85 protein-coding genes and 1 riboswitch (1 of these 86 only partly in view) are annotated in these 87,221 nt (G+C 64.1%); of the genes, 51 read left to right on the top strand and 34 right to left on the bottom strand.

All coding sequences use genetic code 11. From position 1 onward, the window contains the following. Nucleotides 1–66: 66 nt before the first annotated feature. Nucleotides 67–672, bottom strand: coding sequence for a protein-methionine-sulfoxide reductase heme-binding subunit MsrQ (msrQ, locus tag JI744_RS13870; RefSeq protein ID WP_202661730.1), 606 nt, complete (start codon nucleotides 670–672; stop codon nucleotides 67–69). Further along, nucleotides 672–1,568, bottom strand: coding sequence for a protein-methionine-sulfoxide reductase catalytic subunit MsrP (gene msrP / locus JI744_RS13865; protein WP_202661729.1), 897 nt, complete (start codon nucleotides 1,566–1,568; stop codon nucleotides 672–674). The genes msrQ and msrP overlap by 1 nt, the downstream gene beginning before the upstream one ends. A 119-nt stretch (nucleotides 1,569–1,687) precedes the next feature. Here msrP and JI744_RS13860 point away from each other — a divergent pair, with 119 nt between their 5' ends. Then, complete coding sequence (locus JI744_RS13860) at nucleotides 1,688–2,449, top strand: HpcH/HpaI aldolase family protein (protein WP_202661728.1); 762 nt, start codon at nucleotides 1,688–1,690, stop codon at nucleotides 2,447–2,449. Here the strand turns inward: JI744_RS13860 and JI744_RS13855 are convergent. The 13 genes from JI744_RS13855 to JI744_RS13795 form a co-directional block, all read right to left on the bottom strand. Beyond that, the gene (locus tag JI744_RS13855; RefSeq protein ID WP_202661727.1) at nucleotides 2,446–4,128 is read right to left on the bottom strand and encodes a hydantoinase B/oxoprolinase family protein; all 1,683 of its coding nucleotides are present in this window, start codon (nucleotides 4,126–4,128) and stop codon (nucleotides 2,446–2,448) included. The genes JI744_RS13860 and JI744_RS13855 overlap by 4 nt on opposite strands. Continuing rightward, the gene (locus tag JI744_RS13850; RefSeq protein WP_202661726.1) at nucleotides 4,121–6,142 is read right to left on the bottom strand and encodes a hydantoinase/oxoprolinase family protein; all 2,022 of its coding nucleotides are present in this window, start codon (nucleotides 6,140–6,142) and stop codon (nucleotides 4,121–4,123) included. The genes JI744_RS13855 and JI744_RS13850 overlap by 8 nt, the downstream gene beginning before the upstream one ends. Further along, the gene (locus tag JI744_RS13845) at nucleotides 6,143–6,835 is read right to left on the bottom strand and encodes an ABC transporter ATP-binding protein (protein WP_202661725.1); all 693 of its coding nucleotides are present in this window, start codon (nucleotides 6,833–6,835) and stop codon (nucleotides 6,143–6,145) included. Then, nucleotides 6,822–7,544 carry an ABC transporter ATP-binding protein gene (locus JI744_RS13840; RefSeq protein WP_202661724.1) on the bottom strand — a complete coding sequence of 241 codons (723 nt, stop codon included), beginning with the start codon at nucleotides 7,542–7,544 and terminating at the stop codon, nucleotides 6,822–6,824. The genes JI744_RS13845 and JI744_RS13840 overlap by 14 nt, the downstream gene beginning before the upstream one ends. Further along, nucleotides 7,532–8,464 (bottom strand): branched-chain amino acid ABC transporter permease, encoded by a 933-nt coding sequence (locus tag JI744_RS13835; protein ID WP_202661723.1) that lies wholly within the window; start codon nucleotides 8,462–8,464, stop codon nucleotides 7,532–7,534. The genes JI744_RS13840 and JI744_RS13835 overlap by 13 nt, the downstream gene beginning before the upstream one ends. After that, nucleotides 8,461–9,339 carry a branched-chain amino acid ABC transporter permease gene (locus JI744_RS13830; protein WP_202661722.1) on the bottom strand — a complete coding sequence of 293 codons (879 nt, stop codon included), beginning with the start codon at nucleotides 9,337–9,339 and terminating at the stop codon, nucleotides 8,461–8,463. Before JI744_RS13830 ends, JI744_RS13835 begins: the two co-directional genes overlap by 4 nt. 74 nt (nucleotides 9,340–9,413) lie before the next feature. Continuing rightward, nucleotides 9,414–10,700 (bottom strand): ABC transporter substrate-binding protein, encoded by a 1,287-nt coding sequence (locus JI744_RS13825; RefSeq protein WP_202661721.1) that lies wholly within the window; start codon nucleotides 10,698–10,700, stop codon nucleotides 9,414–9,416. Between the two features lie 76 nt (nucleotides 10,701–10,776). Beyond that, nucleotides 10,777–12,126: a hypothetical protein gene (locus JI744_RS13820; protein ID WP_202661720.1), complete on the bottom strand. Its 1,350-nt coding sequence runs from the start codon at nucleotides 12,124–12,126 to the stop codon at nucleotides 10,777–10,779. Beyond that, complete coding sequence (locus JI744_RS13815) at nucleotides 12,123–12,704, bottom strand: amino acid synthesis family protein (protein ID WP_202661719.1); 582 nt, start codon at nucleotides 12,702–12,704, stop codon at nucleotides 12,123–12,125. The genes JI744_RS13820 and JI744_RS13815 overlap by 4 nt, the downstream gene beginning before the upstream one ends. Continuing rightward, a complete protein-coding gene (locus JI744_RS13810; RefSeq protein WP_202661718.1) occupies nucleotides 12,697–13,512 on the bottom strand; it encodes a UPF0280 family protein in 816 nt (271 codons plus the stop codon). The genes JI744_RS13815 and JI744_RS13810 overlap by 8 nt, the downstream gene beginning before the upstream one ends. Further along, complete coding sequence (locus tag JI744_RS13805; RefSeq protein WP_202661717.1) at nucleotides 13,509–15,026, bottom strand: 6-hydroxynicotinate reductase; 1,518 nt, start codon at nucleotides 15,024–15,026, stop codon at nucleotides 13,509–13,511. Before JI744_RS13805 ends, JI744_RS13810 begins: the two co-directional genes overlap by 4 nt. Further along, complete coding sequence (locus JI744_RS13800) at nucleotides 15,023–17,713, bottom strand: molybdopterin-dependent oxidoreductase (protein ID WP_202661716.1); 2,691 nt, start codon at nucleotides 17,711–17,713, stop codon at nucleotides 15,023–15,025. Before JI744_RS13800 ends, JI744_RS13805 begins: the two co-directional genes overlap by 4 nt. Then, a complete protein-coding gene (locus JI744_RS13795; RefSeq protein WP_236019447.1) occupies nucleotides 17,710–18,537 on the bottom strand; it encodes an FAD binding domain-containing protein in 828 nt (275 codons plus the stop codon). Before JI744_RS13795 ends, JI744_RS13800 begins: the two co-directional genes overlap by 4 nt. Nucleotides 18,538–18,634: 97 nt before the next feature. On the opposite strand from JI744_RS13795, the gene JI744_RS13790 reads away from it, so the two are divergent. Next, the gene (locus JI744_RS13790) at nucleotides 18,635–19,054 is read left to right on the top strand and encodes a MarR family winged helix-turn-helix transcriptional regulator (protein ID WP_202661715.1); all 420 of its coding nucleotides are present in this window, start codon (nucleotides 18,635–18,637) and stop codon (nucleotides 19,052–19,054) included. On the opposite strand, the gene JI744_RS13785 is transcribed toward JI744_RS13790, so the two are convergent. After that, a complete protein-coding gene (locus JI744_RS13785; protein ID WP_202661714.1) occupies nucleotides 19,055–19,675 on the bottom strand; it encodes a TetR/AcrR family transcriptional regulator in 621 nt (206 codons plus the stop codon). 123 nt (nucleotides 19,676–19,798) lie between these two features. On the opposite strand from JI744_RS13785, the gene JI744_RS13780 reads away from it, so the two are divergent. Further along, entirely contained in the window at nucleotides 19,799–21,838 is a 2,040-nt protein-coding gene (locus JI744_RS13780; RefSeq protein ID WP_202661713.1) for an NADH:flavin oxidoreductase, read from the top strand. Between the two features lie 114 nt (nucleotides 21,839–21,952). On the opposite strand, the gene pyrF is transcribed toward JI744_RS13780, so the two are convergent. Next, complete coding sequence (gene pyrF / locus JI744_RS13775) at nucleotides 21,953–22,654, bottom strand: orotidine-5'-phosphate decarboxylase (protein WP_202661712.1); 702 nt, start codon at nucleotides 22,652–22,654, stop codon at nucleotides 21,953–21,955. Between the two features lie 72 nt (nucleotides 22,655–22,726). On the opposite strand from pyrF, the gene JI744_RS13770 reads away from it, so the two are divergent. The 3 genes from JI744_RS13770 to JI744_RS13760 are packed head-to-tail and all read left to right on the top strand — an operon-like array spanning nucleotide 22,727 to nucleotide 25,326. Continuing rightward, nucleotides 22,727–23,587, top strand: a complete 861-nt coding sequence (locus JI744_RS13770; protein ID WP_202661711.1) for an ROK family protein — start codon at nucleotides 22,727–22,729, stop codon at nucleotides 23,585–23,587. 48 nt (nucleotides 23,588–23,635) lie between these two features. Further along, nucleotides 23,636–24,409 carry a hypothetical protein gene (locus JI744_RS13765; RefSeq protein WP_202661710.1) on the top strand — a complete coding sequence of 258 codons (774 nt, stop codon included), beginning with the start codon at nucleotides 23,636–23,638 and terminating at the stop codon, nucleotides 24,407–24,409. After that, nucleotides 24,406–25,326 carry a TolB family protein gene (locus JI744_RS13760; RefSeq protein WP_202661709.1) on the top strand — a complete coding sequence of 307 codons (921 nt, stop codon included), beginning with the start codon at nucleotides 24,406–24,408 and terminating at the stop codon, nucleotides 25,324–25,326. The genes JI744_RS13765 and JI744_RS13760 overlap by 4 nt, the downstream gene beginning before the upstream one ends. On the opposite strand, the gene JI744_RS13755 is transcribed toward JI744_RS13760, so the two are convergent. Further along, nucleotides 25,314–25,676, bottom strand: a complete 363-nt coding sequence (locus JI744_RS13755) for a hypothetical protein (protein ID WP_202661708.1) — start codon at nucleotides 25,674–25,676, stop codon at nucleotides 25,314–25,316. The genes JI744_RS13760 and JI744_RS13755 overlap by 13 nt on opposite strands. A 275-nt stretch (nucleotides 25,677–25,951) precedes the next feature. Here JI744_RS13755 and clpB point away from each other — a divergent pair, with 275 nt between their 5' ends. The 15 genes from clpB to ureG all read left to right on the top strand — a co-directional run bounded on the left by clpB (nucleotide 25,952) and on the right by ureG (nucleotide 38,900). Further along, nucleotides 25,952–28,570, top strand: a complete 2,619-nt coding sequence (clpB, locus tag JI744_RS13750) for an ATP-dependent chaperone ClpB (protein WP_202661707.1) — start codon at nucleotides 25,952–25,954, stop codon at nucleotides 28,568–28,570. Nucleotides 28,571–28,633: 63 nt separating this feature from the next. Beyond that, nucleotides 28,634–29,356 (top strand): hypothetical protein, encoded by a 723-nt coding sequence (locus JI744_RS13745; RefSeq protein ID WP_202661706.1) that lies wholly within the window; start codon nucleotides 28,634–28,636, stop codon nucleotides 29,354–29,356. Between the two features lie 38 nt (nucleotides 29,357–29,394). After that, nucleotides 29,395–30,267 (top strand): LysR family transcriptional regulator, encoded by an 873-nt coding sequence (locus JI744_RS13740; protein ID WP_202661705.1) that lies wholly within the window; start codon nucleotides 29,395–29,397, stop codon nucleotides 30,265–30,267. Nucleotides 30,268–30,370: 103 nt separating this feature from the next. Next, nucleotides 30,371–30,784 (top strand): DoxX family protein, encoded by a 414-nt coding sequence (locus JI744_RS13735; RefSeq protein WP_202661704.1) that lies wholly within the window; start codon nucleotides 30,371–30,373, stop codon nucleotides 30,782–30,784. A 69-nt stretch (nucleotides 30,785–30,853) separates the two neighbouring features. Then, complete coding sequence (locus tag JI744_RS13730) at nucleotides 30,854–31,666, top strand: VOC family protein (protein WP_202661703.1); 813 nt, start codon at nucleotides 30,854–30,856, stop codon at nucleotides 31,664–31,666. Nucleotide 31,667: 1 nt separating this feature from the next. Further along, nucleotides 31,668–32,600, top strand: a complete 933-nt coding sequence (locus JI744_RS13725) for a glutathione S-transferase family protein (protein ID WP_202661702.1) — start codon at nucleotides 31,668–31,670, stop codon at nucleotides 32,598–32,600. A 145-nt stretch (nucleotides 32,601–32,745) separates the two neighbouring features. Continuing rightward, entirely contained in the window at nucleotides 32,746–33,585 is an 840-nt protein-coding gene (locus JI744_RS13720) for an urease accessory protein UreD (protein ID WP_202661701.1), read from the top strand. Then, on the top strand, nucleotides 33,582–33,884 hold the full coding sequence (locus JI744_RS13715) for an urease subunit gamma (RefSeq protein WP_202661700.1): 303 nt from the start codon (nucleotides 33,582–33,584) through the stop codon (nucleotides 33,882–33,884). The genes JI744_RS13720 and JI744_RS13715 overlap by 4 nt, the downstream gene beginning before the upstream one ends. Nucleotides 33,885–33,893: 9 nt before the next feature. Further along, nucleotides 33,894–34,463: a HupE/UreJ family protein gene (locus JI744_RS13710; RefSeq protein WP_202661699.1), complete on the top strand. Its 570-nt coding sequence runs from the start codon at nucleotides 33,894–33,896 to the stop codon at nucleotides 34,461–34,463. A 4-nt stretch (nucleotides 34,464–34,467) separates the two neighbouring features. Continuing rightward, nucleotides 34,468–34,773 (top strand): urease subunit beta, encoded by a 306-nt coding sequence (locus JI744_RS13705; RefSeq protein ID WP_202661698.1) that lies wholly within the window; start codon nucleotides 34,468–34,470, stop codon nucleotides 34,771–34,773. 30 nt (nucleotides 34,774–34,803) lie between these two features. Further along, a complete protein-coding gene (locus JI744_RS13700; RefSeq protein WP_202661697.1) occupies nucleotides 34,804–35,310 on the top strand; it encodes a superantigen-like protein SSL4 in 507 nt (168 codons plus the stop codon). A 12-nt stretch (nucleotides 35,311–35,322) separates the two neighbouring features. Next, complete coding sequence (ureC, locus tag JI744_RS13695) at nucleotides 35,323–37,071, top strand: urease subunit alpha (RefSeq protein ID WP_202661696.1); 1,749 nt, start codon at nucleotides 35,323–35,325, stop codon at nucleotides 37,069–37,071. Nucleotide 37,072: 1 nt separating this feature from the next. After that, complete coding sequence (locus tag JI744_RS13690; RefSeq protein ID WP_202661695.1) at nucleotides 37,073–37,639, top strand: urease accessory protein UreE; 567 nt, start codon at nucleotides 37,073–37,075, stop codon at nucleotides 37,637–37,639. Beyond that, a complete protein-coding gene (locus JI744_RS13685; protein WP_202661694.1) occupies nucleotides 37,636–38,265 on the top strand; it encodes an urease accessory protein UreF in 630 nt (209 codons plus the stop codon). The genes JI744_RS13690 and JI744_RS13685 overlap by 4 nt, the downstream gene beginning before the upstream one ends. Then, complete coding sequence (gene ureG / locus JI744_RS13680) at nucleotides 38,262–38,900, top strand: urease accessory protein UreG (RefSeq protein ID WP_202661693.1); 639 nt, start codon at nucleotides 38,262–38,264, stop codon at nucleotides 38,898–38,900. Before JI744_RS13685 ends, ureG begins: the two co-directional genes overlap by 4 nt. 2 nt (nucleotides 38,901–38,902) lie before the next feature. Here the strand turns inward: ureG and JI744_RS13675 are convergent, their stop codons facing one another. Together JI744_RS13675 and JI744_RS13670 are read right to left on the bottom strand one after the other, a co-directional pair. Continuing rightward, nucleotides 38,903–39,622 (bottom strand): VPLPA-CTERM sorting domain-containing protein, encoded by a 720-nt coding sequence (locus JI744_RS13675; protein ID WP_236019446.1) that lies wholly within the window; start codon nucleotides 39,620–39,622, stop codon nucleotides 38,903–38,905. A 205-nt stretch (nucleotides 39,623–39,827) separates the two neighbouring features. Continuing rightward, a complete protein-coding gene (locus JI744_RS13670; RefSeq protein ID WP_202661691.1) occupies nucleotides 39,828–40,643 on the bottom strand; it encodes an LOG family protein in 816 nt (271 codons plus the stop codon). Nucleotides 40,644–40,729: 86 nt separating this feature from the next. Here JI744_RS13670 and dapD point away from each other — a divergent pair, with 86 nt between their 5' ends. The 3 genes from dapD (at nucleotide 40,730) to JI744_RS13655 (ending at nucleotide 43,292) form a co-directional block, all read left to right on the top strand. Beyond that, nucleotides 40,730–41,554 (top strand): 2,3,4,5-tetrahydropyridine-2,6-dicarboxylate N-succinyltransferase, encoded by an 825-nt coding sequence (gene dapD / locus JI744_RS13665; RefSeq protein WP_202661690.1) that lies wholly within the window; start codon nucleotides 40,730–40,732, stop codon nucleotides 41,552–41,554. 365 nt (nucleotides 41,555–41,919) lie between these two features. After that, the gene (locus JI744_RS13660; RefSeq protein WP_202661689.1) at nucleotides 41,920–42,900 is read left to right on the top strand and encodes a DUF535 family protein; all 981 of its coding nucleotides are present in this window, start codon (nucleotides 41,920–41,922) and stop codon (nucleotides 42,898–42,900) included. Nucleotides 42,901–42,950: 50 nt separating this feature from the next. Beyond that, nucleotides 42,951–43,292 (top strand): hypothetical protein, encoded by a 342-nt coding sequence (locus tag JI744_RS13655; RefSeq protein ID WP_202661688.1) that lies wholly within the window; start codon nucleotides 42,951–42,953, stop codon nucleotides 43,290–43,292. Nucleotides 43,293–43,301: 9 nt separating this feature from the next. On the opposite strand, the gene JI744_RS13650 is transcribed toward JI744_RS13655, so the two are convergent. Further along, on the bottom strand, nucleotides 43,302–44,309 hold the full coding sequence (locus tag JI744_RS13650; RefSeq protein WP_202661687.1) for a Hint domain-containing protein: 1,008 nt from the start codon (nucleotides 44,307–44,309) through the stop codon (nucleotides 43,302–43,304). Between the two features lie 235 nt (nucleotides 44,310–44,544). On the opposite strand from JI744_RS13650, the gene dapE reads away from it, so the two are divergent. The 5 genes from dapE to JI744_RS13625 all read left to right on the top strand — a co-directional run bounded on the left by dapE (nucleotide 44,545) and on the right by JI744_RS13625 (nucleotide 50,268). Next, nucleotides 44,545–45,693: a succinyl-diaminopimelate desuccinylase gene (gene dapE, locus JI744_RS13645; protein WP_202661686.1), complete on the top strand. Its 1,149-nt coding sequence runs from the start codon at nucleotides 44,545–44,547 to the stop codon at nucleotides 45,691–45,693. Next, complete coding sequence (locus tag JI744_RS13640) at nucleotides 45,690–46,106, top strand: GNAT family N-acetyltransferase (RefSeq protein ID WP_202661685.1); 417 nt, start codon at nucleotides 45,690–45,692, stop codon at nucleotides 46,104–46,106. The genes dapE and JI744_RS13640 overlap by 4 nt, the downstream gene beginning before the upstream one ends. Before the next feature lie 105 nt (nucleotides 46,107–46,211). Then, the gene (gene rnr, locus JI744_RS13635; protein ID WP_202661684.1) at nucleotides 46,212–48,467 is read left to right on the top strand and encodes a ribonuclease R; all 2,256 of its coding nucleotides are present in this window, start codon (nucleotides 46,212–46,214) and stop codon (nucleotides 48,465–48,467) included. Nucleotides 48,468–48,469: 2 nt separating this feature from the next. Continuing rightward, nucleotides 48,470–49,699, top strand: coding sequence for a lytic murein transglycosylase (locus JI744_RS13630; protein WP_202661683.1), 1,230 nt, complete (start codon nucleotides 48,470–48,472; stop codon nucleotides 49,697–49,699). A 134-nt stretch (nucleotides 49,700–49,833) separates the two neighbouring features. Beyond that, the gene (locus tag JI744_RS13625) at nucleotides 49,834–50,268 is read left to right on the top strand and encodes a c-type cytochrome (RefSeq protein WP_202661682.1); all 435 of its coding nucleotides are present in this window, start codon (nucleotides 49,834–49,836) and stop codon (nucleotides 50,266–50,268) included. A 43-nt stretch (nucleotides 50,269–50,311) separates the two neighbouring features. Here the strand turns inward: JI744_RS13625 and JI744_RS13620 are convergent, their stop codons facing one another. Beyond that, complete coding sequence (locus JI744_RS13620; RefSeq protein ID WP_202661681.1) at nucleotides 50,312–50,578, bottom strand: I78 family peptidase inhibitor; 267 nt, start codon at nucleotides 50,576–50,578, stop codon at nucleotides 50,312–50,314. 76 nt (nucleotides 50,579–50,654) lie between these two features. Between JI744_RS13620 and JI744_RS13615 the strand changes: the two genes are divergently transcribed. Then, nucleotides 50,655–51,785 carry an S-(hydroxymethyl)glutathione dehydrogenase/class III alcohol dehydrogenase gene (locus tag JI744_RS13615; protein ID WP_202661680.1) on the top strand — a complete coding sequence of 377 codons (1,131 nt, stop codon included), beginning with the start codon at nucleotides 50,655–50,657 and terminating at the stop codon, nucleotides 51,783–51,785. Nucleotides 51,786–51,863: 78 nt separating this feature from the next. Then, nucleotides 51,864–52,334, top strand: a complete 471-nt coding sequence (locus tag JI744_RS13610; protein WP_202661679.1) for a YbaK/EbsC family protein — start codon at nucleotides 51,864–51,866, stop codon at nucleotides 52,332–52,334. A 4-nt stretch (nucleotides 52,335–52,338) separates the two neighbouring features. On the opposite strand, the gene JI744_RS13605 is transcribed toward JI744_RS13610, so the two are convergent. The 3 genes from JI744_RS13605 to JI744_RS13595 form a co-directional block, all read right to left on the bottom strand. Further along, complete coding sequence (locus JI744_RS13605; RefSeq protein ID WP_202661678.1) at nucleotides 52,339–53,538, bottom strand: MFS transporter; 1,200 nt, start codon at nucleotides 53,536–53,538, stop codon at nucleotides 52,339–52,341. Between the two features lie 118 nt (nucleotides 53,539–53,656). Continuing rightward, nucleotides 53,657–54,271: an MlaC/ttg2D family ABC transporter substrate-binding protein gene (locus JI744_RS13600; RefSeq protein WP_202661677.1), complete on the bottom strand. Its 615-nt coding sequence runs from the start codon at nucleotides 54,269–54,271 to the stop codon at nucleotides 53,657–53,659. Next, nucleotides 54,261–54,980 carry an MlaA family lipoprotein gene (locus JI744_RS13595; protein WP_236019445.1) on the bottom strand — a complete coding sequence of 240 codons (720 nt, stop codon included), beginning with the start codon at nucleotides 54,978–54,980 and terminating at the stop codon, nucleotides 54,261–54,263. The genes JI744_RS13600 and JI744_RS13595 overlap by 11 nt, the downstream gene beginning before the upstream one ends. Nucleotides 54,981–55,197: 217 nt before the next feature. Between JI744_RS13595 and JI744_RS13590 the strand changes: the two genes are divergently transcribed. The 3 genes from JI744_RS13590 (at nucleotide 55,198) to JI744_RS13580 (ending at nucleotide 60,729) form a co-directional block, all read left to right on the top strand. Beyond that, a complete protein-coding gene (locus tag JI744_RS13590) occupies nucleotides 55,198–56,910 on the top strand; it encodes a type I secretion system permease/ATPase (RefSeq protein WP_328757329.1) in 1,713 nt (570 codons plus the stop codon). Next, nucleotides 56,907–58,160 carry an HlyD family type I secretion periplasmic adaptor subunit gene (locus JI744_RS13585; RefSeq protein WP_202661674.1) on the top strand — a complete coding sequence of 418 codons (1,254 nt, stop codon included), beginning with the start codon at nucleotides 56,907–56,909 and terminating at the stop codon, nucleotides 58,158–58,160. The genes JI744_RS13590 and JI744_RS13585 overlap by 4 nt, the downstream gene beginning before the upstream one ends. Before the next feature lie 154 nt (nucleotides 58,161–58,314). Beyond that, on the top strand, nucleotides 58,315–60,729 hold the full coding sequence (locus JI744_RS13580) for a DEAD/DEAH box helicase (RefSeq protein WP_202661673.1): 2,415 nt from the start codon (nucleotides 58,315–58,317) through the stop codon (nucleotides 60,727–60,729). Between the two features lie 92 nt (nucleotides 60,730–60,821). Here the strand turns inward: JI744_RS13580 and JI744_RS13575 are convergent, their stop codons facing one another. The 3 genes from JI744_RS13575 to JI744_RS13565 all read right to left on the bottom strand — a co-directional run bounded on the left by JI744_RS13575 (nucleotide 60,822) and on the right by JI744_RS13565 (nucleotide 64,616). After that, nucleotides 60,822–61,592: a 3'(2'),5'-bisphosphate nucleotidase CysQ gene (locus JI744_RS13575; protein WP_202661672.1), complete on the bottom strand. Its 771-nt coding sequence runs from the start codon at nucleotides 61,590–61,592 to the stop codon at nucleotides 60,822–60,824. After that, entirely contained in the window at nucleotides 61,579–62,919 is a 1,341-nt protein-coding gene (locus JI744_RS13570; RefSeq protein ID WP_202661671.1) for a TldD/PmbA family protein, read from the bottom strand. Before JI744_RS13570 ends, JI744_RS13575 begins: the two co-directional genes overlap by 14 nt. A 188-nt stretch (nucleotides 62,920–63,107) precedes the next feature. Next, complete coding sequence (locus tag JI744_RS13565; protein WP_202661670.1) at nucleotides 63,108–64,616, bottom strand: DUF2125 domain-containing protein; 1,509 nt, start codon at nucleotides 64,614–64,616, stop codon at nucleotides 63,108–63,110. Nucleotides 64,617–64,741: 125 nt separating this feature from the next. Between JI744_RS13565 and JI744_RS13560 the strand changes: the two genes are divergently transcribed. The 8 genes from JI744_RS13560 to JI744_RS13525 all read left to right on the top strand — a co-directional run bounded on the left by JI744_RS13560 (nucleotide 64,742) and on the right by JI744_RS13525 (nucleotide 72,218). Further along, nucleotides 64,742–65,488: an SDR family oxidoreductase gene (locus JI744_RS13560; RefSeq protein ID WP_202661669.1), complete on the top strand. Its 747-nt coding sequence runs from the start codon at nucleotides 64,742–64,744 to the stop codon at nucleotides 65,486–65,488. A 25-nt stretch (nucleotides 65,489–65,513) separates the two neighbouring features. Continuing rightward, entirely contained in the window at nucleotides 65,514–66,128 is a 615-nt protein-coding gene (locus tag JI744_RS13555; RefSeq protein ID WP_202661668.1) for an enoyl-CoA hydratase/isomerase family protein, read from the top strand. Between the two features lie 86 nt (nucleotides 66,129–66,214). Beyond that, a complete protein-coding gene (locus JI744_RS13550) occupies nucleotides 66,215–67,525 on the top strand; it encodes a mechanosensitive ion channel family protein (RefSeq protein ID WP_202661667.1) in 1,311 nt (436 codons plus the stop codon). Beyond that, a complete protein-coding gene (locus JI744_RS13545; protein ID WP_202661666.1) occupies nucleotides 67,522–68,697 on the top strand; it encodes a TIGR03862 family flavoprotein in 1,176 nt (391 codons plus the stop codon). Before JI744_RS13550 ends, JI744_RS13545 begins: the two co-directional genes overlap by 4 nt. 25 nt (nucleotides 68,698–68,722) lie before the next feature. Further along, entirely contained in the window at nucleotides 68,723–69,331 is a 609-nt protein-coding gene (locus tag JI744_RS13540; RefSeq protein WP_202661665.1) for a glutathione S-transferase family protein, read from the top strand. 196 nt (nucleotides 69,332–69,527) lie between these two features. Further along, complete coding sequence (gene petA, locus JI744_RS13535; protein WP_202661664.1) at nucleotides 69,528–70,088, top strand: ubiquinol-cytochrome c reductase iron-sulfur subunit; 561 nt, start codon at nucleotides 69,528–69,530, stop codon at nucleotides 70,086–70,088. Nucleotides 70,089–70,100: 12 nt separating this feature from the next. Continuing rightward, complete coding sequence (gene petB, locus JI744_RS13530) at nucleotides 70,101–71,414, top strand: cytochrome b (protein ID WP_202661663.1); 1,314 nt, start codon at nucleotides 70,101–70,103, stop codon at nucleotides 71,412–71,414. Nucleotides 71,415–71,432: 18 nt separating this feature from the next. Continuing rightward, entirely contained in the window at nucleotides 71,433–72,218 is a 786-nt protein-coding gene (locus JI744_RS13525; protein ID WP_202661662.1) for a cytochrome c1, read from the top strand. Between the two features lie 57 nt (nucleotides 72,219–72,275). Here JI744_RS13525 and JI744_RS13520 read toward each other — a convergent pair whose 3' ends face one another. From JI744_RS13520 to JI744_RS13505, 4 genes are all read right to left on the bottom strand, one after another. Beyond that, entirely contained in the window at nucleotides 72,276–72,977 is a 702-nt protein-coding gene (locus JI744_RS13520; RefSeq protein ID WP_202661661.1) for a thiamine ABC transporter ATP-binding protein, read from the bottom strand. Beyond that, nucleotides 72,964–74,502 carry an ABC transporter permease subunit gene (locus tag JI744_RS13515; protein WP_202661660.1) on the bottom strand — a complete coding sequence of 513 codons (1,539 nt, stop codon included), beginning with the start codon at nucleotides 74,500–74,502 and terminating at the stop codon, nucleotides 72,964–72,966. Before JI744_RS13515 ends, JI744_RS13520 begins: the two co-directional genes overlap by 14 nt. Continuing rightward, the gene (gene thiB, locus JI744_RS13510) at nucleotides 74,478–75,464 is read right to left on the bottom strand and encodes a thiamine ABC transporter substrate binding subunit (protein WP_202661742.1); all 987 of its coding nucleotides are present in this window, start codon (nucleotides 75,462–75,464) and stop codon (nucleotides 74,478–74,480) included. The genes JI744_RS13515 and thiB overlap by 25 nt, the downstream gene beginning before the upstream one ends. Nucleotides 75,465–75,498: 34 nt before the next feature. Beyond that, nucleotides 75,499–75,599, bottom strand: a riboswitch (TPP riboswitch). A 35-nt stretch (nucleotides 75,600–75,634) separates the two neighbouring features. Then, nucleotides 75,635–75,961 carry an Hpt domain-containing protein gene (locus JI744_RS13505; protein ID WP_202661659.1) on the bottom strand — a complete coding sequence of 109 codons (327 nt, stop codon included), beginning with the start codon at nucleotides 75,959–75,961 and terminating at the stop codon, nucleotides 75,635–75,637. A 153-nt stretch (nucleotides 75,962–76,114) separates the two neighbouring features. Between JI744_RS13505 and JI744_RS13500 the strand changes: the two genes are divergently transcribed. Further along, nucleotides 76,115–77,380: a PP2C family protein-serine/threonine phosphatase gene (locus JI744_RS13500; RefSeq protein WP_236019443.1), complete on the top strand. Its 1,266-nt coding sequence runs from the start codon at nucleotides 76,115–76,117 to the stop codon at nucleotides 77,378–77,380. On the opposite strand, the gene JI744_RS13495 is transcribed toward JI744_RS13500, so the two are convergent. Further along, entirely contained in the window at nucleotides 77,365–77,820 is a 456-nt protein-coding gene (locus tag JI744_RS13495; protein ID WP_202661658.1) for an NUDIX hydrolase, read from the bottom strand. The genes JI744_RS13500 and JI744_RS13495 overlap by 16 nt on opposite strands. Nucleotides 77,821–77,894: 74 nt before the next feature. Between JI744_RS13495 and hslO the strand changes: the two genes are divergently transcribed. The 7 genes from hslO (at nucleotide 77,895) to JI744_RS13460 (ending at nucleotide 86,262) form a co-directional block, all read left to right on the top strand. Further along, nucleotides 77,895–78,875 carry an Hsp33 family molecular chaperone HslO gene (gene hslO / locus JI744_RS13490; RefSeq protein ID WP_202661657.1) on the top strand — a complete coding sequence of 327 codons (981 nt, stop codon included), beginning with the start codon at nucleotides 77,895–77,897 and terminating at the stop codon, nucleotides 78,873–78,875. Between the two features lie 2 nt (nucleotides 78,876–78,877). Then, nucleotides 78,878–79,453: a CoA pyrophosphatase gene (locus JI744_RS13485; RefSeq protein ID WP_407927596.1), complete on the top strand. Its 576-nt coding sequence runs from the start codon at nucleotides 78,878–78,880 to the stop codon at nucleotides 79,451–79,453. Next, complete coding sequence (locus JI744_RS13480; protein ID WP_202661655.1) at nucleotides 79,450–80,601, top strand: CCA tRNA nucleotidyltransferase; 1,152 nt, start codon at nucleotides 79,450–79,452, stop codon at nucleotides 80,599–80,601. Before JI744_RS13485 ends, JI744_RS13480 begins: the two co-directional genes overlap by 4 nt. Before the next feature lie 154 nt (nucleotides 80,602–80,755). Beyond that, complete coding sequence (locus JI744_RS13475; RefSeq protein ID WP_202661654.1) at nucleotides 80,756–82,594, top strand: ABC transporter ATP-binding protein; 1,839 nt, start codon at nucleotides 80,756–80,758, stop codon at nucleotides 82,592–82,594. Beyond that, on the top strand, nucleotides 82,591–84,447 hold the full coding sequence (locus tag JI744_RS13470; RefSeq protein WP_202661653.1) for an ABC transporter ATP-binding protein: 1,857 nt from the start codon (nucleotides 82,591–82,593) through the stop codon (nucleotides 84,445–84,447). Before JI744_RS13475 ends, JI744_RS13470 begins: the two co-directional genes overlap by 4 nt. Next, nucleotides 84,444–85,673: a class I SAM-dependent RNA methyltransferase gene (locus JI744_RS13465; protein ID WP_202661652.1), complete on the top strand. Its 1,230-nt coding sequence runs from the start codon at nucleotides 84,444–84,446 to the stop codon at nucleotides 85,671–85,673. Before JI744_RS13470 ends, JI744_RS13465 begins: the two co-directional genes overlap by 4 nt. Before the next feature lie 82 nt (nucleotides 85,674–85,755). Beyond that, nucleotides 85,756–86,262, top strand: coding sequence for a L,D-transpeptidase family protein (locus JI744_RS13460; RefSeq protein ID WP_202661651.1), 507 nt, complete (start codon nucleotides 85,756–85,758; stop codon nucleotides 86,260–86,262). 33 nt (nucleotides 86,263–86,295) lie between these two features. Here the strand turns inward: JI744_RS13460 and dalA are convergent, their stop codons facing one another. Further along, on the bottom strand, nucleotides 86,296–86,808 hold the full coding sequence (gene dalA, locus JI744_RS13455) for a divisome-associated lipoprotein DalA (protein ID WP_202661650.1): 513 nt from the start codon (nucleotides 86,806–86,808) through the stop codon (nucleotides 86,296–86,298). A gap of 174 nt (nucleotides 86,809–86,982) precedes the next feature. Here dalA and JI744_RS13450 point away from each other — a divergent pair, with 174 nt between their 5' ends. Further along, nucleotides 86,983–87,221, top strand: partial view of a L,D-transpeptidase gene (locus JI744_RS13450; protein ID WP_202661649.1) — the 5' end (the start) only. Its footprint extends 385 nt past the window's final position; only the first 239 of its 624 coding nucleotides appear in the window; the start codon lies at nucleotides 86,983–86,985; the stop codon falls past the right edge of the window.

Here is an 87,221-nt window from a genome sequence, read left to right as displayed (position 1 = left end):
TTGATGCACGCCGAACCACTAGCTGCGCTGCGACTGCGCAATATCCTTGCGGCAATGCAGCGTGAATCAGGCGGTTTGTAACTGGCGCTTACGTTGCGGGATCAGGCGCACCACCAGCAACACCCCGACAAGGCCCAAATAGATCAATGCCTCGGTGGTATAGACCTTGCCGATCATCAGAAAATGCACGGCGCCCGCCAGAATGGCCGGATAGGCCAGCTTGTGCAGACGCCGCCACGCCCGCCCGCCCATGCGCCGGATCACCCCGTCATTCGAGGTGATCGCCAGCGGCAACAGCATCAGGAACCCGGCGAAGCCCACGATGATATAAGGGCGCTTGACCAGATCCTGCGCGATCTGCGTCCACAACAGCCCCATGTCCAACCCAATCCACACCATGAAATGCGCAAGTATATAGAAGAAGCCCAGCAGCCCCAGCGCGCGGCGAAACTTCAGCAGCCGCAGGCCCACCCGCAGCAGCGGCGTCACCGCAAGCGACGCGATCAGGAATCGCAGGCCCCATTCGCCCAAGGGCCGCTCCAGCCCCTTGACCGGATCGGGCCCAAGACCGCCGAAGAATGCCCCGTATAGCAGAAGGGCGGCCGGAATCGCGCCGCCAAGGTAAACCACCCAGGTTGGCAGGCGGCGCAGATAGCTGTTGATCTGTTCCATCAATAGTCCACCGCCAGATCCTGACCGGCATAAAGGCTGGCCACGTCATCGCCATAGCCGTTGAACAGCAGCGTGTCTTTCCGTCCGGCGAACAGGCCACCGCCGATGGGCCGTTCAGTGGCCTGGCTCCAACGTGGATGATCGACCTGCGGGTTCACATTGGCATAAAAGCCGTATTCATTGGATTGCAGGATGTTCCAGGTTGTGGGGGGTTGCTTATTGGTCAGGGTGATCTTGACGATGCTCTTGATCGACTTGAACCCGTATTTCCACGGCACCACCAGCCGCAGTGGCGCGCCGTTCTGCTTTGGCATCGGCTGATCATAAAGCCCGGTCGCCAGAATCGTCAGCGGATGCATCGCCTCATCCAGCCGCAACCCCTCGACATAGGGCCACGGGAAAGAGCCGTCTTTTTGGCCCGGCATTTCCTCGGGGCGCAGCAGGGTTTCAAAGGCAACGTACTTCGCCGAGGGCTGCACGCCCACGCGCGCCAGCAGCCCCGCCAGTTCAAACCCGTGCCACGGCACCACCATCGACCACGCCTCGACACAGCGGAACCGATAGATCCGCTCTTCGATGGACTGGCCTTTCAGCACATCGGCAAGATCATATTTGCCCGGCTTGTCCACCAGACCCCCGATCTCGACAGACCAAGGGTCGGTCGTCAGGGCACCGGCATAGGCCGCAGGATCTTCCTTGCCCCAGCCAAATTCGTAAAAGTTGTTATAGCCAGAGATGTCTTCCAGCGAGTTAGGCGGCTCGTCCACGGACCACTTGTTGCGCGCCATGGCAGGTGCGGCCATCAACGCGCCCGCCCCCGCAATAAGTTGCCGCCGGTTCAGGAACATGGCCTTCGGGGTCACGTCCGACCATCTGAATTCAGTTTTGAATGACATGCGCGCTCTCCGGTTTTCCCAGAATGAAGGATGGGCCGGTTGCGCCAAAAGGCAAAACAAACCCCCTCACATTCGCGGCACAGCATTGTAACACAAAGAGGCATAGTCAGGAGGTGCCGATGCCCGCCCCGAAAAACCCGTTGAAACAGGCGCTGGCCGAGTGCCGGGTGCAGACCGGCATCTGGGTAAACCTTGCCAGCCCCATCGCCGTTGATCTGCTGGCCGGGGCCGGGTTCGACTGGCTGCTGCTGGATGGAGAGCATGGGCCGAACACCATTCCGACCCTGCTGACACAAGCGCAGGTCATCGGGCAGCGCTGCAATGTGGTGGTGCGGCCCCCGGCGGGTGAGGTCCGGATGATCAAGCAGATCCTCGACCTTGGGGTGCAGAACGTGCTGGTGCCGATGGTGGACAGTGTGGAGCAGGCACAGGCCATGGCGCGCGCCATGCGCTATCCGCCGGCGGGGGTGCGGGGCTTGGGCGCCTCGGTCGCGCGGGCGGCGGATTACGGGCGGACCCCCGAATACATGGCCAATGCCGATGACGAGGTGTGCCTGATCCTTCAGGTCGAAAGCCGGGCGGGATTGGCCGCGCTGCCGGGCATTCTTGCGGTAGATGGGGTGGACGGGGTGTTCATCGGCCCGTCGGACCTTGCCGCCGATATGGGGTTTCGCGGCGACACCACGCATCCCGATGTCTTGAAGGCCATCGAAGGGGCCATCGCCCAGATCACCGCCAGCGGCAAGGCGGCGGGCATTCTGACCTTTGACGAGGCTTTGGCCCGCCGCTATCGCGACATGGGCGTGACCTTCCTTGGCGTCGGCAGCGACGTCAATCTGCTGATGCGGGCGGCGGGTGGCCTGGCCGAACGGGCGCGCTAGCCCGTCCAGCCAAACAGGCGTTGCGCTTCGGCGCGGGTATACCGGCCAAGGCGCACATCTTCGGCCACCAAGGCCGGGTCACGGGCGGCAGGGTCGCCATAGCCGCCGCCGCCGGGCGTACGCACCCGCACCCTGTCGCCCGGTTGCAGCGCAATATCCTGCGCCTTCGACAGATGCGGCGGCACCCAAACCTCGGCCCCGCGCATCACCTCGACCCGGTTCACCGCGCCATCCTTGCCGCCCAGAACGCCCTGCGGCCCGGTGCGGCCATGGTCCATGACAAAGCTGGCCCGCGCATCGCCGCGCAACAGCTCAATCTCATAATCCAGCCCAAAGCCACCCCGGTGCTGCCCCGCGCCACCCGACCCTTCGTGCAGCGCATAGCGGCGGTAAAGCACGGGGAAAGCCTGTTCCATGATTTCAACGGGCGGAGCCTTTGAAATGCCGATGGTCGAACAGCCGTTCGACAGCCCGTCATGGGCCGCATTGCCGCCATAGCCGCCGCCCGAAATCTGATACATCACGAAATCACGGCCCCGGTCCGGGTCATGCCCCCCAAGGCCGAAATTGCCGCTGGTGCCCGCCGGGGCGGCTGTCACCCGATCGGGGAATACCTGCACCAGCGCGGCAAACACCGCCTCGGCAATGCGCTGACTGACCTCGGCCGCACAGCCTGAGACGGGGCGGGGGTAATGGGCATCCAGAAAGGTGCCTTCAATCCCGGTGACTCGCAGGGGTTCGAACGCGCCCGCAGAAATCGGCACATCCGGGAACACATGGCGCACCGCAAGATAGACCGCCGACAAGGTGGTGGCGCGCACCGAATTCATCGGCCCCATGCAGGGGCGCGACGACCCGGCGAAATCAAAGACCACATCCGCCCCGTCCCGTCGCAACGACAGCGCAATGATCAGCGGTTCATCCACCACGCCGTCACTGTCCACCACGGCCCGCGCCGTCACCGCCACTTCGGGCACATCGGCCAGCATGGCCCGCATCTGCCGCGTAGCCAGCCCGCGCATTTCGGCAATCGCCTCGGTCACCTGCGCATCGCCGTACCGGTCCATCAACCCCGACAGCCGCTCTGCCCCCACCAACAGCGCACTTGCCTGCGCCTGCACATCGCCGATCCGCTGTTCGGATACCCGGATGTTGGAACAGATGATCTGCCAGATCTCGCGGTCCATCTGACCGCGCTTGAACAGCTTGACCGGCGGCAGGCGCAGCCCTTCCTGTTCGGCGCTGATTGCACTGGCCGAAAAGCCGCCGGGCACCGCGCCGCCGGTATCGGGCCAGTGCCCGGTGTTCGACAGCCAGCAATAAAGCTGACCGGCGCGGTAAAACGGCATGGCAAAGCGCACATCCATCAGATGCGTGCCGCCAAGGTAGGGATCGTTGACGATATAGATGTCGCCCGGCTCTGGCGCTGCCGTTTCGCCCGACCGGATGCGCTCAATCAGGGTGCGGGTGGAAAACTGCATGACACCCACGAACACTGGTAAGCCTTTCGACCCTTGGGCGATCAGGCTGCCATCCTCGGCACTGTAAATGCCGTCGGACCGGTCATCCGCCTCGGCGATCACCGGGGAAAAGGCGGCGCGCGAAAAGGTCAGGTCCATCTCGTCGCAGACTTGCTGCAACCCGGCCTGAATAACCGCCAGCGTGACCGGATCAAGCATTGTCCACCTCTACAACAAGGTTTCCATCGGGATCAGAGGTCACCCGGCACCCCGGTTCGACCACCAGCGTCGTATCCATCTGTTCAATGATCGCCGGCCCTTGCAGGTTCAGCGCCAAGGGCAGGTGGTCGCGCCAGTAAACCGGCACCTGCACCCAGCCGCCAAACCAGACCTGTCGCATCTCTTGTGGCTCTGGCTCGGGCAGCCGCCCGCCGGGTTCGATCAGGCGCGACAGGTCCAGCTCTGGCCGCTCTCCGATCACCGAGCAGTTCAGGTTCACCAGATTGGCGCGGATGCTGGGCAGGTCCACCTTGAAGCGCGCCCAATAGGCGGCCTCAAAACCGGACTGCATCTCTTCGCGGCTGACATCCGGGCCAGGCAAGGGAATGCGCAGCAGATGGGTTTGGCCGACAAATTGCATATCTGCGGAAAACTCGGCCCGAACCGCCGCAAGGGCAAGTTTTTCGGCACCAATCGCGCGGCGCCCCTCGGCCTCTTGTCCCGACAGAACCGCCTGCACGGCGGCCATGTCCACCCCGTCCAACGGGCGGTTCAAGGTGCGCACAAAATCGTGCCGCAGATCGGCGACCACACAGCCCAAGGCATTGGTCAGACCGGGCCGCGCCGGAACCAGTACGCGCGGCACCCCAAGTTCCCGCGCCAGCGCAACCGCATGCAGCGGCCCCGCCCCGCCAAAGGCGAACAGCGCGAAATCGCGCGGATCGGCCCCCATGCTGATCGAAACCATGCGGATCGCGCCCGCCATATGGGTATTCGCAATCCGCACCACCGCCTCGGCGGCCTGTTCCACCGACAGACCAAGGGGCACGGCAACCTGCGCCTCCATCGCCGCGCGCGCGGCTTGGGCCGCTTGCCCAAACCGATGCGCGGGCAGGCGGCCCAACAGCAGATTGGCGTCCGAGATCGTCACCCGGTCACCACCGCGGCCATAACAGACCGGGCCGGGGTAAGACCCGGCAGACTCTGGCCCCACCCGCAGCATGCCGCCCTGATCCACCCGCGCAATGCTGCCACCGCCCGCGCCCACCGTGCGCACATCGACCATCGGCACATGGATCGGCATGGCATATTCCACCTCGATCTCGTTCGAGACCGGCGCCACGCCGCCCTTGATCATGGCAACATCGGTACTGGTGCCTCCCATGTCATAGGTCAAAAGGTTGGCCATCCCGGCCCGCCGCCCGGTTGCCACCGCCGCCATCACACCGCTGGCCGGACCCGACATCACGGTTTTCACCGCCTCTCGCGCCACCTTGTCGGCTGCAACCATTCCGCCATTGCCGTTCATCACCAAAAGGTCGCGGGCATAGCCCTGCGCGCGCAGCCCATCGGCCAGCCGCACGACATAGCGTTCCAGCAACGGCTGCACGCTGGCATTCACCGCTGCCGTCACGCCGCGCTCAAACTCTCGGCTTTCCGACAGCAGGGAATGCCCGGTGGTGATATAGCCATTGGGCCAAAGCCCCGCGGCGATTTCCGCCGCGCGCAGCTCATGCGCCGGGTTGGCATAGGCATGCAGAAAATGGATCACCAGACTTTCGCAACCCTGATCCAGCAACTGCCGCACCGCGCCCGCCACCGACCTTTCATCCAGCGCAGTGATCACCCGGCCCCGCGCATCCATCCGCTCGGCCACCTCCAGCCGCAGGTCGCGCGGGATCACCGGCACGAAATGCCCGGTCATGCCGTAAGCCTGCGGCCGGGTGCGGCGGCCCAGCTCCAGCACATCGCGAAACCCCTGCGTCGTAATCAGCCCGGTCTTGCACAGCTTGCGTTCCAGCACCGCATTGGTGGTTGTTGTGGTGCCGTGGACGATCAGATCCATCGCGGCCAGATCGGCTCCCGCCTCGGCAAAAGCCGCCAACACGCCGCCCGACTGATCCGGCAGCGTGGTCGGCACCTTGGCCAGCCGCACCGTCCCCGTCGCAGGATCAAGGATCACAAGGTCGGTGAAGGTTCCGCCCACATCCACCCCGGCAACCAGACCCGTCATTCACACCCCCACATAGGCCGCAAACCGCGGCGCATCGGCCCGAAGGCCCGCACCCGGCACAACCTCGGCCACCGTGCCATGACCCATGAAGGCCACGCGGTCCGCAACCTGCAACACCGCATCAACCCGCTGTTCAACCAGAACCGTCGCCACGCCCGTGGATTTCAGGCCCAGCAAAACCTCTCGGATCGCCGCGATCATCGAGGGTTGCAGCCCCTCGGTCGGTTCGTCCAGCAACAGGACCTTCGGCTCCAGACACAGGGCGCGGGCAATGGCCAACATCTGCTGTTCGCCACCGGACAGGGTTTGCGACACCTGCCCCAATCGCTCTCGCAACCGGGGAAACAGGTCCAGCACCTGCTCGTGCACAGCGCGGCCCCGGTGCCGGGTCATCAACCCGATCTCCAGATTCTCGGCCACGGTAAGCGGCCCGAACAACCGCCGCCCCTGCGGCACCAATGCGATGCCATGGCGCGCCACCTCATGCGCAGGCAGGGCCGACAGGTCATCGCCATCCAGCACGAACCGCCCCTGCCGCGCCACCAGCCCCATGATCGCGCGCATCAGCGTGGTCTTGCCCACGCCGTTGCGGCCCATGATGCAGGTCACCTCGCCGCCCCGCGCCTCCAGCACCACATCGCGCAGAACGGTAACCGCGCCATAGCTGGCCGAAACCCCCTCAAGCCGCAGCATCGTCGGTTCCCAGATAGGCCGCCTGCACCGCCGGGTTGGCGCGAATTTCGGCAGGCGTTCCCTGCGCCAGCACCCGACCAAAGTTCAGCACGGTGATGCGGTGCGCCAGATCCATCACCACCTCCATATTATGCTCGATCATCAGCACCGTGGTGTGCGGCACCAAACTGCGGACCAGCGCCCCAAAGTCATCAATCTCGCCCGCCGCCAGCCCTTGGGTCGGCTCATCCAGAATCAGCACCTTGGGTTTCAGCGCCAGGCCCATCGCCAGCTCCAGCAGGCGCTGATGGCCGTAAGACAGGGTGCCCGCCTCTTGCCCGGCCAGACCCTGCATCCCCACCCGGCCCAGCGCGACACCCACCGCGCCCGCCAGGTCGCGTGCGCCCTGCGACTGCGCCGCTAATGCCACATTGTCGAACACCGAAAGGCGCGGATAGATCGAGGTGATCTGGAACGTATAGGCAATGCCCTTTCGCACCCGCAGATGGGCAGGCAGCGCCGTGACATCCTGCCCCGCCAGCGTGATCTGCCCGGCATCCGGCGCAATCCGCCCCGACAAAAGGCTGACAAAGGTTGTCTTGCCCGCGCCGTTCGGCCCGATCAGCGCATGAATCTCGCCCGCGTTCAGCGCGAAATCCACGCCATCCACGGCCTTCAGCCCGCCATAGGCCTTGGCCAATCCCTTTGCCTGCAAGATCACGGCAGCCATGGCAGCCACCTTTCGCGCACATACCCCAGGATGCCGCGCGGCGCGAACAGCACCACCACGATCAGCACCACCCCCACCAGCATCAGATAGGCATTGGTCAGACCCGAAGCGAAGTCGATCAACCAGAACATCACCGCCGCCCCGATCAACGGCCCCAAGGCTGTTCCCGCCCCGCCCAACAGCGAATACAGCATCGGCAGGATCGAATATTGCACCGTGGCAAACCCCGCCCCGGCATAGCCAAAAAACACCCCATAAGCCGCCCCCGCCAGCCCGGCATAAAGGCCAGAGATCACCAGAACCTTCAGCTTCACCGTATAGGGATCATAGCCCAGCATCCGGCTGCGCTCCTCATTCTCGCGCATGGCCAGCATCACCCGCCCGAACCGAGAGCCGACCAACCCCAGCGCCCCTGCAAGCGCCGCCGCATAAATCCCCAAAGCCAGCCACAACCGCGACCCATCCTGCGTCAGATCCAGCCCCAGCACCTGTCGCGCGGCCCCCGGCAGCACCAGCCCCTGATCGCCCCCGGTCACTGCGTTGCAGTAAATCAGCGTCAAATACCCGGCCTGCGCAAACATCAGCGTCACGATCATGAAGCTGACACCCTTGGTGCGCAGCGCCAAAACCCCTACCGCCGCCGCAACCACGCCGCCGGCCAGCATTCCGGTTCCCAGAACGGGCAACCCGCCCCACCCCCACAGGGTCACCGGCAAAGCCGCGCCGAACATGCCCGCACCAAAGAACAGCGCATGCCCCAAACTCAGCATCCCGGTATAGCCGAAGGCCAGATTATAGCCGGTGGCAAAGACCGCCAGCACCAGCACCCGCGCCAGATTGTTGGCGTGATAGGCGGGCAAGATGACCGCCAGCACAGCCAGCACACCCAACACCGCCAGATGAAACAGCCACCCCTTCATGCCTTGGCCCCGAACAGGCCCTGCGGCCGGAACACCAGCACCAGCGCCACCAGCAGTGTCGCGATGATCTTCGACAGCGTTGGCGCCCAGAACATCGAAATCACCCCATCCGACAGCCCGATGATCAGCGCCGCCACCAGAGTTCCGCGCAAACTGCCCAACCCCCCGATGATCACGGTGATGAACGACAGCAGCAGCGGGTCACCCCCCATCAGGTAATGCACCTGCGTTGTCGGCACGACCAGCACCGCTGCAACCGCCGCCAGCGCCGCACCCAATCCAAAGGTGCCCGCATAAACCCGGTCTACGTTGATACCAAAGGCCCGCGCCGTTACCCGGTCCACCTGCGTCGCCCGCATCACAAGGCCAAACCGGGTGCGTGTCATCACCAGCCACACCGCAAGCAACACCGCCCCGGCCGCCGCCACCACAAACAGCTTGTACCCCGAATAGCCAAACCACGGCAGTTGCAGCCGCAGGCTGAACGGCGCCGCAACCGGCCGGGCATCGGGGCCAAAACTCAACAGCGCCACCTGCTCCAGAATATAAAGCAGCCCGATCGTCGCCACGATCACCGCCTCCGGCTCATATTCCAGCCGCTTCAGCACCAGCACATCCACCGCCGCCGCCAACAGCCCCACCAGCGGCGGCACAATGATCAGCGCGACCAGCCACCCCACAACCGGCGGCCCCGGCACATGGCCCGCCACAAACCATGCCAGCACCGCCCCCGTCATGAAAAACGCCCCGTGCGCCACGTTCACCACGCGCATCACGCCAAACACCAGCGACAGACCCGAGGCCATCAGCGCCAGCACCGCCGCCGATACCAGCCCCTCCATAAGTGCAAGCAGCAGAAACGGCCCGAAACTCACCAAAACCTCATCATCTGTTCATAAATATCCCGCGGGGGGCCGGGGGGCGCGAAGCCCCCCGGACCGGCTGCAAATCAGAACGACATCGTGGTGTAATCCACCCCGTCGTCATACTTCCCCTCGTCAATGGTGGTGGTATGCACCTTCACCAGCTTGCCGCCCTCGACTTTCGAGATGTTCTGGCTGCCAAAGGCCTGATGCGTCTTGCCGTTGAAGACCTTGGCCCCCTGCGGACGCTCGATGCCATAAGGCAGGTCGGTCACGGCCTCCATCGCCTCGACCAGCTTTTGCCGGTCAGCCACCCCGGCATAGCCACTGGCCTCGACGGTCTGTTTGATAAAGTGCAGTGTCTCCCAGGCAGAAAACATATGGGAATAGGTGGCGACATCCTTGGCATCGGCCACCGATGCCCCGTTGTCATCGACACCCACGGCGGCGCGATAGTCACCCTCGGCGGCACCGGCATCGGCTGGTTTCACGCGGGGATGCGCCTCCCAGAAATGGCTGCCTTCCAGGAATTCCAGCCCCGGCGTCGCGGTATCCACCGCCTCCAGGCTGTCGATAAAGCCGAAAAGCTGCGGCTTTGCACCCGAACCATAGAACTCGCCCAGCTCTTTCACAAAGGTCAGCACGCCAGGGCCAACCATGACGTGATACAGCACCTCGGTCTCTGCCGGTATCTGCGCGAAGTAACGGGTATAGCTGGTTTCGGTCGGCGGAATGGCGATTTGCGCCACAACCTGCCCGCCCTGCGCCTCGATCGCCTTGGTAAAGAAATCGCGGTGGTCGTAGCCAAAGGCATAATCCGGGAAAAACATCGTGACCTTCTTACCCAGATTGCCCGCCACCCAGGGCGCCATCGACGAAATCTGGCTGCGCACGTCCGTAATGCCGGGCTGCAAGGTCCAGCGGTTCAGCGCGCCGCTCGCAACGTGATAGCCTTCGGAGCAGACCAAATAGGGCACCTTCAATTCGCCCGCGCGCGGCGCAGACCCCATCACCACATGGCTGAACAAGGTGCCAAAGATCAGGTCACAGCCATGCTGGCTGTTCAGCTTGTCCACCACTTCGGCGCCCCGCGCCGGGTCAGTGCCGTCATCCTCATAAACGATCTCAACGGGGCGCCCGCCAATGCCACCCGCCTCGTTGATTTTCTTCAACGCCGCATCGGCGGTGCGCTGATACCAGCGGCCATAGCTGGCGCCGATGCCGGTGGCGTGCAACTGGAAGCCCAGCTTCAGCGGGGCCGCCTGCGCCCAGACCGGTCGCACCAGCCCCGCAGAGCCGGCGATCAACCCCGCGCCCATCCCGGTCAGAACCGCCCGCCGCGATGGCGCAATGCCCGTCAAAGTCGTTTTCATGGTCCGTCTCCTCTGTCATGGCCCGATCTGCGCCGGGACCGATTTCATTTGCAGGCAAACAAAAAGTGTAATGTTTTCAAGCGCCTCGCGCGGTGGACATCAACCAGAGACCAAAGATCGTGTAAAGCACCATCAGCGCCGTCATCGGCAGATGGCCCATATTTCGCAGGCCCCGCCCGGCCAGTTTCAGCGTCAGGATCACCGCGAGCAGATGCGCGCCCAGAATCGCTGCGAACTGCACCGCATAGACCGCCTGCATGAACACCGGGTCTGACAGAAACCCGAAAGAGATATAGAACGGCGGCAGGCCAAGCAGGCTGTCACCCCGAAACAACGGGTCATTCAGCGCCCAAAGCGTGTATTGCCCCGTGGTGATCAGCGTGACGAAGAAATGCGCCACATGATAGCCCGCCGCGATGGCCAGAAATGACAGCATCACCGGCCCCGCCGCAAACCCGCCCCCCGCCAAAGCCCGCGACAACCGCAGCCCGGCCCAGATTGCGGCCCCCGTCAGCCCCCAGCTTGCCAGCAAGCCCAGCGTGTTGACCCCAATCACCGCCGAGCGCCCGGTGAACTCCAGCGGGTTCTCTCCGATCAGGCCCATCCACCAAAAGGTCTCGCTCAACCCTTCGAACGACAGGCTGCCCAGCGTCACGATAATGAACGCCATCTGCGACAGGCTCAGGGGTGCCATCCTCACCACCTGCGCGCCGGGCCAGCCGACCATCCACTGCACCCGACCAGCCTCACGCACCCGCCACACGGGCGCGACCCGGCCGATCAGGGCAAAGAACACCGTCAGAAACTCGCCCTGTTCCAGCCAGCCCTCGCCCTCGGCAACAGCCAGCAGCAGAATGACCAGCCAATAGCCCAGCATCAGCCCGGCCAGCCCGGCCGGATCGTCAGGCGCCAGCGATACGATCTGGAACCACGAAAACCCGGCCATCCCCACCACGGCAGGCCAATGGCCCAGGCCTGACAGCCCCACGCTGCCGCGCCAGCCAAGCGCAATCCGCAGCGCCCGAACCGGCGCAACCCAAGGGTTAAAGGGTCGCCACAGATCACCAAACACCATCGAGGCAAAGGGCAGCGCGATCCATACCCCGGTCCAGAACACCAGAGTCAGCAGGTTGTGCAGCGGATCATCCGCCCCCTGAAACCCGATGGCCAGCAGCACGGCCATCGCGATAAAGCCCGCCGTCCAACCCACCATGCGCGGCCAAAGATCCGCCCCCTCATGCAGCAGATGGCCCTGCAACGGCGGCAACCGGTCGGTCAAAACCCCCAGCAAAGCGGTTAGCGCAACGGTCAGCGCCGCCGCAAGAATGTAATGCCCGGTCGGCAGCGTCAGAATCACCGATGGCGGCAGCGCGCAGGCAAGTGCTGCACCGGGCGTCAGGGTCAGGGCCGCCGCAAGCCGCTTCACCGCAAGCCGTCCTCCCCTTTGACCTGACTGATTTCCAGTCCGCCCATCCGGCTATGCACCCGCCCGCCCCGCGCCATGGCCAGCGCAAACAGCACCTCATTCGCGCGCGGCCCATCCTCGCAAGCCACCGTGATGACATCGAACCGCGAGCGCACATAAGCGGCATTCAGGTGGCCAAGTGGAATATCCAGCGTCGTGCCCATGCCGCCCACTTTCATCGCGCTTGGCACAATGGCGCGGCATTCACCCAGCCGGTCGCGCATGCCGTAACCGCCCGAGACATGCCAAATCGCGCCATGTTCATGCTCGCCGTTCTCGCCAACGATGGCGCCCTTGCCATAGGCATCAATGCCCGCCCGCCCGCCCAGCGCCGCCACCAGCCGGTCGGTCAGCATCAGGGCCAGGGGCTTCAACGCCTCCATCGAGGGCTGCAAGTCCACCTCATGGCGCCCGGCGAAAGGGTTGGCGCAAATCGCATAGATCGCGCCCTTGACCGGCGGCGGATCGGCCAGCGGCCCGCCTTCGTGCAGGATTTCTTCAACCTGGGTAACGATCTTGCGGATCGCGAAGTCAGACATGATCAAGTTCCTTCAGCCGCAAATCGCCTTCGGTGACCACCTCACCCTGTAGGAAAAGCGCTGCCCCTTCAATCAAGCCCCGCGCCCGGTATCCACGCGCTGCGGCAAGGCCACGGTCCAGCGCCCGCGCCACTTCGGCCCGGGTCAGCGCGGCAACTCCCACCGTCACCAGCCGAGGGCCCAGATCACTGTCGGCCTGCATCTCGACCGCAGGCCGCCGTGTCACCGCAGGATGCCCCGGAAGATCGACCGCATTGGCGATCATGGTCGCCGCCGCATCGGCCATCGCCGCCGTCCGCGCCACAACCGTCACCGCATCGGCAATGCCCAAAGACCAACTGCGCCCCCGCCAACCAGAAGTCGCAATGCCCCGCGCCACCTCTTCGGCGCGCAGCTCGACCATACCACCCGACGCCATAGCGCAGTGCAAACGCTGGCCGCTCGCCAGATGCACTGCAATATCGCCGCCATTGTTCACATAGGCTCGCTCCACCCCCGGCCCTGCCACTATCGCCACCAGAACCGCCTCGGCCACAGCCCCAGCGACGGCCGCCATGGGCGTGATGAAGGCAGGACGAAACGGCGCCACCGCCGCCGCCATCACCTGCGCAACAGCCCCGTGAACAAGGCTCTGTTCGGCGCGCAGAGAAGGCAATTCAGAGACCAACTCCTCCAGCAACCCATCAAACCGTGCTACCGCCCGGTCATAGGCCCCTGCCCGCCCCGGCCCCCAGACCTGACAGATCAGGTCCATCGGCCCATGGTTCAGATGCAGCCGCCCATCAGCCAGAACGCCCACCTGCATCATGGCTTTTGTCCTTCCTCAAATACTCCGGGGGGTGCGGGGGGCTGGCCCCCCGCCCGGTCGGGCCAGGGTTCCACCCGGCCCGAAACCGGATACTCGCCGCCCGTCGCAATGACCGAGGCCAGATCGCGGATGCTGCCCTCATGCCCGCCCATCGCCAGATAGTCCGCGCGCGGCAGGGTAAACTCCAGCGGGGCCACCAGCGCGGGCGTCGGCACATAGCCGAAGGCACCTTTGGGCAACCGCGTCACATCCACCATGAAGGTGATGCCGCCGCCCGGCCAGACATAGCACTCTGCCCCGCCACTGGTCAGCCGCGTCGCCCCGGCCTGAACCGACCGCGTCAGCCGCACCGGATTGCGCGTCACCCCCGCCCGCAGGCTGCCCCCCGCCCCGCCCATGAACAGCACGGTGCAAAGCGACGGCTCGCAATTCTCGTCAATCAGCCCGACAGTATCGCGCAATGCCTCTGGCAAGGGCGCGATCTGCGGAACCAGCGCCTCATCCAGCACATAATAGCCAAACTCTTCCCCCGTGGTCGAAACCATCAACAGGCGAAGCCCGGCACGCGCACCCTTTTTCGCCTCCCACGGCCCCAGAATCTCCAGCGGATCGGTCAGCCTCGTGCCCCCCCAGCCCAGGCCCGGCTCACTGACCCGGAAATAGCGGCCCGGCGTCGACCGGTGCCCCTTGATGCGGATGCCCGTCGGCTCCCAGCCCAAAACCTTGCCCGCCTGATGCTCGCTGACCACGCCGGTGATGTGGTCATCGACCACCACCACCTCATCCACCAGACCGCGCCACTGGCTGGCGAACATACCGATGGTGGCTGATCCGCAGCCCACCCGCATCCGCCGCTCTGGCGTGCCATCGACAATCGGCGGCCTGCCCGCCTGCACCACAACCGTGGAGCCGCCCTCGATCACCAGCTCCACCGCCTCGCCATTGCACAGGGCCAGCAGCGCCGCGCAGGTCAGTCGCCCCTCGGCCTTCGACCCGCCGGTCAGGTGATGCACCCCGCCCAAAGACAACATCTGGCTGCCATATTCGGCGGTGGTGACATGGCCGATGGGTTCGCCATCCGCCCGAACCACCGCCCCCTCTGGTCCAAGAAAGCGGTCGGTGTCGATCTTCACCTTGACACCGCAATAGGAAAAGATCGCCTCGGTCACCACCGTCACCACATCCGCCCCCGCAATCTGCGAGGCGATGATGAAGGGCGCAGGCTTGTAGTCGGGATAGGTGGTGCCCGATCCGATTCCGGTCACAAAAGTGTCGGCGGGCAAGGGATCGCCCGTCCAGTCGCGCCGTGCAAACGGCACCACATGCCCACCCTGCGCAACCGTATGCGAAAGCATCACCACAGGGTCGGTGCGAATGATGCGGCCCGCGTCATTCGCATAACGGTCGCAAGCCCCGGTCTGGCCCGGCGCGATATAGCACATCACCGGGCAGGCATCGCAGCGGATCTTTTCCTGACCGGACAGGCCCGGCACAGAGGAATCGGAAGCCGTCATCGGCGAACCTCTTTCATCGCAGCCAGAATGCGGTGGGGCAGGGCCGGAAGCTGTGTGATCACTGCACCCGTGGCGTGGCGAATCGCATTCAGAATCGCGGGGGCTGTGGGAATCAAAACATGTTCGCCCAGACCCTTGGCCCCGAACGGGCCGTCAGGATCGGGAATTTCAAGGATCAGGCTTTCAATGGGGGGCACGTCGCCGGTGGTGGGAATCAGATAGTCGTGCAGATTGTCGGTCCGCCCAGTGATATATTCCTCCATCAGCGCCATACCGATGCCTTGGGCGATGCCGCCCTCAATCTGCCCCTCGGCAAGTTGCGGGTTGATCACCCGGCCCAGATCATGGGCTGCCGCGATCTTCAGCAGCTTCACCCTGCCCAACCGCGCATCAACCGCCAGTTCCACCATCTGCGCACCATAGCCGTAAACCGCATAGGGCCGCCCCTGCCCGTTGGCATCCAGAGGCTGGGTCGGTGGATCATAGGTTTCTTCCGCCGAGATCGCATAGCCGCGCGGATCGAGCGGCAAGGCAGCAAGGTCGATCCGATGCAAAGTGGCCCCGTCCTGAACAGTCACAAACTGGCCAGTCAGAGACAGTTTTGCCCCATCCCCCGCATTCGCCATGCGCAAGATCGTCGCCCGCAGGGCTTGCCCCGCCGCCTGCGCGGCGCGGCCAGACACAAAGGTCTGGCGGCTGGCCGAGGTTTTGCCCGCATCGGGTGTCAGCGCGGTATCCGGCCCGACAAAGGTAAAGGCTGCCAACCGTAGCCCAAGGGCATCTGCCGCAATCTGAGGGATGACCGTATTTGACCCTTGGCCAATGTCGGTCGCCCCCTGATGCAGCACCAACTTGCCTGCCCCGGTCAGCCCGATCCGCATGGTCGAGGGGTTGGGCAAGCCGGTATTGCCACAGCCATACCAGCACGAGGCCACCCCCACCCCGCGCAACCAATGCCCCTCTGGCCGCGCATCGCCCATGGCACGCGCCCAATGCGGGCGCAGCGCGGTCAGGCAGGCATGAATGCCCGTCGCTTCCATCACCTGCCCCGTCGCGCTGGTCTGACCATCGCGCAGGGCATTCAGGATGCGAAACTCCAGCCGGTCCAGCCCCGCCTTTTCTGCCAGCCGATCATACAGCGTTTCCTGCCAGACCGCCGCCTGCGGCACACCAAAGCCGCGAAACGCCCCCGACACCGGGCCGTTCGTGTGAATGGCCCGCGCCTTGGCACTGATGGCAGGCGTGAAATAAGGGCCGCTGGCGTGAACCGGCACCCGGTTGGCGACCGTTGGCCCCCAACTGGAATAGGCGCCTGTGTTGAACCGGCCCTCTACCTCCAGCCCGGTAATCCGCCCCTTTGCGTCACAGCCGATCCGGCCCCATATCTGCGCCGGATGGCGTTTGGTGGTCGAGGCCATGCTTTCCCCGCGCCCATAGATCATCCGCGCCGGACGCCCCGTTTTCAGCGCCACCAGCCCGATCAGAGGTTGCAGGCTGACATCCAGCTTGGACCCGAAGCCACCCCCCACAGCCGAGGGCAGAATGCGCACACGATCAACCGGCAACCCCAGAATCGCCGCCGTATCATCGCGGTCCATCACCGGGGCCTGCGTACAGGCGCGGATGCACAGCGTTTCGCCCTCCATCCAGGCCGCGCCTGCCTCTGGCTCGATATAGGCATGTTCGACATAGGCGGTCGTCACCCCCCCTTCGACCACATGGGCCGAACCGGCCAAGACCGAAGCCGCATCACCCCGTCGAACCACCCCTTCGATCAACAGATTTCCGGCCCGCCCGGGCAGCACAAGGGCAGATCCCGGCGCTTCGGCCTCTGCTGCGGTCAGAACGGCGGGCAGCGGCGTCCAGACAATCGGGAAATCTGCCAGATCGGGCAGCGCGCCCGGCTCAAAAGCGACGACGGCCACGCATTCCCCCCGGAATCGCGCCGTATCCGCAGCAATCGCGGGTTGGTCCGCAAAGGCGGGGATCACCGAAAAGGCATTGCGGCCTGGAATGTCCGCAGCCGTAAAGACGGCGGCAATGCCGGGGCGACGGGCGAAAGCCGCAAGATCGCCAAAGGCAAAGGCCGCATGAGGATGAGGAGAGCGCAGGGCCTTGACCATCAGCGCCCCTTCGGGCGCAAAGTCCGCCCCGAACACATCGCCCTGCACCTTGGCGTCCCCATCCAGCCGCGCGATCCGCGCGCCCACTGCCGGGCCATCCGGCGCAATCTCAGCCGGTTCATCACGCCAGGCATCGCACACCGCCGCCAGAATCTTGCGATAGCCCGTACAGCGGCACAAAACGCCGCCCAGAGCCTGTTCTGCCTGTTCCTCGCTGGGGCGGGGCGTGTGGGACAGCAGCTCTGACGCGGCCATCAGCATCCCCGGCGTGCAGATGCCACATTGCGCAGCGCCATGACGCAAAAAGCTGGCGCGCAGCCGGGTCAGTGTGTCGCCTGCGCCTTCGACTGTTTCGATCCGGGCACCCTCGGCGCGGGCGGCGGGCATCAGGCAGGCGCAGACCGCCTTGCCATTCACCAGCACGGTGCAAGCGCCGCAATCGCCCGCGTCGCAGCCCACCTTGGTGCCCCGCGCGCCCAACCGCTCGCGCAGAACCTCTGATAAGCGTTCGGTTGCCGGGGCATCACAGGCAATGCTTTGGCCGTTCAGGGTAAACCGGATCATCCTGCTGCCCCTTCCAACGCACGCCGCAGCAACTCTGCCACCGCCTCCAGCCTGTACCCTGCCGGGGCGCGGACATCGTCAATCGGCGACAGGCTGGCGGTAATACCCTCGGCCCTGATCCGTCCAGCCAAACCGGCAACCGGCGCACCCAGCAAAGCCGCTTCAATAATTGGCAGGCGGCAGGGCACCGGCGAACAGGCGCCCGCCGCAATCATAATTTCAGTTACTATTCCTTCGTTAGTCACACATCGAACGGCCACAGACGCGATCGAGATCACCAGATGCGCCCGCGCGCCCAGCTTTAGAAACACCCCCTTGCCGCCCAGCGCCCGTTGCGGGATGCGCACGGCCACGACCAGTTCATCCGGCCTGCGATCCGTGCGCCGTGGTGCCAGAATAAATTCGGCCAGTGGCACGTCTCGCCGCCCATTGGCCGAGTCCAGTTCGACCACAGCATCCAACGTCAGCAGCGGCGGCACCCCATCAGCCGCAGGCGAGGCGTTGCACAGATTGCCCGCAATGGTGCCGACGTTCTGCACCTGCCGCCCACCCACCTGCACTGCCGCCCGCTGCAATCCGGCAAGTGCGGCAGGCAAGGGGGTCGCCGCGATCTCGGCCCAGGTCACCGCACCGCCGATGCGCAGGCCGTCTTGTTGGGTGATTCCCTGCATCTCAACGATGCCCGTCACATCCACGACCGACCGGCGCAATTGCGCGCCCGCGCCCGGATAGACATCGGTCCCCCCCGCCAGCACATCCCATCCGCCGCCCGCCATCAAGGCCAGCGCGTCCCGCAGACGCGAAGGGCGGGAATAGTCAGTCAAGCTGGCCCCCAATTCATTTGCATACGAACAGATTGGGCACGGCTGGCCCGCCTGTCAACTTTCTTGCACTGTCGCACGCCACAGCCTATGCCAAACCATGATCAAGCCCACAGACTATGCATTGGACGATCAGGTCGGCTATATCCTGCGCCGCGTCACGCAGCGCCATCTGACCATCTTTGCCGAGGCGATCCCAGAGGTTACCACCACCCAGTTCGCCGTTCTGGCCCGCCTGTCGCAGAGGGGGCCGCTGTCACAGAACCATCTGGGCCGGGAAACCTCGATGGATGCCGCGACGATCAAGGGCGTGGTGGACCGGTTGACCAAACTGGGCCTGACCACCACCAAGCCAGACCCCGAAGACCGCCGCCGCCTGACCGTCAGCCTGACCGATGCCGGGGCGCGCCTGTTTTACGAGCGGGCCGAAACCGGGCTGCGGGTCTCGGCCAGCACGCTTGCACCACTGAATACGGAAGAGCAGGCAAGCTTTTTGGCGCTGTTGGCCCGGCTGGTCTGATCAGGGCTGATGTCGGGCCCGAAAGGCGGCAATTTCCGGCGCGGTCGGTGATCTGCCGCAAAACGCCAACGCATAAGACGGGATGCGTTCGATCCGCCGCGCGACCGTTTCAACCATCCGCATCGCGATATAGCCAACCTGCGTCAGATAAATGGTATGGGCGCGAATGTCGGCCTCGGCCGCATCATAGTCAAACCGGCGGAACAGTGCCGCTATTGCCTCGATCCGGCTTTGATCCGCCTCGGCCAGCGTGGCGGCCAGACCCTGGTCGGTCAGGGCCCAGGTGCGGATGGCAAACTCCAGCCGCGAATCAAACAGGGCAGGGTCAATCCAGCAATCGAACAGATTCAGCACAGCCTCGGTGATGGTGGTTGCGGGTGCCTCGCATCGTGCAATCAGATTGCCGGTGTTATGCCCCTGCCAGCGCGCGATCAAACCTGCCAGCAGCGCCTCTCTGTCAGGAAAATGCCAGTAGAAAGAGGTGCGCGACATGCCCAGCCGCTCTGCCAAGGGCGCAACCTTGACCGCCTCGACCCCACCGGTCACCAGCACCTCATAGGCGGCATCGAGCCACAGCTCCGCCGACCCGCGCCACCCCCTGTTTTCTGTCGGCTGATCCATGGCCGGACCATAGGCGAGGTCACAACCCCTCACAACCGGACAAAATCGACACTACTGTCGAGTTTTTATTTGACGGATGGAAAAGACTGCGTAATCTTGCACAAAAGCCACCGAGAGGCCGCCATGTCGAACGATCCCCTTCTTCAGCCCTATCAGCTGAAACACCTGACCTTGCGCAACCGCATCATGACAACCGCGCATGAACCGGCCTATTCCGATGACGGCCTGCCCAAGGACCGTTATCGCCTGTACCACCTCGAACGCGCCAAGGCGGGCGTTTCCATGGTGATGACCGCCGGTTCCGCCAGCGTCAGCCGCGACAGCCCGCCGGTGTTTTCGAACCTTCTGGTCTGGAAGGACGAAATCGTTCCATGGATGAAAAAGCTGACCGATGACTGCCATGAGGCGGGTGCTGCGGTGATGATCCAGCTTTCCCACCTTGGCCGCCGCACCCGCTGGGACAAGGGCGACTGGTTGCCTGTTCTGGCCGCTGGCCCCGCACGCGAACCGTCGCACCGCGCCTTTCCCAAGGTGATGGAAGACTGGGACATTACCCGCGTCGTGCAGGATTATGCCGATGCCGCCGAGCGTATGGCCGCATCCGGCGTCGATGGGCTGGAGTTTGAATGCTACGGCCACCTGATGGATCAGTTCATCAGCCCGCTGACCAATGGCATGCCCCCCGGCCCCTATGACGCCACCACGCTGGACAACCGCCTGCGCTTTGCCTTCGATGTGCTGTCGGCGGTGCGCGAACGGGTCGGGCCAAAGATGCTCTTGGGCATGCGCTATACGGCCGATGAGGATTCGCCCGGCGGCATCCCCCCCGAGGAAGGCGTCGAAATGGCCCGCCGTTTCCGCGATTCGGGTCTGGTCGATTTCGTCAACATCATCCGCGGCCGCATCTTCACCGACCCGGCTATGACCGATGTGATCCCGATTCAAGGCATGCGATCTGCCCCGCACCTTGACCTAGCGGGCCGCATCAAGGCCGAGGTTGGCCTGCCCACCTTCCATGCCGCCCGCATCCCCGATGTGGCCACCGCGCGCCATGCTGTGGCTGCCGGTATGCTCGACATGGTCGGCATGACCCGCGCCCATATGGCCGACCCGCATGTGGTGCAGAAAATCGTCGAAGGGCGCGAGGAAGACATTCGCCCCTGCGTCGGCGCCACCTATTGCCTTGACCGCATCTATCAGGGCGGCATGGCGCTTTGCATCCACAACCCTTCGACCGGGCGCGAGGAAACCCTGCCCCATGCCGTGCCCCCCGCCGATGTGAAAAAGCGTGTCGTCATCGTCGGCACCGGCCCTGCCGGACTGGAAGCCGCCCGCGTCGCCGCCGAACGCGGACATGAAGTGACCGTGTTCGAGGTGGCCGACCAGCCCGGCGGGCAGATTCGCCTGACTTCGTTGACCAAACGCCGTTCGGAAATGATCGGCATCATCGACTGGCGCATGGCCCAATGCACGGCGCGCGACGTGGATTTCCGCTTCAACACCTGGGCCGAGGCGGGCGATGTGCTGGCGCTGAACCCCGATGTGGTCATCATCGCCACCGGCGGCATGCCGGAAAAGGACATCCTCGATTTCGGCAATGATCTGACCGTGACAGCCTGGGACATCCTGTCAGGCGATGTGAAACCGGGCCAGAACGTGCTGCTGTTTGACGATGCGGGCGACCATACCGCCCTGCAAGCCGCGCAGTTCCTGGCCGAAAGCGGCGCCACGGTAGAGGTGATGACCCCCGACCGCACCTTTGCCCCCGAAGTGATGGCGATGAACCTTGTTCCCTATATGCGCGCCATGCAGGACAAGAAGGTGACCTTCACCGTCACCTATCGCCTGACCGGGGTGGAAAAAGACGGCAACCAGATCAAGGCCGTGATCGGGTCTGACTATATGAAGCTGGCGCAGGAACGTCACTTTGATCAGGTCGTTGTCAACCACGGCACCCAGCCCTTGGCCGACATCTATTTCGACCTGAAACCCCAGTCCGAAAATCTGGGCGAGGTGAACTACGAAGCTCTGATCGCCCGCCAACCGCAACCCGCGGGCAAGGGGCCGAAAGGCTTTCAGCTTTACCGCATCGGCGATGCGGTCGAGGCACGCAACACCCATGCCGCGATTTATGAGGCGATGCGCCTGATGGTGACTGTCTGAGATTGAACCGGAGCAAATCGGGAAAGGCCGGAACTTATAGGCTCCCACCTTTCGCTTGCCCTTCCCGAAATACTCCACGGGGGTCCGGGGGTGTGAAACCCCCGGCCTTTCCGGCTATCGGCGCAGTTCGGCCACAATCACTTGAGCCGCAACACGCGGATCAGCCGCCTGCCAGACCGGGCGCCCCACCACGATATGATCGGCCCCATCGCCAATTGCCTGCGCGGGCGTGGCGATGCGCTTCTGGTCGCCCACAGCAGCCCCTGCGGGCCGCACGCCCGGCGTGACGATCAGCTTGCCCGCCGCCTGCGGCAAGGCGCGGATCATCGCCGCCTCTTGCGGGCTGGCAATCACGCCATCGGCCCCGGCCTCCAGCGCGCGGGCGGCGCGTTCCAGCGTGATCTCGTGAATGTCCCCGGCCTTGATCAGGTTCGCATCCAGATCGGCCCGGTCCAGCGAGGTCAGCACCGTCACCGCCAGAATCTGCGTCGGCCGCCCCTTGCGCCCCTCGGCCGCCGCGCGCACCACTTGCGGGTCGCCATGCACGGTCAGAAAGTCCAAGTCATATTGCGCGATGCCCCGCACCGCCGCCTCAACCGTGGCGCCGATGTCGAACAGCTTCATGTCCAGAAACACCCGCTTGCCCAGTTCCTGCTTCAGCTCATTGGCCAGCGCAAAACCGCCGCCGGTCAGCATGCCCAGCCCGATCTTGTAAAAGCTGACCGCATCGCCGATGCGGTTGACCAATTCCAGCCCCTGCACCACGTTCGGCACATCCAGCGCCACGATCAGGCGGTCATCGGCGGGCATTGGCATCGCGGTCTCCTGCTGTTGGGGGCGGCTGGGTGATGGGCCGCAAGGGCGCGGCTGTCAAGCAGGGAGAAGACAATGATTCTGGCATTCGAGATCGGCGGCAGCCGGATCCGCGCCGCACGGGTGCAGGGCGCGGTGCTGGAACCCTTGGGCGAATGCCCGACGCCCGCCGATGACCTGTCTGCCTTTGTCGCCGCCCTGCGCGGCTTTCTGACCGATGAAACCGTCGTTTCCCTGTCGATTGCCGGGGTGGTGGACCCGATCAGCGGCAGGATCATCGTTGCCAACATCCCCTGCCTGAACGGGCGTGCCGTGGCGGCTGACCTGACCGCAGCCCTTGGCCGCCCCGTCACAGTGCTGAACGATGCCGATTGCTTTGCCCTGGCCGAGGCACGGCATGGCGCGGGGCGAGGGCATGCCAGCGTGTTCGCGTTGATCCTTGGCACCGGCGTCGGCGGCGGGCTGGTGATGAACGGGCGGTTGGTCAGCGGGCCGGGTGGGATTGCCGGCGAATGGGGCCATGGGCCGGTGGTGCGTGGCGCCTATGCCCTGCCCTGCGGCTGCGGACAGGTGGGCTGCCTTGACCAGTTGGGCGGCGCGCGTGGGTTGGAACGGCTGCATCGACTGATCCATGGGCATGACCTATCCGCGCCAGAAATCGTGACTAACTGGCGGAATGGTGACGCATCAGCCCTGGCCAGCATCACCGAATGGCGCGCGATTCTGGGTGGCCCGCTGGCCATGTTGGTGAACACGCTGGGCGTCACCTGTCTGCCGGTGGGGGGTGGCTTGTCGAACGCCCCAGATCTGATCGCGGCGCTGGACGAAACTGTCCGCGCGGGCATCCTGCGCGCGACCGATGCCCCCCTGCTGGTGCCCGCGCAACTGGGCGCGGATGCCGGTCTGATCGGCGCGGCAGAGGCGGGGGCAGGTTGACAGCCGCAGCGCTTGGTAGTCACCTCGCCCCAAGCAGAAAGGCCTGGCATGGATATTACCCTGACCTTCGACCGCCCCGAGGAGGGGCCGAACTCTGGCCCGGTGCAGGTGGGTTGGTTTCTGACCAGTGACAAGGGCGCGGTGCTGTATGATCCGCCCGAGCGCGTCAGCTTTCGCCAGACCAACCGCACCCATGCCAAATCCGCTGCCCGCTGCCCCGGCGTGATTCAGTTGGAAAGCCGGTATTTCATGGTGAAATGCCCGTTCGACCTGCACATCGGCTTTGGCCGCGATGACAAGGGCAAGGCGCATCTGGTCAACCGTGCAGGCGGCGCCAGCACGATTCGTGGCAACAAGCTGGGCGAGGTGCTGTCCCTGATGGCCGAGGCTGAGTGGCGCTATCCCGACCGCCCGACCGTGCAGCTTTCGCTGCCCTACTGCTTCATCGCCGATGAACCGGTGTATGTGACGCAGCTTTCGCCCTTTCTGCATTATCGCTCCGAAACCCTGCCCGGCACCATCTTTGGCGGGCGCTTTCCGCTGAACATCTGGCCGCGTCCGCTGATGTGGGCCTTTGAATGGCACGAACCGCAGAAAGACCTGATCCTGCGCCGGGGTGAGCCGCTGTTCTATGTGCAGTTCGAAGCAAACGGCCCCGACCGCGCCGTGCAATTGGTCGAGGCCGAGCGCACGCTCGAATTGCAGACATACATGGAGCAGATCGGTGGCGTGGTGAACTACGTCAACCAGACCTTCGGGCTGTTCAAGGCTGCCGAATCGCTGCGCCCCAAACGCTTGCTGACCCCCAAGGTTCGCGATTGAAAAGCCTGATCGAGACCTACCATGTTGCCAGCGGCACGGTGCGGCTGGTGCTGGAGGTCGATGGCCGGGTCGAAGCGCCGAACTGGTCGCGCTGTGGCGGCTGGCTGATGGTCAACTCTGCCGGGCTGCTTTATCGCATCCCGCTTGATAACCCCCGGATGGAGCGGATCGACACCGGCCCCGCCACCCGCTGCAACAATGACCATGGGTTCAGCCCGGATGGACAGGTGATCTACTTGTCCTCGCATCACGAAGGCCGGGGCGCGCAAATCTACCGGATGCCTGCCGCTGGCGGGCCTTTGGAAAAGATCAGCCCGCAGCCGCCAAGCTGGTGGCATGGGGTTTCATCTGATGACAAAATGCTGCTCTATCCGGCCGTTCGTGAAACATCCGAGGCGCTGGATATCTACACGATGCTAGCGCCCCCTCACCCTACCCTCTCCCCCGAAGGGAGAGGGCGCACCACCCAATCCGATGCGCCTCCCTCTCCCCTCGGGGGAGAGGGCCGGGGTGAGGGGGCGCCACAAGAAACCCGCCTGACCCAAGGCATCGGCCACTCCGACGGCCCCGATTTCAGCGCCGATGGCCGCCGCATCTACTGGAACTGTGATGCCACGGGCCATGCCCAAATCTGGGTGATGAACGCGGATGGCAGCGACCAGCGCCCCCTCTTCCGCGATGACCATGTGAACTGGTTCCCGCACCCGTCGCCTTGTGGGCGACATCTGGTCTATCTGGCCTATCCGCCCGGCACCCAAAGCCACCCGGCCGACCTGCCGGTGGCCTTGGTGCTGTGCAACCCCGATGGCACCGACCGTCGCCGTATCCGCGCATTCATCGGCGGTCAGGGCACGATGAATGTGCCGAACTGGTCGCCCGACGGATCAGCCTTTGCCTATATCCGTTACGCGATATAGCCCGCAGGCGGCGGCGCACCCCAGGCCGAGATATGCACCTCTGCCCCGTCCGGCCCCGCCAGATGTTCCGGCGTCAGCCCGACGATCCGCAGCCGCAGGGGGCGCCCCTGAGTCAGCTCTGGCATCAATATGCGAGAGGCCGCCGGCCCGAGCCGCCCCAGAACCATGTTCTTCTGGCGCGGAATCACCCCAAGGAATGGCCGGCGTATCCGCGCCATCACGCCAATCGTGCCGTCATCCAGCGACACCGCCTCTGCCGCGTCGCCCAGGCATAGGCCCGCTCGCGCAACGTGAATCTGCAGACCCAGAACCTGAGCCTTGTGGATCAGCGGTCGTAACGTCTCATGCATGGCTGTCCCGCCCTTTTCCCGCATTGGGAGAGTTTTAGTGCGGCAGCACAAGCGCGGGTTTCCGCCTACGCGGCGCGGCGCCCACGTTCGCGCCCTGTTTCGGCGGGTTTCCGCAGGCCAAGATTCATCTGCAATTCAGCGTTTTGCGATATTTTCGCCGCAGGTGTTGCACAGTCTTGCAACGCCCCGATCCGGTGCCCATGTCTCGGGCAAGGCCGGAACGGGCGTGCCTTTTCAGGGCGTCCAAAGACGGTGCTTCAGAAAAGGAGATACCGATGAATTTGGAGAAATTCACGGAGCGGTCGCGCGGCTTCCTGCAAGCGGCCCAGACGATTGCGATGCGCGAAAATCACCAGCGCGTGCTGCCCGACCATCTGCTGAAAGCCTTGATGGATGACGATCAGGGCCTTGCCTCGAACCTGATCCGCAAGGCAGGCGGCGCGCCCGACCGCGTAGCCGAGGCGAATGATGCCGCCCTTGCCAAGCTGCCCAAGGTTTCGGGCGGAGAGGGCAACACCTATATCGACCCCAGCCTTGTCCGCGTGCTGGACGAAGCGGAAACCGTGGCGAAAAAGGCCGGGGACAGCTTTGTTCCGGTGGAACGCCTGCTGACCGCTTTGGCCTTGGTAAACACCCGTGCGCGCGATGCGCTGTCTGCCGGGGCGGTGAACGCCCAAGGCCTGAACGCGGCCATCAATGAGGTGCGCAAGGGCCGGACCGCCGACACTGCCTCGTCCGAAGAGACGATGGAGGCCTTGAAGAAATATGCCCGCGACCTGACCGAAGCCGCCGCCAGCGGCAAGATCGACCCGATCATTGGTCGCGACGAAGAAATTCGCCGCGCCATGCAGGTTCTGTCGCGTCGCACCAAGAACAACCCGGTGCTGATTGGTGAACCGGGTGTTGGCAAGACGGCGATTGCCGAGGGCCTTGCCCTGCGCATCGTTGATGGCGATGTGCCGGAATCCTTGCGCAACAAAAAGCTGATGGCGCTGGACATGGGCGCGCTGATTGCCGGCGCGAAGTATCGTGGTGAGTTTGAGGAACGCCTGAAAGCCGTATTGAACGAGGTGACCTCGGCCAATGGCGAGATCATCCTGTTCATCGACGAAATGCACACTCTGGTCGGGGCCGGGAAATCCGATGGCGCGATGGATGCCGCCAACCTGATCAAACCCGCGCTGGCGCGGGGTGAGCTGCATTGCGTTGGCGCCACCACGTTGGATGAATACCGCAAATATGTGGAGAAAGACGCGGCCTTGGCCCGCCGGTTTCAGCCCGTGATGGTGAATGAACCGACGGTCGAAGACACCATCAGCATCCTGCGCGGCATCAAGGAAAAGTATGAGCTTCACCACGGGGTGCGCATCGCCGACTCGGCGCTGGTGGCGGCGGCAACGCTTTCCCACCGCTACATCACCGACCGTTTCCTGCCCGACAAGGCGATTGACCTGATGGACGAAGCCGCCAGCCGGTTGCGGATGGAGGTGGATTCCAAGCCCGAAGAGCTGGACGCGCTGGACCGGCAGATCCTGCAAATGCAGATCGAATCCGAGGCGCTGAAGAAAGAGGATGACGCGGCCAGCAAGGATCGGCTGGAAAAGCTGGAAAAAGAACTGGCCGATCTGAAAGACCGCTCGGCCGAAATGACCGCCAAATGGCAGGCCGAACGCGACAGCCTGGAAAAGGCCCGCGACCTGAAAGAGCAACTCGACAAGGCCCGCGCCGAACTGGAACAGGCCAAGCGCGAGGGTGACTTTGCCAAGGCGGGTGAACTGCAATACGGTCGCATCCCAGCGCTGGAAAAATCGCTGGCCGAGGCCGAGGCGCGCGAGGGTGAGGCTTTGGTATCCGAAGCCGTGCGGCCCGAGCAGATCGCCGAAGTGGTCGAGCGTTGGACCGGCATTCCCACCACCAAGATGCTGGAGGGTGAGCGCGAAAAGCTGCTGCGCATGGAAGAGGAACTGGGCAAGCGGGTGATCGGCCAGCATGACGCGGTGGTGGCCGTGGCCAATGCCGTGCGCCGGGCGCGGGCGGGCCTGAACGATGAAGGTCGGCCTTTGGGCAGCTTTCTGTTCCTTGGGCCGACCGGCGTGGGCAAGACCGAACTGACCAAAGCCGTCGCCGAATATCTGTTTGACGATGAAAACGCGATGGTCCGCATCGACATGTCGGAGTTTATGGAGAAACACTCGGTCGCGCGGCTGATCGGCGCGCCCCCCGGCTACGTCGGCTATGACGAGGGTGGCGTTCTGACCGAAGCCGTGCGGCGGCGTCCCTATCAGGTCGTGCTGTTCGACGAGGTGGAAAAGGCCCATCCCGATGTGTTCAACGTGCTGTTGCAGGTGCTGGATGATGGCATCCTGACCGATGGCCAAGGCCGGACGGTGGACTTCAAGCAGACGCTGATCGTGCTGACCTCGAACCTTGGCGCGCGGGCGCTGTCGGAACTGCCCGAAGGGGCCGACCCGACCGAGGCCCGGCATGAGGTGGAAGAGGCGGTTCGGATGCACTTCCGGCCCGAATTCCTGAACCGTCTGGATGAGCAGATCATCTTTGACCGCCTGACCCGTGGCGACATGGACGGCATCGTCACCATCCAGCTTCGTCGCCTTGAAAAGCGGCTGGCCCAGCGCAAGATTTCGCTGGAGCTGGATCAGGCGGCGCGGCAATGGCTGGCCGACGAAGGCTATGACCCGGTGTTCGGCGCCCGGCCCCTGAAGCGTGTGATCCAGCGCGCCCTGCAAGACCCGCTGGCCGAGATGCTGCTGGGTGGGCAGGTGCTGGATGGCTCGGTGGTCAAGGTCACCGCCGGTCCCGATGGCCTGATCATTGACGACCGAGTGGCGGCCACCAGCCGCCGCGACAAGCCGGTAAAGGCTGTGATCCACTAAGCCAAAACCCCCGGAGGAAACTCCGGGGGTTTTCCTTTTCGCGCCCATCGGCAGAATGGCCGCATGGCGCAACAGCTTTCCTTTGAACGGCTATGGAACAACCCGCCCTGGACCGTCGATTTCCTCGACGGGCCGAAGGATGATCTGGTCATCGCCTTTTCTTCCATCGGCCACGATCCCTGCCACACGCCCTCGCCCGAGTTTGTCGGCACGGCCACAGCCAATGGCACAAGACGGACGTTGTTCGTGATGGATGATAGCAGAAGCTGGGCCAATGACCCGGGCTTTGAAAAGGCTCTAATCCGCAGTTTAGAGACGATTTCTGCTCGTCATCCCATTACACGGATTACCACCATCGGTCTATCGATGGGCGCATTTTCGGCGTTGGTTGCCGCACAGGTTCTGCCGGTTGATGTCGTGCTGGCATTCGGCCCGCAATGGTCCGTTGCATCGGGCATGGTGCCGGGCGAAACACGCTGGTCGCGCTGGACCGCAGCGCTTTCGCCGCTTCGCTGGCCCACCGCGCCCCTGCCCTCGCTAGGCCATGCCTATCTGTTCCACGGCGCACAGGATGATCTGCCGCAAGCCCTGCCCTTTCCGCAACAGCCCGGCACCGACCACATCCTTTTCCCCGATTTGGGTCATTCCGATCTGGTGCCCCACCTGAAGGCGCGCGGCGCACTGGGCGGTCTGCTGGATGCCGCGCTGGCGGGCGACCGCCGCCGCCTGTTGCGTATCGCGGCTTCGGCGGGTGGGCTGTTGCGGCAGCGCCTGCCCTATGGCTAACCCCTTCCCTTTCCCGCCAATCCCCCCACAATGCCCCGATGGAACGGCTTCAGGCAGAGCGGATGTTCGTCAAGGTGGTGGAGACCGGCAGTTTTGCCGCCGCCGCCCGCAGGCTTGGCACCAGTTCGGGGCAAGCCTCTAAACTCGTTTCGAAACTGGAAGCCGATCTTGGCGTCAAACTGCTGAACCGCACGACGCGCGCGCTGTCACTGACCGAGGAAGGGCAGGCCTATGCCGACCGGATGCGCGCCATTCTGGAAAGCTTCGATGACCTTACCACCGAGGTGCAGAACGCCGCCATCGCCCCACGCGGTCGCATAAGGCTGACCGCCCCCCTGTCGTTCGGCACGGTGCGGCTGGCCCCGGTTCTGGCCCGGTTTGCGGCAGAATACCCAGAAATCTCGCTGGAAGTGCACTTTAACGACCGGATCGTGAACCTTGTCGAAGAAGGCTTTGATGCCGCCGTCCGAGTAGGCCGCGCGATGGACGGGGCGTTGGTGGGCCGCCGTCTGGGCAGCGCGCGCATGATCACGGTCGCGGGGCCGCGCTATCTGACCCTGCGCGGCAGGCCGGTCATTCCGGCCGATCTGGCACAGCATGACTGCATTCTGGACCTGAACAACCGCGATGGCTGGCAGTGGAGCTATCGCGACGACACCCGGGTGACCGTTTCGGGGCGGCTGATCTTTTCCAACGCCTCCGCCTGTCTGGCGGCGGTGGAAGAGGGGCTGGGAATAGCGCAGATGCCCGATTTCGTCGCGACCGAGGCGCTGGCTGCGGGCCGTGCCGTCGAAGTGCTGGCCGATTGCTCGGATATCCAGCTTGGCATCCATGCGCTGTGGCCCGATCGGCGCCATCTGCCGCGCAAACTGCGGGTGCTGGTCGATTTTATGGCTGCCGAAATGCGCTGATCCCTTCCGAAATGGAAGGGATGATCTGCGATTTTGCTGAATTGTTTTCCGCTTCAGAAGGGGGCACTTCTTCCCCATCGCAACCGCTTACTCGGAGCAAGCCATGACAACCTCTCCTCTCTCTTCGGCCTCGCAGGCTGATCTTGGCGCGGCGCTGCTGCGCGTCACCTCGGGCGTCTATTTCCTGATCCACGGCCTGATCAAGGTTTTCATCTTTACCCCCGCAGGCACCGCTGGTTTCTTTGAATCGATCGGCCTGCCGGGCTTCCTCGGCTATGTCACCATCCTGCTGGAAGTGGCGGGCGGCATCGCGCTGATCCTTGGCTACAAGACCCGCATCGTTTCTGCCGTGCTGACCTTCGTTCTCTTGGGCGCGCTGTGGTTCGGCCACCGTTCGGCTGGCTTCACCTTCTCGAACGCAGGCGGCGGCTGGGAATACCCGCTGTTCTGGGCCATCGCGTCGGCTGCACTTGCCCTGATCGGGCCGGGCGCCTTCGCCGTGGACAAAAAGGGCTGATCGCCCGACCCTTTGCACCCATCGGGGCCTGGCCGCTGGCCGGGCCCTTTTCCTGAAAGGACCAAGAAAATGTCCACCGCTTCTGCCCCCGTTGAAATCGGCCATGTCGCACTGACCGTGAACGACTTGCCCGGTATGACGAAATTCTACCAATCGGCCCTTGGTCTGGACACGCTGTCCTCGGACGCCGTAACCGCACGGTTGGGCGCGGGCGACAAGACCCTGGTCGAACTGCGCGCCGATCCTGCCGCCCGCCGCGCCGGGCGTCGTGAGGCCGGGCTGTTTCACACCGCTTTCCTGATGCCGGACCGCAAGTCTCTGGCACGCTGGCTGATCCATGCCGCCGAATCGCGCCTGCCCCTGCAAGGAGCCTCTGACCATCTGGTCAGCGAGGCGATTTACCTGGCCGATCCCGAGGGCAATGGAATCGAGGTCTATGTCGATCGCCCGCGCATGGCCTGGTATGATGCCAACGGTTCCATCAAGATGGACACGCTGGGTCTTGACCTGAACGACCTTGCCTCTGCCGCCGACGGCCCCTGGACCGGCGCGCCCGAAGGCGAAGTGGTGGGCCATGTCCACTTGCAAGTGGGCAACGTGACCCGCGCCGAGGAATTCTATCGCGACGTGCTCGGCTTTGCCGTGGCGACGCATTACCCCGGTGCCAGCTTTTTGGGCTCGGGCGGCTATCACCACCACATCGGCGCGAATATCTGGAACAGCCGTGAGGCCGGGCAACGCAACTTCCCCGTGACAGGTCTGACCGAACTGGTCCTGCGGGCCGATGCGCCCACACTGGCGGCAATTGCCGCTCGGGCTGGCGGCACCACGATCGCCGATCCATGGGGCACCCCGGTCACCCTGCTGGCGAAGGGGGCATAAGATGCTGGTCGATGGCAAATGGACCGAAGACTGGCAGCCGGTTCAGGCCAAGGACGCCAAGGGCGGCTTTGTGCGCCAGGTTTCGTCCTTTCGCAACTGGATCACGCCCGATGGCAGCAGCGGTTTCAAGGCCGAGGCCGGGCGCTATCACCTTTATGTCGCCTATATCTGCCCTTGGGCCAGCCGCACCCTGATGGCGCGCAAGCTGAAGGGACTGGAGGGGGTGATCGGCATGACTGCGGTGGACCCGGTGTTGACCGCGCAAGGCTGGACATTTGGCGAAAACGCCGATCCGCTGCATGGCGCGACCTATCTGCACCAGCTTTACAGCCGCGCCGATGCCCATGTGAACGGGCGCGCGACGGTGCCGGTGCTGTGGGACAAGGCGACCGGCACCCTCGTTTCGAACGAATCGGCCGACATTGTGCGGATGATGAATTCGGGCTTTGGCAATCTGGCCTCTGGCCCCGATCTTTACCCTGCCGAGCTGGCCCCCCAGATCGACGCGTTGAATGACCGCATTTATCCGGGCTTGAACAACGGTGTCTACCGGGCGGGCTTTGCCACCACGCAGGTCGCCTATGACGAGGCTTTCGCGCTTGTGTTCGAAACGCTGGACTGGCTGGAAAGCATGATGGCCGATGGCCGCAAATGGCTGCTGGGCAATGCCTTTACCGAAGCTGATATCCGCACTTTCGTGACGCTTGTCCGCTTTGATGCGGCCTATCACGGCATCTTCAAATGCAACCGTCGTCGGCTGTCGGACTATCCGGCGTTGCAGGCCTATCTGGAACGGGTGCTGGCCCTGCCCGGCGTGGCCGAGACGGTCAAGATCAGCCATATCAAGGCCGGTTACTATTCGATCAAGACGCTGAACCCCAATGGCATCGTGCCGCTTGGGCCAGATTTGCCTTGGGCGCGCGATCTGGGCTGAGGCTTTGCGGACTGCATAATTTATAGGCGTCTCGCTCATACATTGATCTCAATACCCAACCGCGTCCGGCACCCGACCGGCGCGGTTGCTGATTCCATGGGCAAAGCGTTGATCACGGAACATCCTCTGCCTGACAGGGGGAATTATGTTCGACAACGCGCCAACAGCGGTGATGCAGCGCAGCCGGGGTCTCGCCCGCGCGGGCTTTGCCTTGCGCGATGGCGCGGTGCGGCTGACCGAACTGCAACAGGCAGGCTCTGGCAAGGCGATGCTGCCCCGCCTGGCGGGCGATGTGCCCGAGGTGGTGTTCCTGAACACGTCGGGCGGGCTGACCTCTGGCGACCGGCTGGGCTTTGACCTGACGGTCGGTCCCCGCGCGCGGGTTTGCGCCACAACCCAAACCGCAGAACGTGCCTATTCGGCGGATAGTGACGCAGCAAAGGTTGATATGACGGCACGGGTCGGCGCGGGCGGGCGGCTGGATTGGCTGCCGCAAGAGACCCTGCTTTACGAAGGGTCCAACCTGACGCGCCGCACCACCATTGATCTTGCGGGCGACGCCACCTGCCTTCTGTGCGAATCCCTTGTCCTTGGCCGTCTCGCGATGGGAGAAGAGCCGCAGTTCGCCCGGCTGGATGACCGCCGCCTGATCCGGCGCGATCATCGCCCGGTCTGGGCCGATGCCCTGCGGCTGAACCCTGCCGCACTTGGCCGTCAAGCCAGCCCGGCTTTGCTGGGCGGGGCGCGGGCAATGGCAGTCATCGCGTTTGTCACCCAAGGGGCCGAAGATGCGCTACCCCCGGTCCGCCAGCTACTGACCGAACCAGAAGTGACCGCCGCCGCCTCTGGCTGGGACGGGCGGCTGCTGGTGCGCCTGTTGGCGCGCGACGGTTGGCCCCTGCGCCGCCAGTTGGCGCGCGTTCTTCACCTTCTTTCGGGGCGCCCCTTGCCCCGTGTCTGGCAGATGCACGGAGTGCTTGCATGAACCTGACCCCGCGCGAACGCGAAAAACTGCTGATCAGCGTCGCCGCCATGGTGGCGCGGGGCCGCCTTGCCCGTGGCGTCAAGCTGAACCACCCCGAGGCGATTGCCCTGATCACCGATTTCGTGGTCGAGGGCGCGCGCGATGGCCGTTCCGTCTCTGATCTGATGCAGGCGGGCGGGCATGTCATCACCCGCGATCAGTGCATGGAGGGCATCCCAGAGATGATCCATTCCGTTCAGGTCGAAGCCACCTTTCCCGACGGCACCAAGCTGGTCACCGTTCACCACCCGATCCGATAAGAGGTTTTCATGCTGCGCAAACTGACCCTTGCCGCCGCCCTTTTCGCGCCCTCGGCTGCACTGGCCCATCCGGGGCATCAGGCTGGCAGTTTTCTGGCGGGTCTTGGTCACCCGATCAGTGGTGCGGACCACATTCTGGCCATGGTCGCCGTCGGCCTTTGGGCCGCACAAATGGGGGGGCGGGCGATCTGGGCGATGCCTGCAACCTTTGTTGGCGCAATGGTGCTGGGCGGAGCAATTGGCGCAGCAAGACTTCCCTTTCCAGCCGTAGAGTCGATGATTCTCGCCTCCATCCTCCTTTTGGGTGCGGTGGTGGCGCTGGCGGCGCGGTTGCCCCTGAAATTCGCGCTGGCAATGCTGGCGCTGTTCGGGGCCGCACATGGCTGGGCGCATGGGGCCGAAGGGTCGTCTGGCGGGCTGCTGACCTATGCGGCAGGCTTTGCGATGATGACAGCCGTGCTGCATGGTGCGGGGCTTGGCCTTGGTCTGGCGCTGCAAAAACTGGCGAGCATGCGTCTGACCCGCATGTTGGGCGCTGTCACCGCCGCAGCGGGCCTCGCTTTTGTGTTCGGAGGGTAACACCATGATTCCCGGCGAAATTTTTCCCGCCCCCGGCGATATTTTGCTGAACCCGACCGGCAAATCCATCACCCTGATGGTGGCCAATACCGGCGACCGGCCGGTGCAGGTTGGCAGCCACTACCACTTTGCCGAGACAAACCCCGGCCTGTCGTTCGACCGCGAGGCCGCGCGCGGGATGCGGCTGGATATTGCGGCAGGCACGGCAGTGCGGTTCGAACCCGGCCAATCGCGAGAGATTAAGTTGGTGCCCTTTGGCGGTGACAGAAAAGTTTTTGGATTCAATAGCAAGGTGATGGGACAACTTTAACCCTTAGGGAGATCCCCCATGTTCGGCATGATGACCCCAATCGACGCAATCAGCTATGGCCTCAAGGCGGGCATGGTCTTTGGCCAGGCACAGACCATCTGGGCAACCCGCCTGATAGAGATGCAGGGTTTCTGGATGGGCTTTCCGGGAACAGTCTCTGATCTGCCCAAAAGTGTCACCTCAAAGGCGGTCGAACCTTTGCCCCTCGTGACGGAATTGAATATCGAAGCGCTGGCAGAGACGCCACCCGCCGCCGTGGATGCCCCGGCAGACCCTGCGCCCACCTTTGCCCCGGCGACCGAATCGCAGCAGCTTGATGCTGCCGACAACGGGTCCGCGATCATTTTGACGCCGCTGCCAGAGCCGACGGTCGAGGTTGCGCCAGCACCAACTCCTTTCGCGGAAACTCCAGTCGAAGTACCTGCCACCGAGGCGGCACCTGCACCCGTGCTTTCGGTCGAAACCACCACCCCGGCTGCTCTTGCCCTGAAACCCATTCCCCGCCGCGCAACGCCCAAACCGCCGCTTGCGGAGTGACAGGAGTTCCCCTTGCCCGCCACGATTTCCCGCCTCGACTATGCCGCGATGTATGGCCCGACCACGGGCGACAAGGTGCGCCTTGGCGATACCGAACTGATTATCGAGGTTGAGCGTGACCTGATCGCCGAACGCACCGGGGCCGCCATCACCGGCGCCAATGGTCCGAGCTATGGCGAAGAGGTCAAGTTCGGCGGTGGCAAGGTCATTCGTGACGGCATGGGCCAAAGCCAGATCACGCGGGCGGGCGGGGCGGTGGATACCGTGATCACCAACGCGCTGATCCTGGACCATACCGGCATCTACAAGGCCGACGTGGGGTTGCGCGGCGGGCTGATCCACAAGATCGGCAAGGCGGGCAACCCCGATACCCAGCCCGGTGTGAACATCATCATCGGGCCGGGAACCGAGATTATTGCGGGCGAAGGACGGATTCTGACCGCAGGCGGCCTTGATACCCATATTCACTTCATCTGCCCGCAGCAGGTGGAGGATGCCCTTCATTCCGGCATCACCCTGATGCTGGGCGGCGGCACCGGTCCCGCTCATGGCACCTTGGCCACCACCTGCACACCGGGGCCTTGGCATATCAGCCGGATGCTGATGGCTGCCGACAGCCTGCCAATGAACCTTGGCTTTGCGGGCAAGGGCAATGCCAGCCTGGCCGACGGCCTGATCGAACAGATCAATGCCGGGGCCTGCGCGCTGAAACTGCATGAAGATTGGGGCACCACCCCCGCGGCCATCGACAACTGCCTGAACGTGGCTGATGCGATGGATGTGCAGGTGATGATCCACACCGACACGCTGAACGAATCCGGCTTTGTCGAGAATACTTTGGCCGCGATCCGGGGCCGCACCATCCACGCCTATCATACCGAAGGCGCGGGCGGCGGCCATGCGCCCGACATCATCAAGGTGGTGGGGTCGGCCAATGTTCTGCCCTCCTCCACCAACCCGACGCGGCCCTATACGGTGAACACGATCGAAGAGCATCTGGATATGCTGATGGTCTGTCACCACCTTGACCGCTCGATCCCCGAGGACGTGGCCTTTGCCGAATCCCGCATCCGCAAGGAGACCATCGCGGCGGAGGACATCCTGCACGATCTGGGTGCGTTCAGCGTGATCTCGTCGGACAGTCAGGCCATGGGCCGGATTGGCGAGGTGATCACCCGCTGCTGGCAAACCGCCCACAAGATGAAGGTGCAGCGCGGGCGGCTGGAGGGCGAACAGGGCGAAAACGACAACCTGCGCGCGCGCCGCTACATTGCCAAATACACCATCAACCCGGCGGTGGCGCATGGCCTGTCGCGCCACATCGGCAGCATCGAGGAAGGCAAGCGCGCCGATCTGGTGCTGTGGTCGCCTGCGTTTTTCGGGGCCAAGCCGGAAATGGTGCTGATGGGCGGCATGATCGTAGTGGCGCAGATGGGCGACCCCAATGGCTCTATCCCGGTGCAGCCGATGTATTCGCGGCCGATGTTCGGGGCTTTGGGCAAGGCCAAGCACGCCTCTGCCGTCACCTTCGTGTCGCAAGCGGCGATGCAGGCCGATGTTCGGGGCCAGTTGGGGCTGGGCAAAACCCTGCTGCCGGTGGAAGATACCCGCACCATCGGCAAGGCGGACATGCGGCTGAACAACGCCACCCCCCATATCGAGGTGAACCCCGAAACCTATGAGGTGCGGGCCGATGGTGTGCTGCTGACCTGCGAACCCGCCCGCGAGCTGCCCCTTGCCCAGCGTTATTTCCTGTTCTGACATGCCCGACCTGCCCGCCGCCCAGCGCCTGCTGAAAGAGGCCCCCACCACCTGCTATGACCTTGTGGTGCTGGATTATGATCAGCGCCTGATGCGCCGGAAACGTCTGGTGACGGTGCATGACGAAGGCTTTCTGGTCGATCTGCCCGCCGTCACCAGCCTTGATGACTGGTGGGGGTTTGAGCTGGAAGATGGCCGCACCATCCAGGTTGTCGCCGCCGAAGAAGACTTGGTTCAGATCACCGGGCCAAACCTGTTGCGGCTTGCCTGGCACATCGGCAACCGCCACACCCCCTGCCAGATAGAGGCCGACCGCCTGCTGATCCGCCGCGATCATGTGCTGGAGGCGATGCTTGCGGGTCTGGGGGCCGATTTGTGCCACATAAGCGAACCCTTCACCCCCGAAGGCGGGGCCTATGGCCATGGCCGCACCATGGGGCATGACCATGGGCCCGGCGCCCATAGCCACGAAGGCGAGACCTTCGGCTGGCACCACCATGGCGATGGCCAGATGCACCATCACGCCCCCGCCAAACCCCTGCCTTTTGGCCACCGCGACGCGAAATGAACGCGCTGCTGACCCTGACCCAATGGCTCTCGCCCGCCTTCCCCATCGGGGCCTTTGCCCATTCGCAGGGGCTGGAGGCGGCGATTTCTGCTGGGCAGGTCGCCGATGCGGCCACCCTGCAAGACTGGATCGAAGGGGTGCTTCTGTTCGGATCAGCCCGCAACGACGCAATCTTCATCATGGCCGCGCGTCATAGCGGTGACCTGACAAACCTGTCCGATCTGGCCCACGCCTATATGCCCAGCCAAGGCCGCGCGCTGGAGGCGGCAGAGCTGGGCCGCGCCTTTGCCGCGCAGGTTTCGGCCATCACCGGGCAAGACCTGCCTGCGATGCCCTATCCGGTGGCCGTCGGCGCCGCGACCCGCGGGCTGGCGGTTACCGATGCACAGGTTCTGGCGCTGTGGCTCCAAGGTCTGGCCAGCCAGCTTGTTTCCGTCGCGGTGCGGTTCATGCCGCTGGGTCAAAGCGCGGGGCAGCGGGCCATCCACAACCTTGCACCGCTGATAGCCGACGCCGCCGACACATATTCCACCCTGACGCTTGACGACCTCGGCTCTTGCACCTGGGGCGCGGACATGGCGGGGATGGCGCAGGAAACCATGGACATCAGGATATTCCGGTCATGAGCAGCACCAATGGCCCCCTTCGTGTCGGCATCGGCGGCCCTGTGGGGGCGGGCAAAACCACTCTGACTGAACAGCTTTGCCGTGCGCTGGCCCAGCGCTGCGACATGGCGGTGATCACCAATGACATCTACACCCGCGAAGATGCCGACTATCTGATGCGGGCGCAGGTGCTGCCGGCAGAACGTATCCGGGGTGTCGAAACCGGCGGCTGCCCCCATACGGCTATTCGAGAGGATGCGAGCATCAACCTTGCCGCCGTCGCCGACCTGCGCAGCCACTTTCCGGCGCTGGATCTGATCCTGATCGAATCCGGCGGCGACAATCTGGCCGCCACTTATTCTCCTGAATTGGCTGACCTGACGATCTATGTGATCGACACGGCAGCGGGGCAGGACATCCCGCGAAAGCGCGGGCCGGGGCTGACGAAATCGGACCTGCTGGTGGTCAACAAGACCGATCTTGCGCCCTATGTCGGCGTCGATCTGGCGTTGCTGGAATCGGACACAAAGGCCGCGCGCGGGGTGCGGCCCTATGTTCTGTCACGTCTACGCCACGGCATTGGCGTGGCCGAAGTCGTGGCGTTTCTTGAACGTGAAGGCGGTTTGGCGCTGCGTAATCCCGCAGCGCCCACCTGATCTCAGGCCCGGCGACGGCGCATCAGACCCAGACCACCCAGACCAGCCATCAGCATCAGACCGGCAGCAGGCAGAGGAACGGGCGAAACGGTGACAAGGTTCTGGCTGTAATGGCCATCCTTAGCGCGCGGATCAGTCGATTGCAGGAAGGTCAGGCGATACTTCTGGGTTTCCCTGCCCGCCAAACCGGCAAGAAGGCTGTCAGCATAGTTGGTTGCCGCAGCACTGCCCGCAGCACTGAAATTGCCACTGCCCAAGGCATAGCCATTGCCAGCCGCTTCATTCACAATTTCCCACAGTGCCAATTGAAAGCCGGCAGACTGGGTTGCATTGCTCAGATCCAACCCTTTGTAAGCCGTGTTGAACAGCTTGGCGATGCTTGACATTTGCAGCGAGGTCAGCGGATCGGAAGCGAAAGGCGAGCCGGTCACGCTATACAGCGACGGCAAACGAAGCCAAGTCGCGATATCAAGGCAAAATGCATCGAACAGTTCCACTCCGGGCTTGCTGTCAATGTCACCCTTGAGAGCAAAGGCCCCTGCGGCGACCCATGTCGGGCTGACAACGGGGTCAGCGCCCAAGCTTATCAGAACTGCCGTCCAGCCATTGGTTCCGAAAACTGACCCTGATTGTTTATCCAACTCGACAGTCGCGGCAGATGTTGCAGTGGCAGCCAGCGTCGAAATCGTGAAGGCAAGCAAGCGGGCAAAATTGTTAAACATGTAAACACTCCACAAACACATACGCGTTCACACTTTGCCGCTTTTAACTGCGATTCAATATTATTCTTTAAATTTCAAAAAGTTACAATCTATGCGCGAATGCTCAGCGGCCTGTTGGCGTAATCACAACCCAAGGCGCTTCAGCTCATTTCCTAACTAGAAACGAATTGTTTTCAGAAAAATCTCAGCTTCAACCGAAGGCTGTTCATCTAAAATTGTCGATGGCCGCCAGCGCCTCTTCCGCCGTCTCGACAATCTGGAACAGGTTCAGGTCTTCGGGGCTGATCACGCCTGCCTCGGCCAGTTGCTTCCAGTTGATCACACTGTCCCACCAGTCACGGCCGAACAGCAGGAAGGGCACCCGCTTCATCCGCCCGGTCTGGATCAGCGTCAGGCTTTCGAACATCTCATCCAGTGTGCCGAAACCGCCAGGAAAGATGCAAACCGCCCGCGCCCGCATCAGGAAATGCATCTTGCGGATGGCAAAATAGTGGAAGTTGAACGACAGGTCCGGCGTGACATAGGCATTGGGCGCCTGCTCGTGCGGCAGCACGATGTTCAGCCCGATCGACTGGCCGCCCGCCTCGCTGGCCCCGCGATTGCCCGCCTCCATCACCCCCGGCCCGCCCCCGGTGCAGATCACCCAGTCGCGGCCATAGGTTTCCATGCTGCGCTGGGTGATCACATGGGCAAAGCGGCGGGCTTCCTCGTAATAGCGCGAAAGAGCGGCCAGCACGGGCGTCCGCGCCGTATCGGCATATTCAGGTGACGGAATCCGCGCGCCCCCGAAAAGTACCACTGTCGAGGTGATGCCCCGCTCATCCATCACCATCTGCGGTTTCAGCAACTCCAGTTGCAGTCGCACCGGCCGCAACTCTTCCCGCGTCATGAAGTCGGGATCGGCAAAGGCCAGACGATAGGCAGGCGCGCGGGTTTGCGGCGTGTCGGGAATGCGGTTGGTCGCAGCGATGTCCTGCTGGCTGTCGCGGAACGGGTGGTTTCGGCTGTCGTCTTTGGTCATCGTGGCGTCCTTGGCCGCATTGCGCGCATGGGGACCAAGGCTTATAGGCTTCGCCAACAGGAACCAACCGAAAAAGGGAATGCCCGATGTCCTATGCCGCGCTGGAAGCCGCCATCGAAGCCGCCTGGGAGGCCCGTGACGGCATTTCCCCCGCCACGCGTGGCGAACAGCGCGATGCCATCGAGGCCACGCTGGAGGCGCTGGACAAAGGCACCCTGCGCGTCGCTGAAAAGCGCGGGGCCGACTGGCATGTGAACCAATGGGCCAAGAAGGCCGTGCTTCTGGGCTTCCGCATCAAGGATATGGAGGTCCATGACGGCGGCCCGCAGGCAGGTGGCTGGTGGGACAAGGTTGACAGCAAGTTCAAGGGCTGGGGCCCGGATCAGTGGAAAGCTGCGGGCTTTCGCGCCGTGCCGAACTGCGTCGTGCGCCGCAGCGCCTATATCGCCAAGGGTGTTGTGCTGATGCCCAGCTTCGTCAACATCGGCGCCTATGTCGATGAGGGCACCATGGTGGACACCTGGGCCACCGTCGGTTCCTGCGCCCAGATCGGCAAGAATGTGCACCTGTCTGGCGGCGTAGGCATCGGCGGCGTGCTGGAGCCGATGCAGGCTGGCCCCACCATCATCGAGGACAACTGCTTTATCGGTGCCCGGTCAGAGGTGGTTGAAGGCTGCATCGTGCGCGAAGGCAGCGTTCTGGGCATGGGCGTCTTCATCGGCAAATCAACCAAGATCGTTGACCGCGAAACCGGCGAAGTGATGTACGGCGAGGTTCCCTCCGGCTCTGTCGTGGTCGCAGGCTCGCTGCCATCGAAAGGCGGCGTGAACCTATATTGCGCCGTGATCGTGAAAAAGGTCGATGCGCAGACCCGCTCGAAAACCTCTATCAACGAACTGCTGCGCGACTGATCGCGGCCATTTTTCACGGGGCTGGCCCTGGCCAGCCCCGCTTTCCGCTGTGGTTCAGGCACAACGCACAAGCGGTGGCAAAAGGCACGAAGCCGGGGAATTGGCGAACAGATACAACCAATGGCTGCAAATGTGGTCGGATAAGTGACGCTATGGAAACGTACTGTCCCGGTTTGATGCAACTCTTGCGGTTGACGCCCCGGCTCTGGCCGCCCAAAGTCTAGAAAGATTAACGCTGCCGGTTGTGTCCGCCCACTTGGCTGTAACGCTGGTAGTTTCCGTTCGGGCCTTGACCTATGCGGTGAACTCCAAAGTCGTAAAAAGTGTGATCGCGCAGGACGGGTGTGGGACAAAAGCCGATCAGTATGAACGCCGCGAAGGCGCGGACGCCGGAACGCAAGGTGACGACCAGCAAGGACATCGGGGCGATGTCGGTATTTGCATCCGGTCTGCGGGCCGACAGGGGTCGCTATCCGCTGTGGACAATGGCGGTCCGCGCCCTGCGCCGCGCGCGCATTCTTGGTGCAAGCCAGAAGCTTGGCGCAATGACCACCTCGCCCAGTCTGTTGGCCCATACGGCGGCAGAGGGCGAAGACGATCTGCTGTTTTGCCTGTCGCACCGCTACTATCTGGCCAAGGGACTGGATACCCAAGCCCGAGTTGCCGCCGCCCATTGCCACTACCAGCACGAAGACCAAGCCTATCTCCCCGCCTATTTCGAGCAGGTCTACCAGAATGGTGGCCTTGTGCTGTGGGGCGCCGACACCCCCGACCACCGCTATGACATCGTGCTGCAACCTGGCCGCGACGTAGCTTATGAGGGCGGCCTGAGCGTTGCCCTCCGGGTTGACGGCGGTTGCCTGTGCGTCCTTTCCTTTTCACTGGTGCCATCGCGACTGCTTGGCAGCCCCGCAGGGCTTCCAGAGGTGGTTCACTTTGTCAGCCGCCGCCATCTGACCAAGGATCGCGGCTATCAGGCCGATTACAATCGCGCCTTCAACCGCTCTACCCCGGCGCATATGGTCTTTGCCGCGCTGGAGGGGCTGATTCTGGCGCAAGGCCGCATCCATGCGCTGGGCATCGCGCCCGAACGCCACCCATCCGACCGTGCCGATCTGAACCCCTGGTTCCGCGCCGGATACTCCGAATTCTGGACGTCGCTGGGCGGTCGTCCGCTGGGCGACGCGGGGTATGTGATAGAGTTGCCCATGCGCCTCAGCCCGCTGGATGACCTTGACGCGGCCAAGCGGAAGCGCGCCCTGCAACGGCGCGCGCATCTGGAGGCCGTGCGCCAAAGTGCGCGCGCGCAGATCTCGGCGCTGCTTCTGCCCAAGGAAACCGCTTGACGCAGCCGCCCGCCCGCCGCAGGGATTTCCCCGCATGACCAGAGGGCACCATGACCGACGACACCCCAGAGCCAAAGCCGAAACGCCCGCAGTTGGTTTTCACCCTGCTGGTCGAGGTTGGCCGCAAACCCGGCGACGGCCTGCCTGACAAGGCAACGGGTGCGGCCCTGATGTGCTATGCCTCGGGCGTGGACGAGGCCGAAGCGGTGCGCGAAACCGTCGCGATCCTGAAAGAGGCCGATCTCGCCGTACTGGAGGTTCAGGGCCTTGGCACATTGGATGAACGCCGCAAGGCCGGAGAAGATATCGACAGCCAGGAGGCCGCGCTGATGGCCCGTGCGCTGGACGAAAATTCGGTCATCGTGGCGCAGATGAACCCTTTTTACGACTGATCGCGCAAATCACGCGCGACGGCGCGCAGCACCCCGGCCCAATTGCGTCATCAGCATCTGTGCCTCGTAATCCAAGAGGCAGCGGCGCGGCGGCTGATCTTCGGGCAGCGCCGCCAACAGGCCGCAGCTATCGACATTCAGGATCTGGGGTCGTTCGAACAACAGCGCGACCGAAGGCGCAATCATTCGCCGCTGTTCGTCAAGCGCCGTTCTGCCATCAATCAGGGCTGCGGCACAGATCAGCACCTCATCCTCGCCGAACAGATACTCGACCTCTGGCCCGCGCATCAGAACCCTTTGGTCAGAAGAAACCAGCAGATCATGCTGAGAGGGCAGGAACGGCGCGCGCAACAGAACCGGCGCGAATGATCCACAGGCAGGCAGCGCCATGCGCCGCAGCGACAGCAAGGGCTGCGGGCCATCATCTTCGGTCATGACCAGATCGCCGGGCTGCAACCGCCCCGCCGCCACCGGCCCGCGCGGGGTTTGCACCGGGCTGCGCAGGCCGATCCAGGCAACGCGCACGGGCGGCACGGTTCCCTGCGCCAACCCGAACCACAACACCGCCGGATGCCTGCGCTGGCGATGCGGTTCGGCAGACAACAGACCAATATCGCCGGGGCACAACGGCAAAGGGTCGGCCCCGCGCGCGGTGCGGGCCGGCATGGCGGGGCCTTCCACCACCTCCAGCCGCATCTGCCAGGTGTCGGCAAGGGTATCGAACCCAAGCGTCAGCCGCGCGGTGCCGGGGCTGTCGGGCAGGCGGCCTGGCACCAGATGGCGCACCAGTCGGGCGCCCTGCCGATTGCGCAACATCAAGCCAACCTCGGGCTGATAAAACAGCGAAAAGCCGCGTTCGCCACCTTCTTGCGTGGCCATGTCGCATAACAACGTGGCCGTATCGGGCAGCGGCAAGGTGAACTCTGCCACAAATACCCCAACCGCCAGCGTGTCGGGCATTGCCACCGCCACCGGCCGGTCAGAGATGATCAGCCACCCGTCGCCTGAGGGCGCCATCGCAATCTGCCCTCCCGTCGCCATTGGCTGCCGCCCCCCGCTGTTCCTCTCGCTCATCTGGCAAACTAGGCGGACCGCCCGGCAATGTCACCGCGAAAGCGAATCACCCAGCCACACCCCAACGCCCGGTTGCCCCCGTGCCACAACGCCGGTGCCACAAAGCCCGTGCGCCACAAAGATTGCAGCCCACCGCCCCGCGCGCTAGGTCAGGGTCAGCCCTCTTTGGAAACCCGTCATGACCGAACCCTTTGATCCCGTCCGCCTGACCGCCGAGTTGATCCGCTGCCCCTCGGTCACCCCCGCCGAAGGCGGCGCGCTGGAGTTGCTGGAACGTGAGCTCTCCACGGCAGGGTTCGCTTGCACACGGGTAGACCGGGGCGGCATCGCCAACCTTTTCGCCCGCTGGGGCGCGCGGGGGGCGAACCGCAGCTTTGGTTTCAACGGCCATACCGATGTGGTTCCAATAGGCGATGCCGCAGCTTGGACCCAAGATCCCTTTGGCGCGGCTGTGGTTGACGGCTTCATGTATGGCCGGGGCGCCACCGATATGAAATCGGGCGTCGCCGCCTTTGTCGCCGCCGCCATCGACTTTGTGCGCGAAACCCCACCCGATGGCGCGCTGATCCTTGCGATTACCGGCGATGAAGAGGCCGACGCCGTCGATGGCACCGTGGCCCTGCTCGACTGGATGGCCGCCCATGGCGAACGGATGACCCATTGCCTTGTGGGCGAACCGACCAGCCCGAATGTGATGGGCGAGATGATGAAGATCGGTCGCCGGGGCAGCATGACCTGCTGGTTCACCGCCACCGGCGTGCAGGGCCATTCGGCCTATCCCCACCGGGCAAAAAACCCGATGACTGCCTTGGTAAAGCTGCTGGCAAGGCTGGAAGAAAAACCGCTGGACGAAGGCACCGACCATTTCGACGCCTCGACCCTTGCCATCACCACCATCGACTGCGGCAACACGGCCACCAATGTCATCCCGGCCAAGGGCCATGCCACCGTCAACATCCGCTTCAACGATCTGCACACCGGTGCCAGCCTGGCTGACTGGCTGTCGTCGCAGGCCGCTGCGGTCTGGGCCGATACCGGAGTAGAGATCACCTGTCGCTTCCAGATTTCCGGCGAAAGTTTCCTGACCCCGCCCGGCGACTTCTCGGACATGGTGGCAGCGGCAGTACAGGCCGAAACCGGCCGCAAGCCGGAACTGTCCACCTCGGGCGGCACCTCGGATGCGCGGTTTGTGAAAAACCACTGCCCGGTGGTGGAATTCGGTCTGGTGGGCAAGACGATGCATCAGGTTGACGAGCGGGTCGAGGTGGCGCAGATCGGCCAGTTGAAGGCGATCTACACCCGCATCTTGCGGGACTATTTCGCATGATAGAGACGGTTGTTACCACCGACCTTGCGACCTGCCGCGCCCTGCGCCGGGTGGTGTTCATCGAAGAACAGGGCGTCAGCGAGGCGGATGAGGTCGATGACCTTGACCCAATCGCAACCCACATCCTTGCCCGCATCGATGGCACCCCCACCGGCTGCGCCCGCATTGTGCCGGGCACCGGCTATGCCAAGATCGGCCGGGTCTGCGTACTCGCCTCGGCGCGCGGCACGGGGCTTGGCGCAGCCCTGATGCAGGCAGGCATCGCCGAATGCCGCCGCCAAGGCTATCCCATGGTCAAACTCGGCGCCCAACTGCATGCCTTGGGCTTTTACGAGCGCTTGGGCTTTGTCGCACATGGCGAGGTGTTCGATGACGCGGGCATCCCCCACCGCGAGATGGTGCTGACCCTTTAGCCTCTTCCCCTTCTGCAAATATCTTCGGGGGGTGCGGGGGGCGAAGCGCGCCCGCTCTTGGCATCCAATGTTCCCCTGCCCGGCATTCCGTGCTAGGCCAAGCTCATGAACCCGCTTCCCTCCAAGGACCAGATCCGCCAATGGATCGCCGAAAACCCCGGCCTGACCGCCAAGCGTGACATCGCCAAGGCTTTCGGCATCAAGGGCGATGCCAAGATCGACCTCAAGCGCCTGCTGAAAGAGCTGGAGAGCGAAGGCACGCTGGACACATCCGCCCGCCGCTTTCGCGTAAGGGGCGAATTGCCCCCCGTGGCCGTGCTGCTGGTCCTGCCCCCCGATGCACAGGGCGACCTATACGCCCGCCCGTTGGAGGAAGGGGTCGAGGATGCCCCTCGTATCCTGATCATCCCGAAAAAGGGCGATCCGGCGCTGGGCGGCGGCGACCGCATTCTGGCCCGCCTGTCCAAGGTCGATCTGGATGATTATGGCTATGAGGCGCGGCTGATCCGGCAGATCGGGTCGAACCCGCTCAAGGTGTTGGGCATATTCCGCAAAGGCTCCGAAGGCGGGCGGATCGTGCCGATCGACAAGGGGTCCGACAAGGAATGGCGCGTCGCCGCCGACCTGTCGATGGAGGCCCGCGATGGCGAACTGGTCGAGGCCGAGGCCGTGGGCAACCGCCGCCAGATGGGCCTGCCGCAGGCCCGCATCACCGCCCGTCTGGGCGACCCGGCCGGCCCCCGCGCCGTCAGCCTGATCGCCATTCATCAGCACGGCATCCCCGACCAGTTCCCCGATGCCGTGATTGCCGAGGCCGACCGAGCCGATACTGCGGTGGGCCTTGCCGGTCGTACCGACTTGCGCGACATGCCGCTTGTCACCATCGACCCGGTGGATGCCCGCGACCGTGACGACGCGATCTATGCCGAGCCGGACCATGAACCCGACAACCCCGGCGGCCATATCGTCTGGGTCGCCATCGCCGATGTTGCCCATTACGTCCGCCCCAATTCGGCGCTGGACCGAGAGGCGCGAAAACGCGGCAACTCGACCTATTTCCCCGACCGTGTGGTGCCGATGCTGCCCGACATCCTGTCGGGCGATCTGTGTTCGTTGCACGAACACGTTGACCGCGCTTGCCTTGCGGTGCGGATGCGGCTGGATGCCAGTGGCCACAAGATTTCGCACCGCTTCGTTCGGGGGCTGATGCGCTCTGCCGCCTCGTTGCATTACGCGCAGGTGCAGGACGCCGCCGATGGCCGTCCTGATGACAAGACGGCCCCCCTGCTCGACCGGATCATAAAACCGCTTTACGCCGCCTATGAGGCCGCCAAACAGGCCCGCGCCAGCCGCCAGCCGCTGGATCTGGACCTGCCCGAACGCAAGATCATTCTGGATGACGATGGCAAGGTCACCTCGGTCGCGTTCTATGAACGCTTTGACGCGCACAAGCTGATTGAAGAATTCATGATCCTCGCCAATGTTAGCGCCGCCGAGGAGTTGCAGCGGCTGAAACAGCCCCTGCTGTTCCGCGTGCATGAAGAACCGTCGCAGATGAAACTCGACGCGCTGCGCGAAGTGGCCGAGGCTTCGGGCTTTACCCTTGCCAAGGGACAGGTGCTGAAAACCGCCCACCTCAACCGTCTGCTGGCGCAGGCCGAGGGCAGCGAGTTTGATGAGCTGATCAACATCACCACCCTGCGGTCCATGACGCAGGCCTATTACAACCCCGAGAATTTCGGCCATTTCGGACTGGCGCTGAAGAACTACGCCCATTTCACCAGCCCGATCCGCCGCTATTCCGACCTGATCGTGCATCGCGCCCTGATCCGGGGCCACAAATGGGCCGATGATGGCCTGTCGGCCTGGGACATCGAAAACCTTGATGAAACCGCCAAGCTGATCTCCGATGCCGAACGCCGCAGCATGGCGGCAGAGCGTGACACGACCGACCGCTATCTGGCCGCCTATCTGTCGGACCGCGTGGGGGCCGAGTTTTCGGGCCGCATTTCTGGCGTGCAGCGCTTTGGCCTGTTCGTCAAACTGGATGAAACCGGGGCCGATGGCCTGATTCCCATCCGCGAGATCGGGCGAGAGTTCTTCCATTATGACGACACCAGCCAGACCCTGACCGGCGCAGATACCGGCACCACCTTTACCAACGGCATGCGCGTGACCGTGCGACTGACCGAGGCGACGCCCGTCACCGGCGGGCTGATCCTGCAACTGCTGACGGTCGAGGACCGGGCGTTGCCGGTGGGCAAACCGGGGCGGGGCGGGCGCTATCAGCCACGCAAGCCCGGCCTGGCGGCAGCCAAGGCCGCCAAGCTGCGCCAGAAAGTCATCCGCAAAAGGCGCTAGGGATGCGGGGCCTGTTTCTAGCCTGTCTGCTGGCGCTGCCGGGCTTTGCCCTTGCGGAAGAACCTGTGCAAAGGATCGAGGTCGTGATCGACGGAACCGAAAGCGGCCTGCAAGGCTGGATTGCCGAATTTCGCCCCCGCGCCATGGCAGCAGGCATCTCGACCGAGACCTTTGATGTGGCGATGGCCACCGCTCATTTCCTGCCCGATGTGGTTTCCAAGGACCAGCGGCAGGACGAATTCACCAAGACGATCTGGGAGTATCTGGACAAGGCGGTGTCCGATGACCGCATCGCGCTGGGGCAAAAGGCGCTGAAGGAACAGGCCGCCGCACTGGACAGGATCGAAGCGACCTATGGCGTGGACCGGCAGGTCGTGGTGGCGATCTGGGGGCTGGAAAGCAGCTATGGTGCCGTGAAGGGCGATATTCCCACCCTGTCGGCCCTTGCCACGCTGGCCTATGACGGGCGGCGCGCGGCCTTTTTTGAAGGCGAGCTGATCGAGGCGCTGAAGATCATCCAGACCGGCGACATCTCGGCTGCCGAGATGAAGGGCAGTTGGGCGGGGGCCATGGGCCATACGCAATTCATGCCCTCCAGCTTTCAGCGGCTGGCGGTGGATTTTGATGGCGACGGTCATCGCAACATCTGGGGCAAAAGCCCGGCCGATGCGCTGGCCTCGACCGCCGCCTATCTGGCGGCGTCTGGCTGGAAAAAGGGCGCGCCCTGGGCAGTCGAGGTGACGCTGCCGCAAGGATTCGACTGGTTGCAGGTTGGCAGCCGCACCCAGCGCCCGATGGCACAATGGGCCGCGCTGGGCGTAGCCACGGCCAACGGCCAGGCCCTGCCCGATGGCTGGGCTGCCCTGATCGCGCCCGCAGGCGCGCGCGGACCAGCTTTTCTGGTCTTCGACAACTTTTCCGCGATCGAGACCTATAACATGGCCGATGCCTATGTCTTCGCCGTGGGCCATCTGGCCGACCGGCTGCACGGCGGCAAACCGTTCCTTGGCGGCTGGCCGCGCGATCTGCGCGCCCTGACCTATTTTGAGCGGCGCGAGATCCAGCAGCTTCTGACCGACCTTGGCCATGATACCGGCGGCGTGGATGCCAAGATGGGGCCGCGCACCCTTGCCGCAATCCGTGCCTTTCAGACTGCGCGCCATGACCTGCCCGACGGCTACCCCAGCCTGCTGGTGCTGGAGTCGCTGCGTCAGGCCAGCGCCGCGCGCTAATGCGCCCGACCTGTGCGTTCGCGCACCCATTGATTGAAATCCTCGTGAACGGTCAATTTGGGGGGGATAAACTTTACAAGACCTGCGTCAATCTGGCCTAGCGTTTTGAAACAGATTCCATACAGGAGGTCGATTTGACCAAACTCCGTACTCTTCTGATCGCCGGTTTTGCCCTTGCCGGCAGCATTGCCTATGCCGAAGTGGAGGCAACCGACCCAGATGTCATCGCCCGCCAAGGCCTGATGAAAGAGATGGGCAGTGCGGCCAAAGCCATGGGCGACATGGCCAGCGGCAAGACCGCTTTCGATACCGCTGCCGCGGCAACCGCCAAGGCCGCCCTTGTCGATCACGCGGGCCAGATTGCCGCCAAGTTCGAAAAGAACCCCGCCGACCCCGGTTCAGAAGCAAAGCCGGAAATCTGGTCGAGCTGGGATGACTTCCTGAAGGATGCCAAGGGTCTGGAATCCGCAGCAACCGCGCTGGATACCACCTCTGCCGAGACGCTGGGCGCTGGCATGGGTGCGGTTGGTGGCGCCTGCAAGGCATGCCACACCACTTACCGGATGTGATGCTGTATGCGGGGCACCTTTGTCGCCCCGCATCACAACAAGATCAGCCGCACACCACGCGGCTGATCAGGCCTTGCTTATCAATATGAATGTTCAGCCGGTCAGCAACATAATCTTGCGTCACCATCATCCCCGGCTCGATCACCCGCACGGTATGCGCAAACCGCATCACCTGTAGCGCCGTTGCAGGCTGGCCCACCAGCCCCTGCAACGCAGCAGCCCCGCAACTGTCTTGCGGCGGCAGGGGTGGCGGTTCGGTGACACAAGCCGCCAGAACCGGCAGCAACAGCAAAACGGTAAATCTGCGCATTTCAGGTCGTTTCCCGCGTTGATCTTTTGCCCAGTTTCGCACAGCCTCGCGCGCGAAATACAGGGAGGAATTCCATATGCGTACCCGTGCCGCCGTTGCCCTTGCCCCGGGCAAGCCTTTGGAAATCATGGAAGTGAACCTGGCCGATCCGAAAGAGGGCGAGGTTCTGGTGGAAATCAAGGCCACCGGCATCTGCCACACCGACGAATTCACCCTGTCCGGTGCCGATCCCGAAGGGTTGTTTCCGGCGATTCTGGGCCATGAGGGTGCGGGCGTGGTGATCGCCGTTGGGCCGGGCGTGAAATCGCTGAAGGTTGGCGATCATGTCATCCCGCTTTACACGCCGGAATGCCGCGAATGCCCGTCCTGCCTGTCGCGCAAGACCAACCTTTGCACCGCGATCCGGGCGACCCAAGGCCAGGGCCTGATGCCCGATGGTACCACCCGGTTTTCCATGCTGGATGGCACGCCGATCCATCATTACATGGGTTGTTCGACCTTTGCGAACCACACAGTCGTACCGGAAATCGCGCTGGCCAAGGTGCGGGAAGACGCGCCCTTTGACAAGATCTGCTACATCGGCTGCGGTGTCACAACTGGCATCGGCGCCGTTCTGAACACCGCCAAGGTCGAGATCGGGGCCAAGGCCGTGGTCTTCGGTCTGGGCGGCATCGGGTTGAACGTGATTCAGGGCCTGAAAATGGCCGGGGCCGATATGATCATCGGCGTTGACCTGAACGACGACAAGGAAGAATGGGGCCGCAAGTTCGGTATGACCCATTTCGTGAACCCGAAAAAGATCGAAGGTTCGGTCGTTCAGCACATCGTCGATCTGACCAAGACGCCCTTCGACAAGATCGGCGGGGCGGATTACTCGTTCGATTGCACCGGCAATGTGAAGGTGATGCGCGACGCGCTGGAATGTACTCATCGCGGCTGGGGCCAGTCGATCATCATCGGCGTAGCCCCTGCGGGGGCGGTGATTGAAACCCGGCCCTTCCAATTGGTCACCGGTCGCGTCTGGAAAGGCACCGCATTCGGCGGCGCGCGTGGCCGCACCGACGTGCCGCAGATCGTTGATTGGTACATGGACGGCAAGATCGAGATCGACAGCATGATCACCCATGTCCTGCCGCTGGAGCGGATCAACGAAGGGTTCGACCTGATGCACGCCGGCAAATCGATCCGGGCGGTGGTTGTGTATTGAGACCGCAGCGCGGGGGGCCGTCTGCCCCCCGCATCCCCCAAGGATATTTAGGCCAATGTGAAAGGGGCCAGAGCAGCGATGGCATCGACTCCGGGACTGCGGGCGCTGGACGTCTTGGGTATAGCGGTCACACTCCACCCCTATTCCTATGATGCGAATGCCGACCGGATCGGCATGGCGGCAGCCGAGGCGCTGGGGCTGGACCCCAAGCTGACGCTGAAATGCCTGATGGTCGAGGTGGACGGGAAGCCGGCCTGCTGCGTGATCCCGTCAGACGGGCAGCTTTCGATGAAGCGGGTCGCGGCGGCTTTTGGTGGCAAGGCGGCAGCCATGATGCCCCCGGCCAAGGCCGAAAAGCTGACCGGCTATCATGTGGGCGGCATCTCTCCCTTCGGGCAAAAGCGGCAGGTTCCGACCGCATTTGAGGCCGGGGCCTGCGCCGCCCCGAAGGTCTGGATCAACGCCGGGGCGCGGGGCCTTCTGTTGGGCATTATGCCCGCCGATGCCTTGCGCGCCACCTCAGGCAAAGCGGCGGCGCTGCTGGCCTAGGGGGTTATTCCGCGGGGAAAGCCTTGGCCCGGCCAGCCAGATCGGCCTGCCGCTGATGCGCCCAAGCCACACCCAGCGCGACAAGGCCCGCAACCGACAGCCCGATCCCCACCAGCCCCGGCGCGCGCCATCCCCAGCCCGCCGCCAGCGCCAGCCCGGCCAGCCATGGCCCCAGCGCATTGGCGGCGTTAAAGGCGGCGTGGTTCATTGCCGAGGCCATCGATTGCGCCTTGCCCGCCACATCCATCAGGCGCGTCTGCAACGGCACCACCATACCCGACCCCAAACCCAGCACCAGGGCCGAGGCCAGCATCAGCGGCCAGCTTCCCACCGCCAGCGCGGCAAAGCCTTGCGTCGCCGCCATGAACAGAATCAGCACCAGACCGGCCCGGAAAATACCCAGCCGGATCGTCAGCCGTGCAGCACCAATGCTGCCGAGCGTTGCCCCAATGCCAAAGGCCGACAGCGTGGCAGGCACCGCCCAGACGGGCGGCTGGCTGGTCGCAAGCATCGCCGCCGACAGGTAGGAATAGACCGCGAACAGCCCGCCAAAGCCGATCGCCCCGATCAACAGCGTCAGAATGACCGACGGATTGCGCAGCGCCTTCAGTTCGTCCAGCGGGCGGGCATTGGGGTCAACCCCGACACGCGGCGCGCATTTCAGAATCATCGCTCCCGCCAGAATCGCCAGCACACCGGGCACCGCAAAGCCCCAGCGCCAGCCCAGGGTCTGACCCAGCCATCCTGCCACCGGCACACCGATGATATTGGCCACGGTCAGCCCCAATATGACATGGGTCACGCCCTTGGCGCGCTGCTCTCGGGGTAGGGCATCGGCGGCGAACAGCATCGCCACACCCAGAAAGCCGCCATGCGGCAGACCCGCCAGAAACCGCATGGCCACCAGCGTGCCATATCCCGGCAGAACAGCCGACAGCAGGTTGATCACGCCATAAAGCCCGATCAGCGCCGCTAGATAGCGCCGCCGCGGCAACCGCGCCCCCAGAACTGAGGTGATCGGCGCCCCCACCACCACGCCCAGCGCATAGGCGCTGATCACATGTCCCGCCTGCGGATCGGTCACGCCCAGATCGGCGGCATACCAGGGCAGCAAGCCCATCGCGGCGAATTCAGAGGTGCCGATGGCAAAGGCCCCCAGCGCAAGGGAAAGGATGGCAAGCCGCAGGCTTGGCTGGCGGGTCATAGCTATATCTCGGATCAGGGTTTCCTGTTTGCGATAACAGGCGCAGGGGGCTGCTGACAAATGCCCACAAAGCAGGGCCGCCATGCAGCGCCGTCAATGCTCTGGCTTCAACCCTTGGTCAGATAGCGGTCTGCAAGTCTGCGATCATCGCGTCAAGGTCGCCCTTGCGCTTGTCGAGCAGGGCGCCAACTTCTGCCCGCTCGCTGGCCAGCATGTTCACCCCTTCGATGATGATGTTGAAAAACAGGTTCTTGCCCGATTTGTCCGACACCTGCCAACGTACCTCGAACGGCTGTTCGCCCTGAAGGTAAGCCATCGAGATGACCTCGTAATAGCTTTTGATCGGCTGGGCGCCGGTGACTTCGATCTTGCCGCCGATGAATTCGCGGAACCTTTTGCCATATTTGCGCGACAGATAGCCCTGATAGGCCTTGGTGAACGCCGCCATCTGCGCCTTGCTGGCCGACCGCGCGGCCACACCCAGGGCAGAGCGCGCAATCACCGGCACATCGGCGTATTTCGAGAATATCCGTTCGAAATCGCCATACATCGCGGTCTCGGAGCGGCCAGAGTTGATCACCTTATTGATGTCGCCGACCACCCGGTCCACCAGACCGCGCGCCTCATCGACGGTCAGCGCCCTGAGCGGCAGCGGCAAAGCCAGCGCCACCGACCCAAGAGCAAGCCCGGCCGCAAAACGGCGGCGCGACAGCTGTGAGAAATCATTGTCCATAGGGGTCCTCGTAAGGATCGACAAAACCGGTTGCAGCATCGGCAGGTTTGCCCTTGCCCAGTTCGAACCTGCGGTTTTGCAGGTACAAAAGCCGGGTCTGCGCATAGCTGTCCGCACTGTCATATAGAATGGAATCGACCGTGCCGGAATAGCGTGCCCGATCACCCAGCCGTGAGGCGAGTTTGGCTGCCACACCGACATAGACTTCTGGCTCTGGCAAAAGGTTCGTCGGATTGATCACCAGATCAACCGCCGTGCCCAGCGTATCCCGCGCAGTTGAGGGGCCAACCAGCGGCACCTCCATGTAAGGCCCTTCGCCGACCCCCCAGACATGCAGCGTTTCACCGAAATCGGTCGGCTTCGGCGCGACACCCAAAGTGCCTGCCGGGTCGAACAGCCCGGCGAGACCAAATGTCGAATTCACCGCGAATCGCAGGGTGTTCTGCCCGGCATCGGCAATGCGAAGTTGCAGCAGATTGTTCACCACCGTGCCCGGCACCGACAAGTTGCCCGCGAAATTCTTGGCCCGGCGCAGCACAAAGCCGTCACCATCGCCAAAAAGGCGCGACACCGGCCGCACCACATTGCGGTCAACCGCCAAGTTTATCTGATGGATGTTGCGGTTGGTCTGCTCATATGGGTCATTGATCCCCTGCGCCACCGGGGCCGGGCCACAGGCTGTCAGCGCGGTGACCGCCAGCAGCCACATAAAATTTCGGGCGCGGAAGGCGCATTGAAACACATTCTCAAGCATCACGATCCTATGGTCAGCCCGACCCTTCCGCACGACAGCCCCCGGTTTTGGTCAGGGGAAGTCAACGGATATGCTGCCCGCCGACCCGTGGCAACCGGCGACGGCAGTATCCGGCCTGGGGTGGTGTTTTTTTGCCGCCCAAGGGCGGAGACAGGTTGTTATCTTGGGCAAGGTGCAATGGGGCCGGACAGAATTGCGGGTGGAGCCGACCGGGCTTTTGGTGCTGGTCGGGCTGTTTTCGGTTGCGGTCAACCTGCTGTTGCTGACCGGGCCGGTCTATATGTTGCAGGTCTATGACCGGGTTCTGACCAGCCGATCGCAGCCGACGCTGGTGGCCCTGTCGGTGCTGGCGGCGGGGCTGTTCGCCGCCATGGGCCTGGTCGAGCATGCGCGGGGGCGGATTCTGGCGCGTCTTGGAGCCGCTTTGCAGAGCCGGATCGAGGCGCGGGTGCTGTCTGCGGCGCAAACGCGGCTGGCTCGGCAGCCCGAGGATGCGGCAGCCCGGATAGCCTTGCAGGATCTGGACGCAGTGCAGCGGCTGTGGACTTCGCCGGTCATGGCGCATGTCTTCGATCTGCCGTGGTGTCCGTTGTTTCTGGCTATCCTGTTCGCTTTTGGCGCGCCACTGGGTTGGCTGGCGCTGGCCGGGGCGATGGTGCTGTGGGGACTTGCCGTGCTGACCCGCAGCGCGACATCGGCGGCCAGCAACAGCGCGAACCTCAACCACCTGCGGGCAGAGGCGCAGGTGGCCGAAATGCTGCGTCAGGCCGAAGGGCTGCGCGGCCTTGGCATGACCGGCCCCGCGAGCCTGCGCTGGAAGGATCGCCGCCGTGCCGCGCTGACCGCATTGATGCGGGCGGCGGACCGGGCGGCGGCCATTGCCGCCCTGTCGCGCATCCTGCGGATGGTGCTGCAATCGGCCATGCTGGGGCTAGGGGCCCTGCTCGTCCTTGAAGGCGCGCTCAGCGCCGGGGCCATGGTGGCAGGTTCGGTCCTGTTGGGGCGCAGTTTGCAGCCGGTCGAGCAGGTCATCGCCCACTGGCACCTGATCATCCGCGGGCAAGAGGCGTACCGCCGCCTGTCGGCACTTTTGGCCAGCACGCCCCCGGCGCAAGATCGCAGCCCCCTGCCCCGCCCCGCCCCCCGGCTGGAGGTGCAGGGCCTGACCATCGTTCCCCCCGGCGGCGATACGCCCGTGTTGCGCAGCGTAACCTTCCGGCTGGAACCGGGGCAAAGCCTTGGGGTTCTCGGCCCATCTGGTGCGGGCAAAAGCAGCCTTGCGCGGGCGTTAGCCGGGGCCTGGCCTGCGGCAGCGGGCACTGTCCGGCTGGATGGGGCCACGCCTGACCAATTTGGCCCGGACGGCTATGGCCGCCTTATCGGCTATGTGCCGCAGCGCCTGCACCTGTTCGAAGGCACGGTGGCGGACAACATCGCCCGACTTGATCTGGTGCCCGCGCCCGGCGCAATCATCAGTGCCGCGCATCGCGCGGGCGCACATGACATGATTCTGCGGCTACCCCTTGGCTATGACACCCCGGTCTCGGCACAGGGTGGTCCGTTGTCAGGTGGCCAAACCCAGTTGATCGGCCTTGCCCGCGCCCTTTACGGCGATCCGGTGGTGCTGGTGCTGGACGAACCCCATGCCAATCTGGATGCCGCCGGGCAACAGGCGCTGGAGGAGGCGCTGCTGACACATCGCGCGGGCGGCGGCATCGTCATTCTCTTTGCGCATCAGGTCGCGCAGGTGCAGGGCTGCGATCTGCTGATGATGCTGGATCAGGGCCGGGTCCACGCCCTTGGCCCGCGTGAGGCAGTGTTGCAGCAAACCCTGCGCCCCGCCCTGCCCGGCCTGCGCGCCATCGCGCCGGGGGCTGGTGCATGACCAGCCTCTCCGCCCGCCGCCCCGCACTTGTCGGCCTTGCAACGCTGGCCATTCTGATTCTGGGCCTTGGCCTTTGGGCCAGCCTTGCCCGCATCGATGGTGCCGTCGTCGTCGCTGGCCGGATCGAGGTGGAGCGCAACCGCCAGATCGTGCAGCACCCCGATGGCGGGCTGGTCGCTGCGGTTATGGTGGCCGAGGGGGAAAGCGTGGTGTCGGGTCAAATCCTGATCCGGCTGGACGGTGCGCAAGTTTCCTCGAACCTGCGCGCGGCACAGGCGCAGTTGCAAAGCCTGCGGGCAGGCCGCGCCCGCCTGTTGGCGGAACGCGATGGCACACCTGCCCCCGCCTTCCCGCCCGACCTTCAGGGCAGCGCCCTTGCAGATGAACAGCTTGCCCTTTTCTCTGCGCGGCAAGACATGATCACCCACCAGATCGCGCAACTCCGCCAGCGACTGGACCAGATCGCGGCGCAAACCACCGGCATCCGCGCACAGGAAACCTCGCTTGCACGCCAGATTACGCTGACCGAGCAAGATCTGGCCACCCAGCGCGACCTGCGCGACAAGGGCCTGACCCAAAGCGCCCGTGTCTCTGCGCTGGACCGCCAGCTCGCGCAGTTGCAGGGTGATCTGGGAGAGGCCCGCGCAGGCCGGGCCCAAGCCGAAGGCCGCGCCACCGAGGTGCGTCTGGAAATCCTGCGCCTTGCCGATGAACGGCGCACCGAGGCCGCCGATGCCCTGCGCGACCAAACCCCGCGAGAGGCCGAATTGGCAGAGCGCTGCGTCAGCCTTGCCGCGCAACTGGCGCGGCTGACCCTGCGCGCGCCGGTGTCGGGCACCGTTCTGGGCTTGCAGATCACGGGTCAGCAAGCGGTGATTGGCGCGGGCCAGACGGTTCTGGCGATTGTGCCGCAAGACCGGCCGCTGATTGCCACCCTGCGCATCGCGCCGACCGACATCGATCAGGTCGCCCCGGGCCAGCCGGTGCGCCTGATCCTGACGGCGCTGCCCGGTCGCAGCACGCCAGAAATCATGGGCAGCCTGCTGACCATCTCGCCCGATATCCTGACCGACCCCGACAGTCACGTCGGCTATTACCGGGCCGAGGTGGCGATTCCCCCCGGCCAGACCGACCGGCTGGTTCCCGGAATGCCGGTACAGGCGCTGGTGGAAACGGGGGCGCGGTCGGCGTTGGCCTATCTGACCCGGCCCCTGACCGACTATTTCCGCCTTGCCTTCCGCGAAAGCTAGCACAGCCCCCTATACAGACCGATGATTCCCCCCTATGTGGGGCGCTTCGGCGCGAAAGGTTCGGGCGCAGACGGCATAGGGAGGCCGCTCTGCCGGGGGATGTGGTGCCGATAAATGGCTCACGGGCGCGATGCCGCCCCCACAGGACAAAAACATGACCGACATGATGCTTGCCGCGCCTTTGGCCGCGGCACTTTCCGCCAAGGGCTATGACAGCCTGACCCCCGTGCAAGAGGCCGTCTCGGCCCCAGCGCTTGCTGGCCGCGACCTGCTGGTTTCGGCCCAGACCGGCTCGGGCAAGACCGTGGCCTTCGGGCTTGCGATCTCGCCAGAGATTCTGAATGGCCAGGACACCCTGCTGTTCGCCGACAAGCCGATTGCGCTGGTCGTAGCCCCCACCCGCGAACTGGCCCTTCAGGTCGCACGCGAATTCGAATGGCTCTACGGCCCTGCGGGTGCCCATCTGGCCACCTGCGTTGGCGGCATGGATTACCGCACCGAACGCCGTGCGCTGGACCGCGGCGCGCATGTCGTCGTCGGCACGCCCGGCCGTTTGCGCGACCATATCGAGCGTGGCAGCCTTGATCTGTCGCAGCTGAAGGCTGTGGTTCTGGACGAAGCGGATGAGATGCTGGACCTGGGCTTTGCCGAGGATCTGGAATTCATCCTGGGCGCCGCGCCCGAAACCCGCCGCACGCTGATGTTCTCGGCCACCGTGCCGAAAGAGATTGAAAAGCTGGCCCGCACCTTCCAGCGCGATGCCGCGCGGGTTCAGGTTGCCGGCGAATCGCGTCAGCACATCGACATTTCGTATCAGGCGCTGTCGGTTCTGCCGCGCGACAAGGAACACGCGATTTTCAACGTGCTGCGCCTGCATGAATCGCAGACCGCCATCGTGTTCTGCAAAACCCGCGCCAATGTGAACCACCTGTTCGCCCGCATGGGCAACCGGGGCTTTCAGGTCGTGGCCCTGTCGGGTGAACTTTCCCAGGCCGAGCGCAGCCACGCGCTGCAAGCCCTGCGCGATGGCCGTGCCCGTGTGTGCATTGCCACCGACGTCGCCGCGCGCGGCATCGACCTGCCGGGGCTGGAACTGGTGATCCATGCCGATCTGCCGACCAACCCCGAAACCCTGCTGCACCGTTCGGGCCGCACGGGTCGCGCGGGCAAGAAGGGCACCTCGGTCCTGATCGTGCCGCCCGCCGAATTCAAGAAGGCCAGCCGCATCCTGCAAGCGGCGCAAGTCACCGCCGAATGGGGCAAGCCGCCGTCGGCCGATGAAGTGCAGGCCAAGGATGACGAACGTCTGGTCGCCCACCCCATCCTGTCGATTGCTGCGGGCGAAGAGGCTGATCTGGCGAACACCCTGCTGGACACCTATGGCGCCGAACAGGTCGCCGCCGCCTTCATCCGCCTGTGGCGCGAAGGCCGCTCGGCCCCCGAGGTTCTGTCGGACGCCGCCGTGCCCACCGCTGCTGCTGCCCCGGCACGTCCGCGTGGCGAATTCGGCGCCTCGGTCTGGTTCCGACTGTCGGTCGGCCACACGGGCCGCGCCGAGGCGCGCTGGCTGTTGCCGAAAATCTGTGATGCCGGCGGCATCGCCAAGGATTCGATCGGCGCGATCCGCGTGCAGCAAGACCAAAGCTTCGTCCAGATTGCTGAGGCCATGGCCAGCCGTTTTGGCACCCAGACCCAGCTTGACACCGATCTGGTGATGGACCGGATCGAGGGCGAGCCCGATCTGGATGCCCGCCCCGCCCGCCCGGAACGCAAGCCCTATGGCAGCGCGCGCCCAGAGCGTGCGGAGCGGACCGAACGCGCCCCGCGCCCAGAACGCAGCGACCGCGCACCCTATACGCCCAAGCCGCCGCGCTTTGTCGAAGACGGCGAAACTGCTGACGCTCCGACCCCGCGCAAGCCCTATACGCCTCGCGAAGACGGCGACCGCAAACCCTATACCCCGCGCGAAGATCGCAAGCCCTATGCCCCCCGCGACGGGGCAGAGCGGAAACCCTATGCGCCCCGCGCTGACGGTGACCGCAAGCCTTACACCCCGCGCGCCCCGCGTGAGGATGGTGAGCGGAAACCTTATGCCCCGCGCGAAGGCGCAGAGCGGAAACCCTACGCACCCCGCGCCGATGGTGACCGCAAGCCCTATGCCCCGCGCGAAGCGACCGAGCGTCGCCCCTATGCGCCGCGTGAAGAGCGGGCGGATGCCGACCGCAAGCCGCGCTGGTCGCCCGATGACAAGAAGACCCGCTCCACCGGTTTCAAAAGCCACGGTGGCAGCGCCGACAAACCGGCACGCTCGGGTGGCTACAAGTCGCACTCTGCCGAAGGTGGCGCCCGGCCGGCCCGGCCAGATGGTGAAAAGCGCCCCTATGCCCCGAAGGGCGACGACGCGCGCCCCTTTGTAAAACGTGAGGGGGCACCGGCAAAACCGGGTGGCTTCAAAAGCCGCGACACCGACGGCAAAAAGCCCTTTGCCCGCGCCAAGCCCGCCGCCGCCCCCAAGGATGCACGCGATACGTCCAAGCGGTTCACCCCGCCGAAAAAGCCGCGCGGCTGAACTGGCCTGATCTGAAAAAGGCGGGGGGCTTCGCGCCCCCCCCGCACCCCCTGCAGAGTATTTCCAAAGGTGCAAATCGGGGTGCAAACGGGTCAGGCGCGCAGGTGGCTGACCAGATCGGCATGAAGGCCGGGGGCAGCGGCAATGATGCCGTTCGACCGGGCCGCCGGCGAATTGTAGGAAATGGGCCGCCCCTTCGCATCGCTGACCACCGCGCCCGCGCAGGTGGCAATCAGATGGCCCGCCGCAATATCCCATTCCCAGCTTGGCCGAAAACTCAGCATGCCATCAAAGCTGCCATCCGCGACCAGTGCCAGCCGGTAGGCGATAGAGGCGCGGAAATGGCGGTCAAAGGCAGGAACCTGATGCCAGTGTTCCGACGCAAGTACGGGCTTGCTGGCCAGAATCCGCGCCTCGGCGGCGCTGGCACAGCTTGTCGCGTGGATAGGTGCGCCGTTCCTCAGGGCGGGGCCGCCGACATGGGCGGTATAGGTCTGGCCCAGCGCGGGCAGATGCACCACCGCCGCCGTCACCTGCCCGCGATGGGCCACCGCCAGCGATACGGCAAAGGTACTTTCGCCGGCAATAAAGGCACGGGTGCCATCGATCGGATCGATAATGAACAGGTGTTCGGCATCCTGCCGGCTGCCATCATCCGTGCTTTCCTCGGACAACCAGCCATAGCCGGGGCGGGCACCGCACAGGCGGGCCAGCAGCATATCGTTCACCGCCAGATCGGCCTCGGTCACCGGGCCAAGGCCCGGCTTTTCCCATACCTGCGGATCGGCCTGCCAATAGCGCAGGGCAATCCGCCCGGCCTCTTGCGCCGCCTCGGTCAGAAGGGAAAGGTCACGCTCCGGCAAGGGTCATCCCGTCGATCAGGATGGAAGGCACGCGAATGGAAAGGTGCATCCGGGCATCATTGGCCGGGATGATCCGCAGCAACATGTCGCGCAGGTTGCCCGCGATGGTGCATTCGTTGACCGGATGGCGAATCTCGCCCCCCTCAACCCAGAAACCCGAAGCGCCGCGCGAGTAATCGCCCGTGGTGGGGTTGATGGTCGATCCGATCATCGAGGTGACCAGCAACCCGGTGCCCATCTGGGCGATCAGCTCGGCCCGGCTGGCCGTGCCTTGCGTCAGGTCGATGTTCGAGGTGGCAGGCGAGGGTGGAGAGGAGGTGGATCGCGCCGCATTCGCGGTTGACGCCATGCCCAACTGCCGCCCCGTCGCCAGATCAAGTGTCCAGCCGGTCAGGATGCCGTCCTGCACAATGGCGCGGCGCGCGGTGGGCAGGCCCTCGGCATCGAACGGACGGCTGCCCGACACGCGGGCGCGCAGCGGGTCTTCGATGATCGACAGGCCCGTAGGCAGGATTTGCTGACCCAAGGCATCGCGCAGCCAGCTTGCGCCCCGCGCAATCGCCGCCCCGTTTACCGCGCCCAGGATGTGGCCCACCAATGACGCCGCGATGCGTTCATCAAACAGCACCGGGAAATGCCCGGTCTTTGGCTTCACTGCCCCGGCGCGCGCCAGCGCCCGCTCTGCCGCCAGTCTGCCGATGCCGCCGGCCTCGGGCATGTCGGCCTGAAACACCCGCGCCTCGCCGGCGTAATCGCGTTCCATCCCCGTTCCGGTGCCGGTGAAGGCCACGGCGGAAACCGAGCGGCTGGTGCGGGCATAGCCTCCCTGAAAGCCGTTGGTCGCCGCCAGATGCGACTGGCGAACCGAATATCCTGCCGAAGCCTCGACCTGCACGATTCCCTTTTGCGCCATTGCCGCAGACTCTGCCGCGCGGGCATCAGCCTCCAGCATGGCGGCGGCGGGTTCGTCGGTCGGATCGCACAGATCCAGCGCTGCCATGTCCCAGCCGCGCGCCAACTGGTCGGGCGCAGCCAGTCCGGCATAAGGATCTGACGGCGCTTCGCGGGCCATAGCAACCGCGCGCTCTGCCAGACGCTCCAGCGTCGCGGAGGAGATGTCAGAGGCGGAAACGCAGGCCTGCTGCCCGCCGATCAGCACTCGCAGACCCACATCGATGCCTTCGGCACGCTCTGCCTGTTCCAGTCGGCCTGCCCGGATGTCGATAGAAACCGACCGCCCCTCGACCGCCATGGCATCGGCCGCTTCGGCCCCGGCGCGGCGGGCAGCGGCCAAAAGGGCATCGGTCAGGGATGACAGGTCGCGCATGGGTCAGGCTCCGGCTTGGGCTTGCCCATTGGTTCGGGCGTGCCAGTCACATGGATACGCTCGTGACTCGTTTTTCAAGACCGCAGAGGCGAAAACGGCCCGATAATCTTGTTCAAACCCGCGTCAGACAAAAAGGCCGCCCCTGTGGGACGGCCCTGATCTGTCATGTACGTTGCCAGTCCGACAGCTTACTGCAATTGCTGGCCATTGGCGTAGAAGTGCTTGTCCTTGAACTCCAGCGTCGAGGTCAGCTCATCCTGCCCGGCGCCCGCCTTGGCGAACATGCTCAGCATCATCCGTGCGCCCATCGCGTCATCCGACGAGATCAGCCCCATCGCCACCAACTTGTCCAACAGTGCATTGCCGCCGACCAGTTTGAGGTCAATCTTGCCTGTCGGCGCAGGCATGCCCTGATAGGTTGTCATGTCGGTGTTGTCGAAGGTGAAAGCCCCCGCGCCGGTCAGTTCGGCACCCGCGACCTTGGCCAGAATCTGCGTCAGATCCAACGAGTTCAACTGGCCCGGAGGGGCCTCGCCCAGCGCCGCCATCTCGGTCTGGTTCATCAGGTCATGGGTCAGCGTTGCAGTGCCCTTGGTGTCAAGGATGACCGTGGCCGGGTCATGCGGCAATTGCGCGGTCGGGTCTATCATGCCCCAGATATCGTTTGAAAGCGACAGATCGACCAGTTTGACTGCAAAGCCATAATCTTGCGGCGTTTCTGATTTTTCTACCGGAATCAAGAATTTGAACCCGCTTTCCGCATAGGACAGGCTGACTTCTGGCAGCGGAATGGTGGGGCCGGAAATTGCCAGTTGCACGCCCTTGCCCTGAGCATCCAGCAAAAGCCGTGCTGCATCCATCGCAACCTGCAAGCTGCCACCTTGCGAGCTGCCCACAATCTTCGAAGGCCCCTGCGCGTCAACCACATTCACCGTATAGGCCACCGCCCCATAGGTCAGTGTGGACTCGACGGCAAAACCCGCCTTCAGTGCGTCGGAAAGCTCTTTGTTCTCCATGCCCGCCAACACGCCGGTCCCCTTGGCCGTCAGGCCGGAAACGCTGGCCGTCAGGTCAACATCGCTGTTGTTCTCTGGGTCTTTGCCTTTGACCGCGATCGACAGGCTGTCGGCGGTCAGCTGGCTGTCCAGCTTTTTGCTCGTCCCTTCCGGTGCGACAAGGTAATGCCCCGCCACATTGGCCAGCGTGGCCTGCACATTGGTGCCCTCGGCCACGGCATCCTTGCCGTCCAGCTTGCTGAGAGTCAGTTCCATCTTGGGCGCGCTAAAGGCGTAATCGGTCGCTTCAGGGGTGCCGCTGGCAACAATGGCCATGCCGGGCTGGCTAATCAGAATTTCCGCGCTTTTGGCCGGATCGCTTCCGCTGGGCGGAAAGTTCATCGCGACCGTATAGCTGTCGGACATGGTGATTTCGACGGTGCCGTCACCCTTGTCGGTCAGCCGCACCTCGCCCAGCGCGGTTTCCACCTTGGAGCCGTCTTTTCCCGTGACCGCCTTCAGATCGGTGACAACCAGCGCGCCGCCCTCGGTCTTGGTGGAGCCGACGGTCAGCGTCTGCCCCATCGAGGCCGACATATCCTGCCAGTTTTGCCAGACCTGATCGGGTGTCACATCGGCCTGAGCATATCCTGCGAACAAAGCCAGTGTCGCGGTCGAAGCCGCCAGAGACCAGTGTTTCATAATGAGCCTTTCCGGTGGAAAATTTGCGATCCAGCATCCGGCTTGCCATCGGCGGGGTCAAGGGAATTGCGTTGACAAGCCGGGCGACTGGGCAAAGTTGGCCGGGGATAATGAAGGGAACTGCGATGCGGAACAAGGTCGTCATCATCACGGGCGCAAGCCAAGGCATCGGCGCTGCTGCGGCACGGGTCTTTGCAGGGGCGGGGGCCAAGGTGGCGCTTTTGGCGCGGAACCGCCCGAAAGTCGCGGAACTTGCGGCAGAAATCGGCGCGGATACTGCACTCGCCCTACCCTGCGACGTGTCAGACTGGGACCAGATGCGGCAGGCAATTGCTGCGACCGTCGCCCGATTCGGCCGACTGGACGTGCTGATCAATAACGCAGGCGTGATCGAACCCATGGCCCGTCTGGCCGACAGCGATCCTGCTCTGTGGGACCATGCCGTCGATATCAACCTGAAAGGGGTATATCACGGCATCCGCGCCGCCCTGCCGGTGATGAAGGCGCAAGGCACGGGCACGATCATCACCACCTCTTCCGGCGCCGCCACCAACCCCTATGACGGCTGGAGCGCCTATTGCACCAGCAAGGCGGGTGCGCTGATGCTGACCCGCGCCCTGCATCTGGAAGAGGGCGCAAACGGCATCCGCGCGCTGGGCCTGTCACCCGGAACCGTGGCGACGGAAATGCAGGTCAAGATCAAGGCGAGCGGCGTCGGCCCAGTGGCGCAGCTTGACCCCGCAGTCCACATTCCCGCCGAATGGCCCGCGCGCGCGCTTTTGTGGATGTGCGGCCCTGCGGCAGATGGCTGGCTTGGCAAGGACATCTCTCTGCGCGATGAGGCGATCCGAATAGCCGCGGGCCTGATCTGACGGCACGAGCAAAGGGAATGATGGCATGATCGGAATTCTTGACACCGGCCCTTTGTGGACGCTGACGCTGCGGCGGCCCGAAAAGGCCAATTCGCTGACCCGCACCATGCTGGAATCGCTGGCCCGCACCGTGCAACGCGCCACGGCCGAAGGCGCACGCGCCCTGCTGCTGACGGGCGAGGGCAAGGTCTTTTCCGCCGGGGCCGATCTGGATGAGGCGCGGGCCGGTCTGGCCACGGCCCCGGTGTGGGAGGAGCTTTCGGCTGCCATCGCCGCCTTTCCGGGCCTGTCCATCGCCGCGCTGAATGGCACGCTGGCCGGGGGCGCGATGGGCATGGCGCTGGCCTGCGACATCCGGCTGGCGGTGCCCTCGGCCAAATTCTTTTATCCGGTAATGAAGCTGGGCTTTCTGCCGCAACCTTCCGATCCGGCGCGCCTTGCCCGACTGATCGGCCCGGCAAGGGCAAAGATGATCCTTATGGGCGGTGCAAAAATCGACGCGCCCGAGGCACTGGCCTGGGGCCTGATTGACCGCATCGTCGCACCAGAGGCGCTGACCGAGGCCGCCCGTACCTTTGCCGCCGATGCGTTGGCCGCCAGCCCCACCCATGCCGCAGCCATCAAGCGGCTGATCCCCTGACGCCACGCCAGCCTGCCGGGCCGCTTGTCTTGCGCCGCCTTTCTTGCCACAGGAGAGCGTGACAAGGCTGGAACGGAAAGCGGATCATGGCGACACAGCCTGAAATTGCCAGCGATGCGCTGGCCTGGCTGACCAATGCAGGCCAGACGGCCAAAAGCTGGCTGCTGTCGCCTGCCGCATGGTCACAGTTCGGCCTGCTGGCGCTGGCCTATCTGGCAGCGCGTCTGCTGGCCCGGCGGATTGACCCCGCGATCCGCCGCCTGTTGAACCCCGGCGACAAAGATACCCTGCTTGCCACCCTGCGCCGCTTTGCCCTGCGCTTCGTGCCGCTGATCCTGCCCGTTCTGGCCTATGGCTTTACCGCCATGGGCGAAGAGGTCACCAGATCGCTGTTCGGCTCTGGCGAGGTGATCGCCTTTGGCAAGCGCGTCTTCCTGTTCCTTGCCGCCCGCATCTTTGTGCGCGATGTGCTGACCGACAGCTTCTTGCGCCTTTTGGGCCGCTATGTGCTGCTGCCTGTCATGGCGCTTTATGCGCTGGGGATTCTGGACGAGATCTCGACCCGGCTGGAAGAAACCGTGGTCGAACTGGGCAATATCCGCTTTTCGGCAATGTCACTGCTGCGCGGGCTGATCGCGGGGTCGCTGCTGTTCTGGGCCGGGTCTTGGTCAAACCGGCAAAGCGCCGATTACATCAAGAAACAACAGGAACTGCGCCCGGCGACCCGCGAACTGGCGGTCAAGGCGGTTGAGGTGATGATCTTCGGCGCGGCCTTCCTGCTGCTCATGTCGATCATGGGCATTGACCTGACCGCCGTTGCCGTTCTGGGCGGTGCCTTGGGTGTGGGCATCGGCCTTGGCCTGCAACAGATTGCCGCCAACTTCGTTTCCGGCATCATCCTGCTGGTCGAAGGCCAGACCACCGTCGGTGATTACGTCGAGCTGGATGGCGGCGAAAAGGGCACCATCGTCAAGATGACCGCCCGCGCCTGCGTGCTGGAAACCTTTGACGGCCGCTGGATCGTCGTGCCGAACGAACATTTCATCACCACCCGCGTGGTGAACTATTCCGACCAAGGCAGCGCCAACCGCTATGAGGCCGCCTTTTCCGTCAGCTATGACACCGACATCAACCGCGTGCCCGAGATCATCGAAACCGCCGTGGCACTGCTGCCATTCGTGCTGCAACAGCCCGATGGCCCGGATTGCGAATTGCGCGGCTTTGGCGAATCAAGCGTGGATTTTGCCGTGGAATACTGGGTGAACGGCATCGATGACGGCAAAAACAAATACGGCAGTCAGGTGCTGTTCGCCATCTGGAATGCGCTGAAAGAGGCGGGGGTGGAAATGCCCTATCCCCACCGCGTCGTCGAACTTCGCCGTCAGGGACCAAAATGACCGAAGCGCCAGAGGCCCTTGTCATCGGCGCCGGTCCCGCCGGTCTGATGGTCGCCGACGAACTGGCCCGCGCCGGGCGGCGGGTGTTGGTGGCCGAGGCGAAACCCAGCCCGGCGCGCAAGTTTTTGATGGCAGGAAAATCCGGGCTGAACATCACCAAGGATCAACCTGACGCCATATTTCAGGCTGCCTATCCCGAAGACTGGATTCGTCCCTATCTGGCCGAATTTGGCCCAGCACAGGTGATGGATTGGGCGCGCGGCCTTGGCCAGCCGGTCTTCACCGGCTCGTCCGGTCGGGTGTTTCCCGTGGCGATGAAAGGCTCTCCGCTGCTGCGGGCATGGCTGGCGCGGCTGGATCAGTTGGGCGTAACCTTGCGCACCCGCTGGCGCTGGCATGGGTTTGACGGCACCGCCCTGCGGTTTCACACCCCGGAAGGCGAGCGCCTTCTTGCGCCCAAAGTCACCGTTCTGGCGCTGGGCGGGTCCAGTTGGTCGCGGCTGGGGTCCGATGCGGCATGGGCCCAGTGGCTGGCCGAAAAGGGCGTGCAACTCGCCCCCTTTCGCCCCGCCAACATGGGCTTCGCTGTCGATTGGTCGCCCCACATGGCCCGCCACTTCGGCCAGCCGGTCAAGGGGGCAGCGCTGATTGTCGGCAATCGCCGCGAGCGTGGTGAGTTTGTCCTGTCCGCCAAGGGCATCGAAGGCGGCGGCATCTATGCCGTCAGCCGCGAAATGGGCGAAGGCACGCCCCTGACGCTGGACCTGATGCCCGATGTCGCGGCGGCAGACCTTTCTGCCCGCCTTGCCCGCATGAAACCCGGTGAATCCCTTGCCAATTGCCTGCGCAAGCTGGGCCTTGCCCCGGCAGCGGCGGCTCTGGTCATGGAGTTTGGCCGCAGCCTTGACACCGCCCAAGCCATCAAATCCCTGCCCTTCCACCACGCAGGCTCCCGCCCGCTGGATGAGGCGATCTCGACCGCAGGCGGCATCGCCGCCGCCAGCCTGACCCCCGATCTGGAACTGCACGCCCTGCCCGGCATCTTTGCCGCGGGCGAGATGCTGGACTGGCAGGCCCCCACCGGCGGCTACCTGCTGACCGCCTGCCTTGCCACGGGCCGCCATGCAGGCCGGGCTGCGGCACGGCTGGACAGCGCCACGCCCCACCCCTAGCCTGCCGCCAAAAGCGGAGGTTCCCATGCGCCTGTATTCTTCCCCCACCACTCCCTTTGGCCGGATCGCCACCGTCATGATGATGGAATGCGGGCTGGAAGACCGGGTTCAGGTCATCGCTGCTTCGGGCACGCCGCTTGACCCCGGCACCATGCCGCTGGCCCAGAACCCCTTGGGCAAGATTCCCGCGCTGGAGCTGGGCGACGGTCGCGCGATTTATGACAGCCGGGTGATCTGCCGCTATTTCGATGACCTGTCGGGCAGTGGCCTTTACCCAAGGGGCGATGCCCTGTGGGATACCCTGACACTGGAGGCGACGGCCCATGGCATTGCCGATGCCGCCGTTCTGATGGCCTATGAGGTGCGCCTGCGCCCCGAAGACCTGCGCTTTGGTGCCTGGGTCGAAGGCCAGTGGCAAAAGGTTTCCCGCGCGCTGGATGCGATTGAATCGCAGTGGATCGGCCTGCTGCAAGGCCCCATGACCACGGCCCATATCGCGGTGGGCGCGGCGCTGTCCTATCTGGATTTCCGCCACGATCTGCGCGGCTGGCGCAGCACCCGGCCGCAGCTTGCCGCATGGGAGGCGGGCTTTGCCACCCGCCCCGCGATGCACTCTACCCGACCCGCTGGCTGACACCGCTTAGGAACGCGGGGCTGCGCCTTCAAGGTCACGCCCTGCGACAAAGCGGTTTTCCGCGCCCCTGTGCGCCTTTGACCGCTGGACGGGCCGCTTTTCCTTGTCTAATACCAGCCCGGCAAGGCTGCAGGAAACTGCGGCCACACTGGTATATGGGTCGCATGCCCGGCGGCCCCGGAAGGGAGAAGATCTCGTGTCCCACGCTGATGACAACGCAGGCACCCGCAGGGATTTCCTGTATTACGCAACCGCCGGGGCCGGCGTCGTTGCCACCGGGGCGGCGGTCTGGCCGCTCGTCAACCAGATGAACCCCTCGGCCGATACCCGGGCGCTGGCCTCGATCATGGTCGATGTCTCGGGCGTCGCGGTCGGCACCCAGCTGACCGTGAAATGGCGCGGCAAGCCGGTGTTCATCCGCCGCCGCACCGATGAGGAAATCAAGGCCGCCCGCGACACCAAGCTGGATGACCTGGTGGACAAGCTGGCCGAGAACGACAACCTTGACGCCGCCTCGGACGCGAGCGACCAGAACCGCGCGCTGGATGAAAAGGGCGAATGGCTGGTGACGATGGGGGTTTGCACCCACCTTGGCTGCGTGCCGCTGGATCATGCCGGTGACTTCGGCGGCTGGTTCTGCCCCTGCCACGGCTCGCATTACGACACCGCTGGCCGCATCCGCAAAGGACCGGCACCGCGCAACCTGCAAGTGCCGGTGGTCAAGTTCGAAAACGACACCACGATCAAGCTGGGCTGAGGAGCATAACCGATGGCTGGTATTCCCCACGACCATTACGAGCCCAAACCGGGCTTTCAGACCTGGCTGCACAACCGCCTGCCGGTGGTAAGCCTTGTCTATGACACCCTGATGATTCCCACGCCCAAGAACCTGAACTGGATGTGGATCTGGGGCATCGTGCTGGCCTTCTGCCTGGGCTTGCAGATCGTTACCGGCATCGTGCTGGTGATGCACTACACCCCCCATGTCGATATGGCGTTCAAGTCGGTCGAACATATCATGCGTGACGTGAACGGCGGGCACATGCTGCGCTATCTGCACGCCAACGGTGCTTCGCTGTTCTTCTTTGCCGTCTACCTGCACATCTTCCGCGGCCTTTACTACGGCTCCTACAAGGCCCCGCGCGAAGTGACCTGGATCGTCGGCATGCTGATCTATCTGGCCATGATGGCGACCGGCTTCATGGGCTATGTTCTGCCCTGGGGTCAGATGTCGTTCTGGGGTGCCACGGTGATCACGGGCCTGTTCGGGGCCATTCCCGGCATCGGGCCGAGCATTCAGGAATGGCTCTTGGGCGGGCCTGCGGTGGACAATGCCACGCTGAACCGCTTTTTCAGCTTGCACTACCTGCTGCCCTTCGTGATTGCCGCGCTGGTGGCCGTTCACATCTGGGCCTTCCACACCACCGGCAACAACAACCCCACGGGTGTTGAAGTGCGCCGCGGGTCCAAGGAAGAAGCGGCGAAAGACACCCTGCCCTTCTGGCCCTATTACGTCATCAAGGACCTGTTCGCCCTGGCGGTGGTTCTGGTGATCTTCTTTGCCGTCGTCGGCTTCATGCCCAACTTCTTGGGCCACCCCGACAACTACATCGAGGCGAACGCCCTCGCGACGCCCGCGCATATCGTGCCGGAATGGTATTTCCTGCCGTTCTACGCCATCCTGCGCGCTTTCACCGCCGATGTCTGGGTGGTGCAACTCGTCCACTTCGTATCCTTCGGCATCATCGACGCCAAGTTCTTCGGCGTGCTGGCGATGTTCGGGGCGATTGCCGTCATGGCGCTGGTGCCATGGCTGGACACCTCGTCGGTCCGCTCTGGCAAGTACCGCCCCAAGTTCAAGGGCTGGTTCTGGCTGTTGGCCTTTGACTTCGTGGTGCTGATGTGGGTGGGCGCTATGCCGACCGACGGGATCTATCCCTACATCTCGCTGTTGGGGGCCACCTACTGGTTCGCCTACTTCCTCGTCATCCTGCCGCTGCTTGGCGTGCTGGAGAAACCGCTGCCGCAACCGGCAACGATCGAGGAAGACTTCAAGGCGCATTATCCCGGCGCGGCCGAGTGACGGAAAGGAACTGATCAGATGTTTCGCAAGATCGCAATCAGCGCCGCTTCCGCGCTTGTCCTGTCCACCAGCGGCGCCTTTGCCGAAAGTGCCGCCCATATCGAAGACATCCCCTTCTCGTTCGAAGGTCCCTTCGGCAAGTTCGATGAACACCAGTTGCAGCGCGGCCTTCAGGTGTTCACCGAGGTTTGCTCGGCCTGTCACGGCCTGAAATTCGTCCCGATCCGCACCCTGTCCGATGAGGGCGGGCCTGCGATTCCGGCCGATCAGGTCCGCGTCTATGCCAAGCAGTTCACCGTGGTGGACAAGGAAACCGGCGAAGAGCGTGAGGCCCTTCCCGCCGACAACTTTCCGGCCAACACCAGCGCGGGCGCACCTGACCTTAGCCTGATGGCCAAGGCACGGGCGGCGTTCCATGGACCCTATGGCCTTGGCATCAACCAACTGCTCCGCGGCATCGGCGGGCCAGAATACATCCACGCCATCCTCACCGGCTATTCCGGCGAGACCAAGGATGAGGCGGGTTCGACCTTCTACGAAAACCATGCCTTCTCGACCGGCTGGATCAAGATGCCCGCACCCTTGACCGAAGGTCAGGTGACCTATGCCGATGGCACGCCCGCAACGGTGGACCAGATGGCCAAGGACGTTGCCGCCTTCCTGATGTGGACTGCCGAGCCGCACATGATGGCGCGCAAGCAGTCGGGCTTTATCGGCGTGATCTTCCTGATCGTGCTGTCGTCGCTGCTGTATCTGACCAACAAGCGCCTCTGGGCCGGGGTCAAGGGCAAGAAGTCGGCTTAAGCCAACGGCTATAAAGCAAAAACAAAAGGCCCCCGCATCGCCGGGGGCCTTTTCGTTTCAGGCCTCGCGCCCCAGATAATCCCGCAGCGCGGGCGGCGGGTCGGCAAACAGTGCCGCCGTTTCCACTGGCGGACTTGCGACCCCATCGGCCACCAGCACCGTCAGGTCGGCAAAGCGCCGCGCATCTCCGGGGTCATGCGTCACCATCAGCACCGTCGCCCCAGTCGCTGCGGCCAGTTCGGCCAGCAGCCCCAGCATCTCGGCCTTCAAGGCCGGACCAAGAGCCGCAAACGGTTCATCCAGCAATAACAAGGGCCGCGCCCGCAGCAACACCCGCGCCAGCGCCGCCCGCCCCTGTTGCCCGCCAGAAAGCTGCGCCGGTTTGCGCCCACCCATTCCGCCCAGTCCCACGCGCTCCAACGCGCCCTCAACCTGCCGCCAGTCATCCGACGCCAACCGCAGATCGGGCCGCAGACCAAGGCCCACGTTCTGCGCGATGGTCAGGTGCGGAAACAGGTTCTGGTCCTGAAACAGAATGCTCAACGGGCGCTTCCCCGGCGGAATCGCCGTAATATCCTGCCCCTGCCACAGAATGCGCCCGGACGTGGGTGCCAGAAACCCCGCCACCGCCATCAGCAGCGTCGATTTCCCCGCCCCCGACGGCCCGATCACCGCCGCCCGTGCGCCCATGGGCAGCGTCCAGTCAGCGGTCAGCCGGAAATCATCCTGCACAATCTCCAACCGCTCAAGCGTCAGCATGGCGTGCCCCCATCCGGTCAAACCCCCAGAACAATGCAAAGCTCAAGGCCACCAACACCAGCGCCGCCGCCCCCGCCGCCTCCATCCGATAAGCGCCGGCCAGCCGCTGCACCATCAGCGGCAGCGTCACCGACCGCTCGCCCGCAAACAGCGCAATCACCCCCAGATCACCCATCGACAGCGCCGCCGACAGGCCCGTGCCGAACCCCAAAGGCCGCGCCAACCGGGGCAAAACCAACAGCCGCAGCCGCGCCATGCCGACCAACCCCAGCGACCCCGCCAGCCGCCCGTAATCCGCCTCGACCTGCCGCGCCTCTGGCAGCAGCAGGCGCACCAGAAACGGCAGCGACAGCGTGGCATTGACCAGCACGGTCACCGGCAAAGCCAACCGCTCAACCGCGCCGAACGGGCGCAGCACCAGAAACAACCCGGTCCCGATCACAAGGCCAGAAGCGGCCAGCGGCAGCATTCCAGCCAGTTCCGCCCAGCGCGCGCCCGTCACCCGCGCTTGCACCAGCGCCAGCCCTGCCGCACTGGCCAGCACCGCCGAAACCACCGCCACAACCAGCGACCGCCCCGCCGCCACCCATACGCCGGAGGGCAGACCGGCCAGCCCCGGCACACCCCGCCACAACAGTGCGGCCAGAGGCGACAGCAGGAACAGCGCGCCCAGCCCCAGCACCAATGCATCCACCGCCAACCGCCAGCCCCCCGGCGCAGGCACCGGATGCGCCCTGCCCAAGCCCGCGCCAAACCCCTCATCCCGCGTCAGCCGCATCGCGACCAGTGTTACACCGGCGCAAAGCGTGAACTGCACCGCCGCCAGCAACCCCGCGCGGCCGGGGTCAAAATCAAACCGCAGCGCCTGATAGATCGCCAGTTCCACCGTGCTGGCCGCCGGACCGCCGCCAAGCGTCAGCGCCACCGCGAAAGAGGTCAGGCACAGCAGAAACACCAGCACCGCCGCCCCCGGCGCCACCGCCCGGATCATCGGCCATTCCAGATGCCGGAACTGCGGCCCCGGCCCCATGCCCAGCGACTCCGCCAGCCGGAACCGTTCGGCCGGGATAGCCTGCCAGCCATGCACCAGCATCCGGCAGGCCAGCGGCAGGTTCAAAAACACATGCGCCAGCACCACGCCATGCAGGCCAAAGATGGAAAGCGCGGGCAGGCCCAGCACCTGCAAACCCGCATTCACCGGCCCAGATCGCCCAAAAATGGCCAGCAGGGCCAGAACCGCCACAATGGTCGGCAGCAGAAAGGGCGCCGCCAGCAACCGCAGGAACAGCCCCCGCCCCCAGAACCGCCGCCGCACCATCGCGCGGGCCAATGGCACCGCCAGCAGGGTTGAGGCGATGGCAGACAGGCCGGATTGAACCACGGTGAACCGCACCGCGGCCCAATCGGCCGCCGTCATCTGCCAGCTTGTAGCCGACAGGGCCGTAACCGTCGCGCTGCCCAAGCTCAGCGCGACGATCAGCAGGGCAACCGCCCCGGCGATCAGCGGGCGAGCGCCGCTTGCCATTCGGCCACCGCCGCATCGCGCAAGCCACCCGCCTCATCCGACGAGAACATCAGCGATTTTTCCGGCGAAATCAGTGTCTCAAACCCAGCAGGCAGACCCACCGCAGGCGTATTGGCCGGATACATCCAGTTGGTTTCGGGGATGACCGCCTGGCCCGCATCGCTGACCAGATAGGCCAGGAACTGATCGGCCAGCGCAGGCTGATCGGTCGCGGCCAGCTTGCCCGCCACCTCGACCTGCAAATAATGCCCTTCAGCAAAGGGGGCCGCCGCCTTGGTATCATCCTTCTCAGCGATCAAGTGATAGGCGGGCGAGGTGGTGTAAGACAGCACCATATCCGCCTCGCCCTCAAGGAACATGCCATAGGCTTCGGACCAACCGGGCGTCACGGTCACGATATTGTCGGCCAGCCCCTTCCAAAGGTCTGCCGCCTTGTCACCGTAGGCCTGTTTGACCCACATCACCAACCCCAGACCGGGGGTGGAAGAGCGCGGGTCTTCGATGATCACCTTGACCTGCGAATCGGCCAGCTCTTGCAGGCTTTTCGGCGGCGTGGCCAGCTTGGTCTTGTCATAGACAAAGGCAAACCAGCCCCAGTCGAACGGCACGAACAGCGGGTCATCATAGGTCACCGGCAGCGATTTTGCCGCTGGCAAGCCATGCGGGGCAAACAGGCCAGAGGCCGTGGCAGCGGCGGTCAGGTTGGTATCAAGCCCAACGACCACATCGCCATCACTTGCCGCCCCTTCCATTTTCACGCGCGACAAAAGTGCTGCACCATCGCCTGCGGTCACAAAGCGCACTTCGCAGCCACAGGTCGCCTCGAATCCCTTCTTGATGGCCGGTCCCGGCCCCCATTCGGATGCGAAGCTGTCATAGGTCATCACGGTAAGAACGGGCGTTTCGGCCTGTGCCATCGAGGCAAGACAGGTCAAAGCCGCAGCGAGAGGGAAAAGTTTCATCATATCCTCCAGTTGCGACGGAATGGTCGGGATGGAGGATTCCATGCACCTTCCCTCCGCCGGTATGATCCGGTTCAGGTTCAACGGGTTCGCTTGCGCATCTCAGCCCTTCGCAGGGCACCCCGAGGTGACGGTGAACATAGCGTGGCGCGCGGCGCGCGCAAGTGTGGTCAGCCGGTGCGCGACAAGGGCAGCCGTGCCAGCCCCTTGGCAAAAGCTGCTTTCGACACGGTATAGGTGGCTTGAATGGCTGCCAGATCGGCCTTGTCAGGGGTCTTTTCGCCGATCTGGCACAGACGGGCAAACTCGGCAAAGCCAAGGTTCAGCGCGCTGCCTTTCAGAAAATGTAGCGCAGCCTGCAACGCCGCAGGGGCCAGCCTTGCGGTCAGGCCACCAAGCGCCTCATCGGCTTCCTCCAGGAAGAGATCGACGACCTCGGCAAAGTCATCCGCACCCACCTCGTCGCGCAGCGCTTGCACCCGGTTCCAGTCAATCATTGCGGCCCCCGCCCATTCATCCCCAGCGCCACCTTGACCGGCTGCGGTTAACAGCCGGTAAGGCCATCCCCCTCAGATCAAGCAAGTTTTAGGGTTCACCTTCCCTTAAGGCCCACAAGGCACAACGGACCGATACGAAGGAGTTCCCGGTTGATGTTGCGTGCCGTTCCACAATCCATGCCAGAGCAGACCGATGGCGCCGGCCTGCCTCTTGTGCTGGTTGTCGATGACAGCCGCGCGCAACGGCGGATGCTGTCGGTGCAATTGTCACGCTGGGGCTATCAGGTGGCAGAAGCTGCCTCTGCCGAAGAGGCGCTGGATCTGTGCCGCAACCAGACCTTTCACCTGATCCTGTCCGACTGGATGATGCCCGGCATGACCGGCCTTGAATTCTGCCGCGCCTTCAGGGCCTTGCCCGAAGAGGGTTATGGCTACTTCATCCTCCTCACCTCCAAATCCGACAAGACCGAAATCGCCAACGGGCTGGAGGCGGGGGCAGATGATTTTCTGACCAAACCGGTCAGCGCCGATGAACTGCGCGCAAGGCTGCGCGCGGGAGAGCGCATTTTGGGCATGCAGCGCGAACTGGTCGGCAAGAACCGCCTGCTGGGCGTCGCGCTGGATCAGTTGCAAAAGGTCTATGATTCGCTGGACCGTGACCTGATTGAGGCGCGAAAGCTGCAACAGACCCTGATGCGCGACCGCCACCGAGAGTTTTCTGGCGGCTCTGTCAGTCTGATCCTGCGGCCCTCAGGCCATGTCGGCGGCGATCTTGTGGGCAGTTTCGCCATAAGCCAACGTCGCATTGCCGTTTACTCCGTCGATGTCTCTGGGCATGGCGTCGCCTCGGCCATGATGACGGCGCGGCTGGCGGGCATGCTGTCGGGCGCCTCGCCCGATATGAACATTGCCCTGACCAGCGGGCAGGACGGCTTTCGCGATGCCTGGCCGCCCGAAATGGTCGCCTACCGCCTGAACCGCATGATGATCGAGGATTTGCAGGTCGAGCAGTATTTCACCCTAGCCTATGCCGAAATCGACATGGCCACCGGCCAGTGCATGATGGTGCAGGCGGGCCACCCTCACCCTTTGGTCATGCGCAAGGACGGCACGGTTGAAATGGTGGGCGATGGCGGTCTGCCCATCGGGTTGATCGAAGGTGCCAGCTATCAGCGCATCACCTTCCGTCTTGCCCCCGGTGACCGGCTGATTCTGGTATCCGACGGCTTCACCGAATGCCCCGACGCGGCAGAAAAGGAACTGGGAACTGAAGGTCTGGTCGAGGTTCTTGCCGCACATTCTGCCCTTGCCTCAACGCAACTGTTGGAGGCGATGATCTGGGCCCTGTCAAACCATGCCGGAACCTCGGATTTTCCCGATGACGTTTCAGCCCTGATCTTTGACTATCGCGGGAACTGACCGTTCAGCACCAGGCGCAGCATCGCCCGATCACCGGCATTGCCCAACTCGTGCAAGGCCGCCCGCGCCTCCAACCAGACCGCTGTATGGTCAGGCTCGGTCGGCGGACCAATGCGCAGCACGGGCCGGGCCAGATAGACCGTACACAGCTTTTCGGCCCATAGGTCATATTCGGGCATATAGCAGAACCGCCGGAACGCCCCCACACGGCGTAGGCCAGTGATGTGCCAGCCGGTTTCCTCCATCACCTCGCGGTGCAGGGCGGCAATGGGGTGTTCGCCGGGGTCGATGCCGCCGCCTGGCAGTTGGAACTCAGGGATAGGGCTGGCCTGATGCGTGGTCAGGATGCTGTCACCCTGCATCAGAATGGCATAAACCCCCGGCCGCCGCTTGTACCGCTGGCCCGGTTTCACCGCTTCGCCGTATCGCCGGATTGTCATCGCCCCTTGGACCTTCGGTTGCCCTGCCTATATAGGCGCGGTATGCCAAGACAGGCAGCCTCAGGAAAGCCCCCATGAACGCCGAACAGATCGCCTGGGACGATACAGTCCTGCCCTTTCAGCTTGACCGCTCCGACATTCGCGGCCGCGTGGCGCGGCTGGATGGCGTGCTGGAGCAGGTGCTGAAGCAACACAACTATCCCCCCGTGATCGAGGCACTGGTGGCCGAGGCCGCGTTGCTGACGGCCCTGATCGGCCAGTCGGTCAAGCTGCGCTGGAAACTTTCGCTGCAAATTCGCGGCAAAGGCCCGGCCCGCCTGATCGCAACCGATTATTACGGCCCGTCTGATGATGGCGAACCCGCCCGCATCCGCGCCTATGCCAGCTATGATGCCGACCGTCTTGACCTTGACGCCCCACCCTTCAGCCAGATCGGCGAGGGGTATATGGCCGTCATGATCGACCAAGGCGAAGGCATGGTGCCCTATCAGGGCTTTACCCCCATCGCTGGCACATCGTTGGCCGATTGCGCGCAGACATACTTCGCCCAGTCCGAGCAATTGCCGACGCGCTTTGCGCTGACCTTTGGCAAAAGCCAGGTGCCGGGCGGCAACAGCCATTGGCGGGCCGGTGGTGTGATGTTGCAGCACATGCCCCCCGCAGGTGGCAGCGTTGCGGCCGAGGGCGGCTCGGGTGAGGGTGGTCTGTTGGACCATACCGACATTCTCGCTGGTGAAGAGGCGGAGAACTGGACCCGCGCCAACGTCCTCTTGGAAACGGTTGAGGAGATGGAGCTGATCGGCCCGACCGTGACGCCGACGGACCTTTTGGTGCGTCTGTTCCACGAAGAGCAACCGCGGGTGTTCGATGCTCAGACGGTGCGCTTCGGCTGCTCTTGCTCCGAAGGAAAGGTGCGGCAGGCCATGTCGATCTATTCGCAGAAAGACATCAGAAAGATGACCACGCCCGAAGGCGTGGTGACCGCCGATTGCCAGTTCTGCAGCGCGCATTATGAAATGGACCCCAAGACCCTGGGGTTCGAAGCCATAAAATGACCCTGGCAGACCGCCTCCGTGACGCCGTGTTGCGCCCCGGAGGTGCCTCTTCCGATTTTGACCTGAACCCTGACATCCCGCTGCCGCCGGGCCGCATCTTGCGACCGGCGGCCGTGCTGGTGGCCATCAGCGGCAACCGGCTGATCCTGACCAAGCGGGCCTCGCATCTGAAACACCACCCCGGCCAGATCGCCTTTCCCGGCGGCAAGGTTGATGACAGTGACGCCAGCCCCGAAGCGGCGGCCCTGCGCGAAGCCGAGGAAGAGATTGGCCTGCCCCCACAGTCGGTTGAAATCTGGGGCCGCCTGCCCGTGCATGAAACCGTGACCGGCTTTACCGTCACCCCGGTTCTGGGCCTTGTCAGAGATGCCTTCACCCCCGTGCCAGAGGCGGGCGAGGTGGAAGAAGTCTTCACCGTGCCCCTGACGCATATCCTCAACCCCGACCGCTTCGTGATAGAGCGTCGGCGCTGGCGCGGGGAATGGCGGCGCTATTACACCGTGCCCTTCGGCCCCTATTACATCTGGGGGGCAACCGCCCGCATCCTGCGGGGGCTGGCAGACCGGGTGCAGCCATGAAGGTTTCAGGCGACTGGCTGGACAATCCGGCGAGCCAGGGTTTGTGCGCCGCACTGTCCGACGCCGGATATAAGGCGCTTTTCGTTGGCGGCTGTGTGCGCAATGCCCTGTTGGGCGTGCCGGTGGGCGATACCGATCTTGCGACAGACGCTTTGCCCGAAACAGTCTCTAAGCTGGCCATTAGTGCCGGCTTCAAGGTGATTCCAACCGGCATCGACCATGGCACCGTCACCGTAATTGCAGGCGGGACCCCGCATGAGGTGACCACATTTCGCCGCGATGTTGAAACCGATGGCCGCCGCGCTGTGGTGGCCTTTTCGGGTGACGTGGCCGAAGATGCAGCCCGGCGCGATTTCACGATGAACGCACTTTACGCCACGGCTGATGGCACAGTGATCGACCCGCTTGGTAACCTGCCCGACCTGCTGGCCCGCCGCATCCGATTTGTCGGCGACCCGGATCAGCGTATCCGCGAAGATTACCTGCGCATCCTGCGCTTTTTCCGCTTTCACGCCCATTACGGCGACCCAATGCAAGGAATCGACTCCGATGGTCTTGCCGCCTGTGCCGAGCTGGCCGAAGGGTTGGACAATCTTTCGGCAGAACGCATCGGAGCCGAGGTAAAAAAGCTGCTTTCGGCGCCAGACCCTGCGCCCAGCGTGGCCGCAATGGCGCAGGCAGGCATTCTGCACCACATCCTTCCCGGTGCCGATGCGCGCGCGCTGGCCCCGCTGGTCCATCTGGAAAGCGGTCTTGCCCCGCGCTGGCAAAGGCGGCTGGCGGTGCTGGGCGGTGATCATGATCACCTGCGCCTGTCGCGCGCTGAAACAGGCACTGTTCGGCACATTCGTGACGAAATTGGCAGCACGACCACTCCCGCCGCGCTGGGCTATCTTTACGGCCCCGACATTGCCGCCGACACGGTTTTGGCCCGCGCCGCCGTGCTGGAATGGCCCCTGCCACCAGACTGGCAGGCCGATGTGTTGCGCGGCGTGCAAACCGCTTTTCCTATCCGCGCCGCCGACCTTGCACCCCTTGCAGGCCCCGCGCTTGGGCAACGGCTGAAGACGCTGAAATCCAACTGGCTGCGCGCCGATCTGCACCCCGACCGGGCCACGCTGTTGGCCATCCTGCCCGACGGGGGGTGACAAATGTTACAGTTTCGACTAGCCATTTCCCTGCACAAGAAGGAGCGCAGCATGGATCACGGGACTTTCCGACCTCAGCCCTGAGCGGACCGATCCCGTATGGCGGTCCCATCCGCCCTCTCCATTTTTGCGTTTTGCTCTGACAGGAGCCTTCATGTTCCGCTTTTTCGAAAACCTTGTTGATCCCTATCAATCCTGGGCCCAGACCGACACACCGCCGCGCAAGCTGTGGCCGTTCCTGCGCGATTACATCCACCCCTTCCGCAAGGTCTTTGCCTTTACGGCCCTTGTTGCCATTGCCAATGGCGCGCTGGACATTGCGCTGATCTGGTATGTTGGCCGCATGGTCGATTTTCTGGCCCAAGGGGCGCCTGCGCAGGTCTGGGCCGATCATGGTCGCGAAATCCTGACGGTCGCCTTCGTCATTCTGGTGATCCGCCCGCTGATCGGCGGTACCGGCGTGGCGCTGCTGCACAACACCATCCTGACCAATTTCGGCACGATGATGCGCTGGCGGGCGCATTCGCATGTGCTGCGCCAACCCGTCGGCTGGTTTGAAAGCGATTTTGCCGGCCGTATCGCCAACCGCATCATGCAAGCCCCCCCGGCGGCGGGTGAAGCGGTGTTTCAAACCTTTGACGCCGTGGCCTTCGCCTCAACCACGCTGGTCGGGGCGGCCATCATGCTGTTCGGCGCCGATCCGCGCCTGCTGGTGCCACTGGTTCTGTGGTTTCTTGGCTACATCGCCTTGATGCGCTGGACCGTCCGCCATGCCGGGCCAGCCGCGACCGCCTCATCTGATGCGCGCTCCGCCGTGACGGGCCGGGTGGTTGATGCCTATGCCAACATCCACTCGGTCAAACTGTTCTCGCATGACGACCGCGAACTGGCTTATGGCCGCGAGGCTATCGAGACCGCCCGTCTGACGCTGCAAAAGGAAATGCGCATCGTCACGGTGATGGATCTGGTACTTACGTCCCTGAATGGCCTTTTGATCGTGGGTGTGATCGGCTGGGCCATGATGTTGTGGTATCAGGGTGCCGCCACCGTGGGCGCGGTTGCCGCTGCCGCCACGCTGGTCTTGCGGCTGAACAACATGACCTATTGGATCATGTGGGCCACCACCAACCTGGTGCAGAACCTTGGCACCGTGCAGGAGGGGATGGAGACGATCACCCAGCCTATCCAACTGGTCGATGCGCCCGCCGCCAAGCCGCTTGCCTATACCAAGGGCCAGATCGCGCTGGACGGCGTCAGCCACCATTACGGGCGCGGTTTTGGCGGCTTGCAGCAGATCAGCCTGACCATCCGGCCCGGCGAAAAGATTGGTCTTGTCGGGCGGTCTGGGGCGGGAAAATCCACCTTGGTCAAGCTGATCCTGCGGTTCTACGATACGGAATCGGGCCGCATCCTGATTGACGGGCAAGACATCGCCACCGTCAGCCAAGGCTCTTTGCGCGCCCAGATCGGCATGGTGGCGCAGGATTCCAGCCTGCTGCACCGTTCGGTCCGCGAGAACATCCTTTATGGTCGCCCCGAGGCGACCGAAGCCCAGATGATCGACGCCGCCCGCCGTGCCGATGCGCATGACTTTATCCTTGGGCTGGAAGATCCCGCCGGTCGCCGGGGCTATGATGCCCACGTTGGCGAACGCGGTGTGAAACTGTCGGGCGGGCAACGCCAGCGCGTGGCTTTGGCCCGCGTGATCCTGAAAGATGCGCCGATCCTGATCTTGGATGAAGCGACCAGTGCGCTTGATTCCGAGGCCGAGGCTACGATTCAACAGGCCCTGTTCGGCGTGATGCAGGGCAAGACCGTGATCGCCATCGCCCACCGCCTTTCGACCATCGCGCAGATGGACCGGATTGTGGTGCTCGAGGATGGTCGCCTTGCCGAGATTGGCAGCCATACCGATCTATTGGCACAGAACGGCCTCTATGCCCGGTTCTGGGCCCGCCAGTCGGGCGGTTTCATCGGAATGGACGACGCATGAACAGCCTGATCTTCGGCCCCGCCATCCCCCCTTTCGCCGAGGCGGAATCACCCCCACCGCGCAGCCTGGGGCGGTTTCTGGGTTGGGCCGTCAAAGGGGCATGGCCCGGCATCCTGTGGGCCACCTTCTGGTCGGCGGCGGCTGGCAGCCTTGAGGCGGTGTCGGCCACCATCCTTGGCCATGTCGTCGATGCCGCCACCACCGCCAACCCGGTTACGGCACTGACCGACCATTGGCATCTGGCGGCGATCTTCCTTGGCTTTTATCTGGTGCTGCGCCCGCTGATTTTTGGCCTGAACACCGCCGCCGCCTCGGTGCGGATCGAACCGAACCTGTTCCCGCTGATCCTGAGCCGGGTTCACCGTTGGACAATGGGTCAGGCCGTTACCTTCTTTGACAACGATTTCGCCGGGCGCATCGCGCAAAAGCAGATGCAGACGGCACGGGCGGCAACAGACATCGTGTCAGGCACCATCGAAACCGTGGCCTTCGCGCTGGCCTCGGTTGTCGGCTCTGTGGCGCTGCTGATGGCCATAAATGGCTGGGTTTCCGGCCTGTTGGTGCTGTGGGTTACGGCCTATGGCCTGTTCATCCGGGGTTTCCTGAAGCGTATCCGGGGCGCCTCGGCGGGTCGGGCGGCAGCGCGGGCCAATGTGACCGGACAGATCGTCGATACCGTCACCAATATGAAAACCGTCAAATTGTTCGCCCATGCCGAGCATGAGGATCGCGCGGCGCTGGAGGCGATGGGCAGCTTTCGCGCCAAGGCCACCGAATATGGCATCATCAGCAGTTGGTTCCGCCTTGCGCTGATGGCGCTGGCGGGGGTGCTGCCGGTTCTGCTGGTCGGCGGCACGGCAGCCTTGTGGATGAACGACAATGCCACGGCAGGCGATATTGCGGCGGCTGGGGCGATTTCCTTCCGGCTGGCGCAGATGACCGGCTGGGTTTCTTTCAGCCTGATGAGCATCTTTGGCAATATCGGCGAGGTTGAGGATGGCATTTCCACCCTGACCCCACCCTATACCCTGACCGACGCCCCCGATGCGATAGACCTGCCCCGGTCGAAAGGCGCAGTGCAGTTTGACGGCGTGACCTTCGCCTATGGCCGGCGCAGCGGGGCGGGGCGCGGCGGGGTGGACGGCATCAACCTTGCCATCTTTCCGGGTGAAAAGATTGGCGTCGTCGGAGCCTCTGGCGCCGGGAAGTCCACTCTGGTTTCGCTGCTTTTGCGGCTCTATGATGCCGAACAGGGCCGCATTCTGATTGACGGGCACGACGTGCGCAGCGTCACGCAGGAATCTTTGCGCCGCCAGATCGGCATGGTCACGCAGGAAACCGCGATGTTCAACCGCACCGCGCGTGACAACATCCTCTATGGCAACCCTGATGCGACCGAGGATCAGATGATCGCCGCCGCCCGCGCGGCAGAGGCGCATGATTTCATTCTGTCCTTGCAAGATCATCAGGGCCGCACGGGATACGACGCCTATCTTGGCGAGCGTGGGGTGAAACTCTCGGGCGGCCAGCGCCAGCGCATCGCGCTGGCCCGCGCCTTCCTGAAAGACGCGCCGATTCTGGTGCTGGATGAGGCGACCAGCGCGCTGGACAGCGAGGTTGAGGCTTCGATCCAAGAGGCGCTGGCCCGTGTGATGCAGGGCAAGACCGTGGTGGCCATCGCGCACCGCCTGTCCACCATCGCCGAGATGGACCGTATCATCGTGCTTGACCAGGGCCGCATCGTCGAAGAAGGCAGCCACAGCGAACTGCTGGCCAGAAACGGGCTTTACGCGCGCTACTGGAACCGGCAATCCGGCGGCTTCATCGGCACCGACGAAAAGGAACTGGCGTGAAAATTACCATCGACCGGCTTGGCCACCACGGCGACGGCATCGCCCAGACCGAAGTGGGCACGATTTACGCCAGTGGCCTTTTGCCCGGTGAGGTGGTCGAGGGCGACGTTCAGGGCGACCGCCTGCTTGATGCCAAGATCGTCACACCCTCCTCCTTGCGGGTCAAAGCGCCGTGCAGTCACGCAAAAACCTGTGGTGGCTGCCTGCTGCAACACGCCTCCGATGCCTTCGTGGCCGATTGGAAAGAGGGTATCGTCAAAGGCGCGCTGGCCGCTCAGGGGTTGTCGGCCCCGTTCCGGCCCACCGTTACCTCACCCCCGCGGTCGCGCCGCCGCGCCACCCTGTCGGGGCGCAAGACCAAGGGCGGCGTGCTGATGGGGTTTCATGCCCGCGCCTCTGACCTGCTTATCCCAGTGCCGAACTGCCAGCTTTTGCACCCTGACCTGATCGCCGCCTTTCCTGCGCTGGAAACGCTTGTCCGCTTTGGCGGCAGCCGCTCGGCCGAGATCCAACTGACGATCACCCGCAGCCTGTCTGGCCCCGATGTCTCTGTTTCGGGCGGCAAAGAGCTGGATTCGGCCCTGCAACTTGATCTTGCCCGGCTTGCCGAGACGCATGGCATCGCCCGGCTGACCTGGAATGGCGAAACCGTCGCGCTGCGTGAAATGCCCCGCCAACGCATGGGGCGCGCCCTTGTGACGCCGCCTCCCGGCGCATTCTTGCAGGCCACGGCAGAGGGCGAGGCCGCCCTGCTGGCTGCCGTCACCGATGCCATTGGCCCGGCGCGCCGCATCGCCGATCTGTTCGCCGGCTGTGGCACCTTTGCCCTGCCGCTTGCCGAACGGGCCGAAGTACATGCGATTGAAGGCGACGTCGCCATGACCGCCGCGCTGGATAAGGGCGCGCGTCAGGCCGACGGGCTGAAAAAGGTCACCGTCAGCACCCGAGACCTGTTCCGCCGCCCGATGGAGCCGGACGAGATGAAAGGCATCGACGCCGTGGTGATCGACCCGCCCCGCGCCGGGGCCGAGGCGCAGGTTCGCGCGCTTGCCACCGCAAAGGTGCCGGTGATTGCCATGGTGTCGTGCAACCCCGCCACCTTTGCCCGCGATGCCCGCATTTTGACCGCCGCCGGATACACTCTCGACTGGGTGCAGGTCGTCGATCAGTTCCGCTGGTCTTCGCATGTTGAACTGGCCGCCCGCCTGTCTTTGACGAAAGCGTGAGTGGCGGGCCAAAGCCGGGGCTGGAAATGCCGCGCCACTTCCGCTAACCGCACAGAAAAATGCGGGAACGGGCAGTGGCGTCATGCGGTATCTGAAAATTATTCTTATGCTTCTTTTGCCTCTGGCCGTGGCAGCCTGTGGTGACAGCAAGTTCAAATCCTATCATGGCCCCAAGGTCACCTCGGTTCAGGTGCAAAAGGCCAATCGCAAGATGTACCTGCTGCACAACGACAAGGTGCTGAAATCCTATGACATCGGATTGGGCGGCAACCCGGTGGGGCCGAAACAGTTCGAAGGTGACCAGAAAACGCCCGAGGGCGGCTATTACATCAGCCACCGCAACCCGAACTCGCGCTATCATCTGTCCTTGGGCATCAGCTATCCGAACCCCCAACAGGTCGCCTATGCCGAAGCGCAGCAAAAAAGGCCTGGCGGCGACATCTTCATTCATGGCGAGCTGCCGAAATCGCGCCGCCACGGCAATATTCCGCAAGACTGGACCGCTGGCTGCATCGCCATTTCGGACGAAGAGATCGAGCGGGTCTATGCCATGGTCACACCTGGCACACCGATTTTTATCTATCCCTGATCCAGCAAAAAGGGCCCCGCGGGGCCCTTTGTCTTACCGTCCGGTCAGCAACGTCCACCACACCTTGCCGCCCGGCTCTTGATACCAGCCAAAGCCCAGATAGGTTGCGCGCGGATCAAGAACCACGCTGCGGGTATCGGGTTGGCCCATCCAGGCCGACAGGGTTTCAAGGTCGGTCTGATAGGTTTCCGAAATCAGCTCTCCCAGCAACTCGCCGGTATAGCCAACGCGCTGCACCCGTACCAAGGGCGACGAGCCATCAGAGCCAAAGTGCCACGGCCGGTTTTGCACCGACATATCGCGCGAATGGGTCAGGCAGGCCGCGTTCAGCGCGGCATTAAACGACAGCGGGGCCGCGCCCTTGGCCTGCCGCAGCGTGTTAACCGAATCAAGCACGCGGTAGGGAATCTTTTGCGCCTCGTCTGGCGTGATCGTCACCACGCGCGGCAGGGGCTTGCCATCGGCGCCCAGCGCCGGGGGCTGCGAGGTTACACAGGCCGACAGCGTCGCAACGCCGCCAAGTGCCAGAAACATGCGTCTGTCCATTTTCCTCATCCGCCGGGAAATCGGGTTTTCCGTCCAATAGCGAAACACCAAGGAAGGTTCAAACCCAACAATGCGTGACATGGCCGATCAACGCCGGTGTGAGTTGTCCTGCGCAACAGAAAGGAGTAAACGGCGACAAAAATCGCAGGCAAACCATAGAATGGAGTAGCGCGGATGTCCGTCCAAGGCTGCAACCGCATCACCCGCCGCCGGTTCGTCACCGGCTCTGCCACCCTGTTGGGCGCAAGTGCACTGGCCGCACCGGCACTGGCCCAAGTCATCGATCCGTCGATGGCAAACTCTACCGAATTCGTCGCGCCAGCCACCGGTCCGACCAACAATATCTCGGCTTTCGTGACCCGCGAATGGCAGGATTACTTTGAGAACACTCGCAACGGGGCGATTCTGGCCGA

It is taken from the genome of Fuscibacter oryzae (assembly GCF_016765795.1).
GTDB classification, from domain to species: domain Bacteria; phylum Pseudomonadota; class Alphaproteobacteria; order Rhodobacterales; family Rhodobacteraceae; genus Fuscibacter; species Fuscibacter oryzae.
Note: the sequence above shows the minus strand (reverse complement) of the source record. Positions and strands in the feature narration are given on the sequence as shown.

What these genes read in the sequence shown, in the direction of transcription:
- dapE (WP_202661686.1), top strand. Translation starts at nt 44,545, where the DNA reads ATGACCGAACCCTTTGATCCCGTCCGCCTGACCGCCGAGTTGATCCGC.
- petB (WP_202661663.1), top strand. Translation starts at nt 70,101, where the DNA reads ATGGCTGGTATTCCCCACGACCATTACGAGCCCAAACCGGGCTTTCAG.
- JI744_RS13745 (WP_202661706.1), top strand. Translation starts at nt 28,634, where the DNA reads ATGGCGCAACAGCTTTCCTTTGAACGGCTATGGAACAACCCGCCCTGG.
- JI744_RS13570 (WP_202661671.1), bottom strand. Translation starts at nt 62,919, where the DNA reads ATGCGCGACCTGTCATCCCTGACCGATGCCCTTTTGGCCGCTGCCCGC.
- JI744_RS13705 (WP_202661698.1), top strand. Translation starts at nt 34,468, where the DNA reads ATGATTCCCGGCGAAATTTTTCCCGCCCCCGGCGATATTTTGCTGAAC.
- JI744_RS13715 (WP_202661700.1), top strand. Translation starts at nt 33,582, where the DNA reads ATGAACCTGACCCCGCGCGAACGCGAAAAACTGCTGATCAGCGTCGCC.
- JI744_RS13585 (WP_202661674.1), top strand. Translation starts at nt 56,907, where the DNA reads ATGACCAGCCTCTCCGCCCGCCGCCCCGCACTTGTCGGCCTTGCAACG.
- JI744_RS13700 (WP_202661697.1), top strand. Translation starts at nt 34,804, where the DNA reads ATGACCCCAATCGACGCAATCAGCTATGGCCTCAAGGCGGGCATGGTC.
- JI744_RS13630 (WP_202661683.1), top strand. Translation starts at nt 48,470, where the DNA reads ATGCGGGGCCTGTTTCTAGCCTGTCTGCTGGCGCTGCCGGGCTTTGCC.
- JI744_RS13650 (WP_202661687.1), bottom strand. Translation starts at nt 44,309, where the DNA reads ATGGCGCCCTCAGGCGACGGGTGGCTGATCATCTCTGACCGGCCGGTG.
- JI744_RS13815 (WP_202661719.1), bottom strand. Translation starts at nt 12,704, where the DNA reads ATGTCTGACTTCGCGATCCGCAAGATCGTTACCCAGGTTGAAGAAATC.
- JI744_RS13560 (WP_202661669.1), top strand. Translation starts at nt 64,742, where the DNA reads ATGCGGAACAAGGTCGTCATCATCACGGGCGCAAGCCAAGGCATCGGC.
- JI744_RS13725 (WP_202661702.1), top strand. Translation starts at nt 31,668, where the DNA reads ATGCTGGTCGATGGCAAATGGACCGAAGACTGGCAGCCGGTTCAGGCC.
- dalA (WP_202661650.1), bottom strand. Translation starts at nt 86,808, where the DNA reads ATGGACAGACGCATGTTTCTGGCACTTGGCGGCGTTGCGACGCTGTCG.
- thiB (WP_202661742.1), bottom strand. Translation starts at nt 75,464, where the DNA reads ATGAAACTTTTCCCTCTCGCTGCGGCTTTGACCTGTCTTGCCTCGATG.
- JI744_RS13555 (WP_202661668.1), top strand. Translation starts at nt 65,514, where the DNA reads ATGATCGGAATTCTTGACACCGGCCCTTTGTGGACGCTGACGCTGCGG.
- JI744_RS13740 (WP_202661705.1), top strand. Translation starts at nt 29,395, where the DNA reads ATGGAACGGCTTCAGGCAGAGCGGATGTTCGTCAAGGTGGTGGAGACC.
- dapD (WP_202661690.1), top strand. Translation starts at nt 40,730, where the DNA reads ATGTCCTATGCCGCGCTGGAAGCCGCCATCGAAGCCGCCTGGGAGGCC.
- JI744_RS13495 (WP_202661658.1), bottom strand. Translation starts at nt 77,820, where the DNA reads ATGACAATCCGGCGATACGGCGAAGCGGTGAAACCGGGCCAGCGGTAC.
- JI744_RS13720 (WP_202661701.1), top strand. Translation starts at nt 32,746, where the DNA reads ATGTTCGACAACGCGCCAACAGCGGTGATGCAGCGCAGCCGGGGTCTC.
- JI744_RS13670 (WP_202661691.1), bottom strand. Translation starts at nt 40,643, where the DNA reads ATGACCAAAGACGACAGCCGAAACCACCCGTTCCGCGACAGCCAGCAG.
- JI744_RS13600 (WP_202661677.1), bottom strand. Translation starts at nt 54,271, where the DNA reads ATGGACAATGATTTCTCACAGCTGTCGCGCCGCCGTTTTGCGGCCGGG.
- JI744_RS13480 (WP_202661655.1), top strand. Translation starts at nt 79,450, where the DNA reads ATGAAGGTTTCAGGCGACTGGCTGGACAATCCGGCGAGCCAGGGTTTG.
- JI744_RS13765 (WP_202661710.1), top strand. Translation starts at nt 23,636, where the DNA reads ATGGATATTACCCTGACCTTCGACCGCCCCGAGGAGGGGCCGAACTCT.
- JI744_RS13605 (WP_202661678.1), bottom strand. Translation starts at nt 53,538, where the DNA reads ATGACCCGCCAGCCAAGCCTGCGGCTTGCCATCCTTTCCCTTGCGCTG.
- JI744_RS13655 (WP_202661688.1), top strand. Translation starts at nt 42,951, where the DNA reads ATGACCGACGACACCCCAGAGCCAAAGCCGAAACGCCCGCAGTTGGTT.
- JI744_RS13545 (WP_202661666.1), top strand. Translation starts at nt 67,522, where the DNA reads ATGACCGAAGCGCCAGAGGCCCTTGTCATCGGCGCCGGTCCCGCCGGT.
- JI744_RS13525 (WP_202661662.1), top strand. Translation starts at nt 71,433, where the DNA reads ATGTTTCGCAAGATCGCAATCAGCGCCGCTTCCGCGCTTGTCCTGTCC.
- JI744_RS13790 (WP_202661715.1), top strand. Translation starts at nt 18,635, where the DNA reads ATGATCAAGCCCACAGACTATGCATTGGACGATCAGGTCGGCTATATC.
- JI744_RS13735 (WP_202661704.1), top strand. Translation starts at nt 30,371, where the DNA reads ATGACAACCTCTCCTCTCTCTTCGGCCTCGCAGGCTGATCTTGGCGCG.
- JI744_RS13470 (WP_202661653.1), top strand. Translation starts at nt 82,591, where the DNA reads ATGAACAGCCTGATCTTCGGCCCCGCCATCCCCCCTTTCGCCGAGGCG.
- JI744_RS13800 (WP_202661716.1), bottom strand. Translation starts at nt 17,713, where the DNA reads ATGATCCGGTTTACCCTGAACGGCCAAAGCATTGCCTGTGATGCCCCG.
- JI744_RS13825 (WP_202661721.1), bottom strand. Translation starts at nt 10,700, where the DNA reads ATGAAAACGACTTTGACGGGCATTGCGCCATCGCGGCGGGCGGTTCTG.
- JI744_RS13845 (WP_202661725.1), bottom strand. Translation starts at nt 6,835, where the DNA reads ATGCTGCGGCTTGAGGGGGTTTCGGCCAGCTATGGCGCGGTTACCGTT.
- msrQ (WP_202661730.1), bottom strand. Translation starts at nt 672, where the DNA reads ATGGAACAGATCAACAGCTATCTGCGCCGCCTGCCAACCTGGGTGGTT.
- rnr (WP_202661684.1), top strand. Translation starts at nt 46,212, where the DNA reads ATGAACCCGCTTCCCTCCAAGGACCAGATCCGCCAATGGATCGCCGAA.
- JI744_RS13615 (WP_202661680.1), top strand. Translation starts at nt 50,655, where the DNA reads ATGCGTACCCGTGCCGCCGTTGCCCTTGCCCCGGGCAAGCCTTTGGAA.
- JI744_RS13840 (WP_202661724.1), bottom strand. Translation starts at nt 7,544, where the DNA reads ATGGCTGCCGTGATCTTGCAGGCAAAGGGATTGGCCAAGGCCTATGGC.
- JI744_RS13520 (WP_202661661.1), bottom strand. Translation starts at nt 72,977, where the DNA reads ATGCTGACGCTTGAGCGGTTGGAGATTGTGCAGGATGATTTCCGGCTG.
- JI744_RS13855 (WP_202661727.1), bottom strand. Translation starts at nt 4,128, where the DNA reads ATGCTTGATCCGGTCACGCTGGCGGTTATTCAGGCCGGGTTGCAGCAA.
- JI744_RS13620 (WP_202661681.1), bottom strand. Translation starts at nt 50,578, where the DNA reads ATGCGCAGATTTACCGTTTTGCTGTTGCTGCCGGTTCTGGCGGCTTGT.
- JI744_RS13595 (WP_236019445.1), bottom strand. Translation starts at nt 54,980, where the DNA reads ATGTGGCTGCTGGCGGTCACCGCGCTGACAGCCTGTGGCCCGGCCCCG.
- JI744_RS13850 (WP_202661726.1), bottom strand. Translation starts at nt 6,142, where the DNA reads ATGACGGGTCTGGTTGCCGGGGTGGATGTGGGCGGAACCTTCACCGAC.
- JI744_RS13475 (WP_202661654.1), top strand. Translation starts at nt 80,756, where the DNA reads ATGTTCCGCTTTTTCGAAAACCTTGTTGATCCCTATCAATCCTGGGCC.
- JI744_RS13565 (WP_202661670.1), bottom strand. Translation starts at nt 64,616, where the DNA reads ATGAAACACTGGTCTCTGGCGGCTTCGACCGCGACACTGGCTTTGTTC.
- JI744_RS13505 (WP_202661659.1), bottom strand. Translation starts at nt 75,961, where the DNA reads ATGATTGACTGGAACCGGGTGCAAGCGCTGCGCGACGAGGTGGGTGCG.
- JI744_RS13810 (WP_202661718.1), bottom strand. Translation starts at nt 13,512, where the DNA reads ATGATGCAGGTGGGCGTTCTGGCTGATGGGCGGCTGCATCTGAACCAT.
- JI744_RS13755 (WP_202661708.1), bottom strand. Translation starts at nt 25,676, where the DNA reads ATGCATGAGACGTTACGACCGCTGATCCACAAGGCTCAGGTTCTGGGT.
- pyrF (WP_202661712.1), bottom strand. Translation starts at nt 22,654, where the DNA reads ATGCCAATGCCCGCCGATGACCGCCTGATCGTGGCGCTGGATGTGCCG.
- JI744_RS13710 (WP_202661699.1), top strand. Translation starts at nt 33,894, where the DNA reads ATGCTGCGCAAACTGACCCTTGCCGCCGCCCTTTTCGCGCCCTCGGCT.
- JI744_RS13730 (WP_202661703.1), top strand. Translation starts at nt 30,854, where the DNA reads ATGTCCACCGCTTCTGCCCCCGTTGAAATCGGCCATGTCGCACTGACC.
- JI744_RS13805 (WP_202661717.1), bottom strand. Translation starts at nt 15,026, where the DNA reads ATGACGGCTTCCGATTCCTCTGTGCCGGGCCTGTCCGGTCAGGAAAAG.
- hslO (WP_202661657.1), top strand. Translation starts at nt 77,895, where the DNA reads ATGAACGCCGAACAGATCGCCTGGGACGATACAGTCCTGCCCTTTCAG.
- JI744_RS13515 (WP_202661660.1), bottom strand. Translation starts at nt 74,502, where the DNA reads ATGGCAAGCGGCGCTCGCCCGCTGATCGCCGGGGCGGTTGCCCTGCTG.
- JI744_RS13690 (WP_202661695.1), top strand. Translation starts at nt 37,073, where the DNA reads ATGCCCGACCTGCCCGCCGCCCAGCGCCTGCTGAAAGAGGCCCCCACC.
- ureG (WP_202661693.1), top strand. Translation starts at nt 38,262, where the DNA reads ATGAGCAGCACCAATGGCCCCCTTCGTGTCGGCATCGGCGGCCCTGTG.
- JI744_RS13785 (WP_202661714.1), bottom strand. Translation starts at nt 19,675, where the DNA reads ATGGATCAGCCGACAGAAAACAGGGGGTGGCGCGGGTCGGCGGAGCTG.
- JI744_RS13640 (WP_202661685.1), top strand. Translation starts at nt 45,690, where the DNA reads ATGATAGAGACGGTTGTTACCACCGACCTTGCGACCTGCCGCGCCCTG.
- JI744_RS13685 (WP_202661694.1), top strand. Translation starts at nt 37,636, where the DNA reads ATGAACGCGCTGCTGACCCTGACCCAATGGCTCTCGCCCGCCTTCCCC.
- JI744_RS13675 (WP_236019446.1), bottom strand. Translation starts at nt 39,622, where the DNA reads ATGTTTAACAATTTTGCCCGCTTGCTTGCCTTCACGATTTCGACGCTG.
- JI744_RS13460 (WP_202661651.1), top strand. Translation starts at nt 85,756, where the DNA reads ATGCGGTATCTGAAAATTATTCTTATGCTTCTTTTGCCTCTGGCCGTG.
- msrP (WP_202661729.1), bottom strand. Translation starts at nt 1,568, where the DNA reads ATGTCATTCAAAACTGAATTCAGATGGTCGGACGTGACCCCGAAGGCC.
- JI744_RS13860 (WP_202661728.1), top strand. Translation starts at nt 1,688, where the DNA reads ATGCCCGCCCCGAAAAACCCGTTGAAACAGGCGCTGGCCGAGTGCCGG.
- JI744_RS13580 (WP_202661673.1), top strand. Translation starts at nt 58,315, where the DNA reads ATGACCGACATGATGCTTGCCGCGCCTTTGGCCGCGGCACTTTCCGCC.
- JI744_RS13660 (WP_202661689.1), top strand. Translation starts at nt 41,920, where the DNA reads ATGAACGCCGCGAAGGCGCGGACGCCGGAACGCAAGGTGACGACCAGC.
- JI744_RS13770 (WP_202661711.1), top strand. Translation starts at nt 22,727, where the DNA reads ATGATTCTGGCATTCGAGATCGGCGGCAGCCGGATCCGCGCCGCACGG.
- JI744_RS13550 (WP_202661667.1), top strand. Translation starts at nt 66,215, where the DNA reads ATGGCGACACAGCCTGAAATTGCCAGCGATGCGCTGGCCTGGCTGACC.
- JI744_RS13780 (WP_202661713.1), top strand. Translation starts at nt 19,799, where the DNA reads ATGTCGAACGATCCCCTTCTTCAGCCCTATCAGCTGAAACACCTGACC.
- JI744_RS13540 (WP_202661665.1), top strand. Translation starts at nt 68,723, where the DNA reads ATGCGCCTGTATTCTTCCCCCACCACTCCCTTTGGCCGGATCGCCACC.
- JI744_RS13835 (WP_202661723.1), bottom strand. Translation starts at nt 8,464, where the DNA reads ATGAAGGGGTGGCTGTTTCATCTGGCGGTGTTGGGTGTGCTGGCTGTG.
- clpB (WP_202661707.1), top strand. Translation starts at nt 25,952, where the DNA reads ATGAATTTGGAGAAATTCACGGAGCGGTCGCGCGGCTTCCTGCAAGCG.
- JI744_RS13610 (WP_202661679.1), top strand. Translation starts at nt 51,864, where the DNA reads ATGGCATCGACTCCGGGACTGCGGGCGCTGGACGTCTTGGGTATAGCG.
- JI744_RS13500 (WP_236019443.1), top strand. Translation starts at nt 76,115, where the DNA reads ATGTTGCGTGCCGTTCCACAATCCATGCCAGAGCAGACCGATGGCGCC.